80 protein-coding genes, 1 tRNA gene and 2 pseudogenes are annotated in these 89,301 nt (G+C 48.3%); 38 read left to right on the top strand and 45 right to left on the bottom strand.

Translation table 11 applies throughout. From position 1 onward, the window contains the following. The coding region (locus QGG23_06385; protein ID MDP6049052.1) for a peptidase M20 at nt 1-414 on the bottom strand (414 nt) is incomplete at its 3' end. A gap of 272 nt (nt 415-686) precedes the next feature. Between QGG23_06385 and QGG23_06380 the strand changes: the two genes are divergently transcribed. Next, complete coding sequence (locus QGG23_06380; GenBank protein ID MDP6049051.1) at nt 687-1,736, top strand: arginase family protein; 1,050 nt, start codon at nt 687-689, stop codon at nt 1,734-1,736. Between the two features lie 719 nt (nt 1,737-2,455). Beyond that, nucleotides 2,456-3,592 (top strand): saccharopine dehydrogenase C-terminal domain-containing protein, encoded by a 1,137-nt coding sequence (locus tag QGG23_06375; GenBank protein ID MDP6049050.1) that lies wholly within the window; start codon nt 2,456-2,458, stop codon nt 3,590-3,592. 93 nt (nt 3,593-3,685) lie between these two features. Here the strand turns inward: QGG23_06375 and QGG23_06370 are convergent, their stop codons facing one another. Beyond that, the gene (locus QGG23_06370; protein MDP6049049.1) at nt 3,686-4,672 is read right to left on the bottom strand and encodes a succinylglutamate desuccinylase/aspartoacylase family protein; all 987 of its coding nucleotides are present in this window, start codon (nt 4,670-4,672) and stop codon (nt 3,686-3,688) included. A gap of 165 nt (nt 4,673-4,837) precedes the next feature. Between QGG23_06370 and QGG23_06365 the strand changes: the two genes are divergently transcribed. Both QGG23_06365 and QGG23_06360 read left to right on the top strand, forming a co-directional pair. Then, complete coding sequence (locus QGG23_06365; protein MDP6049048.1) at nt 4,838-5,896, top strand: hypothetical protein; 1,059 nt, start codon at nt 4,838-4,840, stop codon at nt 5,894-5,896. Between the two features lie 106 nt (nt 5,897-6,002). After that, the gene (locus QGG23_06360; GenBank protein ID MDP6049047.1) at nt 6,003-7,220 is read left to right on the top strand and encodes an aminotransferase class I/II-fold pyridoxal phosphate-dependent enzyme; all 1,218 of its coding nucleotides are present in this window, start codon (nt 6,003-6,005) and stop codon (nt 7,218-7,220) included. A 56-nt stretch (nt 7,221-7,276) separates the two neighbouring features. On the opposite strand, the gene QGG23_06355 is transcribed toward QGG23_06360, so the two are convergent. The 8 genes from QGG23_06355 to QGG23_06320 form a co-directional block, all read right to left on the bottom strand. After that, complete coding sequence (locus tag QGG23_06355; GenBank protein MDP6049046.1) at nt 7,277-7,819, bottom strand: nitroreductase family protein; 543 nt, start codon at nt 7,817-7,819, stop codon at nt 7,277-7,279. 1 nt (nt 7,820) lies between these two features. Beyond that, nucleotides 7,821-8,336, bottom strand: coding sequence for a nitroreductase family protein (locus QGG23_06350; protein ID MDP6049045.1), 516 nt, complete (start codon nt 8,334-8,336; stop codon nt 7,821-7,823). Between the two features lie 60 nt (nt 8,337-8,396). Further along, nucleotides 8,397-9,335 carry an ABC transporter permease gene (locus QGG23_06345; GenBank protein ID MDP6049044.1) on the bottom strand — a complete coding sequence of 313 codons (939 nt, stop codon included), beginning with the start codon at nt 9,333-9,335 and terminating at the stop codon, nt 8,397-8,399. After that, a complete protein-coding gene (locus QGG23_06340; protein MDP6049043.1) occupies nt 9,332-10,336 on the bottom strand; it encodes an ABC transporter permease in 1,005 nt (334 codons plus the stop codon). The genes QGG23_06345 and QGG23_06340 overlap by 4 nt, the downstream gene beginning before the upstream one ends. Before the next feature lie 52 nt (nt 10,337-10,388). After that, nucleotides 10,389-11,612 (bottom strand): ABC transporter ATP-binding protein, encoded by a 1,224-nt coding sequence (locus tag QGG23_06335; protein MDP6049042.1) that lies wholly within the window; start codon nt 11,610-11,612, stop codon nt 10,389-10,391. 6 nt (nt 11,613-11,618) lie between these two features. Next, complete coding sequence (locus QGG23_06330; protein ID MDP6049041.1) at nt 11,619-12,779, bottom strand: ABC transporter ATP-binding protein; 1,161 nt, start codon at nt 12,777-12,779, stop codon at nt 11,619-11,621. A gap of 235 nt (nt 12,780-13,014) precedes the next feature. After that, complete coding sequence (locus tag QGG23_06325) at nt 13,015-15,558, bottom strand: ABC transporter substrate-binding protein (GenBank protein ID MDP6049040.1); 2,544 nt, start codon at nt 15,556-15,558, stop codon at nt 13,015-13,017. 406 nt (nt 15,559-15,964) lie between these two features. Further along, nucleotides 15,965-17,875, bottom strand: a complete 1,911-nt coding sequence (locus QGG23_06320) for a S9 family peptidase (protein MDP6049039.1) — start codon at nt 17,873-17,875, stop codon at nt 15,965-15,967. A gap of 447 nt (nt 17,876-18,322) precedes the next feature. On the opposite strand from QGG23_06320, the gene QGG23_06315 reads away from it, so the two are divergent. The 5 genes from QGG23_06315 to QGG23_06295 all read left to right on the top strand — a co-directional run bounded on the left by QGG23_06315 (nt 18,323) and on the right by QGG23_06295 (nt 23,699). Then, nucleotides 18,323-18,619 (top strand): TIGR04076 family protein, encoded by a 297-nt coding sequence (locus QGG23_06315; protein ID MDP6049038.1) that lies wholly within the window; start codon nt 18,323-18,325, stop codon nt 18,617-18,619. Nucleotides 18,620-18,644: 25 nt separating this feature from the next. Beyond that, complete coding sequence (locus QGG23_06310) at nt 18,645-20,354, top strand: M14 family metallopeptidase (GenBank protein ID MDP6049037.1); 1,710 nt, start codon at nt 18,645-18,647, stop codon at nt 20,352-20,354. Between the two features lie 306 nt (nt 20,355-20,660). Further along, nucleotides 20,661-21,959, top strand: a complete 1,299-nt coding sequence (gene tuf / locus QGG23_06305; GenBank protein MDP6049036.1) for a translation elongation factor EF-1 subunit alpha — start codon at nt 20,661-20,663, stop codon at nt 21,957-21,959. A gap of 72 nt (nt 21,960-22,031) precedes the next feature. Then, entirely contained in the window at nt 22,032-22,337 is a 306-nt protein-coding gene (rpsJ, locus tag QGG23_06300; protein MDP6049035.1) for a 30S ribosomal protein S10, read from the top strand. 186 nt (nt 22,338-22,523) lie between these two features. After that, nucleotides 22,524-23,699, top strand: coding sequence for an MFS transporter (locus QGG23_06295; GenBank protein ID MDP6049034.1), 1,176 nt, complete (start codon nt 22,524-22,526; stop codon nt 23,697-23,699). A gap of 363 nt (nt 23,700-24,062) precedes the next feature. Here the strand turns inward: QGG23_06295 and QGG23_06290 are convergent, their stop codons facing one another. After that, entirely contained in the window at nt 24,063-25,124 is a 1,062-nt protein-coding gene (locus QGG23_06290; GenBank protein ID MDP6049033.1) for an Ldh family oxidoreductase, read from the bottom strand. 330 nt (nt 25,125-25,454) lie between these two features. On the opposite strand from QGG23_06290, the gene QGG23_06285 reads away from it, so the two are divergent. The 3 genes from QGG23_06285 to QGG23_06275 all read left to right on the top strand — a co-directional run bounded on the left by QGG23_06285 (nt 25,455) and on the right by QGG23_06275 (nt 28,491). Continuing rightward, the gene (locus QGG23_06285) at nt 25,455-26,810 is read left to right on the top strand and encodes an aspartate aminotransferase family protein (GenBank protein MDP6049032.1); all 1,356 of its coding nucleotides are present in this window, start codon (nt 25,455-25,457) and stop codon (nt 26,808-26,810) included. A 139-nt stretch (nt 26,811-26,949) separates the two neighbouring features. Further along, entirely contained in the window at nt 26,950-27,735 is a 786-nt protein-coding gene (locus tag QGG23_06280; GenBank protein MDP6049031.1) for a cupin domain-containing protein, read from the top strand. A gap of 147 nt (nt 27,736-27,882) precedes the next feature. Then, nucleotides 27,883-28,491, top strand: coding sequence for a hypothetical protein (locus QGG23_06275; GenBank protein ID MDP6049030.1), 609 nt, complete (start codon nt 27,883-27,885; stop codon nt 28,489-28,491). Between the two features lie 163 nt (nt 28,492-28,654). Here the strand turns inward: QGG23_06275 and QGG23_06270 are convergent, their stop codons facing one another. Beyond that, a complete protein-coding gene (locus QGG23_06270) occupies nt 28,655-29,194 on the bottom strand; it encodes a hypothetical protein (protein MDP6049029.1) in 540 nt (179 codons plus the stop codon). A gap of 418 nt (nt 29,195-29,612) precedes the next feature. Here QGG23_06270 and QGG23_06265 point away from each other — a divergent pair, with 418 nt between their 5' ends. After that, complete coding sequence (locus tag QGG23_06265; GenBank protein MDP6049028.1) at nt 29,613-30,773, top strand: MFS transporter; 1,161 nt, start codon at nt 29,613-29,615, stop codon at nt 30,771-30,773. A gap of 300 nt (nt 30,774-31,073) precedes the next feature. On the opposite strand, the gene QGG23_06260 is transcribed toward QGG23_06265, so the two are convergent. Next, on the bottom strand, nt 31,074-32,057 hold the full coding sequence (locus tag QGG23_06260; GenBank protein MDP6049027.1) for a hypothetical protein: 984 nt from the start codon (nt 32,055-32,057) through the stop codon (nt 31,074-31,076). Nucleotides 32,058-32,312: 255 nt separating this feature from the next. On the opposite strand from QGG23_06260, the gene QGG23_06255 reads away from it, so the two are divergent. Then, entirely contained in the window at nt 32,313-32,807 is a 495-nt protein-coding gene (locus QGG23_06255) for an acyltransferase (protein ID MDP6049026.1), read from the top strand. Between the two features lie 240 nt (nt 32,808-33,047). On the opposite strand, the gene QGG23_06250 is transcribed toward QGG23_06255, so the two are convergent. Continuing rightward, nucleotides 33,048-34,199: a DegT/DnrJ/EryC1/StrS family aminotransferase gene (locus QGG23_06250; GenBank protein MDP6049025.1), complete on the bottom strand. Its 1,152-nt coding sequence runs from the start codon at nt 34,197-34,199 to the stop codon at nt 33,048-33,050. Between the two features lie 76 nt (nt 34,200-34,275). After that, a complete protein-coding gene (locus QGG23_06245; protein ID MDP6049024.1) occupies nt 34,276-35,631 on the bottom strand; it encodes a nucleotide sugar dehydrogenase in 1,356 nt (451 codons plus the stop codon). Nucleotides 35,632-36,096: 465 nt separating this feature from the next. On the opposite strand from QGG23_06245, the gene QGG23_06240 reads away from it, so the two are divergent. Then, a complete protein-coding gene (locus tag QGG23_06240; GenBank protein ID MDP6049023.1) occupies nt 36,097-39,429 on the top strand; it encodes a class I tRNA ligase family protein in 3,333 nt (1,110 codons plus the stop codon). 234 nt (nt 39,430-39,663) lie between these two features. Here QGG23_06240 and QGG23_06235 read toward each other — a convergent pair whose 3' ends face one another. Further along, nucleotides 39,664-40,839 (bottom strand): reductive dehalogenase, encoded by a 1,176-nt coding sequence (locus QGG23_06235; protein MDP6049022.1) that lies wholly within the window; start codon nt 40,837-40,839, stop codon nt 39,664-39,666. 101 nt (nt 40,840-40,940) lie between these two features. Between QGG23_06235 and QGG23_06230 the strand changes: the two are divergent. Beyond that, nucleotides 40,941-42,593: pseudogene (locus tag QGG23_06230) on the top strand (fucose isomerase). A gap of 370 nt (nt 42,594-42,963) precedes the next feature. On the opposite strand, the gene QGG23_06225 reads toward QGG23_06230, so the two are convergent. The 7 genes from QGG23_06225 to QGG23_06195 all read right to left on the bottom strand — a co-directional run bounded on the left by QGG23_06225 (nt 42,964) and on the right by QGG23_06195 (nt 49,211). After that, nucleotides 42,964-43,039 (bottom strand) — tRNA-Ala (locus tag QGG23_06225). Between the two features lie 422 nt (nt 43,040-43,461). Continuing rightward, nucleotides 43,462-44,067 (bottom strand): archaeal proteasome endopeptidase complex subunit beta, encoded by a 606-nt coding sequence (psmB, locus tag QGG23_06220; protein MDP6049021.1) that lies wholly within the window; start codon nt 44,065-44,067, stop codon nt 43,462-43,464. Nucleotides 44,068-44,346: 279 nt separating this feature from the next. Continuing rightward, on the bottom strand, nt 44,347-45,534 hold the full coding sequence (locus QGG23_06215) for a DUF790 family protein (GenBank protein ID MDP6049020.1): 1,188 nt from the start codon (nt 45,532-45,534) through the stop codon (nt 44,347-44,349). Further along, complete coding sequence (locus QGG23_06210; GenBank protein MDP6049019.1) at nt 45,531-46,859, bottom strand: DEAD/DEAH box helicase family protein; 1,329 nt, start codon at nt 46,857-46,859, stop codon at nt 45,531-45,533. The genes QGG23_06215 and QGG23_06210 overlap by 4 nt, the downstream gene beginning before the upstream one ends. 61 nt (nt 46,860-46,920) lie before the next feature. Further along, on the bottom strand, nt 46,921-48,030 hold the full coding sequence (gene rtcA, locus QGG23_06205) for an RNA 3'-terminal phosphate cyclase (protein ID MDP6049018.1): 1,110 nt from the start codon (nt 48,028-48,030) through the stop codon (nt 46,921-46,923). Next, nucleotides 47,994-48,653, bottom strand: a complete 660-nt coding sequence (locus tag QGG23_06200; GenBank protein MDP6049017.1) for a phenylalanine--tRNA ligase beta subunit-related protein — start codon at nt 48,651-48,653, stop codon at nt 47,994-47,996. The genes rtcA and QGG23_06200 overlap by 37 nt, the downstream gene beginning before the upstream one ends. Before the next feature lie 21 nt (nt 48,654-48,674). Continuing rightward, nucleotides 48,675-49,211 (bottom strand): nicotinamide-nucleotide adenylyltransferase, encoded by a 537-nt coding sequence (locus QGG23_06195; GenBank protein MDP6049016.1) that lies wholly within the window; start codon nt 49,209-49,211, stop codon nt 48,675-48,677. 137 nt (nt 49,212-49,348) lie between these two features. Here QGG23_06195 and QGG23_06190 point away from each other — a divergent pair, with 137 nt between their 5' ends. The 4 genes from QGG23_06190 to QGG23_06175 all read left to right on the top strand — a co-directional run bounded on the left by QGG23_06190 (nt 49,349) and on the right by QGG23_06175 (nt 55,283). Beyond that, entirely contained in the window at nt 49,349-49,927 is a 579-nt protein-coding gene (locus QGG23_06190) for a phosphoribosyltransferase (protein ID MDP6049015.1), read from the top strand. Nucleotides 49,928-50,319: 392 nt separating this feature from the next. Then, nucleotides 50,320-51,651: a Glu-tRNA(Gln) amidotransferase subunit GatD gene (gene gatD / locus QGG23_06185; GenBank protein MDP6049014.1), complete on the top strand. Its 1,332-nt coding sequence runs from the start codon at nt 50,320-50,322 to the stop codon at nt 51,649-51,651. Continuing rightward, a complete protein-coding gene (gene gatE, locus QGG23_06180; GenBank protein ID MDP6049013.1) occupies nt 51,651-53,546 on the top strand; it encodes a Glu-tRNA(Gln) amidotransferase subunit GatE in 1,896 nt (631 codons plus the stop codon). The genes gatD and gatE overlap by 1 nt, the downstream gene beginning before the upstream one ends. A 570-nt stretch (nt 53,547-54,116) precedes the next feature. Next, nucleotides 54,117-55,283 carry an aminotransferase class V-fold PLP-dependent enzyme gene (locus QGG23_06175; protein ID MDP6049012.1) on the top strand — a complete coding sequence of 389 codons (1,167 nt, stop codon included), beginning with the start codon at nt 54,117-54,119 and terminating at the stop codon, nt 55,281-55,283. Nucleotides 55,284-55,285: 2 nt separating this feature from the next. On the opposite strand, the gene QGG23_06170 is transcribed toward QGG23_06175, so the two are convergent. Further along, nucleotides 55,286-56,455, bottom strand: coding sequence for a saccharopine dehydrogenase NADP-binding domain-containing protein (locus QGG23_06170; GenBank protein ID MDP6049011.1), 1,170 nt, complete (start codon nt 56,453-56,455; stop codon nt 55,286-55,288). Nucleotides 56,456-57,048: 593 nt separating this feature from the next. On the opposite strand from QGG23_06170, the gene QGG23_06165 reads away from it, so the two are divergent. Further along, nucleotides 57,049-57,465, top strand: a complete 417-nt coding sequence (locus tag QGG23_06165) for a hypothetical protein (GenBank protein MDP6049010.1) — start codon at nt 57,049-57,051, stop codon at nt 57,463-57,465. Beyond that, nucleotides 57,465-57,932, top strand: a complete 468-nt coding sequence (locus QGG23_06160; GenBank protein MDP6049009.1) for a hypothetical protein — start codon at nt 57,465-57,467, stop codon at nt 57,930-57,932. The genes QGG23_06165 and QGG23_06160 overlap by 1 nt, the downstream gene beginning before the upstream one ends. A 1-nt stretch (nt 57,933) precedes the next feature. Here QGG23_06160 and QGG23_06155 read toward each other — a convergent pair whose 3' ends face one another. From QGG23_06155 to QGG23_06135, 5 genes are read right to left on the bottom strand one after another with little or no spacing between them, the layout of a single operon-like run. After that, nucleotides 57,934-58,251, bottom strand: a complete 318-nt coding sequence (locus tag QGG23_06155; protein ID MDP6049008.1) for a hypothetical protein — start codon at nt 58,249-58,251, stop codon at nt 57,934-57,936. Nucleotides 58,252-58,255: 4 nt separating this feature from the next. Beyond that, the gene (locus QGG23_06150) at nt 58,256-58,522 is read right to left on the bottom strand and encodes a MarR family transcriptional regulator (GenBank protein ID MDP6049007.1); all 267 of its coding nucleotides are present in this window, start codon (nt 58,520-58,522) and stop codon (nt 58,256-58,258) included. A gap of 4 nt (nt 58,523-58,526) precedes the next feature. Further along, nucleotides 58,527-58,781, bottom strand: a complete 255-nt coding sequence (locus QGG23_06145; GenBank protein ID MDP6049006.1) for a winged helix-turn-helix transcriptional regulator — start codon at nt 58,779-58,781, stop codon at nt 58,527-58,529. 18 nt (nt 58,782-58,799) lie between these two features. Beyond that, nucleotides 58,800-59,069 (bottom strand): MarR family transcriptional regulator, encoded by a 270-nt coding sequence (locus QGG23_06140; protein MDP6049005.1) that lies wholly within the window; start codon nt 59,067-59,069, stop codon nt 58,800-58,802. A 9-nt stretch (nt 59,070-59,078) separates the two neighbouring features. Further along, nucleotides 59,079-59,333: a hypothetical protein gene (locus QGG23_06135; GenBank protein ID MDP6049004.1), complete on the bottom strand. Its 255-nt coding sequence runs from the start codon at nt 59,331-59,333 to the stop codon at nt 59,079-59,081. A gap of 275 nt (nt 59,334-59,608) precedes the next feature. Between QGG23_06135 and QGG23_06130 the strand changes: the two genes are divergently transcribed. Next, nucleotides 59,609-60,598 carry a DNA double-strand break repair nuclease NurA gene (locus tag QGG23_06130; GenBank protein ID MDP6049003.1) on the top strand — a complete coding sequence of 330 codons (990 nt, stop codon included), beginning with the start codon at nt 59,609-59,611 and terminating at the stop codon, nt 60,596-60,598. Further along, entirely contained in the window at nt 60,595-62,121 is a 1,527-nt protein-coding gene (locus QGG23_06125; protein MDP6049002.1) for an ATP-binding protein, read from the top strand. The genes QGG23_06130 and QGG23_06125 overlap by 4 nt, the downstream gene beginning before the upstream one ends. 3 nt (nt 62,122-62,124) lie before the next feature. Here the strand turns inward: QGG23_06125 and QGG23_06120 are convergent, their stop codons facing one another. Then, nucleotides 62,125-62,808 (bottom strand): DUF166 family protein, encoded by a 684-nt coding sequence (locus QGG23_06120; protein MDP6049001.1) that lies wholly within the window; start codon nt 62,806-62,808, stop codon nt 62,125-62,127. A gap of 220 nt (nt 62,809-63,028) precedes the next feature. Between QGG23_06120 and QGG23_06115 the strand changes: the two genes are divergently transcribed. Continuing rightward, nucleotides 63,029-63,325 carry an NUDIX domain-containing protein gene (locus QGG23_06115; GenBank protein ID MDP6049000.1) on the top strand — a complete coding sequence of 99 codons (297 nt, stop codon included), beginning with the start codon at nt 63,029-63,031 and terminating at the stop codon, nt 63,323-63,325. A gap of 15 nt (nt 63,326-63,340) precedes the next feature. On the opposite strand, the gene QGG23_06110 is transcribed toward QGG23_06115, so the two are convergent. Further along, nucleotides 63,341-64,546, bottom strand: coding sequence for a M20/M25/M40 family metallo-hydrolase (locus QGG23_06110; protein ID MDP6048999.1), 1,206 nt, complete (start codon nt 64,544-64,546; stop codon nt 63,341-63,343). Between the two features lie 115 nt (nt 64,547-64,661). On the opposite strand from QGG23_06110, the gene arcC reads away from it, so the two are divergent. Beyond that, the gene (gene arcC / locus QGG23_06105; GenBank protein ID MDP6048998.1) at nt 64,662-65,693 is read left to right on the top strand and encodes a carbamate kinase; all 1,032 of its coding nucleotides are present in this window, start codon (nt 64,662-64,664) and stop codon (nt 65,691-65,693) included. Nucleotides 65,694-65,760: 67 nt separating this feature from the next. Then, the gene (gene pyrB, locus QGG23_06100) at nt 65,761-66,690 is read left to right on the top strand and encodes an aspartate carbamoyltransferase (GenBank protein ID MDP6048997.1); all 930 of its coding nucleotides are present in this window, start codon (nt 65,761-65,763) and stop codon (nt 66,688-66,690) included. Nucleotides 66,691-67,538: 848 nt separating this feature from the next. On the opposite strand, the gene QGG23_06095 is transcribed toward pyrB, so the two are convergent. Then, entirely contained in the window at nt 67,539-68,174 is a 636-nt protein-coding gene (locus QGG23_06095; protein ID MDP6048996.1) for an adenylate kinase, read from the bottom strand. A 124-nt stretch (nt 68,175-68,298) separates the two neighbouring features. Here QGG23_06095 and QGG23_06090 point away from each other — a divergent pair, with 124 nt between their 5' ends. Continuing rightward, nucleotides 68,299-68,526: a hypothetical protein gene (locus QGG23_06090; GenBank protein ID MDP6048995.1), complete on the top strand. Its 228-nt coding sequence runs from the start codon at nt 68,299-68,301 to the stop codon at nt 68,524-68,526. A gap of 5 nt (nt 68,527-68,531) precedes the next feature. Here the strand turns inward: QGG23_06090 and QGG23_06085 are convergent, their stop codons facing one another. From QGG23_06085 to proS, 3 genes are all read right to left on the bottom strand, one after another. Next, on the bottom strand, nt 68,532-69,458 hold the full coding sequence (locus QGG23_06085) for a hypothetical protein (GenBank protein MDP6048994.1): 927 nt from the start codon (nt 69,456-69,458) through the stop codon (nt 68,532-68,534). After that, on the bottom strand, nt 69,455-69,658 hold the full coding sequence (locus QGG23_06080) for a hypothetical protein (protein ID MDP6048993.1): 204 nt from the start codon (nt 69,656-69,658) through the stop codon (nt 69,455-69,457). Before QGG23_06080 ends, QGG23_06085 begins: the two co-directional genes overlap by 4 nt. Nucleotides 69,659-70,005: 347 nt before the next feature. Continuing rightward, nucleotides 70,006-71,442, bottom strand: coding sequence for a proline--tRNA ligase (gene proS, locus QGG23_06075; GenBank protein ID MDP6048992.1), 1,437 nt, complete (start codon nt 71,440-71,442; stop codon nt 70,006-70,008). Nucleotides 71,443-71,659: 217 nt separating this feature from the next. Here proS and gpmI point away from each other — a divergent pair, with 217 nt between their 5' ends. The 3 genes from gpmI (at nt 71,660) to QGG23_06060 (ending at nt 76,021) form a co-directional block, all read left to right on the top strand. Beyond that, nucleotides 71,660-73,204 carry a 2,3-bisphosphoglycerate-independent phosphoglycerate mutase gene (gpmI, locus tag QGG23_06070; GenBank protein ID MDP6048991.1) on the top strand — a complete coding sequence of 515 codons (1,545 nt, stop codon included), beginning with the start codon at nt 71,660-71,662 and terminating at the stop codon, nt 73,202-73,204. A 184-nt stretch (nt 73,205-73,388) separates the two neighbouring features. Beyond that, nucleotides 73,389-75,017 carry a CTP synthase gene (locus QGG23_06065; protein ID MDP6048990.1) on the top strand — a complete coding sequence of 543 codons (1,629 nt, stop codon included), beginning with the start codon at nt 73,389-73,391 and terminating at the stop codon, nt 75,015-75,017. A 644-nt stretch (nt 75,018-75,661) separates the two neighbouring features. Beyond that, nucleotides 75,662-76,021 (top strand): YbjQ family protein, encoded by a 360-nt coding sequence (locus QGG23_06060; GenBank protein MDP6048989.1) that lies wholly within the window; start codon nt 75,662-75,664, stop codon nt 76,019-76,021. 174 nt (nt 76,022-76,195) lie between these two features. Here the strand turns inward: QGG23_06060 and QGG23_06055 are convergent. From QGG23_06055 to QGG23_06025, 7 genes and pseudogenes are all read right to left on the bottom strand, one after another. Further along, nucleotides 76,196-76,375: pseudogene (locus QGG23_06055) on the bottom strand (heavy metal-binding domain-containing protein). 55 nt (nt 76,376-76,430) lie between these two features. After that, nucleotides 76,431-76,550 carry a zinc-ribbon domain-containing protein gene (locus QGG23_06050; protein MDP6048988.1) on the bottom strand — a complete coding sequence of 40 codons (120 nt, stop codon included), beginning with the start codon at nt 76,548-76,550 and terminating at the stop codon, nt 76,431-76,433. Between the two features lie 349 nt (nt 76,551-76,899). After that, nucleotides 76,900-78,393 (bottom strand): amidohydrolase family protein, encoded by a 1,494-nt coding sequence (locus QGG23_06045; protein ID MDP6048987.1) that lies wholly within the window; start codon nt 78,391-78,393, stop codon nt 76,900-76,902. A 1-nt stretch (nt 78,394) separates the two neighbouring features. Further along, the gene (locus tag QGG23_06040; protein ID MDP6048986.1) at nt 78,395-79,861 is read right to left on the bottom strand and encodes a chlorohydrolase family protein; all 1,467 of its coding nucleotides are present in this window, start codon (nt 79,859-79,861) and stop codon (nt 78,395-78,397) included. Between the two features lie 121 nt (nt 79,862-79,982). Then, nucleotides 79,983-80,162, bottom strand: coding sequence for a tautomerase family protein (locus tag QGG23_06035; GenBank protein MDP6048985.1), 180 nt, complete (start codon nt 80,160-80,162; stop codon nt 79,983-79,985). A 98-nt stretch (nt 80,163-80,260) separates the two neighbouring features. After that, nucleotides 80,261-80,425, bottom strand: a complete 165-nt coding sequence (locus QGG23_06030; protein MDP6048984.1) for a hypothetical protein — start codon at nt 80,423-80,425, stop codon at nt 80,261-80,263. A gap of 91 nt (nt 80,426-80,516) precedes the next feature. Continuing rightward, on the bottom strand, nt 80,517-81,209 hold the full coding sequence (locus QGG23_06025) for a TIGR00266 family protein (protein MDP6048983.1): 693 nt from the start codon (nt 81,207-81,209) through the stop codon (nt 80,517-80,519). A gap of 110 nt (nt 81,210-81,319) precedes the next feature. Between QGG23_06025 and QGG23_06020 the strand changes: the two genes are divergently transcribed. From QGG23_06020 to QGG23_06010, 3 genes are all read left to right on the top strand, one after another. Beyond that, nucleotides 81,320-81,499: a hypothetical protein gene (locus tag QGG23_06020; GenBank protein ID MDP6048982.1), complete on the top strand. Its 180-nt coding sequence runs from the start codon at nt 81,320-81,322 to the stop codon at nt 81,497-81,499. Continuing rightward, on the top strand, nt 81,499-82,806 hold the full coding sequence (locus tag QGG23_06015; protein MDP6048981.1) for an amidase: 1,308 nt from the start codon (nt 81,499-81,501) through the stop codon (nt 82,804-82,806). Before QGG23_06020 ends, QGG23_06015 begins: the two co-directional genes overlap by 1 nt. A 193-nt stretch (nt 82,807-82,999) precedes the next feature. Beyond that, nucleotides 83,000-83,830 (top strand): aldo/keto reductase, encoded by an 831-nt coding sequence (locus QGG23_06010; GenBank protein MDP6048980.1) that lies wholly within the window; start codon nt 83,000-83,002, stop codon nt 83,828-83,830. A 35-nt stretch (nt 83,831-83,865) separates the two neighbouring features. Here the strand turns inward: QGG23_06010 and QGG23_06005 are convergent, their stop codons facing one another. After that, nucleotides 83,866-84,018, bottom strand: a complete 153-nt coding sequence (locus QGG23_06005) for a hypothetical protein (protein MDP6048979.1) — start codon at nt 84,016-84,018, stop codon at nt 83,866-83,868. Between the two features lie 252 nt (nt 84,019-84,270). Between QGG23_06005 and QGG23_06000 the strand changes: the two genes are divergently transcribed. Both QGG23_06000 and QGG23_05995 read left to right on the top strand, forming a co-directional pair. Then, nucleotides 84,271-84,609 carry an S-adenosylmethionine decarboxylase gene (locus tag QGG23_06000; protein ID MDP6048978.1) on the top strand — a complete coding sequence of 113 codons (339 nt, stop codon included), beginning with the start codon at nt 84,271-84,273 and terminating at the stop codon, nt 84,607-84,609. A gap of 77 nt (nt 84,610-84,686) precedes the next feature. Then, entirely contained in the window at nt 84,687-85,418 is a 732-nt protein-coding gene (locus tag QGG23_05995) for a (5-formylfuran-3-yl)methyl phosphate synthase (protein ID MDP6048977.1), read from the top strand. Here QGG23_05995 and QGG23_05990 read toward each other — a convergent pair. Together QGG23_05990 and QGG23_05985 are read right to left on the bottom strand one after the other, a co-directional pair. After that, nucleotides 85,408-86,076: a delta 1-pyrroline-5-carboxylate synthetase gene (locus tag QGG23_05990; protein MDP6048976.1), complete on the bottom strand. Its 669-nt coding sequence runs from the start codon at nt 86,074-86,076 to the stop codon at nt 85,408-85,410. The genes QGG23_05995 and QGG23_05990 overlap by 11 nt on opposite strands. After that, complete coding sequence (locus QGG23_05985; GenBank protein ID MDP6048975.1) at nt 86,061-87,140, bottom strand: hydantoinase/oxoprolinase family protein; 1,080 nt, start codon at nt 87,138-87,140, stop codon at nt 86,061-86,063. The genes QGG23_05990 and QGG23_05985 overlap by 16 nt, the downstream gene beginning before the upstream one ends. 77 nt (nt 87,141-87,217) lie before the next feature. Here QGG23_05985 and QGG23_05980 point away from each other — a divergent pair, with 77 nt between their 5' ends. Further along, nucleotides 87,218-87,955 (top strand): HisA/HisF-related TIM barrel protein, encoded by a 738-nt coding sequence (locus QGG23_05980; protein ID MDP6048974.1) that lies wholly within the window; start codon nt 87,218-87,220, stop codon nt 87,953-87,955. A gap of 573 nt (nt 87,956-88,528) precedes the next feature. After that, the coding region (locus QGG23_05975; GenBank protein MDP6048973.1) for a DNA adenine methylase at nt 88,529-89,301 on the top strand (773 nt) is incomplete at its 3' end.

Genomic DNA, 89,301 nt, shown 5'->3' with positions numbered 1-89,301 from the left:
AGGCAACTTTCCCTCTGCCTTAAGACAACCCTCAATGGCATTTATGAACGCAACGCCACTCCCCTTCATACCCATGCTCCTACCCGTTACACACCTTCCAAAAGGCTCTATGTCCTTTACTTCTGACTCGAAGACCTGATCCTCGTCTTTCTTCGGTAACATGTCGAAGAAGTTATAGACCAAGACAGTTTTGGCTGCCCCACAATAGTGCTCACCATAAACCAGGGGGCTTCCATCTGTTTCAATGAGGGAAACCTCTTTCATCCCTGCCTTTTTTAGGTAGTCTACATAAATTTCAGCGCATTTTCGGATATTTGGGTAATCGTTGAATATAGTCGGCTGCCTCAATACTTTGACAATTCGTTCAACATGTTCACCCTTAAGCTGCTCCAAGGTTTTAGATATTTTATCCATTTTTTTCACCTTTCAATTTAAGAATATTTTTACATTAGGTGTGGATTACTACACCCCAATAGTTTATTATCCTTTTCCTGGTTCGCGCGCGATGTTTGTATCTCAAATCGGTCAGAGCTGGGTTGGAACATCAATTCAGATTACCTTGAGACAAACAAGGTATACTTATTGATACGATCACTTACGGCACTCAGCACTTGGAACAATTAACTTTAGTTTTTTTCCGATAAACATTATTTATCCTCTAGCATACTTCTTCTTGGTTGATTGCAATGAGCTATCCTTCGTGGATTGATATCAAGGACTCCCTCCTTAAGGGACGGAACGTCCCTATGATCGAGCCCGATATGCCGACCTTCATGGGGGTACCCCATGCTCGGGGGCCCGGAGACTTGACGGGGGCGGACGTCGCAATTATTGGGGCGCCATACGTGGCTAGCTGGGGCCCATACAGCGGTGTAAGCAAAGATGAGTGGATTGCGTCGCCAAAAAGGGTGAGACAGCAATCAGTAAAGTACTATTCGGGGTACATGCAGGAGTTCGATATGGATGTCTTGGAGCTTCTTAGGGTGGTGGACATGGGGGATGCGGATATTCCCCCCGAGGTGAAGGACAATCCTACAGCGGATAATGTGCTAGCAGCCCAAAAGGCCGTAGAAGACATTGTGAACTTGGCCCTAGACGCGGGGGCAACCCCCATAGTATTGGGGCAGAACTCACCGTGCGGATCCTACGCCATAGCTAAACCCATCGCGGAGAGGACTAAAGGGAACGTGGGGGTGATCAGCACCGATGTCCATTGGGACAACGAGCCTCTGGACGCCCTCACGGGTGACCCTAGGATCGCAGGCTCTGGGAGCTGGAAGGCGAAGATGTACGAGTTCCATGAGAACATTATCCCAAGGAATCTAGTGGAGATCGGGGAAAGAGCCATGAGTGGGGGAAGACAAAAAAACATCAAGACGTTCTTGGACGCTGGAGCGAATTTTTATCCCATGTGGGAAGTCAGGAAGAACGGTATAGAGTGGCTCTGCGAGGAGCTCTCCAAAGCATATGATGAGACTGAGGCCATTTACGTTCACTATGATATCGACGTTATCGGAGGGGCCGGGCCAGCTCCAGGAGATCTCCTAGGGACCCTGGCTGAACCCATGGGAATGACTGACTATGAGCTGCTCCGGCTAAGCTATGAGGTAGGGTTAAGAGGGTTCACTGCACTTTCCTTTATCTGCATCCCTCCTGGATCCGCGGTGATCTATAGGCTTATCGTGTACGTGATTATGTATATGTTAGCGGGGAAGATACACTCGAAGATTAAGTAATTGCGCGCACTAAGAGCAACTTTAAAGCTAATCACAAAAATCTTCGATGATTTTTTCCCCTTATTTATCTACGGGATTAGAAGTGTTTGGAAATTAATGCAGCTTTTCTTTTTTTTGAGAAAAAATGGATCGCAGGGGAAATCTGAGCAGTCTGCTCAGTTTTCCAATCAGCAGATCTCTCAGATCCATAATTTTCTCGAGAGCTTTAGATTCTACAGCCACAACAGACGAAGAGGCAAACGGGTGCGCGCGGAGATGGTTTTCGGATTTTATTTGGATTCATTCAAATCATTTGTATGCCATAGAAGAGAATATCTACGATTCTCTGATTTTCTTGTCTCTTCCTTCATCTTCTGGTATTATAACCGCCTATCATAGATATCTAGATAATACCCCGATTTCAGGTGCTAGAATAGACATATCTAGTCAGAATGCTAAAGAAACTCCGCTTTAATATTTTCAAAAATCAAAAGGTCAAGCCAAGGATGCCGGTTGTTAGATCTTTCGGTCCAAGTTGCTAGCAACTTCGTAGAATGCTTCAAAGCCAGTTAGTAATAGCCTTTGCTAAACACTTTCAGACTCACCTTCAAAAAGTATCCAGTATCATCGAGCTCGATCCGATCTAGGTCTCTCAGTAAGCTAAGATCATGTTTTATGCTCCTCTCAGATGGAAACCATGAAAAGGGTTCTAGCACCATTTCCACAAGAGACTACACGTTATGAACGTTATAGTTCTGGGCTCAGGAAAGATTGGGTCTATTATTGGAAAAGACTTCTTCGAGTCAAACCCCGGCACTGAAGTCACCTTCAGCGACATCAACAAGGAGAGGGCAAAACAGGCTACGCTTGCGATCCCGGGCTGCAACTGGATCACCATTGACACTACTGACCACGAGGCTATGGTTTCCAAAATGAAGAAATTCGACCTGATTCTAGGTGCCCTACCAGGAGACTTTGGCTATAAGGCCCTCGAAGCCGCGATCGATGCCGGAATCGATATTGTTGATGTCTCGTTTACCGCCGAGAATCCTGTAGACTTAGACGGAGCCGCTAAAGATGCTGGGGTGACAATAATCCCCGACTGTGGGATCGCCCCCGGACTCTCCAATATCCTTACAGGATATGCAGTCTTGAGGCTCGAGAAGGTGCGGGAGGTTCACATAATGGTCGGGGGCATCCCTGAGATCCCGATCCCACCCCTTGGCTATACCCTCACGTGGTCCGCAGAGGGGCTCATTGACGAATACGTGAGGGACGTAGGCATCATAGAAGGCGGCAAACATGTCAGGGTCCCCGCCTTGAGTGGCCTCGAGAAGATCGAGTTTCCTGGTGTCGGGATCCTTGAGGCGTTCTATACAGACGGCCTTAGAACCATCGTCGACTCCATCCCCGGGGTTGATGAGATGTGGGAAAAGACCCTGAGATACCCTGGCCACGTTGAGAAGGTAAAACTCCTAAGAGATCTTGGTTTTTTTGATGACAAGCCTGTACCGGTCTCAGGAATCGAGGTGCAGCCCCGCCTCGTCACTGCGAGAATACTAGAAAGGACTCTCTGGAACCCCGAGATAAGGGACTTAGTAGCGATGCTCATTGAGGTCAAGGGGGAATCATCGGGGGATGCGAGAGGGTACAGGTACACCCTCCTGGACCGCTTCAACCAAAAAACTCAGGTCACCGCGATGGCAAGGACTACGGCATACACGGCATCCATAGTTGCAGGCATGGTGTCGAAGGGCATGATTAAAGGCCCTGGGGTCATCCCTCCTGAGAGGCTTGGCATGGACCACGAGTTAATTCAGGGCCTTATGACCGCGTTGGGAAAAAGAGGCATTACGATAGAAGAGACAAAAATATAAAAAATACTAATGCGTGTGACGACCATAATTAACTTCATGTTAATGGCGTAAAAAGGTAGATTTACCAGATGAATTAAAAAAAGATGAAAGCAATTATTCATCGTGGGTTATATAGGCAATACTGCTCCCGGTGTTTACCGCTTGGTGGGCGGCTGCCCAGGCCCTAATGTAGCCATCATGAGGGAAGGTTATTTCCTCCACAACATCTCCATAAGGGTTATATATTTTTGCCACGGTCTCCCCGCCTTTAATAAACTCTCCAGGGTCCTTTTTGAAGTGGAGGATTCCTCCCCGGTTCACCTTAAGCCTGCCGGCGTTTTTGACCCATCCAGGTCCCCAGACGTATTCCTCAGGCTGCTTTTCGATCTCTCCCTCGATCATGTCCCATAGCTTCATCACGTTTATGATGGCCCTTGAGCCCAGATCTCCTGATATCTCAGTCACTTTGCTTGCAGCTATGAGCTCGAGGGAAACCGAATAAACCGCCTTATAGCCTACTGCTCTGGCTCCACCCATGCCCTCCAATGTGCCAGTAGGGGGTGAATAAACTACTGTCAAGCCAGTAGCCTTCCCCATCTTCTCATTCATCTCTCTAGTTTTGGGGTCATGGAGGCTGCAGAGGCAGAAAGCGGTGCAAGGTCGCATGTTGCCATGGATGTCTATCCTAAGATCCATCTTGGATGTAACTTGATCCCAAATGGCCGAACCTATCCTCTGTGTGATCGAGCCTCCCGAGTCTCCAGGGCTGCTTATATTGGGGAAAATTCCATCCTGAGGAGCGGATCGATTACCCGCCTGAAATCCTAGGGGATTACTAATGGGGATGCCTACCACGAGACCTTTAAGTTTTTTTGGGTCAACCTTCTCCCTTAATACGCGCCTGATTACCTCGGCTCCAATTAGCTCGGAGCCGTGTACAGCGCCCGAAACAACGAACTTGGGTCCGTCATAGGCGCCGTTCATCACGATTATCGGGAGTTTTACGACCGTGCCGTCTTTAAGCTCAACGTTGATAAGAGAACCAAAACCGATCTCCCCTGGTTGAACGGTTACTCCTCCGAATGTTACTTCAGTTTTCAAGTTAATACACCAATATTAGCAGTACATTCATTAAATCCAGTTTAAAGGATTACGTTAACATTCGATAAATGATTTTTGCAGTTTATTTGAAAAGATACAAGATGGAGTCAGACAAAGTATTTTTAATGAGTGATTCATGTTTGGTAGACTAAAGGTTGTATTAGTATGAGTTGCAAGAGAATTATCGAATATGGAACAGCCAAGGCCGGTCCTGGAGAGAAAGGTACAGGGTTTATCAAAGTCGGAGAACTAAGTGACGGAAGTCCAATCAACATGCCAGTGATAATCCTGAACGGAAAGAATCCTGGACCGAGACTATTGCTTGTAGCTCTTGAAGATGGGGACGAATACCCTGGCGCCCTCGGTGGACTGGATGCCTGCAACAACGTTCTCCCAGACATACTAGACGAGATGAACGGTTCTGTGCTGTTCCTACCTGCGGTAATGATCGACTCCTTTAGAGGTAATCCATATGGAGGTGGACATCGAAATAGCTCCTTGGACATAGACCAGGGTGCCCGTCCCCGCCGCCCAGGTAACCCTTATGGGAAATATGGTGCCCAGCTCGGATACAAAGTACATCAGGTGGAGACAGATTATGACCCAGATGCTATCATTAAATTCCATGGCTGCAAACAAATGTATGGAATTGACGTGATCTGGTGCTGGTCTGCACCTGCCGGCTCTGCTCACGACAACTTTTGGAGAGCAGGAATTATCGATCCTGAAAAGATGATTATTCTGGGCCATAGCGCTGAGGATCGCGCTAGGCGTGGACTGTCACCACTCCCTGATCGACCTTTATCCATGAACTTGGAATCAAACGGAGGAGAAGGGGGCATAGGGAACGGATTTAGCGGAGACTCTATGCGAGACAGCCTTCTCAATGTGATGAGACATCTTAAGATGATCCCTGGCAAGGAAATCATATCCGAGAATATTACCTACGTCAACTACATCGGAGGCGTGGGTCCTGGTGGAAAAATGCACTCCGCAGGCATCCAAACGACGAGAGGGGGATTCTTTACACCATTGGTAAAAATCATGGACCCAGTGAAGGAGGGACAGACTATTGGCCTTGTCAAGAACTTCTTCGGGGAAGTTATCGAGGAGATCAAAGCCCCAATAGATGGGTTCTGCAAAAGTTACTACTGCGAAGCCCCCCATATTGGCTCCGGTCAATGGAGAGTCTTCGCCTTAGCTAAGGTTGTGGAAGTCAGGTAGTAAAAACTACTTTTTATGTACATCGAATAAGGGAGGGATATTGCTTTTTCTATAATTTCCCAAAGTATTTTATATTTTAGACTGTTCTTTGTTTAGAGATATAAAAATGAAAGATCTACGTGCTAATAGGTGGGGTTATGACTTTAAAGAGAACCCCGCCCCACCTCCGACTCTAAGACAGACCCAGAGAGCTCTATCCCAGGAAGGAAAGAGTGTTCTGGCGCTTGCGCCCGGGGACCCCCCTGCGGCTGGTTATCCACCCCCTCAATGGTTGATGGACGCTGTCAATCAGGCTATGAAAGACGGCAGGCACGGCTACAGGGACACAAGAACTGCCGAGTTACCCATCGGCATTGCAAAATTCGAGAAAGAGTTTAGCGGTGTTCACTACGATCCCGGCGATATCTTCCCAGTACCAAGCTCAACTTCGGCTATGGTCCTATGCTACCTCGCCCTCTTGGATGAGGGGGACGAAATTATAAGTCCAGAGCCAATCTATCAGCAGTACTCGTTCTTCGCCAACTACTACAAAACTAAGATGGTGAAAACCAACAGCTTCGAGGACGATCGGTGGCAGCCCGATCTGGATGCCATTAGGAAAGCTGTGACCGATAAGACCAAGTTCATTATTATCAACAATCCCAACAATCCATCAGGAGCCGTCTACGACGATAAGACCCTAAAGGGGCTTATTGATATCGCCGGAGAGAACGAGATCATGATCTTCTCAGATGAGATCTATACGTTCCTGACCTTTGATATTCCGCAGGCCACTTCGGTCGCCAAGTTGGCTAAGGACGTTCCTGTGATGTTGAGCAACGGCATGTCCAAGCTCTTCAATATCACCGGCTGGGGTTTAGGTTATCTGGCATACCACGATCCTGAAGATAAAATGCCTGAACTAAGGAGTGCTATCAGGATGCTGAGGGGATATTGTGGACGAGTAGCGTCTCCAGTTGCTGTTGCTGCGGCCTATGGATACCAAAACTGGAAGAGAGCGATGGAGGAGGTCCAGCCCGAAGTTGAGGATATTCGAAGGCGTCGCGACTGGGTCGTGAAGCGTATCGCAGAGATCAATGGCATCAACTTAACCACTCCGGAGGGCTCCATGTTCGGGTTGCCCGACTGCGTACCCGCCCATGGAGATGTTTGGAAGGACGACGTTGACTTCCTTGTGCAGCTAATGAAGGAGGAGCTTATAGGTTTCGTACCTGGATCGAACTACTATAGCCTAGGCCACTTCCGAGTTGGATTCCTCTCTAGCGATGAGAACCTCAGGATAGGCTTCGATAAGCTAGAAAAATTCATGAAGAGACACACCTAATCTCTTTTTTTATTTATTTTTTTCACAAATCGTCCTAAACAAAAAAAGAACTTTGATCACTTGTCTTCTGTATATTTTTCGAAATAGAATATTTTCTCGCGAGACTTTCTGCTCTTCGCCTTGGGTGATTGGTTGGGATATCCCAAAGGCAACAGGCACGTCAAGTACATCCTCTCAGGCACAGCCAGGAGCCTCTTAATAGCCTCCACATCGTATCTGGGACTGGCTGGGCCTATCCAGCAGGTACCCAGTCCCATCTCGACAGCTACAAGACACATATGCTCCACTGCAATCATAGGGTCCTGCTTGTACGCAACCATAGGATCCTGGCGATAGCCTGATGGAGAATCATCAGGATCGCCGAAGACGGCTATTACTACCGGTGCTATCCCTACGAAGGTTTGATGGTCGGCAAGCTCAGCCAACCTGGCTCTCGTGTCTTCATTCTTTACGACGATAAAGCGCCAAGGCTGCCTGTTTCCCGCTGATGGGGCTAGTCTTGCAGCCTCAAGTATCATGTCCAAGTTGTCCTCTGGAACGGGATCTGTTTTGAATTTCCTGATACTTCGCCTATCTTGTATTGCTTCTATAACGTTCATTTCATACGCCTCCGAATCTCTCATGATGGACGATTTCATCCATAGACTTTCTCCTGGTTTGTCGTAGAGGCTTGTCATGGTGGCCGAGGGGTGTTATTGCGAGGACCCGCATGTGGTCGGGTATTCCTAGGACATCTTTTATTCTCTCATCAGTCTCCCCGAGGTTCTCGTAGAGCCTACCCATCCAGCATGTACCTAGACCCAGGCTTGTAGCCTCGAGGACCATGTGCGTAAAGGCGATGGAACCGTCAACAATGTACCATCTACCCTCCTTGGGATCAATGCAGCACACAATTATCACAGGGGCCTCTTCGGCCCATTTGTGAAGACCCATCTTCGACTTAATTCCCGGGTCCCGGACGACGATAAAGTGCCAAGGCTGCATATTGCTCCCCGAAGGTGCCAGACGCGCTGCCTCCATGACCCGGGTTATAAGCTCATCTGAAACGGGTTCTTTTTTAAATTTCCGGATGCTCCGCCTTTCTCTAATTGCTTCAATGACTTTTATTGGGACCATGACCTCCAAAATACATTGAATGATAATATTTATGGTGAGTAAATAACAGTGAAAAAAAGGCTAGATGCTCCTGCGCACCTTGGGGTCAAGAATGTCTCTAAAGGCATCGCCCATGAGTTGCCATCCCAGTACGAAAAAAAAGATAAAGATCCCAGGGAAGGCAGTGATCCACCAGCTACCTTGGAGTAGCCAATTTCGACCCTCGCTAATTATGATCCCCCACTCGGCAGTCCCCGGGTTAAACCCTAGACCCAGAAAACCGAGACTTGCGGTGGAAAGAACTATTGTTCCCATTCTCGCTGCCGCCATAATAACCACCGTGTAAATGGCGTTTGGGATCACATGTTTGGTCATGATCGTTAGATCCGACAACCCAATGGCTTTGGCGGCCTCGACAAATAGCTCGTTCTTGACCCTTAGGATCTCTCCCCTTATCATTCTCGCGTATCCAGGCCACGCCAAGATGGAATAGGATATTACCATGGTCCAGAATCCTCGCTGGCCAATTGCTATGAGTATTACCAGCATCATCAAGAGCCATGGCAGAGAGTAAACTAGGTCCACTATACGCATGAGGACCTCGTCCAGCTTGCCCCCATAATAACCTGCTATAGTGCCAATTGTGAGACCTACGGGGAGACATATACCCGTGATAGCGAACGCCAGCATAAGGGAGTAGCGGGTACCCCATATCACACCATAAAAAATATCTCCGTAGGTAACTGGTCCGGTAGTCCCAAAGGGGTGTTCCCGGCTAGGTGGAAGTGGAAGTCTGGAGAAGGTTTTCGGCATTTTATATGGATGAACTGGATTAACGGGTATTATCAAAGGCGCCGAGATACCTAGTATGATGAAGAACAGTATGAGTGTCAGCCCCGCAAGGCTGAGGGGGCTACGCCTGATCCGGTACCACATGAATTCCAGTTCTCTTCTTCGGTGTGCTTGAGCCCCCTGTTTTAGTTCATCGGCAAGTTCATTCTGAGTTTTACTTTCAGTCATTTTGATTCACCATATTTTATCCGAGGATCGATGAAACCATACGTGATATCTATGAGAAGGTTAGCGAACACCAAAGCAGCTGCATAGATCACTGTAAATGCCTGGAGCGTGTTGTGATCAGTTGCTCTTGCTGCAGCAGCTGCGACACTTCCTAGGCCTTGTCTGTTGAAAACGGATTCTAGGATCGCGGTTCCCGTTACCATGCTAGCGAACCAATAGCCTAGTAAAGTTACATATGGGATGAGTGCATTTCTCCTGGCATATTTTTTATCCACATAGTCCTTACTAAGTCCCTTAGACATTCCTGTTGTGATGTAATCTTTGCTCAGCTCCTCCAAAATACTTGATCTAAGTATTCTGGAGTTGGCAGCAAGAGAACTAAACAGTGATGTCAGGAGAGGTCCGATAAGGTATCTGAACGCTTCGATAAGCCCAGGCAGGTCACCTTGAATGAATGCATCTACTGTTGGCATACCCGTGATCCTATTAAATGTCCATCTGGGGTCAAGCGTGATCCAGCCTTTTGGGTATAAGTATGATAGAAGGAGTATCCCGACAAGGAAACTAGGGAGGGCCCCTCCCATAATATTTAGTAACCTAGCAAAATGATCAATCCAAGTATCTTTATTTGCTGCAGCCTTCATACCGATCCAGTATCCTACCGGTAAAGCGAGGAGCCCATAAATATTCAATTCAAGTGTGAGGGGAAATAACCGAGCAATTAGTTCTGTCACCGGTTCTTCACCATGACTAAATGCTCTCCCCCAGTCTCCCTGGCTAATTCCCTTCAGCCAAAAGAAAAATTGAACATATATCGGCTTGTCTAACCGATATTTGACCCGGATGATATCAAGAATTTCAGGAGGTGTCTCAGGGGTCACGTATGCTTCGATGGGGTCACCGGCCATTCGAGATATTGTAAAGACAGCAAAAACTATGATGAAAATCGTTACAAATGAATAGAGAATCCGCTTAGCTATGTATCGCTTTAATGAAGCCATACCATCACATCCTCAGTTGAAATGATCTAAATTAACTTTTGCCACCATTAAGTTACTCCTTTCGGTCTAGCGCTGGGTAGAGTAAACAAGCCACATATCGATCAGGCTCAACCCGTTCGATCAATTCTGGTTCTGTTTTTTCTACAAAATGGACGTTTATTCTATTGTTTATTTTCTCCACCGTTTCTATGGATTCGAAAAGGGGATCTCTTCTTTTTTGTCCCTTCTCAATTATATCTGTCAACTCGGTTAGAGAATCTCCTTCATCTTTGTTTACCGATTCTAGTTCCAAATGAAATCCATTTCGGACCACCATGATCGAGAATATTTCGTCACAATTCTCCTTAAGCCAAGCTTTGAGGTCTTTCGCGCCCCAACCACACTCCTTGAACGCTTGTTTGCATCTTGGATGAAATTTACATCCTGTCGGTGGGTTAGCTGGTGAAGGCACTTCGCCTATCAGGGCTTCTGCGGTTTCCAATTTCCTGTTTGTTGGATCTATTGAGGGGACCGCGGAAACTAGAGCTTGTGTGTAAGGATGAAGGGGCTCCTCGAATAATTTGTTTTTATCTGAGGTTTCCACGATTTTACCAACATACATCACCGAGACTCTGTCGCACATGTAGTCTATCACGCTCATATCATGTGTGATGAAGAGGTAAGACAGAGCCATATCTCTCTGTAGTTCCTTCAAGAGTTTCAGGACTTTTGCCTGTACGCTTACATCAAGGGCTGATGTGGGTTCGTCGAGTACTATGAAATCAGGATTCAAGGCAATTGCCCGAGCAATGGCTACCCTCTGGCGTTGACCTCCGCTCATTTCGTAGGAGTATCTCCAGAGGTGCTCTTCCTGGAGTCCAACAAATTTTAAAAGCTCCACAATCCGGTTCTGAAGTTCATCTCCTTTCAACCCCTGATGAAAAGCAATGGGCTCTCCTACAATGTCTCTAATAATCATCCTCGGATTCAAAGATGAGGCAGGATCCTGGTAGACTATTTGCATCCTCCGTCTTAAAGATCTCAGTTCGTCTGTGGTGGAGAGCTCGAACCTCTTTATTGGATCCTTCTCGCTAAGGGATGTGGTAATGAACAAATTCCCAGCAGTCGGTTCAAGAAGCCTCAAGATAGTTCTACCAAGAGTCGTTTTACCACATCCACTTTCTCCGACTAAACCGTGGGTCTCCTTTTTTCTTATAGTTAAACTTACATCATCTACCGCTTTTACCGGACCGAAGTATTTCTTCAGGTTCTGGATTTCAAATGCGATTCCAGACATACGTCTCTACTCCTCTACCCTCTGGTAAAGCCAACAATGGACGTGGTGGCCTGCCTCATGTTCTGTTAGATTTGGTTTTTGTATGCAGGTATCCATCACTTGGGGACAACGAGGATGAAAGCGGCATCCGGAGGGAGGGTGTAATAATATAGGGACATACCCCGCTATTGCCTCAAGTTCTGATTTGTCTCCAATGTCGTGGATTGAATTCATCAGTCCTTGGGTATAGGGGTGAAAAGGGTGCTTGAAAATATCGGATACTTTTCCAACCTCTGCTATTTGCCCAGCGTACATAACGCAAACGCGGTCACAAATCTCGGCTATGACTCCAAGATTATGAGTGATGACAAGTAATGAAGTGCCTTTGTTCTCTCTCAATTCGAGAAGAAGTTTGAGTATTTTAGCCTGTGTGGTAACATCTACTGCGGTAGTGGGCTCATCGGCTATGATAAGCTCCGGCTTAGCAGCCAGTGAAATTGCTATTAGAACCCGTTGACGCATTCCGCCGCTTAATTCATGGGGGTATCCATAGGAAATTCTTTCTGGAGCTGGCATTCCCACGCTTTCAAGAATTTCTATGCTTTCCTGGAAAGCAGCTTTTTTAGCATATTTATTGTACCTATTAATAATTGGAATTTTTGATGTAATTTTTAAGACTAAACTGTTTGGAGCGTCCAACTCTCTCTTCAACAAGTTAGTGTATAATCCGGCTAACATCGGCTTGGTCTCTTCAATTATTTCTAGACCCTTTTTGATCATATCCCCTTTGAAGTGTTTGAGTATTCCTTCCCCAACTTGGTCTCCTATTCGCATAGTTGGGTTGAGAGAGGTCATAGGCTCTTGAAAAATAACCGATATCCGCCTGCCTCGGATCTTTTCCAATTCTCCCTCTGTTGCATTTACTAGGTTATCTCCACCTTCAAATGTTATCTCACCTTCTTTGATAACTGCGTTTGATTCCAATAGTTTTACAACAGATCTTGAGGTAACAGTCTTACCGCACCCAGTTTCACCTACAATTCCTAATATCTCACCTTTTTTCATCTTAATATTTACGCCATCCAAGACTTGAACTGTGCCCTGGTATACACTGAAGTTTAGGTATAGATTTTTTATTTCAAGGAAAGCGGGCGCATCCTCATATTTTTGTTCATTTATGACCGTCAACTGGTTTATTACCCCACACGGAATATTGGATAGTTCTCAACACTATAAAAAATATTCTTGACCATGATCAGATTAATAATATAGTAATTGGGACACGTAACGATAATTTTTTTATTGCTTAATTATTAAATAGTGGAGGGTTAAGAAATTTTTTCCAAAATACAATACGTTTAGTGACAAAATTGACCTAATCCAGATTAATTATGAATAAAGAAAAAAAGAGTTTATGGATGTTTTAACCTTTAGAGATGTCGTAAAAGTATCCGCCAGCCGAGATATGGTTTATTTGATACCAGTATCCGTTGACGTAGTCTCGTAGTGCAACTAGGTGTGGGTTGTAGACGGTGAGTATTCCAGGTACCTCTTCAGTTACGATGTCCATGGCTTCCTTGATCAGTGGGAGTCGTTCTTCGATGAATGGTGTCTCGATAGATGCAACGATCAGTTCGTCAATTTGGTCGGATTTAGGATGAAGTCCCCACCCATAGTTCCTCGCGTAGCTGAACTGACTGTGGTAAATATTTCGATACCATACTGGGTCAAGGCCGATTGAGCCAACCAACATGCCTAAGGGCATCTTAAGCATATTGCTCCATGATGCGCCAACGGGCACAATTTTGAACTTTGGATCGATTTTTCCTAGTTCTTCACCCAGCATCTCATAGGCACGACCGTGTGTTGCCATAGCCCAGAGCTGAGTTCCAGCTGCAATCTGGAAGCCTTCTTCATAGTATTTTCCACCGTGGGCAAGCTTAAGATGCTCTTCTGCTTTCTCCAAGTCGTAGGTATAAGGATAGTTATCGTATGAACCTAGCCACCCTTTGGGTAGTACTCCTTTGGCGGCTTCGGCATATCCGAGCCATACTTCCTTTATATACTTTTCATAGGGGAATGCATAGGCGAAAGCTTTTCTCATATTGACGTCATCGAAAAAGTCATTTGCTACTTGGTGTTCTGAAGGTATAAGCTGTGGATCGAAGCTAAAGTACATAATCTCAACATATCCCCTATATTTCACAAGAATTGTGTTAATACCAGGTTCTCCGACAAGCTGCTCGAATTCTACTGAAGATGGGACAGTTATCCCGTCAACATCACCCATTTTGAGCATCAGCGATCTGGTGCTCCATTCGGGTACATCGATTACACGTACGTACTTTAGTTTTGCAGGGCCTTTCCAGTAATCATCGAATCTCTCGAAAACGATACGCTCACCCTTACTCCACTCAAGAATCTTGAATGGACCAGTGGCCATCAATGCGTCTCCGTTGTCCATTGGAATATCGTGGCCGTCCTGCGCTACATAGTCTACTGTACTATCCCAACTCCATGCGCCGTTCTCGATGGCATAATCTTTCTGAATTATACCGGTGTATGGGTACGCCATAGTGACTAGGAAGGGGGCATAGCGCTTAGCTAAGGTAAAGCGTACTGTATAGTCATCTATTACTTCTACAGCGTCCTTGATGGCTGCGTCAGGAACTTCATCCCCTGGATCAACTCCCATGAGCCTCGCAAACAGCATACCCCAGCTTCCCTCTGATACTTCTAGTGCCATGTACCTTTCCCAAGTATATTCGACGTCTTCCGCTTTGAGTTCATCACCATTCCAGAATTTCACTCCTTTTCTTAGGTGGAAAGTGTAGGACATACCGTCTTCCGACATTTCCCAACTTTCGGAGAGTGAACCCTCAGTTTGAGGTTCAATATCGCCTGGACCAGTCCAGACGAGGAAATCGCTCAAAGTGTGGATATATTGCCTGCCATATCCGCCACTGATTTGCCTGAAATCTATAGCGGTTGGGATCCTTTCAACCCAGATGTATGTATCTGGATTCTTTATGGTTCCCTCGTAGGAAGCACCATCTGGGATGACACGAATTGTCCTAGCGAAAGTATCGGTTTTACCATTAGCATCAGTGACAGTGAGTTTTACAAAGTAGTTGTCTGAGTCATCATAAGTGTGGGTTGTGGTCTCCTCGCTAGAGGTAGTTCCATCGCCGAAATCCCAGTCCCATTCAACAACTTTGCTAGTTTGTGACTGGATTGCACCCCGTCTCAGACGCCATCCATAAGAGGAGGCACCGTCGAAATTGATCTCATCTCCTTGGTTGGCTACCTGCTTTGAAACCGCCGCTACTGCGATGGGCGGGGAATCAATTGTAACTTCTGCCGCTTCTCTATCTACCCTAATGAATAAAGGAACAACATCGTTAGTTGATGTTGCACCGTCATCGTCAGTGGCAGTAAGGGTGACTACATAGTCGCCGGGGAGTGAGTACTTGTGTTTAACAATTTTTCCCAAAGATGTCGATCCATCGCCATAGTTCCAAACATACTTATCTACCTCTCCATCAGGATCTTTCGATCCTGCAGCGGTGAAAGTAACAGCTTCACCCACTGTGGTGAACTTATGGCTACTTGTGGTGACAACGATTGGTGGTTTGTTGGTGTCCTCATCTTTGGGTTTTGCACTGGGTTTTGCACTGGGTCTTGCACCAGGTTTAGGTTTTGCTTTAGGAGCAGGTTTTGGAGCAGATTTTGCTTTGGTTTTTTCACTGGCTTCCGGAACAGGTACTGGAACGAATTTTGGACTAGTTTTAGGAGCGGGTCTTGGACTTGCTTTAGGAGCGGATTTTGGACTTGCTTTAGGAGTGGTTGTAGTAGCGGGTTTTTGAGAACTACTACTGAAGTAGATCAGACCCGCGATAACCACCACAAGTACAACGGCCGCAATTATTAGTGTTTGATTCTGTGAACTGGCTTTTCTATTTTTCATATTAACCTAATTACCTATTTTTTTGATAGAATGATATATAACTTTCTAGTTTTAAGTTAATTATATATAAATTTAATAGAAGGTTTCGAAAACGAGGGAGAAATAGCTCATTAAATACTCAAAAAGCAGTAATAACTTAAAGGAAATTAGGCATCGAAGACAAGTTAATGAAACGTAAGACCGGGAAACTCAGTATCACTATAAAATCCCTAAAATAAAATAACGCCTAAAAGATTGTTGGTGATGATTCGAACATTCTTACTAAGGTTCGTTTTCCAGTTACTTTAGCAAATTCAAAGTCAAGCACGCGATCCGTAAAAAATTAAACCTGTATTCATCAATTGCATACCTGTAGTAGAGAAAGTGAACCTCACTCTAGCAAGACCATGACGCGCGCACTGCATGCTCATATTTTTTTATTAAACTTATCAAACCATCGAAGCATATGATAGTGATACTCCTTCATGTGCTTGGGGGATGAAGCTCTAGGGAGAGAGTGGCTCTCCCCCGGAAATAAAATCATTTCTGTCTCTTTTCGGAGTCGTCTAAGAGTTACGTAAAGTTGTTCCGCTTGAGTAACTGAGGCTCGATAATCTTCCATTGCGTGCATGATCAGTGTGGGGGTAGTTACATTCTTAACAAATCGGAGGGGCGACTTGGACATATATAACTCTTCATCGTCCCAAGGAGTACCCTCATAGTTCTTTTCGCACCAAACATGCATGTAATCTCCAGTGCTGAAAAAACTGTATACATCTGAGAACCCTCCAGCAGTGATTGCGGAGTTAAATCTGTCTGTATGTGTGATGATCCAGTTGGTGAGAAAACCTCCCCTGGAATACCCCATTACATTGAGACGTTCAGCGTCTATAGGGTACTTTTCTTCAACATAGTCAACTGCCTCCATTATGTCCTGATATTCTCTCTGTCCGTAGAATACAGCCCTGGCTGTTTTAGCGAATTTTTCACCGTAGCCCCCGGTTCCTCTCTCGTTTGTTAAAAGCACAGCGTACCCGTTTGCTGCGAGTAACTGGACTTGGAGACTGAGTGCGTTCCCCCAGCCAGACATGTGTGGTCCACCTTTAACTAGTAGGACCATGGGGCACTTTTTCTCCGTGTTCTCAACAGGATCGTAATACCAACAATCAACAGGAACCCCATCGCTCGCCTTTAAGATAAATTTCTTCCCTCTGGAGAGCCTCAGTTCATCGAAAAGTTGATCGTTGAAGGATGACTGCTTTCTAGTGCCCTTAAAGTCTTTTACCCAGACCTCAGAAGGGCTCAGAATATCAGTTGAAAGGAAAGCCATGATCGTTTGATCTGTTGAGAAACTGAAGGATTGCATTGATTTTGCGGTGTCAGAAACTAGAACTACTTCCGTTGAATCCAGATTTACCTTATAAAGATTCATATTTCCGTCCATAGCGTTCAGGAAGTATATTTCTCTGGAATCCTTTGACCAAACGAGACTAGAGCCACGAGATGCCCCTGTCCCTCCGCTAACTGAATCTCCGACCTTGGATATGAATGATGATGTAAGATTGCGCTCCTCCCCGGAAAATATGTTAATAATGTAGATGTCGTTTTTTGTAGCAAGCCCATACTTCCTCGTATTTCCGATCATAGCAAGCCATGAACCGCCATCAGGGGAGAAGGAAAGGGATTTAAGGGCTTTTTCCCCATCTGTGATCTTTTTATGGGATTTTTTCTTCAAGTCATAAATCCAGACATCGTTCTTGGCGGTAATATCTGCATTTTCGGATTTATTTGCGATGTATGCAATCCTATTACCGTCAGGAGCCCAGGTCGCAGATGAAACGTCGTATTCCCCTTCTGTGACTTGTACCAGCCCACCTCCGTTCACATCGACCACATAGAGATGATTCCACGTATCCCTGAGCCAGCCCGATCCGTCGAATTTATACGGTAAACGCCGGATTACTAGCACGTCACTACTGCTTGATTCACCTTGGGATGTCCTCGCGAGAAACAGGATCCGTTTAGAGTCCAGAGACCACTCCTGTGATGTGATGCTTCCTCCCGGAGAGCAGATCTCCTCGGACAGTCCTTCCTTTATTTGTAATCTTCGCAATGCTGGTTTTCCGCTGACATTGGAGATATATGATAACTCTAATCCGGATGGTGCCCATAACGGATTCCTGTTTTGGGATCCTTCGTTTGTGATTTGACAAGGCTCGTCATCAATATTCATTAAGTAAATTTGAGTGACGTATCTATCTTCATTTATCTTAGCTTTGGTAACTGAGAAGACGATTTTCGCCCCGTCGCCAGAAATACAAGGAGCTGAAATTTTCATTACTCGGCCTAGATCCTCCAGGATTACTTTACGATGTGAAACCAAATAATTGACACGCCTACACTATAGAATCCATTTAATCATTAAACACTTTTTCCAACATGTACGCTTGCGATGAAGCAAATCGTTAATCTTTAAGTTACATGTTTAAGAAGGAACTCGTATGCGTGTAAATGTACCGGATTAAAGCAGGCTAGTGAATAATTTTGATATCATTACAACCATACTTCTTTGCTTAATAATCAAAAATAATGAATTTAATCCGAGTGACGAGTATCATGTATATTCGTATGTTCCATGAAGCTAATGTCCCAATAATTTAGATGTGAATAATCTGTTGAATGCACTGTCTCCCTATACTCGCTGAGGAACCTGCTTCTAACAGGAAAAAGAGTTAAATCAAAGTTGATTTTATGGCAACTATGTTCAGAAATGTCGTTTAATACTATGCAAATAACGGTATTGAAAAAACTAGATCGGAACCAATTATTTGACGGAAATCCACCCATTGACTCTGAGGAAGAGCCCATATGTCCTGTTTTTGAGGAAGGGCAGGTCTTTGAAGTCTCAGCTGAAGGTAATATCCCCGAGGGCTTTTGCACATGGGCTTGGAACAATATCTATCTCCAAGCCATCCACCTAATGCTCAATGGAGATCTACCTTGGATAAAGGAGAAGGGAGAATGCGTTGCGTGCTGCACAGACGGATTGAGACCCGTTCTTTTCCACCTCAAGAGAATTTAACTTCAGGATTGCGTGCTGGATTACTTTGAGTGAACTGAAATTCGACCATTATTATTCTTTTGACAAGCTCACTGAGACGCTCCAAAAGCTAGCATCAGAGTACCCATCTCTCGCCAAGCTGCGGTCTATAGGCAAGTCAGTACAGGGAAGGGAACTATGGCTTATGGAGATAACAAACTTCGAGACGGGAGCTCCCAAGACTAAGCCCGCCGTCTGGATCGACGGCAACACTCATGCCGGAGAGGTGATGGGATCGATGGTCTGCCTCAAGAACATCTGGCACCTGCTCATAAAATACGGAGATGACCCAAATATCGCTGAATTGCTCGATTATACAACATTCTACATCTTGCCAAGGCTTGACGCTGATGGAGGAGAATTCGTCATCAATACCCCATACTACGTCCTAGGAGCAGATAACGAGACAGGGGGAGGGAGATGGTATCCTCTTAGCAGAGAAGAATGGAGCTCAACTGAGCGAGGTCTATTTATGGAGGATGTCGATGGAGACGGAGTTATAGTGCAGATGAGAATCCCGGACCCAATCGGGGAATGGAAAGTATCAGATAAAGACGCCCGTATAATGCTGAGGAGAACTCCAGAGGACCAACTAGGAGACTTTTACCGTGTCTACCCTGAGGGTTTCATTCTAAACTTCAAAGGCGAGAAGGAGATAAAGATGGCCCCCGCAAGGTGGGCCCTTAACTTTAACAGGAACTGGCCCGGAGAATGGGCTAAAGAGGAAGTCAGCAGAGGTAGTGGGTCATATCCATTGTCTGAACCAGAGACACGGTCCGTAGCTGACTTTATTGTGAGCCACCCCAATATTTGCTTAGCTTTAACCTATCATACCCATGGCGGGGTGCTCTTTAGTTACTCCGAGGATGACCAGATCCCTGTCCAGGACAGAAAGCTATTCAAGATCATCGAGTCAATTTTCGAGGATCAGACTGGCTACCCTTCTCGCTCCATGGGGAAAAGGGGTCCTAGCGGGAGCTTTTCCACATATATGACAGTACACAGGGCAATCCCTTGCAATACTATAGAGATTTGGGACCTCCTCAGCGAGATCGGTATGAAGGACTGGGTTAAGAGGGAAGGTTTCACGTTTTCAGCAAAAAGGCGGGAGGAGCAAGAGCTAAAACTCATTGCTTGGAACGAGAAAGAGCTCAATGGGGAAGCCTTCGTTGACTGGCATGAGATTGACCATCCCCAGCTAGGCAAGTTAGAGATTGGTGGCTGGAAGAAAAAGTTCGTTTTAAGGAATCCCCCAGTTAAGTTCATGGAAAGAGAAGTCAACAAAATCATGTTTTTTCCTTTTAGGCTAGCCAGACTTCTGCCAAGGTTGATTATTAAGGAGGCATCCAGTACAAAGATCGGGGAGCACGTCTACAAAGTTAATTTAATCCTAGAGAACGTCGGGGCTCTTCCCACCTATATTATGAAGCATGCGTTAGATATTGGCAGTACCAAGCCGGCTATTGCCTCAATCAAGCTAGCTCATGGGATGAAATTGATTAGTGGGGATAACTTCATAAAATTCCATCTTGAGGGATATCTTAACAAGGATCTCACAGAACAAAGGCGAGAGCGTCTCAACAACTGCGACAAGAACAAGGTAACATTCAGCTGGTTGGTTCGCACAGAGAAGTCCGGTAAGATCAAGCTTAAAGTCCAGTCACAAAAAGCGGGATGTATAAAAACGGTATTGAATCTGTCTCCCGATATCTCTTAACCTTTTTTAATAGGTTATCACCAAGCAAATTGAAAATTTCGAAGCATCCAGAATCTGTATGCGTAGGCTTAAGTTATGCTTGTAATTGGACTCTCGTTCTATGCCGTATATTAGATCAAAAACGACAGCTACCTTGGAATAATATATTTTTTGTTAGATGTTTAGCCTATATTGAATGTATTTTACATATTTTCAATAGCCTAAACGGTATTTCTTCTCCAGTATTCAGGGCTTCCCTACCTTTTCCGATAGAAACCTATAGCTTTTTATTTGGCATACTATGTTTCATGGTTGAGAGATTTCAAAATGAGTGGTAAGGAAAAACCACACCTTAACCTGATCATAATCGGGCATGTGGACCACGGAAAAAGCACAAGTATAGGTCACTTGTTCTACGACGCTGGAGCTATCAGCGAGAAAGTAATTAGAGACTTCGAAGAAGAGGCCAAAGCCCTCGGAAAGGAGTCCTTCAAATACGCATGGGTTTTAGATAAGCTCAAAGAGGAGCGGGAGAGAGGACTCACGATCGACTTGGCTTTCTACAAGCTAGAGTCTTCAAAACATTTCTTCACAGTTATTGACTCTCCAGGCCACAGAGACTTTATCAAGAATATGGTTACAGGCGCAAGCCAAGCCGACGGAGCTGTTATATTCATCTCCGCAAAGCGGGGGGAGTATGAAGCAGGCACCAACCCGGGCGGACAGACTAGGGAGCACGCCTTCTTAGCTAGCACCCTTGGAGTAACTCAACTCGTCGTCGCTATCAACAAGATGGACGATGCCACTGTAGACTGGGCGGAGGGGAGATATGAAGAGGTAAAGGATGGGATGACTCGACTATTGAAACAAGTCGGCTATAACCCGGATAAAATCCAATTTATTCCTACGAGCGGTTGGACAGGAGACAACCTCTTCAACAAGAGCGATAAGATGGACTGGTACAAAGGGCCTACAGTCTTGGAGGCTTTAGACGAATTCACTGTTCCCGAGAAGCCTGTTGACAGGCCTCTACGGATTCCTGTACAAGAGGTCTATACAATCAGGGGCGTAGGCACTGTACCCGTCGGAAAGATCGAAACAGGCACCCTAAAAATGGACAGTAACCTTATCTTTATGCCTAGCAAGGAGACGGGTCAGGTCAAGACAATAGAGACACACTATACAAGGATGAACGAGGCAGGCCCAGGCGATAACATAGGATTTAACGTAAAGGGAATCGCCAGAGACAAGATCAAAAGGGGAGACGTCGCAGGATACCTTAACGACGTCCCAAAAGTCGCAAAGGCGTTCAACGGCAGAATATTCATCATCCACCACCCCACAGCAGTAGCCGAGGGGTATACACCAGTTCTCCATATACACACTGCCCAGATTGCAGTACGCTTTGACAAGCTTATCTCTAAGCTTGACCCCCGCACCGGACAGGTTGTCGAAGAGAATCCAAGCTACCTTAGAACAGGTGACGCTGCCGTAGTCAGATTTGTCCCCTTACAACCCGCAGCCTTAGAAAAGTATACAGACTTTCCCCAACTAGGTCGATTCGCACTTCGGGATATGGGAACGACCATAGGCGCCGGCATAGTCCTGGAGATCGAAGAGGAGTAGCAAGTTCCAAGCTGCTCACTCTACAGAACATTTAAGTTTCAGGCATAAAAGAATCAGGATGCATCAATCATGGTGAAACGGGCAAGGATAAAACTGACTAGCACAGATACCGATAAACTTGGTGCAGTCTGCCAAGAGATTAAGGACATTGCTAAAAAGATCGGTGTAAAACTAGTTGGGCCTATACCATTACCAACTAAAAAACTCGTAGTTCCTACAAGGAGAACTCCCTGTGGAGATGGGAGCAATACCTGGGACCGCTACGAGATGAGGGTGCATAAACGCCTCATTGAGGTTGCCGCCCGGGAGAGGGTTATGCGGAGTATCATGCGGATTCGAGTGCCCAGCGAGGTTTATATCGAGATGGAGATCCGATGAGCGTGCAGACTAATCAACTCTTTAGAATAATTAATTAACAAGCTCCAATACACCTCCCAAGGCTAGGCAAAAATACTCTTGCCTAATTCTACACGTTTGCACTTTAATTTAGGCAAATTATAGATGGGGCTATCTCCATTGCAATGCTTATCTTTGATAGGATGGTCTTTCAAAGAGTTGAAGACCATGAAAAAGGGGAATGGCGTGCTTCTACTCATGGGATTGGCCCATTCGCTTAACCACTCCTTATTCTTGGTGCTCCCGCCCCTCCTAGACGACATTTCTAGGGACCTAGGAGTCTCCTTCCAAACCATTGGAGCCATATCTACAGTAGCGTTTTTCCTCTACGGTCTGGGAGCCCTTTTAGGGGGACCCCTCTCTAGTCGGGTAGGACTCGTTAGGGTAGCCAGAATTAGTTTAGGGCTCGCCGGCATGGCTACAGCCATCTTTTTTCTCCCTAGTAAGCTCTCTTTCTTCATAGTAGGGTTCTGGGGGATAGCCTTAGCGGCGAGCCTCTACCACCCCACGGCGAATACGCTCATAGCAAATTTTTTTCCCAAAAACACGGCATGGTTCATGGGTGTCCATGGAGCATCAGGGAGCTTAGGACAGATGGTTACACCCGCCATCGCTTATTTCATCGGGGCTATGTTCCACTGGCGCTACGCATTCATCTTTTTTGGTACAGTCTCAGTCGCGACAAGCATCCTGATGCGGGGGATCCCGTTGGTCAAAGAGCCTCAGTGGGCTGAGAAAACACCTCTAGTTGATGTGCTAAAAGTCCCTGGACTATGGATCCTCATAATCTACAATGTCATTATAGGACTCTTCCAGAGAGGTGTGGAGCTCTTCTTCCCCACCTTCTTAGTGCTAGAGAGGGGGTTCACAGGGCAACTCGCAGCCTTCTTTGCCTCCGCTCTCCTTTTCTTTGGAACGCCAGGCCAGCTTTTAGGGGGCTGGGCCGCTAACAAGTACACGCCCCGAAAGTTCCTCGTGTTGACATCAGCGGGAATTGTATTCAGTATGATAATTCTCCTTCTGGTTCCTTCAACCTTAGGAGTTTGGGGGTTCTTGTTAACCTACGGTGTTTTCTTCTTTGGGCACCAGCCAACCATGACCACTTTGCTGAACAGAATCACACCCGGCGCCCTCATGAGTATGGCCTACGGGGTGATGTTCTTCTTTGCATTTGGACTTGGTTCCGTCTCTACCACTATAGCAGGCTATCTCGCGGATAACTTTAACCTTAAGGCCGTCTTTTGGACCATGACTGTTTTCTCCTTCTGGTCCTTTGGAATATCTCTTGTGATTTTCAGAGTGATCGGGGACAAAAAAGGCGGGGGACAAACTGAGCAGCTTTAAGCACCCTAATAGTTAGCTGTTCGGAGATTAACCACTAATAGAGTCTCGAGACCAGCGAATCTTACAAGCTCCCGGTAATCAAGGTGATTCACAGCTATTACCCAGCCTTACATATGGCTGAGCGCGTGTAAATAGTATAGGAAAATACTGAATCATCATAAGTTGGTCAACTTTCCCTTTCGTTCTTTAGCTGCCTCATACGCTCCCCTCTAGTCAGGGTAAATCTCTGTTTTATAGACAATTCTGAAGGCCTTCTGATGAACACCTAGCAGGGTACTCCCTTTCTAGCCAAGAAAAATTTTATAAGAAAACTTAGTGTTCGGGAGCAAGGAGAACAAACTGAGCATAAACGGGGACAATCAATTACTCGATCCCGTCTATGTCAACACCAACACCGCTGGAGGCCTCAACCATCTTGGCCCATGTAATATCAGAGATGTAAATACCCTCTTTCCGATGTTTCTCCTCAGCAATACGCTCAGGATCCCCAGGAACAAGGACTTCAGTTTCCCCATTCAGGCCTACATACCCCTTTTGAGGTGGAATATTTTTGCATGTGCGAACAACCTTATCCACATCTGCCTTAAAATCGTCCACAGACCTAAACTTAGAAACATCTAATGCCATCATTAGCACTCCGTTTGTGAAGGCCTCTGAGGCACAGCCATTACCTGATAACGCTCCGCCCAAGAGATCAGCTATCATGCACAGCCCGTAGCCCTTGTAACCAACCATGCCGCCAAAGGGGAGAAGATATCCCTTAGGCTTTGTCCAGTAGACTGACGGATCTGTGGAAGGGTTGCCATTGTGGTCGATAAGTGCCCCCTCAGGAAGTTGGGTGCCTCTGGCCATCCCAACGCTGAGCTTCCCCCCCGCGAAGAAGCTGGTGGCAAAGTCCACAATTACTGTCTCCTCTTCCCCCCCGGGTATCGCGTAGCATAGGGGGTTAGTCCCAAAGACGCCTTTTGCCCCGCCATAGGGGGCCACCGAGCTGCCCCCGACATTTGCTGTAAGATAGCCTACCATGTCTTGCTCTACCGCCATTTCAGCATAGTCAGACATCCGGCCTATGTGGTTGCAATTAAAAATGGATACAACTCCCACACCAATATTCTTGGCCTTCTCGATAGCGATCTTCATACCTCTGGTGGCATTCGTCTGCCCTGGCCCATTATTGCCATTTAGGAGAGCCATAGCTGGCGTCTCATTCACGATCTCCGGGACAGCTCCCGGCACGATCATCCCGGAGTGAATTCTTTGAATATAAACGGGAATGTAAACCCCAGCTCCATGGGAGTCGTGGCCTCTTAGATTAGCCAGGACAAGTAGTTCACTGATCCGCTCCGCCTCTGTGTCGGTACATCCTGCAGCCTTAAAAGATGCAAACGAGATCCGATTCAATCTTTCTGCCGATAACCTGACCATATATTACAATCCCAAGGAGAAGATTGTCGACAAATCGTATAAGGTATTGTATACTTGGAGAGTCGAATCGCTCACCAATAAGAGGAATAAATTAAAAAGATATAATATAGACCTGTGACTTTTTTAGAATTTAACAAGAAGAGAAAAATAAGGCTTTTTAGTTCTTTTTTCGTCTACTGCCTAGTAAATAAATTTGGTCAGCAACGCTATAGGAATCATAATATGACCCATTTACTTTAATTGTGGGTTGTTAGTGGTCTTTTTCACACGCGGGAGCCTAAAAGAATAGGTTGCGAAATGCTTTAATATTTACTGACATCAAGGACAGACATGAATAAAGAAAAGTTTTCTGTTCCCAATATCTCCACGAATCTCCCTGGACCTAAATCTAAAGAGATTATGATTCGGAAATCTCGGACTTTTATGAAACCCCGCTCTCCTTCAAAACGGGGATTGGCCGTTAAAAGGTCATACAATGCCATGGTCGAGGACTTGGATGGTAACGCATTTTTAAGTTTTAGTTCGTCTATAAACGCTGTTGGCTCCAACCATCCGAGGGTAATAGAGGCGGTCCAAAAGCAATTAAAGACATCGTCAGGAGGTGCTGGTCAATCAGTCCCATTCATAGATTACGCAGAAAAATTACTAAAGTGGCTACCAGGAGATTTGAGTAACGGCAAGATTGGGTATACCGCCACTGGAAGCGAAGCCATAGACTTGATGACTCGTCTTGCTCGGGACTATACAAAAAAAAGGATCATCATAAGTTATCATGGACTAAACTTTGGGGAGGGTACAGTCGATTGTTCCCGTCTTGCTGGAGTCGGCAAACATATGTTCAAGGGAGGTCTGTCCCCACTCATCACAGAAATTTTGTACGCACCATGGCCCTATTGTTATCGCTGCCCCATGGGTCATAACTTTGAAAACTGTAACCTCGTATGTTTGTCTTATTTTGAAGAGATTTTTGAAAGCTATTACCCTGAAGAAATCGTTGGAATTATTATTGAAGGCTTGCCGGCTAATAGCGGAGTCTTGGCTCCACCACCAGGCTATTTAAAGGGTCTAAGAAAAATGTGTGATGAGAAGGGGATACTTTTACTCGTCGATGAGGTGTTCTCAGGATTTGGTAAAACAGGAAAATTCCTTTCAGTCGAGAACTGGGATATTGTCCCAGATATAGTTTGTCTGGGAAAATCAATGGGTGGTGGTTTACCCATCTCAGCAGTAGCTACTAGCAGTGATATTATAGACAAATGTGGCTCCATAGCTCGAGGCACGGTTGGTTCTTTCTCAGGAAATATAGTTAGCTGTGTCGCAGCCACAGCTGTCTTGGAGGTGATGCAAGAGGAACAGCTTCTTGCGAAGGCTTCGAGGCAGGGACTCATGATCAAAAAAAGGCTGAATGAATTATCCGAGAGATTCGAGAATATAGGAGATATACGGGGAATCGGATTTATGCTAGGTATAGAGCTTGTAGAAGATAGGAAGACAAAGAATCCGGCTAATGAGCTAGCAAATAGAATCGTGGACAATGCCTATAGAAAAGGACTTTTGATCAGATCCATGGGCCGATATGGTAATAATAATGTTATACGATTAACGCCTCATTTAGTGACTACTGAAGAACAGATTGATGCAGGGCTCAGCATTCTAGAAGAGTCATTTAAATTAGCGATAACATAAACCATTTAATCTTTATAATTTTTTTTATTTTATTAAACTCTAAATTCATCCTCTCAGTTCACCTCTTTATTATTATAGCCCTAATTAACTCTGAGAAAAATTTTAAATCAAGCTTAACCTACAGTGATCTAGAATTAATATGCACGTAAATGTTGAAGACATCAAAGGAGAAGAAATTGCCCCAGGAGTCATCAAAAAAGTGCTTATGACAGAGGAACAAGGCGACGACGAACAAATGTGCAGCGCTTTTCATTATACACTCACTGATGGTGGCCAGTTGGTTATCGAGAATGAGATGACTGAATACCAACACTATATCATTTCAGGCCGAGCAACAAGTGGAACGGCCGATACAGCAATTTTTGCACCTGCCGGGACACACGATCCGGAAAAACAAGCAAAGGGCTTACGGGCTCAGCGGTTTACACATGTTGGAGAAGGCGAGACAAGGATATTCGTTGTAGCGTTCAAAGTACCAAGGCCCGCCTTCAGGTGGGCAAAAAGCAGGTCACGGCATCTATTCCAAGTTCTTTCCCCTCATCAAACCAGTATTGGGTACAGCCAAATGTTCACCGAGGAGGAGCATGCAATAATGGGGGCCCTAAGGTTCCACGCTCTGGATATACAAACTCATCCACCCGGTCAGCACAAAGGCCGATTTGACGAGAAAGGTGAACTCCAAGGCCATAGAAATCCTGCTGAGATAATGTATTTCCTGAGAGGTACCGGGAAAGCCATGGCTGAGGACGTAGTTTACGATGTACGACCCGGCTCATATCTTTATACCCGAGAAGGTACACTGCACGGTATCTGGAATCCAACAGATGACGTTCTTGAATACATATGCATGGAGCTGATCGAACATGACAAGTCTTGGACTGAGAGAGGCTATCAAGGAGAAACAAACCGTCCAGCATGGAAATAGGAGAGAAATGAAATGCATGTAAATATAAATAATGTTTCCGGAAAGGAAATAGCACCAGGCGTTATTGAACGAGTCCTTTTGAAACCTGAACAGAGTAAACCCGGTGGACTTGGCGTTAGGCACTATGTTCTCTCCAAAGGAGGAGAGGTGGTTTTTAATGAACCTTTGACCGAGTTCCAACACTACATTGTTCAGGGTTGTGCTAAACAGAATGGCCACAACGGAAGCCTGATACATCAGGATTCTGCATGGTTCATGCCATGTAACAAACGATGGGAGGATTCAGAAGCCGTCAAGAAACACAGCCTCTGCCACGATGGAGAGGGCGAAGTAAGAATACTCACTGTCTCATACAAGCTCCCCAGACCAGCAATGCGGTGGGCTAAATCCAGGGTCAATAATATGTACAAGGTTCCTCAGCATCACTCTAGTCGGGTAATGGTAGGCTATACTCAGCTGTTCAAGGAGGAAGAACACGCGGTAATGGGCGCACTTAGAATGCATGGCGTGGATATCCAGACAAACACCACGGGCTTAACACTACACGATCATCGGAATCCCGAGGAGATCATGTATTTCCTTAGAGGTAGAGGAACTGGTGTCGCTGAGGGCGTTGAGCACGATGTATGCGCAGGCTCGTTACTTTATACTCCTGAAGGTGATATACACGGCATCCGCAAAGTTGATGATACATTACAATACGTTGTAATCGAATTCATTGAACACGATAAAATGTGGGCCGAGAGAGCAGCCTAAGGGTATGAATCTTTAGACAAAAACTACTTTTTTTTTTCTGATTTTTACACTTATAAAATTCCACCGAACCGTTGAGCTATTTTCGTTTCTTGAAAAGTTTAACGTCGTCGAAATCGCGCGCCCCGCTTTGCAATCCTCAGTAGTTTCTCATAGAATTACTCGATCAGCTGGGGGGTAGTTCGATCTGTGTATTCGCCAGGACCAGAGCCCAGTATCCCCGTCCAGGCTCGAATGCAGTTGCCAAGGCATAGCTCGTACCGGTCCAAGTCACCAGCTGGTAGAAGCCAGGGAACACGTCATTAGCTTGCACCTCATCAATAGTCCCCCCAACCATGTTCCAGCCCGTGGAGAGTCCCAGACTCAACGAATCCACAGGCGGTCCGGAAACAGTGACGTCTACATCCTGCAGCACCAGCAACCAGTATCCGCGACCTGCTTCAAACTCTGTGGATAAGGCATAACTTGTGCCAGTCCAAGTTACCAACTGGTAGAAAACCCCAGGTGGCATAACAGCACTGGCCGCGGGGTCATCGGGAACCACTGGAAGGGAAACCATGTTCCACCCCGCTTTTAACTCCAGGGTAAACTCGGTTTCACTCGTCAAGGTGATTGTGAATGTGTATGTGGTGGACGCTTGCGCGGTCCACGTGTACTGGGTTTCTTCACGCATATCCACAGAGTTCGTTGGAGTGTCCAGATTCACAGTGTAATCGTTGGGGATGTCTGCAATGTCAGATGGGGACCAGGACAGTGTTGTTTCTCCGATGACTCCGGTGAATGTGTGTACTTTGAATGACCAGTTCGTATCTATGAAATATTCTTGTTACTCATGCGTGTTCAAATAACCTACTTATAATTGGGGGTAATTACTGCGTTAGATTTTCAGTCTCTTTGTATTTTTCCCGATTTTCTCTGCCTATATTGTTTGAAGACTAATTATCGATATGGATTGACTGATTCCAGGATAGACTCACTAATCCCTCCGACTAATATTTGAAACGCTGTTGTTATATCAGTCAACATTATTACGCGCGCAAAGGTAAAATGAAACCCAATTCCTATGGAAGTCGAAAACGTTGATTGAGATAGGGGGGAGCGAAAAGTCAAATAGGAAGGGGATATTGAGCTCAAATCTTCTTATCCTGGTTCTGACCCACATGCTTGTCCATGCAGCTGGGAATATTCGGTCCACCCTCTTCCCAGTTCTCAAGGCGGAGTTTAGCCTCACCTATCAACAGGTTGGCCTCATAATTGCAATCCCCAGCATCTTCCAGTTTCTTTTAAGCATTCCCAGTGGGATTATTTCCGATAAGTTCGGCACAAAAAAGATTATTGCGCTTAGTATTGTGATCGCCGCAATGGGGACACTTTTAGGGAGCGTTTCTTCAACTCCCTGGATGTTCATTGTTGCCTCCACTCTCCTCACGTTGACTACCACCATCTATCACCCTGCTTCTCAGAGCTATGTCTTCAACACTACTAGGCCTCAGGATCGCACCAGAGTTATGGGGATCTTTAACAGTGGGGGTACAGCAGGGACATCCCTAGGACCCCTAAGCATCTCGATTCTGGTAGGAGTCTTGGCTTTTAGCTGGAGACAGATCTACGGTTTTTGGATCATTCCTATACTGCTTGGGCTCGTTGCCCTTTATTTTGTGAAACCCGCCACTGAGTTGTTGACGAAAGAGGTCCAAGAAGCCTGGGATGAAGGAGAAACTATTGAAACTCTCCTCAACTCTAATATGTTCTTTCTTCTCTTCTCTGCCGCCGTGAGACGCTTTGGGGGAGGCCTCACCACAGGTTTCATGAGCATTTGGCTCGTAGAGGTCCAAGGATGGACAATTGGCCAAATAGGTATGATGCTTGGAGTCAGCTCTCTGATTGGCATCATTGCCAATCCCCTAGGAGGAGAACTTGCCTCCCGATATGGAGAGAAACGATGGTTTGTAATGACTCTCTTTGGATCCTATGCATTCTTTGCTCTCGCTTTTTTAGTTAGGGGATACTGGTTCTTCATGATCGCTTATATAATCCACAGTTTCTTTGGCACTCTCGGCATGCCCGCCCATATGACTCTTATTGCGCGCCTTTCACCACCTCATCAGAAAGGAGTAGGTTTTGCACTTTCTTCAATTCCTTATAACATTGTAATGCCTGTCTCCGCTATGGTCGCCGCCTATATCGCAGACACGTACGGACTCTATCCGATATTTGTTATCACTACAGTGATCTATTTCATCGGACTCGTGATCCTCCATCTGGGGGTAAAGGTTGAGGACTAACCGGATCCCTTTGCGCCCACCCAATACAACTTATAGAGGAGAGAACCGTGGAAACTAGATACTGTAGAGTCTATAATAAGGCGCGTTTTTCGTTATTTGAGGTAACGGCATACCGGATACATTTACCCTAGGATCAGGATTAGTCTTATCGGTACCCCCCCGTTTCAGAAGGAAAAAGCTTCTCCATGTGGAGACAAATATACATAGTTAAGATAATCCACAAAAAATCTTACAGGACAAAAAGAAATAAAAGTTAATAAAAAAAACTGCAGAGATAAAAATAATTTAACCCTATTGAACTTATCCTTTTGGTGGTTTGATTGTATAGTCTGTTTCCGTATCCGATGCATAGACCACTCCGATAATGTCACCTGTATTTAAAACTTTATTCTCATCCCAATATGCTATAATTCTTCCAGTCACAGGGGAGGTTAAGGTCTCAACGGTATCACCGAACAAATTGCCAATTGTGCCTATCACCTGCCCTTTTTCAAGATGATCTCCAGCAGACACTTTGCTATAATAGATCCCTCCACGACCTGCCCGAAGTTCAAACCTCTGACCGATGCCGTAAACAAAATCTGGTGGAATGGATGATTTCGGCTCACCATCAATCATTTTAAGCCCCTTCATGACATTTATTAGGCCCTGGATATGAAAATCGATCTGACCTTCTTCGAGTTTGCCGCCTCCACCTGACTCGATTAAAATACTTGGAATAGTTTTTGTCATTAGGGCGGGTTTTCTCTGCCAGGCCTTAGGCCTAAACCATTTGACTAAGTTGATAACCTTTTCATCGTAACCAATGTCGCCGGTCCATCCGGATATTACGATTCCTTCAATTAAGTTTTCATCAAGGTCCCCGCCGTGAAGATCAATAGCGTAATCTGCCATTGAGATTAATTTTCTTCTAGCTTTACCAATAATGTTAGATATAGAACCAGTTTCTCTTGGTTCTCTAGGAATTGGCTTGAGATCAATAGCACAGACATCTGAGGTAATTGTGTTGAAACTTGGAATGTCAATTACAGGACATATTATGAGCTTACCGTTTAATTCTTCAGGATTAATTAATTTAGAGATCCTAATACCCGCCTCTATTCCAGCATAAACACAGGGTTTACTGCCTGCGGTAATGCAAAGAGTTGGACCATCACCTTTCCCGTTTATCAAAATAATTGGTAATGCAATATCTGTACTAGGTGTTTCCGCTATTTTCCAAAAACCATATGCTTTCTCATTTTTTTCTGCCTTAAGATTTCCTACTTGTAAAAGTTTAACCATTTTAATTCTATTTTATAATATCAAATACATAAATTTTGCATATTATTTCACGCGTAAGTACCCAAGCCTATTCAGCCCAAACGGTATATCTTTGGTCTAGAATTAAATCGTGGAGATAAACATATTTCATTTTTTACATATTAGACGCGGAGAAACAAGTGATTAAAATATTATGCAAGTCCATATTTGTTTTTCTCTAGAAGTTTTTTATCTTTGATCGCTACTTCTGGGTATGGTGTTACAGTGTCAGGGGTCATGAATCATGTCGGGAAGAATGTTAAGCTGGGCGACAACGTCAGAATGTGGCATTTCACATATATAGGGGACGGCGCCGAGATCAGAGACAACACCAAGATTGGGAGCCTCGTCCACATAGATTACGGTGTCAAGATCGGTAGGGACTGCAAGATAGAGGGGAACGCCTACATTCCGCCTCTCACGGTGATCGGGAACGGGGTCTTCGTGGGTCCTGGAGTGGTATTTACCAATGACCCGTTCCCCATGTCTCCCAAGATGGTGGGGGTCACAGTCGAGGATGGCGCTGTCATATGTGCTGGTGCTGTCCTTAAAGCCGGGATCAGGATTGGAGCACGCTCCGTGGTGGGGATGGGCTCTGTAGTCACGAGGGATGTCCCACCAGATGTGGTGGTCTACGGAAATCCCGCCAGGATCAGGTACTCTATAGATGAGTTCAACGAAAAAAAGGGTGAATGGGAGAAAGACTACTCCACCGAACCCCATTTTATGTAAGCTTCAAGCTCCTGCTCATTCACTGAATGAGTAAATTATTATCCTATAACCTCATTTTTCAAACGAGATGGCTTCGGATCGCACTGCTGAAGTTCTCGTAAGCCCGGTCGAAAATGATCAAATCTGGGGGCTCTGAGCTCTGAGGGGTATCTATGGAAGCTGGGTCGAGACCAGGAGGAAAAAGAAACTCCAATCCCAGTCTTACCCGGATATGAGATAGAAATGAAACTAGGGTAAATCCTATTTTTGATAATGGGAGACCACCTTTTCAACTCCTCTAAGGATGGTCTCAAGGTCTGCATTCGTCAATTCAGCGTGCATCGGAAGCGAGAATATTCTAGCGGAGACATTCTCAGAGACTGGGCAGGGTGCAGGCTCCATGATGTCAAGTATCGCAGGCTGAACGTTCAACGGCATCGGGTAGTGGACTGCGCAGTCGATGTTCTCCGCGTTCACGGCCTCTACGAACTCGTCTCTGGTGCACTTGAGTTCATCCAGCTCGAGGACCGAGGAAAAGTAACTGTAGGCGTGGTTGACTTTTGACCCGACTTTTTGTGGGGTGATCCCGCTTATCTTTGAGACTCCTTCGAGATATTTGTTACCCAGATGCCTCCGTGTCTCGAGGAATTCGTCGAGTCTGGAGAGTTGGTTGACGCCGATGGCCCCCATGATGTCGCTCATCCTGTAATTGAGCCCCATCATGACGTGGTGGTATCGACTGTTATCCCCGTGGCTCCTTAGGAGGCGACCGATCTTGTCGAACTCTTTATCGTTGGTGGTGACCATCCCCCCTTCTCCGGTGGTGAGGGTCTTTGACGGGTAGAAGCTGTAGCAGTTGAGATCGTCATAGGAGCCTAGGTCTCTCCCGGCGTACTCGGTTCCATGGGCTTGGGCGGAGTCGCTGATTATTTTGATGTCATGGTCATCTGAGATGTCTGATAGGGCGTCCATGTCAGCAGCGTTCCCAAATAGGTGGACCGGGACTATCGCTTTCGTCTTGGTCGTGATCTTTTCTTTCACGTCTTCGGTATCAATGAGGAACGTCCCAGGGTCGATATCTGCGAAGACTGGTACAGCATTTGAATGGATTGCCATGCTGGCGGTTGCGAAGAAAGTGAACGAGGGCACTATAATCTCATCCCCCGGCTTGACGACGGATAGATATGAAACATGTAAAGCAGCCGTTCCAGTATAGACCGCATATGCATATTTCGCCCCAACCCTCTCTGCAAAATTGTCCTCGAAGAGCTTTGTCTTTGGGCCTTGCCTCAAATACCCTGATCTGATGACCTCTTCAACATCTTGGATGGTCTTCTCATCGAATACAGGCTTTGCGATCGCGATCCGTCTCTCCGAAATCGGTGGGCCCCCATTGATGGCCAGTTTATCCATAGACATCTAAACTAAGTCTCTACTTTTAAACGTCATTAGACATAGCGGCTCTATCAACAGTTGAAGAAGGCGTAGTTTATTCTCGTGGGATCCCTACCCCTAGAAAAGCAAAGCCTGCCTCGAGATACGTTTTCCGATTGAAATTGTTGCGTCCGTCGACTATAACGGGGGTCCTCATCTTTGCCCTCAATAATGTCGGGGACAATTCTTTGTACTCCTCATGTCGTGTAACAAGGACAATGGCGTCACTGCCGTTAATAGTCGCCTCTAAATCATTGCTAATCTCTAGATTTTCATACTCCTTGACGTAGGGATCATGGGCTATTACTTCCGCACAGAGCACTTTGAGTAGATTATAAAGGGAATATGTCGGAGTATTCCGGGTGTCATCTGAGTTGGGAAGAAATGCCACCCCTAAGAGGGTAACCTTGGCGTCCTCTATATTGATGCCCTTTTTGCTCAATGCCTCCTTAATGAGCTCTACCATATGGCTCGGCATGGAATTGTTAATGCGCCGGCTCTCTATTATCAGCCTAGGATCAAAACTAAAATTGCCATACGTATCGAGACCGTACTTGAGGAGCCATGGGTCCTTTGGGAGACAGTGCCCCCCAACACCGGCTCCGGGTATGTGCATAGTTCTGAGGGGGTTTTTCCCGGGATCTCCAGGGATATGTGGGAGGGAGTTTACATGGCGTCTAACCTCATGGACGTCAACGCCTAGACTCTCGCAGATAATAGCTATCTCGTTGGCAAAGGCTATGTTGACATCCCTGTACGTATTCTCTGTCACCTTGGATACCTCTGCCGTGAGGCTATCAGTTGCATGGAGTTTGGCATCCACGATATGAGAATAGAGCTCTATGCCTCTCCTTGTACACTCGGGGGTGATTCCCCCGATGATCCTGTCTAATTTAGTGAGGTTATGGATGAGGCGGCCTAACATAACCCGCTCATAGGAGAAGATGAGGTTGAAATCCACTCCTGCCTTCATCCCGGACTGCTCCTCAAGGATTGGTTTAACGACATTCTCGGAGGTCCCAGGAGCAACAGTAGACTCCAAGATCACGAGGGTCCCTTTTTTCAACTGACTTCCAATTTCATGGGAGACCTGTCTTAAAGACTCGTACCGTGGAAGTTGGTTCTCGTCAACTGGTGTCTGTACGGCAATGAGAATGGCGTCTGCTTCACCGTAGACCGATGTATCATCGGTGGCTCTGAACGCCCCCTTCTCCACGACCCTCTTGATGAGGTCTGCGAGTCCTGGTTCCTCACCTTCTATGGGGTTTTTACCGTTGTTGAGGTGATCGATCTTCCACCCCGACCGTTTGGACCTCCGCTGTACCCCAGTGACGTTGAACCCATCGACGTCTGCGAAGAGGGCGGCTACTGGTATGCCCACGTACCCCATGCCGACTATAACGATTTCCACAGCTGTTCCCCTCAGACTCGCTAATTTAAATTCAAATCGCCCTTGAAAAGTATTTCATCGATGCGGAAGCCCCTTATCAAGGTAGAGGAGTTTGACCTCAGTTGAGTTCATGACGTATATTTGAACCCTGCTAATCCAAGTAATATCTCTCAACTGGTACAGAACAGATCTAGGTAAACATTCTTTGGTTTCAGCGTATGCAAGGCGAAGGAAGAATTTTTAATAGAGTTCCTCACGCGCTCCCTCTTCAACGTTGTTGATCTGTGCATTCTGCATGTTCCTATTAAACGAGTTCAAATCAACAAGATAAGGTAACGGCTTACCTCAACTTTTTTATTCGGATACAAGACCCATTCTTCTGGTGCCTCGGATGTCCGGTGACCGCTAAATTTAATGAGATTATAACAATGGACACCCGGTTGTGTTTCAACAAAGGTTTCTGGCAGTGCGAACGGGTGACGATTGATGATATTTAAGCAGTTAGATAGCAAGGTGGATTTAGCATCCATGGACAGGGAAGTCATGGATTTCTGGAACTCGAACAGAATCTACGAGAAGAGGGTTGCCACTCAGGCTGGGAGACAGCCCTGGACCTTCATCGATGGTCCCATAACTGCGAACAACCCCATGGGAGTTCACCACGCCTGGGGGCGCACTTACAAGGATCTCTGGGCCCGATACTGGTTCATGCAGGGTCGAGAGGTGAGGAACCAAAATGGCTTTGATTGTCAAGGGCTTTGGATCGAGGTTGAGGTAGAAAAGGAGCTCGGTTTCAAGTCCAAAAGGGACATTGAGAGATACGGCGTCGCGGAGTTTGTGAAGAAGTGTAAGCAAAGAGTGTTAGAATTCTCAGCGGTTCAGACGGAGCAGTCAATCAGGCTCGGGATGTGGACCGACTGGAATAGTCCAACTGAACTCCGGAAACTAAAGGAAGCTATGGAAACCCCAATGAGAGAGACTACATACGTGGGAACCCACGGCCCTGTATCGGGGACCGCAGAGGAGCTCGTCGGTAAGCTGGGTTCTCGAGAGTTAGGAGGGAGTTACTATACCCTCAGCGACGAGAATAACTATATGATCTGGAGCGTCCTTAAGAAGCTTCACGAGAGAGGACTCATCTACAAAGGACACGACGCGATGCCGTGGTGCCCACGATGCAGCACTGGAATTAGCCAGCACGAGATCGTGACCGAGGGATACCGAGAAATCACTCACCCTAGCGTCTACCTCAGATTCCCATTAAGAGGGCGTGAGGGGAGGCTCTTGCTCTGGACAACTACCCCCTGGACTCTTACATCCAACGTGGCGGTTGCCGTCCACCCAGAGCTTGACTACGTAAAAGTAAGCCACAAGGATGAGCTTCTCTATCTTTCCAAAGGGACATTATCCACAGTTTTCCCTGACGGGGGATACGAGGTCCTAGAAGAGCTCAAGGGAGCGGAGATGCTGGACTGGAGCTACGATGGACCATACGACGAGTTGGAACTGCCAAAGAGTCTCGGGGTCCCTAAGGCCCATAGGATCATCTCCTGGGAAGAAGTGGGAGAAACTGAGGGAACTGGGATGGTTCACATCGCCCCAGGGGCCGGCAAGGAAGACTATGAGTTAGGGATTAAAAACAATCTCCCTGTGGTGGGGCCACTAGATGAGTACGGCATTTTCAAAGAAGGGCTCGGAGAGCTCTCCAAAACCCATGTATACGACTCACCCCTGACAATCTTCGACAACTTAAAGGATAAGGGATTTCTGTTCAGAGTCCAGGACTATACTCACAGATATCCCGTCTGCTGGAGGTGCGGTAGCGAGCTAGTCTTTCTCCATGCCGAGGAGTGGTTCATCAACATGGGTCGAGGCATCGATAAGCCCTTTGATGAGATCACCGAAAAGGAGAAGGAGACAAATCTCAGGTATCAGATGATGGATTCCGCAAAACAGGCTCGGTGGATACCCGAATTCGGCCTCTCTAGGGAGTTAGATTGGCTCAAGAACATGCAAGACTGGATGATCTCTAAAAAGCGCTACTATGGTCTTGCCCTTCCCATCTGGACCTGCCCCGACTGTAACTGGTTTGACGTAGTGGGGAGCAAGGAAGATCTAGAGCAGAGAGCCATAAGTGGCTGGGAAGAATTCAACGGTCACAGCCCCCACAAACCCTACCTAGATGCCGTCAAAATACGTTGTGATAAATGCGGTGGCACAGCGAGCCGTATCCCTGACGTTGGGAACCCCTGGCTTGACGCCGGTATAGTCGCATACTCTACACTAGACTATAGGACCGATCAATCATACTGGAAAAAGTGGTTCCCCGCCAATTTCATTACAGAGTGCTATATAGGCCAGTTTAGGAACTGGTTCTACTCTATGCTCGCAATGAGCACCATTCTAGAGCGTAAGACCCCCTTCGAGGTAGTTATGGGCCACGGTACGGTTCTAGCAGAGGACGGACGCCAGATGCACAAGAGCTGGGGTAACGCGATTTGGTTCGACGATGCAGCGGAGACAATGGGGGCCGACACTATGAGGTGGCTCTTCTGCAGTTGGAAGCCTGAGAACGATATTCTCTTTGGGTATACAGGAGCAGGGGATGTGAAGCGCCTCTTTTTCATGCCTCTGCTGAATATCTTCAACTTCTTCAGCATCTACGCATCCCTTGACGGATGGACTCCAGAGCAGCAGCCCGAAGCCCTTACTGAGATGGACAAGTGGATACTATCAAGGCTAAACTCCTTGGTGAGGCACACTACAAAAGAGCTAGCTAGTTATGAAGTCTTTTCCAGCTGCAAGAAGACCGAAAGGTTCGTTGACGTCCTCAGCCGATGGTATATCAGGAGGAGTAGACGGAGGTTCTGGAGGAGCGAGGCTGATGATGACAAGCGGGCAGCATATTCCACTCTATACACTTGCCTCAAGACGCTGACCCTGATCATGGCCCCCATCACTCCGTTCCTCACAGAGGCGATCTATCAAAGGCTGGTACGAGGAGTCGAGTCTGATGCCCCTGAGAGCGTCCACCTCTGCTCATGGCCTGAGGTCAATGAAGCCCTTATCGATGAGGAGCTCATGAAGAGGATGGACCTTACTATTAGAGTTAGCAGCATGGGCCGTGCCGCCCGAAACACCAGCGGCATTAAACTCCGCCAGCCACTAGCAGAAGCGGTTGTCGTGGCCGATATTGAATCCATTAGGACCCTTACTAGCCTAAGAATCATCGTTAAGGAAGAACTTAACGTCAAATCAGTGAGGTTCACAGGTAAGAGCGAGGCGCTAATGGGCCTTGAGGTGAAACCCATCTACTCTCTGCTTGGGAAAAAGTATGGTAGAAACGTTCAAAATGTCGCAAAGGCGATAAAGGCATTGGGCAAGTCCGAGGCCGTTAAACTCCGGGACGGCGAAGTATTGGAAATCACCGTCTCCAGAGAAATAGTGGAGATCCTTCCGGAGGAAGTAAAAGTGACCCCCGTTCAAGTTCAGGGATACTCAGTGGTTGAGGAGTCAGGGCTTCTAGTAGGCGTGAGGACTGAAATTACCCCGGATCTAGAGAGGGAAGGAATCGCCCGGGATATTGTCCGGAGGATCCAATCCTTGAGGAAACAGGCCGACTTTGAGATCGATGATAACATCACAACCTTCTACACCGGAGATCCCTTCATTGAGAAGGTATTCAAAGTTGAAGAGGATTACATTAAGGCAGAAACTCTTTCTATAGAGCTTACTAAGGGCAAGTTCCCAAGAGGCGTTTACAGAGAAGAATTTGACATAGATGGAAAAAAACTTATCCTTGGTCTTCGACAGGTCTGAACTAGGGCATGTACTTGGTTCTTCCAAGACCCTCTCCCTAGCTCGTAATAAAACCCTGTTCGTAAGGTATATGTCCGCGGATATCTTTTATTCAGATGCCGCATCGCCTAAATTATTCGCGTTGGTGCTCGCTCAGGTCTCTCTAGGGGGGTACCTGAGTGCAACAAAAGATCCTGACGTAGAAATAGACAATACTCCTCCAATCCGAGAATACGATGTTGGAGTTGATGTAACTCATAGGGTTTGCTCCCAGTATTTTATCGGATCCTTCATTTTACCGTAGCCCATGGCGTTATCAGCCCAGACCCATAAACGATTCAGGAGCGGGACGTTTCTGATAAACCACTTTATCACGGAATGCTTGAGCCCCGAGGGCTTTGTAAAGCTGCAGACCATAAAGCAGTTATTACATCCATGTCCTATCTCATGCCAATAGTCAAGGCACTTTTCAGCGTTGCTGTACCACTTGAGTGCTCCGGAATTATTGAACCCCTTGTGTCCCATCCACTCCCGAGGACCATGGGCGATCGCTTGACTAGGGCAGTGTTTTGCACACTTTTTACAGACCTCACAGTATTCGATGATGCCCCCGGGGGCCTGGGGACTCTGGGGAAGGGGTATATCTGTAAAAATCTTGCAGATCCGAACCAAGGGGCCTCGCTCCCAGGTGATAAGGCGGCCGTGACGTCCCAAATGGCCCAGACCAGCTTGGATTGCGATGGGGACGCTAAGAGCAGTGTCGTTGCCACAGGGGATTGCGTGGTAACCGAGGCCTCTAATGAACTCGGCGACATGACCTGCAAGTAGATGCATTCTGCTGTACCCCATCGCGGTGGCGACCTCTAGCCGGGTGGGGCTGTACCTCGTTTCCTCATACTCCATGGGAACGGTGAGGGCAATGACCCATTTGTGGCTCTCTGGGATCACTGCTTTTTTATCAGTGAGATAGCCCTCCTCGACGTCTTCAAAGACAATCTCCCTCCCAAACCTAGCGTAGGTGTAGACCCATCGCTTATCGATATTCGTGAACCCGATACCAGCGGCACCAAAATATTTTGCGGCCTTGACAATTATCTTCGCTGCCTTCTCAGGTGTTCCTTCCCAACGGAGGACTCCCTCAGGCTTTCTGGCTACTCCCAAGGGTTCCCAAGAGTAGAAACCTGTTCCCTGGGAGTCGTGCTTCCCTGGAAGGGTTTCATACATTCCAGCAGCGGAGTTGAAGGCATAATCTACCAGAGAAAAACCGGAAATGCCCTGGTTGATCCGCTCAGTTTTGTCCTCGTCTCCCCCAAAGTTCACGATACTCCCGGTTCTTTTTAGACGCTGCCCGAAAGCGGTGTCCCTCTGGTCGAACCTCATGTAAAAGTCCTTGACGGGGTAGTTCTCATTGAAGTTTCGGGTCTTTGCCATACTGGAAACCTTTTCCTTTCTGGGTATCGGCGATTGAAAAAGACTTTTCTCCATGACTCCTGATGATCGAATTATATATTGATCTGGGCCAGAAAGAGTTCATGGCAGGTTATAGGATTCCTAGAATAGAGATTCCAGAACCTATTGGAGCAAATACGGCGATCCTCGTGGCAAGCGGTGACCTCCGTCTTTCCGCGAATAGAACCTGCTGGGCTGCCCAAAAGGCGATGGAGGTGAAAGTGATAAAAGCTTTTGCAAATGAAGGTATCACACTCATCAGAGGCCATGAATACGACCCCCAATTAGGCCACGGATTTATCTGGAACCAACGCATAGGAATGGACGTCTTCAAGGGAATCCACCCAGAGGCAAAGATCATTGTCGCAGAGGCTGTGTGGCAGTACAGTCACCATGTCCTCGCGGGACTCAGGGATCACCGAGGACCTATCCTCACACTGGCTAACTGGAGCGGGGAGTGGCCGGGGCTCGTTGGTATGCTCAACCTCAACGCCTCCCTTACTAAGATGGGCGTCAAGTTTAGTACCATCTGGAGCATAGACTTCACTGACAACTTCTTCCTTAACGGGATCCACCAGTGGATAGACGAAGGTAGGATCACCCACGATACAAGCCACGTACTGGACTATGATCAAAGAAGACTACCCTCCGTTGAGTCTGAGCTGGGTATATCACTCGCCAAGGAGCTGATGCAATCAAAGGCAATAATGGGAATATTCGACGAAGGGTGCATGGGAATGTACAACGCGATCATCGATGATGAGCAGCTCAATAAGTTAGGGGTTTACAAGGAGCGCCTTAGCCAGTCGGACCTCTTTGTTGCCATGCGCGAGGTCACCGATAAGGAGGCCCAGAGCGTAAGGGGCTGGCTCGAGGAGAGGGGTATGACCTTCGTCACGGGGACAGATGAGGAGACGGAACTAACCGACCAATAGTTACTTGAGCAGTGTAAGATGTACATAGCTGCGGTGAGGATCGCGGCCAAATTCGGTTGTGACACCATCGGGATCCAATATCAACAAGGGCTCAAGGATTTGGTTCCCGCTTCAGACCTAACTGAGGGGCTACTTAACAACCCAGACAGGCCCCCTGTCTTCGATCCTATGACGGGAAATGAGCTTTATCGGGGGAAAGCTCTGCCCCACTTCAACGAGGTGGATGAGTGCACCGGGCTCGACTCTCTTATTACTAACCGGGTCTGGACAGCGATGGGGCTTGACCCCTCCACTACCCTCCACGATATCCGTTGGGGAGAATACTACAAGAGCAACAACATCAACGACTTTGTCTGGGTCTTCCTTATCTCAGGGTCCGCCCCCGCATCACACTTTGTTGGAGGGTACACGGGAGCCTCTAGCGAAAGGCAGCCCCCGATGTACTTCCGCCTCGGAGGTGGGACCCTAAAAGGGGTGAGCAAGCCCGGCGACATAGTTTGGAGCAGAGTCTATGTGATGAACGGGGGGCTCCATGTCGACATGGGTCGGGCAACAGTAGTGGATCTGCCAGAAGAAGAGACCGAAAGGAGGCTTCTAGCCACAACCCCCCAGTGGCCCATCATGCACGCGGTGCTCCACGGCGTCTCCAGGGACCAAATGATGGCGAGGCACAAGTCCAACCATATCAATGTGGTGTACGCGCCGGACCCTGAGACTTCTGATAAAGCTCTAGCCGTAAAGGCATCAATGTTCCACACCCTAGGGGTAAGGGTCCATCTCTGCGGCGTTCAAATAGGATAGGAGGTTAAAAAAAGGGAAAAAGTGGCGATTTTAAGCTGCTCACTAAAATTCTTGAAAAAAAGTACCATAACAGGCAGACACTGCTAGCTCAAATATATGAGCAATAAGGAAGACACTCCAAAAGTAGCAAATGGATTACAGCAAATCCCGATAAAGATCATGCTTCTCTAGAGGATATAGAATACCAAAAGAGTGAATACTGCACGTGCGGAACGATTATACGATATTTTTGAGCAAGCTAATTTACAATAATTGAGAATGATTTTAAAGACGTCGTTAACTTCATCCTGAACTAAATAAATTCACATGAAGTTAAAATAGAAGGCGCACGATTGGGCGGATATAATGAAGAGTTATCGTCTAATATTTTTGGTGGACTGGGGGGGATTTGAACCCCCGACCTCTCGGATGCGAGCCGAGCATTCATACCGCTGAACTACCAGCCCATAGCAACAATTGTTAATAAACGACCCCCATTTAATCCTTTACCCGGGATATTTATTCACGCGAATTAAGCTTTGCAGAAGTAAAAGAGGAAAAAATAGTGGACCTTCTCTCTCAGATAAAGAATATCGATATTTCCTTAAATTTATTATTAATTTTTCTTCTCACACCAGCTCGTTGCTAAACTAGAGGTGCGTTTTAGTTTTTCTGCGGATGAATAAACCAAAAATATTTATCATCCTAATTTTTATTGCGCTCACATGCGAGGAAAACCCGAATCTACCTAAAAATAAAACTGAAAATGCTCAGAAAAGATCTCATTCAACATAAAAAAATGTGACCCATAAGATAATAAAAGTGCAAAAACTCCATGGGTATCCTCACGCCGAGGTGAAAAATTCCTATAATCCAGGCATGATGCCGGTCAGGACTTTGTAGTGTGGGTTCTTTCCTCGGTCTCATCCCTTCGGATTAACAATATATCCACGCCGTCACCGGAGACCACGTCCCTGGCCACAGCGGACCTGATCGCATCCAGCGCAAGCTTGGCTCCAGCCTCTAGATCCATTGACTCAGAGTATTTGGCCTCTACCAATCCCATCGCGATAGGCGCACCACTCCCCGCGGTGATGAAGGGGTCAGGTATCAGGCTCCCCACAGGGTCCATGGAAAAGAGCGTTGGACCGTCAATGTCGACTCCCCCCACTACAGACTCCATGAGTAGAGGCATCATTCGCCTCTGGAAAAGCATATTTGAGATCAATTTAGCCATTGACCTCACAGTTATCTCCCGGTTGTGCTCTAAGTCATATAAATTAGCGTAAGCGGTGACTTCCCGGGTCATTGCTTGCATATCAGAGACCAGCCCCGCGAAGGCTAGTCCCATATTCGGGGTGATCTGGAACACTTTCTTCCCGTGCCTGCTCGCCACCATCCGACCCCAGCTCACCCGCTTCTCCGCGGCCAGCACCACACCGTCGCTGCACCTGAGGCCCACCACGGTGGCTCCTTGTATGTTCTGATAACCCATATCTGCCAACCACCAGTTAGAAAGAGAGGGCAGATATAAAGGATATTCTGAGGAACCGTGTCCAGACTGCGCCTAAAGTACCACAGTTACACCCTAAAATCGTGGAGAAAATCTGATTTTGCAGGTCAGAACATGATTGGTAAAATAGTGGCATTCCCATCCGTCAAAATTTTTTCATACCTGCCCCGTTAATGCATTAAATAGAGAACCGAACCAATCAGCATATTATGAAATATTAGATATCAATTAACTTTGTATTATCGAGCCATCAACAAGGGCTCAACCACCCCGTTTCAGACGGTATACCAAGCTCTCCTTACGGTCTCGGTTCCACTCGATCTCGAATCCCAACGCCTCGAGGACTGGCACGGGCTGCTTGACCCCGAGTCTTTTCAACATAACCCTCACGGCATCGAACTTCATATCAGATGCTCCTCCAAGTGCCTTAAGAGTCTCCTCCTTCTTCTCCCGGGAGATTAGCACTCCCCCTAGATCGAGAAGATTCTCCTCACGATACATCATTCTGACCTCTGACTCTGTGAGTCTCATCTTCCGGGCAACATCATCCACAATGATAACCCCCCCACTAGACTTCACTTTTGAGGGGGGGGCGGATCGGAGGAAGGGGGGAGAAGTGCGTTGTACCTCCGGGATGAGGAGGTTCTCCCCCGTGGAGTTTGCACTCAGCATCCCCCCCTCGACGTCCCCTCTAAGCTCTAGCCTATAAGCCCGTCCCACTTTTAACGGGAATATTACTGCCACTGAAAGTGCCCACCCCTTCAACTGTAACAACCTTGAAATGACCAATTCGATGAGTGCCCCCCGGTAACCACTCCGGTTACTAGGTCTCCATTCCACGACAAGCCTCGATACCCCGCCGGACCTCGAGACTCTGCTCTTCCCAAGTTTATCCATTGCGTCCTCTAGTCTACCATCACTGCCATTGTAACTAACCTCGAGCCGTTTTCCATGGGCAATCACGGCTATCGTGAGGGCAAAATTGTACTCCTTCAACAGGTCATGGGACTCAGGCTCATTAAATTCTGCCAGTATCTTCTCATCATCGAGATCAGCATAGAGACTCTGCTCTAGCTCGAGGGTAGAGATCCCAAGCCGGAAGGCAGTGTTGGCCATGACCCGGTTCCTTCCCTTCTCGGTGGCGACAACTGTTCGACCCGCATCGCCGAAGAGCGCGTTCCTTGCCTCGAGGGGAGATATAACCTCCCTGCTCTCGAAGGCACACCTCTCCTCCAGAAGTGAGGAAAGCCCCCTAACTAACTTATAGTTGTATCCCAGCTCCTCACATCCCGAGACAGCCCCTCTCAGCTCTCTCCGAGCCTTTTCCACGGAATCTCGGTACACTGAGATTAGGGTCTTCGCGAGGCCCAGCTCCTCCTCAGAGGCATAAATAGGCTTCATGGTTCCCTTCCTCCGCCTTACCCGGATATGTTCAGAGTCGAGCATCATTGCTTCCGCCTCCTGCTGGCCCGAGTCTCAGCGGTCCCCATCGAGACGAGCTCCACAAGCTTCGCCTTTTTTCCTCCCTTCTTCCTGAGCACCCTCCCGAGGCGTTGGATAAACTGTCTTCCACTTCCCGTCCCGCTCAGGATGACTGCAAGAGAGGCGTCTGGGACATCCACCCCCTCGTCTAGGACTTGGCTCGTCACCACTCGTAGGTAACGCCCCTCCTTGAACCCCGCCAGGATCTCTTGCCGCTCCTCTCTTGGTGTCTGATGGGTGATTGCTGGGATCAGCATAGACCGGCTGACGCGGTAAACCAACTTGTTGTGCCGGGTGAATATGATGGCTTTCTCGTCCTGGTTCTCCTCTAGGAGCCCCTTCAGATAAACCACCTTGCTAGATGAGTTCTGGGCAAGGTCCATCGCCCTATTTCTCGCGAGGAGTGCCCGTCTCGCTTCAGGATCCCTTCCGGTCCTCTGCACGAATCGCTGGTAGTCCTTTGCACTCCGGATCTTTATGCCCCGCCTCTGGAGATAGCCTCTGTATTGCGAGAACCTCCGGTCATACTCCAGTTGCTCCACCTCAGAAAGGGGCACTCGAACAGTGCAGACCGAGTAGTCAGAGAGGTGCACCCCAGCCAGGTCATCCACGAAGGTCTCATATACCAGCTCCCCAACCATCTCCATTATGGCATCCGCCGCACCCTCTTTCTTGCTCAAGGTCGCGGTGAGGCCCAAACGGTGGGGTGCAGTATACATGAACCCTATTCGTCTATAGCTCGGGGCAGGGAGGTGATGAACCTCGTCCAGAACAATAAGACAGAATCTGTTCCCTATGGTAGGGGCCTGGATAGCAGCTGAATCATATGTGGATACGGTGATGGCTCGTACATCCCTATGCCCTCCCCCCAAGACGCCCACATCGATCCCGAAAGCCTCCTTTAGCCTCTCCCTCCACTGATCTACGAGGACTAGGGTTGGAACTACAACGAGAGTGGCCTTACCCAGCTCCTCGATTGCCTTCAACGCCAGCACTGTCTTCCCAGCGCCGGTGGGAAGAACCACCACCCCTCTGCGTCCGGCCTGCCTCCAAGCTCTTAGAGCCTCATCCTGGTAGTCTCTGAGCTTGAAGTTAGAGGAAAGAGGGCTAAGGGGTAAGTTTGCCACGGCCTCATCCCGAAACTCCACACCTTTCGAGGCCAGGCGTTTGACGATCACGTCGTGCAGGTGAGCAGAGGCACGATAGTTGCCGCTACTGGCATCGCGCACACCAAAGGGAATGGCTCCGCCCTCCGCAACTACTGTTCCCCGCTCAAATCTAAGGACTATCAATCTGACTCTCCTGAAGCATCAAAGGACCATCAAGCCCCGGGGGAATATAGATTTCACGCCATCAGTCGATGTATGGGTTCCTGAGCCCGGTCCCTTTTATCCGGATGCGAGCGCCGTTTTCCATGGAATCTACCCGGATAGTTGCACCTGTAAAGATCTGGGCCAGCTCAACAGCGGTCTCAGTGTGCTTCGTTAGCTGACTCACGGTGAAATCCGACTCTCCTTCTGCAAGTGAGCACCAGAGGATCAGGTTGTCACCTGTAAAGCGGTCCACGGCGGCACCGGATCTAACCTCATATAGAAATGCATCTACTGCTTCCTCCCCAACCTGTTCTGCTGGCTTCCCCCTCTCCCCCATTGAGCTTGATCCAATGAAGATGCCTGGGCTCTCACTAACCCACAGGCAAATGACGCTCCCTGGAGACAACGGCGATTCCCTGCCTAATTTAACCCTGACATCAATGTGGGCATCCATTCCAGCCGCCCTCAACCGGGCTTTGGCCGCGCCCATTTGTCTTTCAGCAACGTGACCCGGGAGTTTACCGCAGATCGAGACGCCTTGTTCGGCTGAGACTCTTTGACCTTTAGCAATCAGCGGGGCAAGACTCTCCACAGATTTAAAATCTGCAGAAACAAGCCCACCACCCTTAGGATAAAAACCCTCTCTCTTCACGGAGAGCGATCCCTGGAATCCCATTGACTCTAAAGCGGCCCAGGTCACGTTCTCCATGATAGGCATCGGAGGAGACCATCTGACATTAGTGCCCCCATGGACCACAAGGCTTGTGGGAGCTCCTGCAAAAGCGGTAAGGGGGGTTAGACACTGGAGCAATAGGGTAATGCTACCTGCTGTACCAATATCAACCTCGAAGTTTCCACCCGAAATGGGGCCGGGCAGGAGCGTTATCTCTGAGGATCCGATTCTCAGACCTGTAGCCTCACCCTTGCACATTAGGGCAACAGCCTCTGCTGTCTTGAGGTGTTGAGGTCTAAGGCCGGGACGACTCCTCCCTTGTCTGATGTTGTGGACCCTCGTCGGAACTCCCAACAGAGCGCTGTAACTCAGCGCCATCCGGAGGATCTGACCGCCCCCCTCCATCATTGAACCATCCACCTCGATTATGAGTAATCCTCCTAGGTCTGAGAACCGCCGCAGAACCGAGTAATCCACTCAATGACGACCCTGCTGGCGTTAGAGAGGAGGGCCTCGGTGATATTAGGGACGCCACAGATCAACAGCTGTACATCCCTCGTGGCCTTGGTGATTTTACACACCTCAGCGTCTCGATATGGATAGATGGCCACCAGCTTCTTACCATCCTCAATAACGGGCTCCCCCCCACCCAGAACAACGGGCGTCGCCATCCCAATCCCAAGGAACTCCTCCCCTACAGCAGCTTCCCTCAGGTAGAGAGTGCCTGAGAGCCTCTCCTCGTCGAAAGCCGCAAGAGGAATCGCGGACTCGACCGAAGCAAGATTGTAGACGTCAACAAAGGTGTTTATCATAGGGAGCCGGCGACCCCTCAGCACTCTTCTGAGGAGCGCTTCGGAGGCAGGCCTGATTTTTGTGGGGTCCACCCCTACCCTCCAGAAAAAGTCCCTATAGGCCCTGAACCGGGGATGCTCTCGGAGCTGGTCCAGTGTCCATCTCGCCTGCGCATTCGCTATGACCTCGATCTTGAATGCCTCAAGCTCAACAGACTGGCGGTGGACTTCGACGTCTTCCATCCTGATTGTTTTGGCGCGAAGCCCAGGGAACCTTGCAGCGAGTTTGGGGGAAACTTGAAGCCACATGTTCAATCATCCTGCAATTCTTTAATCATGAACGCGGCCGGAGTCTAACTTTGCAAGGTCCCTGATCCTACCCTCACCGTCGATCTCCTGGAGGTACCTATAGACCTCAGCTGGGACAAGGGATTCCCAGTCCTCCCCTGAGAGTATTCTCCGCCGAATCTCCGTAGCCTCGTATTTATTCCTCATGTAGAAATCGATCCCTTTTACTTCGTAATTGGCCTCAATCAAGAGCCTCCGAGTGAGAGGCTGGTTAGTATAGACCACATTGAAACGGGGCGTCTGTGACTCGACCTGGGAAACCCAAACCCTGTGGGTAGGGGCATCTGGAATGGGGATGAGCATATACTTTTCCATAGGCACGTCCGAGGCGGCCAGTGTTTTCCCAATCATCTCGAGACGCTCCCCTGCAGTGAAAGGATTATCTGGCTCGTGGCTCATCTGAGCGCTCCCCACCACGATGAGGAGCTCCTCCGATTCCTCAAGTATCTTTTTTATTGCATGGAGGTGGCCAAAATGGAATGGTTGAAACCTTCCGACAAAAAGGGCTGTTCTAAACAATAGTTCTCGCTCCGGATTCATTGAAAAAATGACATATGGTTTATTTAACGTATCTCCCAAATCCGAGGGGCTCGGGGTATAGGGTCAGTTATATAACCGAGATATGTAAACCGTCATTACACAGTTGGGATTCACAGATGGACGACTTTGGAGACCTCACACTTCTCCACCAAAGCTGGGAGGATATTGAACGCCTCTCCGAGGAGCTCGCCCAGAAGATCATGGAGAGCGGATTCTGTCCTGACATCATAGTCGCAATTAGCAGGGGAGGCTTTAACCCTGCACGTATACTCTGTGACCAGCTAGGCATAAGACGGTTGGCAAGTGTCCAGGTTGAATTCTATTCAGACATCCACAATTCGGCCAAAAAACCTAAGATAGTCTACCTCCTGAACGCCGATGTTTTAGGGAAGAGCGTTCTGGTGGTTGACGACGTGTCTGACACTGGGGGCTCTCTTCAGGTGGCGAAAGACCACGTGTTCGGTAAGAGTCCGAGAGAACTTAAGGTAGCGACCCTCCACCTCAAACCCTGGACTAGTTTCATACCGGACTACCATGCAGCAGAAACAAAAGCTTGGATCGTGTATCCATGGGAACCTGTCGAGAGCGTTAGGTCCATGGCAGCAAAACTCAGGGAAAAGGGATGTTCAGACCAAGAGATCAGGGAAAAACTTCTTAAATTGGGCTTCAACCAAAAGACCCTGAAACGGATTTAACTACTCGAACAACGGGATAATACTCAAATGTGCTCCCCATAAAATTATCCTATTTGTCACAATCTAACTGTTTAACGTTCACTGTACGTGAGCATCACATCATGGAAACTAGAGTTGTTAGTGCCGCGAGTTAGATGGGACCCGCTCTAGGTGAAGATGTTCCATCCCTAATTAAAATCTCAATCATCTAAAAAACATATTTTGAAATGTGATCGCATGTATAAACAGATGAAATTTACTGAAATTTCCAAGTTAACAAAATATTTGGAACAAACAGTTCACAAATAGCGCGATAGATTATCTAACGATCTCTCTACTCCGATGTCCAATAATATAGGTTTTTATGCAGTACCAAATATAAGCCCCTGCGGCATAAGAAGTTCTGATTCTAAATGGATGAGGACTCTCTACAAGGCTACCGGGGGAGACTCAAGGTGGCCCTCAAAGCCATCGGAGCTGGAATTGGGGACTTTGTCAAGGTAGAGTCCCAGAATACTATATACGAAGGCTCCCTGATGCCCCGCCTTGAGAGCGATGATGAACATCACATCGTCCTTAAACTTAGAAACGGATATAATTTAGGGGTCACCTTCAATGCTTTAACGCGGGTCAAGCGGATAGGTGAAGCAGATAAGCCCGAGTTCAGCCCTCCACCCCTCCCAAGCATAAAGAAGGGGCTCCCTCGGGTGAGTATTGTTAGCACCGGAGGCACCATAGCAAGCAGAGTTGACTATACCACGGGGGGAGTCCATGCTGCTATCTCATCTAGGGACCTCCTCAGCATAGTCCCAGAGCTCTCCGATTTCGCTGCCGTCGAAGCAGACATCCTCTATAGCGTCTTTAGTGAGGACATCAATTCTCGCCACTGGACTGGTATGGCAACGATGGTATCGGAGAAGGTCAACGCTGGCGTGGCAGGCATCGTCATAACCCACGGAACCGACACTCTCGGATACTCTGCTGCGGCCCTCAGCTTTTCCCTGAGGAACCTGCCAATCCCCGTCATCCTTGTGGGCTCCCAGAGGAGTTCAGATCGACCCAGCAGCGACGCTGCCACAAATCTCGTGGGGGTCGTCACCGCTGCTGTAAATGCACCCTTTGCCGAGGTTGTCCTAGGAATGCACGAGACTACATCAGACACCGGCGTTGTGTTCCATAGGGGTACCAAGGTAAGAAAGCTACACACCAGTGCAAGGTATGCGTTCCAGTCTGTAAACGTCAGACCCCTCGCTAAAGTGGCTGAGGGAAAGGTGGAGATGTTTGAGAACGATTATCGGAGAAGAAACGACGGCACGCTTAAGATCATGAACGGTTTCGAAGAAAAGACGGGTCTTGTGAAATTCTACCCAGGCCTACAGCCAAATCTTGTGGAGTGGTATGTTGATGAAGGTTACAAGGGGCTGATCCTAGAGGGGACTGGCCTTGGCCATGTTAGTACAAGGCTATTCGAGGTCATAGATAGGGCTATCAAGGCGGGGCTCTACGTTGGGATGACCTCCCAATGCATCTGGGGGAGACTTAATATGAACGTCTACACCACGGGTCGGATGCTCCAACGGCTAGGGGTCGAACCTCTCGGGGACATGCTTCCGGAAACGGCCTACGTGAAGCTGATGTGGGCCCTTGCTAACTCAGAAGACCTAGAATCGGCTAAAGTGCTGATGCAGAAGAATATCGCAGGAGAGTATTCGGATAGGACACTTTACACGGGGAGGTTCGGCTGATGGATTATGGTAAGCTGGGGCTTAAAGTAGGCCTCGAGATCCACCAGGAACTGGCTACAGAGCATAAGCTCTTTTGCAAGTGTCCCCCCACGCTCTTTAAGGAAAAGCCTGAGTACACATTTCTCCGCAGGCTTAGGCCGAGCCAGAGCGAGTTGGGGAAGGTTGACCCCGCCGCCCTCTTTGAGTTCATTAAGGGGAAGACAATGCTCTACGAGGCAGACCGTGCCACCAGCTGCTTTGTTGAAATGGACGAGGAACCCCCAGGACCTTTGAACCTTGAGGCCTTGGACATTTGCCTCACATTCGCCCTCATGTCTGGTTCCAAGCCCGTAGACGAGGTGCACGTTATGCGGAAGATCGTGGTGGATGGCTCCAACACTACTGGTTTCCAGAGGACCTGTATTATCAGCGCGGGCGGCTCCGTAGAGTCCGATGGTAAGACGTATAGCATCCAACATGTGGGCCTCGAGGAGGATGCCGCTAGGAAGGTTGCCGACGATGGAAAGGTAAGCCACTACAGGATCGACAGACTCGGGATACCTCTTATAGAGGTTGCTACGGATCCAGATATCTACTCCCCAGAGGAGGCGGAGAGGGTAGCCCTCGCGATCGGACAGATACTAAGGGCCACAGGGAAGGTGAGGAGAGGATTAGGCTCCATCCGACAGGATGTTAACATCTCCATAGCAGATGGTGCCATTATAGAGATCAAAGGAGTCCAGGAACTGAGCCTCATTTCCAAGGTTGTAGAGTTTGAGGTCCAAAGACAGGTGGCCCTTCTTAGGCTGACCGACGCATTGGCTGTTCGAGGCGTCAAGAAGGGGGACCTAAAGAACAACATTGTTGATGTCACAAGTCTCTTCAAAGGGTCTAAAAGTCATATCCTAAAGACTGTCTTAAAAAAAGGGGGAAAGGTCCTAGCCGTCAAGCTCCACGGTTTCGCCGAGATAGTGGGCCACGAGCTCTGCCCTGGCAGGAGACTAGGAACGGAGATGGCGGACCACGCTCGTTTCCATGCTGGGGTAAGAGGGATATTCCACACTGATGAGCTTCCCGGCTATAACATATCAGAGGGGGAGGTCCAATCTCTGAGGGACCGAATGATGGCTAAGTCATCGGACGCAGTCGTTATAGTCGCTGATGAGGAGAAAAAGGCACATAAGGCACTCGAGGCTGTTCTCGATAGAGCTAAACAGACACTCTATGGGATTCCCCGAGAGACTCGCTCAGCGAACCCCGACGGAACTAGCTATTTTACAAGACCCCGCCCCGGAGCAGCGAGGATGTATCCCGAGACCGATATTGTCTGCATCCCAATTACATCAGAAAAGCTGGAAACCCTAGAGGCTAGGCTTCCAGAGATGCCAGAGGATAAGTTGGCGAGGCTAAAGGCCGATTACGGTATAAATGAGAAGCTAGCGAAACAAGTGATGAACTCGATCTACTCAGAATTCTTTGAGGCACTAGCGGGGAAAGGTCTTGGCGATCCTACGCTCATCGCCGTTACCCTCACAGAAACTCTGAGGAGCCTGCAGCGAGACGGGATTCCAATTAAGAGCCTCAGAGAGCATACGATTATGGGCATCTTCACTCTTGTCAATAAGAGGGGGACAGCCAAGGAGTCAATCCCCGAGCTCATAGCTTGGCTGGCCTTAAATCCAGATAGGACGGTTAAGGAGGCCCTTAAAGCCCTCAGTCTTGGTATGATAGGTATGGAAGCTCTACGGGAGCGGGTTATGGCGAAGGTTTCAGAGAATGAGGGACTGGTGGAACAGAGAGGGATGAAGGCGATCGGGCCCCTGATGGGGATGATGATGGTAGAGATCAGGGGGAGGGCCCGAGCAGAAGACGTTCAGACCATCCTACGGGAAGCCATCCAAGCAAGGATTAAATGATAAACAGTGAGGCAGCGATAGGCTTTTGTCTCAGGCACCTACTTCGCACGGCACAAAGAGGAGGGTTCCAAAGGTACCTACTTAGATCACTAGAGTTTCTTACTCGAACTTTAGTTCTCTATAATTCAAGCTAGACTTACACGGTGTATACTCTCTGGCGAGGAGAATTAGCAGATTTATGCTTTTGGAACAGCTTGTAAGGAGATTCTTACTGTACTTTTTTCTGCGCTCAAGCCTGCTGAACACTGACTTAGTGAAGGCTAGGAGTGCCTCGGAGCCATTATCTCTACTAATTATCCTACAAAACAGCCACAATTACGTCTGATTTCGTGAGCCCTTCTTGCAAAGGGATTAGACAAAATCTAGGAATCTGTTACAATCAATTCCGCTTTAATATATCCATAACCATTCTCCACTATAATTGTAGGCCCTCTTCTCAACCAAGGAATTCCTTTATCTCATAATCAGCCGCCTTGATCTAGGACCAAGATGCACGCGACTTTTTTCCGAGCTACGACGGAGTCAGGTGAAACTCGTTTTATTAACTTACTAACAGGTTATTGAGTGACTATGATCGATCTCAGGAAGATCCGGGAACAGTTCCCCATTACAGAAAAGAAGGTTTACCTTGCCCATGCCTCACGGGGACCAATACCGAAATGTGGAGCTGAGGCGATCCAGAAATATCTATACTCTGCGATGCATTCTGGGCTAACTCTAGTGGATGCCGGAGTTCCCGAGGATGGGGGTAGAGCTCTCTTCGCTGAACTGGTTATGGCCGAAAAAGAAGAGGTCGCCTTCGTTGAGAATACCTCTGTAGGGCTAAACATAGCGGCCGGAGTCGTCGATCCTTACAAAGGATCTAATATCGTCACAACCGACTATGAGTACTCATCGGTTATCTATCCATTCCTCCGCAGAGAACCTGGCGTCAAAGTTAGGTTCGTGGAGAATGCCGAAGGGAGGGTACTCCTCAGCGACATCGATGAGGCAGTCGATGACGAGACTGTAGCAGTGGTGGTAAGCCACGTCCACTGGCTCAACGGGTTCAGGCACGATCTCAGGGCCCTCGCAGAGATAGCCCACGAACATGGAGCGTATCTCATAGTAGATGGAATACAGTCTGCAGGTGTTATGGAGATAGACGTGCGAAGAGCGGGGATTGACTTTTTGGCTGCTGGCTGTTACAAGTGGCTCCTCAGCCCACCAGGATCAGGGTATCTTTACGTTCGAAAAGAACTGATCGATGACTGTGATCCCCCGCTAACAGGTTGGAGATCGACTTCTGGAGTGAAGGATCGGAATCAACTGACCCTGAGGTTTCCGGATGATGCAAGAAGATTCGAGGTAGGTGCGCCAGCGTATATCAGCCTCGTCGCAGCTACAGAAGCAATGAAGCTCCTGCTGGACGCGGGGAAAAACTTTATCGAGAAGAGGGTTCTGATGCTCACGGGGCGCCTCGGAGACTCTCTTAGGGAAATGGGGCTCAAAGTTACAACGCCGGAAGAAGCCTCGTTCCGATCAGGCATACTGAATTTCCAAGTTCATCATCCGCAGAGAGTTGTTGATGCGTTAAAGTCAAAGGGGATTTTTCCCTGTGGGTCTAGGCCTGACTGGGCTAAGTGCTCGCCGATTTTCCACTCCACGATTAGGGTTGCTCCCCATTTTTACAACTCGGTAGAGGAGATCGATGCTTTTACCGAGGGAGTAAGAAAGGCCATTGCCTCTAAGGAATAGGTCTAGAACTCAAGGGACTTGGGCTTGTCCTTATATCTCCGCACCAGAGCTCTGTAAGCATGCCAAAAGTATTCAACCACCTTTTCGCATTCAGTCACGTTGAATGATTTGAGGTTTAACTCCATCTCCTCATCCATAATCCTTACGGCCTCATCAGTGAAGACCACTGTCCCATCCCCGGTCACTCTCTCTATTCCCTCCAGCTTCTGGGCCTCTGCATTCATTCCAATGGCCTCATCCAGAGTAATCTCTTCGGGGAGTACGACCTCAGCACCGTTCGCGTTCAGCCTAACAGGGAATCCCCCCTGTAGCCCTGCTGGCCCCGGGCAGTGACGGATCTCCCCGGTATCTCCAAGGATGGCCATCATATCCCCAACGGCGATAGAGGCTGTGTAATGCTGGTCTGCGATTGGGCTTTTCCTCCCTTTTGATCTTGACTCTTCCACAGCTGCTGATAGTATCTCTATAGGATCCCAACGGTCCGTCACGATGCTACCCCCTGCAATCACCTTCAGGAAGTACATGGATTTTGGGGGAGCAATTTTCCGCCTAAGGAGATGATAAGTAGCGAAATCAGCTACCAAATAGACCTCAACATCTTTGATATGAACCCCGGTCTTGGCGCTAACGACCCTCCGCATAGGCTCAATTATGTGGGCGAAATCACCTATACCAGTGGTTGGCGCCAACCCAGCTCCAGCTAACATAGGGCTGATAATCTCACAGGGATCATTGGTAAATAAAACGTGGGCGTCGGTACCCGAGGCCTTGACCGCCTTCATGAGTCTGTAAAGCAATAGCAATCTGAAGGGAAGCGCCAAGCTATAACCCACAGGTCCACCTTCCCCAAGCCTCTTAGCAACGTCCCGGGGCAGATCCGTATGGAACCTCCAGAAAGGATAAAGGTCGGCTGAGTTGAAGACCATATCTGGTTCCACCTCGCTTAAAATTCGAGTTGTCTCTTCAACGTTGTTCAGATCGATCTTTCTGTACGAGATATTCGGATAGAGGCCCTGAGCAGCTGCCCCCATCGCGACCTGGGCAGCTTTCTGTTTACCTTTCGCCTCGTCGCGGCAAGCTACAATGATCTCGTCCACGCCGGCCCTAGCCAGAGTATGGAGGATCTCCCCCCCAAGGATTCCGATGCCTATCTTGAGAACCTTTCCAGCCATTTAGGTAAGAATATTTTCCACGGTATTTAACGGATATTTGCCATTTACAGCGCGCACGGATACGACGAAATTAAGGCTGTCCCCGGGTTATCAATCATGGCTTGATACATCATAGAACCCCGAGAAAGTATCCTTATTTCTACTCCCGCTTTCCAAACTCTGCAAAGCTTTAAACAAATCCACCTTAGAGGGTAAAGTAAGGTTTCTAAAGGTTCAAAGTGTAATATCAACGCAGATACATTACCTATCAGGAGTAACATCCCTAAGAGAAGCCCCCCCTCAAAACTATAGAGAACTCTGGAGAAATCCCCCAGATATGATGTCAGAATCTTCATGAATGCAATCATGAAAGCCAACACAAATAGAGAGAGATCGCGGCATATCCTATGAAGTCCCTGAAATTAGTCATTATCATCCATGTAGCCTTATCCCTCTGAAGAGAAATTTAGAAAACCACGTAAGTTGAGCTTTTTCACCGGGATACACTTGAAAAACGGGATATAGAACTTTGAACAGGTAATAGCGCCCGCGCCGTTATAGTATTATAATCTAAACCGAAAATATTATCGTTTATACCATTCAGATGTGTTCCTATGGAGCGTCCACCATTTCATCTCAAGGTTAGGATAGGGGACATGGAAATAGAGCTAGGCGGGAACAAGGAGGAAGTCATGTCCACACTCGATGACCTCTCTAGTATCGTCCAGAAGGTAACCACCGCCTTTGAGGTTGATCGCCCCGACCTCCCGCGGAAGCTACTGGATTATCCTAAAATCAGCTGGACTGATAAGTGCGGTGCCGCCGTAGTAGCTCTTCTCACTACAGATTGGGGTAAAAATCCCCGAACCATCTCTGAGCTCAAGAAAGCGATGGAGGCTAACGCGATCTTCTTCCCTAAAGGCACCCTCTCCCCAGTCCTAATTTGGCTAGTTAAGAAAGGCAGAATCAGGCGATGGAAGGATGATAAGAAGGGCTATCTATATGTCATAAAAGAAACCGAGAGGATGTAATGACCGGCATCTCAATCTCCATCAAGACCCCATTTGGGGAGATAAACGTCAGCGGAGACACAACTGAGGAGGTATTGGATGCCCTCTCGAAGCTAAATCAAGACTTTATAATGGAGGTAAATAACAGGATCTCAGAGATTTTAGTGACTCAGGCGAAGGACGACCTCAAGGGGATAATTGATATCAGGCTTAAAGGCCCGATCATTGTCACTAAGGCGAAACTATCTCACTATGCGTCAATTGGCCTCATCCTCTACGCCCTACAAGAACACCAATCTAGTTCCAGGGAGATCACCAAGAGGCTGGCGGCGAGTGGAAAGCAGGTCACAGTCCCCGCTAGGCTCCATGAGATGAGGAAACGAGGCCACATCTTCAAGCCGGTGGATCGGGCTCCCTACTACAAACTATCTACAGAAGGTGTAAAGTGGATCGAGGAAAAGGTCCTGCCTCCCCTGAAGAAGAAATAGTTCAGAGCCCTCTTTTATCGAGCCTCTCTTTTAGGTTCTGAACCATCATCAGGATTCCCTTGAGTACCTCCTTGCTATCACAGAAGTAGGACCGAACCCTAAACGGCGCCCGCTGTATTAGATCTTTATCCAAGAGTTTCGCGACTGCCCTCTCGGTCGCCTTGACTGTTAGGTTCACCTCTCCTGAGATTTCTCTGACTGTCATGGTCTTCCCTGTTCCCAAGAGATGGAAGAAAATAATGTTCTGGCTGGGGGCCTTGCCGAGCCCGATAACGGCCTCCATCTTCAGGTTAAGCTTTTCCAGTTTCTCTTCGGACATGAGATCAAACACCCGATTCGTTCTTTATAACTCTGTACAACTTCATGAGTATGTCGTAGGGGTTTACCGCTGAAAGGTAGCCTGCAGAGCCCTGGGTTACCAACCCTTTATCTTTCATCTCCGAGAGTCTTGCCCTAACTGTCGACGGTTTCAGCTTGGCGCCCTTAGCAATCTGGGAGGGTTTGAGAGGCGTACCTTGGAAAGTAAGGTAGCTAAGCACTTGAAACGCCGCAGTGTCTAGCTTCAGCCCGTCCAACTCTTCCCGGCTCACAGTTTCACCTGTCCAGATATCTCTCCAGTAGCTTCACTATGATGGGCCCCAGCTTGTACCTGTAGACTCCCCGGGAGACCCTTTCCACGAGCCCCTTGTTGTTCAGGTTGAAGAGCGCAATGTTCACGGCGTTCACCGTAATCCCCAGAGCGTCGGCGACCTCCTGAGACGATAAAGGTTCCCCCTTCTCGATCAGGTAGATGAGGACCTGACGCTGGCTCTCAGCCCTCCTCAGCCCATCGAGCTCTTTGGAACCCATTTCAAATCCCGCAGTGGTTTAATCTCGGCGTATCGCGTTCGTGAATAGATCGGAGACTATCTCAGTGAATGGAACCTTAGACTTGTAGGATCTATCCCTCTCCTGGGTGACATACTTTTTCGATAGCAGGGCTCTCAGCGCGGGTCTCACAGTCCCGGGGGAGATCCCCGTCTCCTGGGCTATCTGGGTCGGGCTCGCAGCCCCCTCGAACGCGAGGTAGACCAGAACCTTGAACTGGCTGCTTTTCGGGCTGAGCTCCTTCAACGCTTTTTCCCATATCTTCGACAATGCAATCCCCTATCTCTCTCGTTTCTCAAGGGCCTCGACACGGTCCATAAGGCCGAGAATGATCCCCGCTAAATCCGGAGTGTAGCTTCCCCGCCCCTCCCTCTTCAGCTTCCCTTCGTCGCAGAGCTTCGCGTATGCCGCTTTCACGGAGTTGTATTTCGCCCCCAGTTTCTCGGTCATCTCGCTGGGGCCCAGGCTCGGATCTGCGAGGAATGTCCTGAAGACCTGTTCTTTGAGAGAATAATCTTGTTTCATGGTGTACATCCTATTTTTCCTATTCTTCTTATTAACTTTACTTTTGGGGTGACGACCGAGTCCGGTAAGACGAGGGTGTTTTCTGAGCGTGTTAATTTCTTACTTTATATATAAAACGCCATTTATCGGAAATTACGCTCGTAATGATCATAGGGTTTAAATATGAAGGAAAAAAGTGTTGTACATATTCATTCTGAGGTTGATGAGAGGTGCTAACAGATAGGGAAAATGCGGGTGTTGAAATGGACATCCTCAACCACAATGCGCGTCCGAATCTGTATTTATTGATAAGAAACCTTCTCCTCGATGAGGTGACAAATCAGATCGAGGAAGATTTGTACGTAGTTAAAGAGTTAGCTAAGATGATCAGAAAGAAAATCTCTATTCACTCCGCAACGAAGAGGGATCCCTTCAACGAGGTAGCGGGGGTGGACGCCGGTAGTCATATACTTCCCCTCGCCTCTAGGCGCTTTGCAGTAATTAGCGCCCTTGTCTACACTCTCCCTTCTGGAGAGCGTTTCTTCCGTGAACCTGAGTCCTTCTGTTTTCCATACCGTATTGAGGGGGGACAACTGGGAGGAATCATAAACATTCGGCGGGAAGCAAAACTGTATGAGACCGCGACACAGTATGTTGAGGGTGATCCGGATGTCCGTCTCATCTTAGTTGATGGTCCCCTAGCGTTCAGCAATTGGTGGAACATGGTTGGGGGCGAGGCGGATAGAAGCCGTCTCGTAAATGCGGTCAGTGGGTTCCTCAACATTTGTCGAGAGAAAGGAGTATCCGTAGCTGGCGTCATCAAACGCCCCTCGGCTCGGTATCTCATCTATAATTTGGGACTCCAGAGGCTAACGGAGTTCCCAGACGCGTTCCTCCTTCTCCACTGCTTGAGGTCTGGGGAGAGAACCGACATCTTCTCCCCAAGATCCGCGGCAATGAAGTCGGTACAGAGGACACCTTTTATGGACGCTATTGGCCACCCGGTTTACTCATTTTACATACGTCTCTCCAAAGAGTGGGCAATCCCCCCGGTAAGGATTGATCTCCCTGCATTCTGTCTAGGAGATCTGAATGATATTGCTGACTATTGCTATTTCTCCAGCGTCTGGAAGGGCATCCCATTGCCCATAATACGGGCAGATGAGGAAGTAAAGGTCTCGAGGCGGTTTATCAGGGAGGTGTATAAAGACATCGTGGGCAGGGTCGGGAGAACCACAGCAGAGTTGAGCCATCTGGCCCCATATTGGGGTGAAGGACAGTGGATGGGCACATGATCGTCGGATACACGTACAGTAAAACAGGGGAGTACCGGGTTGACGAGATCACTGTGGTTCTCGTCAGGGGTAAGGAACTCGCAAAGGGGGACCTTGTCTACTTCAAGCATCCTAAGAATGGCTCTCCAGTGGTTTATCAAATAACAGGAGTCTACCCCCATAGGAGAGTACGGGAGTATGAGGAAGTCCTCCTTCAAGAGGGGAGGATTTTGAGTGACCCAGAGAGCACAACGATCCACGCCCGGGCCTACCAGTGGGGATGGCTTGACGAGGCTGGGAGCCTTAGACCACTCAGGCACCACATAAGTCCGAACACACTAGTGCGCATCGCGGAGAGAGAAGTCGTGGCTAGATTCACTAAGCCCAATGGCGATTGGAAACTACTTCTAGGCACTGATCCAAGCACTGATCTTGATGTTGAGTTAGGAGTCTATCCGCTTATCCGACAGAGCGCACTCATTTGCGGTGCTGTTGGGACAGGGAAAACAACGACCGCGATTTCCATGGTCGCCAGGGCCGCTAACCTAAATCCCCCTGTTCGGTTTTTCGTGGTGGACAAGGATGGAGAATACTCGAGCCTTATAAAACGTATTGGCATCGACAAAGTGCTCAAGGTCCCATGGATGCGCTTCTTCCAGCCCTCAAATATTCCCTGGGAGGACTACCTCTCTGAGTTCGGGTGGCAGAAGACATGGTGGAACGCTAAGATTCTTGTAAAAGGGTTGAAGATTCTCTATGCCCAGGCATCTCCTATTACTAAGCATAATATAGGCAGGGCGGTGGAGTTCGTGGGAGCGGAATCTCTTGGGTTCAACAAGAAGGCGGACGAATTCAAGCAGTACCAACAGCAAGTACTAAACGCCATTGCGGGCTCCAAGCTTATACCAGACGGGGACTTGATGCCTCTTGACCCAGTGGAGCTCCTCAAGGATCGCCGCATTGTAATTATGGACATCTCTAGCGGCAAGGACTCATGGTCCCAGAAGCATCTTGTTGTCGCCCAAGTTCTCCGGAGGATCTTCAGTGAAGCCTTAGAAAACCGCAAGTTCGGGTGCGTCGTAATTCTTGAGGAAGCAATGTACTATGCCCCTCAAAGAGGAGTCTTCGATCTAGGAGATAAAGACGTCAGAGGCAAACTCCTCGGAATTGTAAAGGAAATCGCCACCAACGGTGGCAGGAACGGTGTGGGCCTCTGGATAGTCACACAGCGCCTTGCGACGGTAGATAAGACCGTTGTCACCCAATGCGCGAACAATATCATCTGCCATAGCCTTGAAGACTTGGACCGGCAGCGACTCGCCGAGATCGTAGGAGATGAGTTCAGTCGCCTCATAGGGGACCTCCCCCAGGGAGAGGCTATCGTGAAGGGAACCGCTCTTAAATGCCGTTTTCCAATATGGGTTAAGGTCCTCCCAGAGGTTTATCCGGCATCGTCAACGACGACCCCTATGAGTAGGTTCGTCCACATGGAGCTTGCATCCCAAGGAGAGATACCCCATCCCCAGATAACGATAGATGACTAAGCCCTATTTCCTGAGGGCTTTCTCTAGGGCCTTCACAGCAATATTCCCTGCCACGTGGATCGGTGAATCCCCGAAGAAGCGGTCCACCTTTCTAGAAGCGAGGCAGGGATAGATCTGGACAAGGGTGCCAGCCCGGGGCATTGCATCACTGACCTTCGTGCCCGGGAGCTTCTCAGCCATGTAATGAGTGGAACCGCATGGTGCACCCCTCAGGACGTCAACGCAACTCACCTCCCCGTCAACCACAGCTATCTCTAGCTTAGGAAAGCCGAACAACTCCGCGAATGCGTCGATTTTGGGCACTCCCACAGGTGCGAGAGAGCAAAAAGTTCGGGGAAAAACAATTTCCACGCCTAAACCCTCGATCTCGCTCCCGATCTGGCGTTCCAAGCCTTGAGGGAGCCATTCGTAGTCGGCCACTGGTGCGATTACAGTCCCAGTCTCGAGCTTTTCTAGAATGCTGGGGAGAAGGGTGAAGGCTGACGGGCTCTCCCCCATGAACAGGACGAGGTCCCATTTCCCGTTTAGATCTAGGTCATCAACGATCTCTTCGGGTTCCTCGATCAATATCGACAGCCCCCCGGGCATAACCGATTCCTCGATCGTCCACTCCTTCGGCGCCCGGAGCCTCAGATTCTCAAGAATACACTCCCCATAGGAGCCCTGAGTGAAGACGATGACTCTCATATCAAACCCTCAGGGTCCTAGAGATCAAAGAGTTATAAACTCTCTGCGTCGGGGCATATTAAATCGGTGGAGTGGCAGGATCCTAGACATGAGTGGGAGGCGGCTCTATCCAGAGAAACCCTTGGTGGGCGGAGTCCTGATCCAGGATGACGATCGGTATCTGCTGATCAAGAGGGCGGCTGAGCCTGATACGGGCCTCTAGTCCATTCTGGGGGGAGTTGTGGAGCTAGGGGAAAGGGCTAAGGAGGCAGCTATGAGGGAAGCTTTTGAGGAGACGGGGCTAGAGGTGGAAATAGTGGGAGTTCTAGGGGTCGTCGACAAGATCGTCGAAGGAGACGGGAACAGGATCAAGTTTCACTTTGTAATCGTCGACTATCTGGCTTATCCCGTGGGGGGCTCGTTGGAGGCATCCCAGGACGCCTTGGATGTGAGGTGGGTAAGACCATCAGACTTTCAGGACTATGAGATGTCCCCCACTCTAGTTGAGCTTCTGAAGATGAACCGCCTCTACCCCTAACCGAAAAAGCGCGCGCTATCCTTTCACCCCACAGATCTTACACGCCAGCCATGCGTATACTTTGATCGATTCGAGATATTCTTTGACCCTAACATGGTCTAGATTGGTATGGCTGAACCTCTCCTCTGCCGGTCCGAAACCTACCACAGGGGTCCCCTTCCAAGCGTAATAATTTCCGTCTGTACGAAAGGTCCAGAGCTTGGTCTCTGTCTCTTGCCCTAGGGCTTCAGATACAGCTTCCTTCACCTCTTGGACTATGCTATATTCCTCTGGGTCTGTGTAGAAGCCGTTGAAGCCCCTCATTGTTCCTCGTCGTTTTGGTGTCACCACATCAGCATCGAGTTCTGGATCTGCCTCCTTCATCGAGGCGATCAACTCTTCCAGATCCTCTACTAGAGCGATGATGGAGTAGTCTGGGCTGTTTCTACAGTCGATGTGGAAGCTGCACTCCTCGGGCACTACGTTGGAGGTGTCGGGTTTCACAGAAATCTGGGTGATCGAGATGGAGGTCCTTCCGTAGATTGGATGGTCGGGGAGCCTCGGGATGAGCCCTGATCTGATCCTAGAGATGATTTCCGCCGCCTTGTATAGAGCGTTGATGCCGCGTTCTGGGGCGCTCGCATGGCAGCTCATCCCTTTCACGACGATGTCTACTCCTACTCCGCCCCGGTGCCCCAAGGCGACTCTATTCTCTGTCGCCTCCCCTATCACCACGAGGTCCGCGGTGAATCCGCTCTCCTCAATGGTGGCCTGAGTTCCGGCTCCTCCGACCTCTTCGAGTGAGACGGCGGCGACCTTGAAATCTCCTTTTAGTTGGATGCTGAGGTCCTTGATAATCTTCCCCGCCATTACCATGGCAGCAAGGGCTCCCTTATTGTCCGATGCGGCCCTGCCATAAACCACCTCCCCCTCGACTCCGAAGGCTGAGCCGTTCATCAGCTTAGCGGAATACGGCTCATCCATCTTCCCTGGGGGGACATGGTCTAGGTGGCCGTTGAACAGGATGCTCCTACCCCCTCCGACACCTTTGATGGTGCCCATAACGTCGTTAAGACGGTCCACGGCTACCTCGTCGAAGCCCGAGGCCTTCATCTCCTTGGCTGTGATCCTTGCAGCCTTTCTCTCCTCCCCACTTGGACTGGGAGTCTGGATCAGCATCTGTAGGAATAAGATGGCGTTCTCCTGATTTTTCTGGGCAGCCCTTAAGATATCATTTAACATGTCCCTCACATCTCTTTGTTTAGACTTAAAGAAATATCATCTCGAAAGCTTAAAGCAATAAATAGAGGATTTGATATTATACCTATTCTTCCGAGAAAAAGGAAAGTGACCAAGGATGGATAGAAGATTGCTAATAGCCCTAGGTGGCAACGCGATCAAGCGCAGGACCGAGGAAGGGACCACAGCCCAGCAGCTGAATAACGTCACTATCACCTGCGAACAGATTGTCAGGCTCATCGAAAGGCAGGGAGAAGGAGACCGGATCGCAATCACCCACGGAAACGGGCCCCAGGTGGGAAACCTCCTGGTCCAGCAGGAGGCTGGATCGGGCATCGTCCCCGCCCAAGCCTTTGACGTGGTGGGCTCCATGAGCCAAGGCCAGATCGGCTACATGTTCCAGCAGACCCTTCAGAACCACCTAAAAAAAGCCGGTGGTGACTCCATAAACATCCCTGTTGTAGCGGTAATCAATCAAGTGCTCGTAAGTCCTGATGATCCTGAGTTCCTTGACCCCTCAAAGCCCATCGGGAACTTTTTCTCCAAGGAGGAGGCAGTAGAGCTTGCTTGTACCAAAGGATACATAATAGACCCTCCAGCAGGGGAGGAGTATCATGAAAAGAAGAAGGCCGGATTCGTCATTAAGCAGGTTCTTCCCGAAAGTTCGAGTTCCAAGCCCTACAGAAGAGTAGTGCCGTCCCCCGATCCCATCGCAAATGTGGAGGGGAAAACCATCCGGAGCCTCATAGACCAAGGAGTCGTTATCATCGCGTCAGGCGGTGGCGGCATTCCCGTCATGAAGGAGAATGACAATGGCGAGCTCAAGGGTGTGTTCGCAGTCATCGACAAGGACAAGGCCGGGGAGAGACTTGCTGAGGCCATTGATGCCACCGACTTCCTTGTCCTCACAGATGTTGAGCACGCCATGCTCAATTATGGGAAACCCGATCAAAAACCTGTAGGAGAGGTCAGTCTTAAGGAGGCTGAAAGACTCCTCGACGAGGGCCATTTCATGCGGGGGAGCATGGGCCCTAAGATGGAGGCATGCATCCGCTTCATCAAGTGGGGGGGCAGAAGGGCCACCATAACGTCCCTAGATAAGGCCGTAGACGCAATAGATGGGAAGACGGGCACACATATCATTCCTTGATCTCCTGTTTTTGTTTCTCTGAAATTTTTTTATATATTTAATACATTATCTTTCTTGTGAAGTGTTTATGGTTAGCGCCAAGATATTCAAAGATAGAGATATTATCTCTATGAGAGAGTTCAATCGTGCTGAGATCGATTTCATCCTCGACACAGCTGACGATATGGTAAAATTAGAACAATCAGGATCCAACCTCCTCAAGGGGAAGGTCATGGCGGCGCTATTCTTTGAGCCTAGCACCAGAACCCGGCTCAGCTTCGAGTCCGCCATGAACCGGCTGGGGGGGAGCGTGATAGGCTTTGCGACCCCCGCTGGATCCTCCGTGGAAAAGGGGGAATCCCTCGCCGACACCATTAGAACCGTAAGTAGATACTCAGATACCATCGTGATGCGCCACCCTGACGAGATGTCCTCAAGGATGGCCGCCAGAGTTGCCACGGTCCCCGTGATAAACGGTGGCTCGGGTTCTTGGGAGCATCCCACCCAGGCCCTACTTGATCTCCACACAATTAGGAGTGATAAAGGAACAATTGACGGGCTAAATATCGCTCTCGCGGGAGACCTCAAATTCGGCCGAACAACCCACAGTCTGGCCGTGGCCCTCAGGAATTATGATGTCAAGTGCACCTTCGTATCTCCGAAAGCCCTCAGAATGAGGCAGGATGTCATCGACGACGTCGATGGGAAACTTACTTACACTGTGACCGAGGATCTGAAATCCGTACTTCCCGAGATGGATATCGTATACGCCACGAGGATACAGAAGGAACGGTTCTCTAACCCTGCAGACTATGCAAGACTAAAGGACGCTTATCTCATCAACAAAGAGTTCCTCAAGGGTGCCAAGAAGGATATGAAGTTGATGCACCCCTTACCCAGAATCAATGAAATCTCAACAGATGTTGACAATACCCCCCATGCCCTCTACTTCAAGCAGATGAGGCACGGCGTCTACCTCAGAATGGCTATCTTGGCATTAGTTCTAGGAACGGTCTAGAGAGCCTCTATAAAAAATTGGTCCCTAGTTTTTCTTTTGAAGGCCTCTAGCATGAATTATAATTAGATCTTGTGAGACTCTACAGTATAAATTGGTGGTGACTCCGAAACCCTGACAGTCATTAAATTATGGACCGGTCAGTTACGAAGCACAACTGTTGACCCATTTCAAAGCTCCGCCTCTAGTTTATGTCACCGCTTAGAAGTGTTTAAGGTAGAAAGATGCATCATGAGAAATGACGTCTAGACGAGATCCACCTTAAAGAAGATGAGGTTCGCGACCTCGATCCTATCATCTATTTCCTTGTTCTCAATATTCACGTTGGGGTACTCGCAATTGATGGGTTTATTTTGAAGCCCACGGCACGTCTAATCTCAAAATCCACAACTGCCAACAATAGTATTCGGCCTTCCTCATCTCTCAGGTATAGACCACATCGTCTTGATACACCCCCTCTGAAAGGTTCAACCGTATTATAACCACGTTGACGAGGCTTGGGACGAAGAGTGAGACACTATAGGGAATATCCACCCCAGCTGATGAATGGATTGTCATGCCTTAGGCTCAGGAGCCAGTCGTCACGAACACCTACAAATATTAGATTTTTCTCCTCAGGGGAGGGTACACGTTATTTTCTAGGAAGAAAACTCTCAAATATGTTGCTAAATTGATCCAGCGGTTTTCTAGATTGTTATTAAAGCCAATGAAACTGAGACCTCAAAAGAGGGTATCATCATCTTCGGATAGACCCACTTTATCAAGAGTGTGGAAGACCTCTTGGAGGTCAGGACCACCTTGACCCACGCGCCCAGGTTTACGGAGTTCCTCTTGAGGGCCGTGTAATAAACCTAGCTCTTGGGATTTAGTAGCTTATTGAGGGCGGCTGGAATTTCTTTGATCTCAAGTTCTCCGCTAATCTCTCTGAGTTTCCCTGCAGTGGCATATTTCTCGATAATTGGGAAGGTTTGCTTCTCGTAGACTTCAAATCGGCGCCTTATGATCTCCTCTTTATCGTCTTCGCGCTGAATAAGATTGGCTCCACACTCATCACAGACTCCATCCACTCTGGGGATGATGTCCTTAAGATGGTAAACCGCCCCGCAATTCGGGCAGATTCTCCGGAGGGAGATCCTATCTACGATGGTCTCCGACCTCGCGACGATGGTGATCACATGATCGATTTTAGCATTCAACCTCTTGAGGATACCATCGAGGGTGATAGCCTGCTTTATGCTTCGCGGAAAGCCGTCTAAAATGAAACCTCTTTCTACGTCGGTCCTAGTGAGACGCTTCTCCATAATAGATATTACTATTTTGTCGGGAACAAGCTCTCCCCGGTTCATATAGTCCTTTGCGATGAGACCTTGCTCGGTCCCGATAGAAGCAGCCTCTCTTAACATGTCGCCGACTGTTATCACGGCGATATTAAACATCTTTCCGAGAGTTCTCGCCCTAGTCCCTTTACCAGATCCCGGAGCGCCAATAATTATAATCCGCGTCTTTAATCCTCCTGAAATACGGGATCGGGGAGTGCCGTAAACATTATAACTATTTCGACCATTCCCCATTGTTTTATTAGAATACCCCTATGAATTTGGGGATAAACGGTTGGAGCCCAACTATCCGTCGTTCATGATCTTTGGCATTATACTTTTAATTTCTGGTTTGCTGCTGGTTTTGCTCCCATTGTTAACCCACTATCTACCTTATCAAAACCAAGTGCCCTGGTTCCTGATCTGGGGTTATAGGAGAAACGGATTCTACTTCGTGACTTCTCCCCTCCTCATCGTTCTCTCCTTAATATCCCTGATCGCACAGGTGTACGGGAGGAGATGAAAGGGCTATTTGATGAGGTTCTCCAAGCTCTGAAGAATCAGTTGTCTAAGACTCTTGAAACATGAAACGATATTTTCCGGGAAGCTCAGGATTTCCATCTCTTTAAGTGCCAATTGAATAGGACTACTATGGATGGATTGTCCCAATCTCTTGAACGTTTTCACAAAGGCTTTGACCGTTTCAACATCAACCTGGCCTTCGACGCTCTCGGTGAGATAAAGGTCCCAGAGCAAGATGAAAGATTTTACAAAGACTTCATGGAGTTCCATGTCAAAGTTCAGGATACCCTCGTAATGGGGCAGCCGCTCTGCGTCTCTGTGCACAACTGAGAGAATGGCATAAGCCTCCTCTTTGATTTGGTCAACCCTCCTCTCACTAACGGCGGATGAAAGGCCCCGGATATCAACGGCTATGGGGGCAACTACCCTCAGGGCCTCCATCTCATTCACGATCCGTACCGCTTCTGCGACGTTATTTCTAATAAGCCCCCACCTCGCCTCCCCGTGAAGCTCAAAAAGGACCTGAAAGGTCTGGTCTATTATCTCGAGGACTAGGCTTAAATGGTGGATATGGGACTCCCGTTCCACAATCCTTGAGTCCTCCTCTAGTTTAGCTCTCTCACATCTTTTCTTGATATCAGCATCGATTTCTTCCTTGACCGCCTCAAGGCCTTTCCTGTCCTCAGAAAAGAAAACTAACCCCAAGCTTTCCTTTCCCTCGATATAATCGATCTTAATTTTGATCAAGCTCTTGTAGGGTGGCTGCTTCTCCTCAAGGGAGGTGGATATTGCTCCAGTAACGTTAATCACGTTGACATTCTCAAGCCTCTTTCTAAAGAATCCCTTCTCCTCCTTGACGAAGACCTTGTCTCCCTCTATACTAAGAGTCCCCTTCTTCCCTTTAGCAAGTTTTCCCCTTACACTTAGCATCATGAGAACCTCCGAAAAGTGTTTACCACTACTTCAAGAGAGGTCTCTCTGGATTGACTCCTTAGATCCAGCTTGAGATTTTCTCGCCCAAACTTCTCGAAGAGCATGAGTTCCTCTAGGGATACCTCGCCACTATTCGCGGGGGTCTTGCCAATTTTCTCGAGGACCATGTAATTGAGGATGCTCTCCCGTTCCGCGTGCATGTGAGGTTGTTGAGGTCTATTATCAAGATTGTTAACGTAAGCGTGGAACGCATTAGAAAAAAGCGAACAACCAAAATGACCATGCCATGCACCCTCATCCAAGGGCATTGGAAGCGCCTGAAGAAATCTATTTGAGAGTGGAGAGAAAGGACTCACAGGAGGATGATTACGCTGCACGCGTGATAATTTGAATCTGGTCTTCTGCAAATTGGTGTCCACTCCCAACTACCCTCATTTAATTGGAAATTTAACTTGTCCGCCAATTTTTTTCGGCGATTTCAACTAAATATAATCTGCGAGCAGTATTGTTACTATCTAATAAACAAAAGGATAGATGATCTGGTCATTTAATACGTGCGGGAAACGTAGGCGATGTATTTACCATCGTCTCCGCAGACCAGACAGTCCCCCGTAGGCTCTTCATGCCTTTCCCAAAGGGTCCCTCTCACCTCCCCGGCAACCTTATCTTTGATCTCGAAGGCACAGGAGGGTTCTCCGCACCAGTTAACCCGAACGATCCTCCTCTTGTCCATATGGCTTCTAAGCTCCTCAAGGCTGGAGGCTTCAGCAAGCTCACTCTTGAGGCGTTCTTGGCTCATAGCTGAGATATTTGTTTGTATATCAGCTGCCATGGCTGTCACATCCTTAACTAGGTCATCGATCTCCCCTTTCTTCTTCTCCTTAGTGTCCCTCCTGACCAAGGTCACCACCCTTGCAGTTGCCTCTCGAGGCCCCAGTTCGGCCCTTATTGGGACTCCGAACATCTCCCACTTATAGTATTTCTCTCCGGGCCTCAGCCTGTCATCATCATCTAGGGCCACCCTGAAACCCGCCTTAGCGAGGATTAATTTGACCTCGTTACAGTATTCGGACACCAAGTCCTCCTTTCCCTTGAAGGGGATGGGGATGATGATAACCTGATGGGGGGCCATAATAGGCGGGAGCACGAGGCCATTATCATCGCCGTGTTGGGCGATAGTAGCTGCTAGGGTTCGCCCCATCCCCATACCATAACAGGTAGTAGAGGCATAAGCTCTTTTCCCGTTATCATCCTCATAGGTAAGCTCGAAGGCCTTAGCAAAGTTCTCCCCAAGCTGGTGGACCGTACCGATCTGGTTAACCTTTCCATCTGGGTTCCAGGTGTCAAAGGCTAGGCTGTACACTGCACCCGCGAACTTGTCAAAATCAGGGCGCTTAAGTATCAAGTAGCTAATCCCCAGCGCATCATAGACTGAACGGTAGACCTTCACCGCAACTTTTACCTGTCTCTCTGCATCTTCAAAATCGATGTGGGCCGTGTGAGCCTCGTTCCAGAGGAACTCTCTCCCCCTAAAGAGGGGCCGGGTGGCCTTAGTCTCGTACCTGTAGACGTTGCATGTCTGGTGCATCCTGAGGGGCAAATCTGCGTGGCTTCGGATCCAGATTTTGAACATTGGATAAATCGCTGTCTCAGAGGTGGGTCTCAGAAGGAGCCTCCGGTCTAACTTATTGTCTCCAGCGTGAGTGATCCAGAATACCTCTGCAGAGAATCCCTCAATATGATCTTCCTCCTTTTGGAAGGCATCCTCTGGGATCACCACGGGGAACTGCATGGGCTGATGATCGGTAGTTTCAAGTCGCTCCTCAAGCATCTGATAGATACGTTTTACAACGCTGTAACCCCATCCCCGGTAGACAGAGAATCCTTTCACAGGATACCTATCATCGACTACTTCGGCCTCGAGGAGTACTTTATCGAACCACTTGCTGAAGTTGTCGAACTTTTCATTCCGGTTTTCAGTCAAATTATGTACCTTCTACTGGATGGGTGTCAAGAAAAAGTCCGTTAGGCTGGAATATATTCACCCATCTTCCTGCGTGATAATCCGGATGTCAGATATAATCTTTCCGCGCGCTTTGATGATAGATCATTACATCCGAGAATTATTGCCTCCTACGCTTAAGAGTATCTGACCTCGCGCGCGAAAAGTTATATTCATCGAGGAAGGGGTTTACCCTCTTATGGGAAAAGTCCTCCTAGTCGTCCGGGATGGATGGGGCTACTCTGAGGAGATAGTAGGAAACGCCGTGCGACTCGCTGATACTCCCGTTAACGACAGGCTCATGAAGACCCGCCCATGGGTTCTTCTTAACTGCGTAGGAAACGCCGTCGGACTCCCGGAAGGCACCCAAGGAGGCAGTGAGCCGGGGCATCTTATCATGGGGGCTGGGAGGGTGGTGTTACAGCCCCTTAAAGAAATCAACCAGAGCATTAAGGACGGGTCTTTTTTTTCTAACAAAGCCCTAATGGGCGCGATTAACCATTGCCTAAAGGATAAGGGGAGACTTCACCTGATGGGACTCCTTAGCGATCAAGGAATCCACGGGACCATCACCCATCTTTCTTCTTTGCTCGAGCTCGCCAGGATGGAGGGTCTGAATGAAGTATTTATTCATGGTTTCCTCGATGGCCGGGATGCACCTGTTCGGAGTGCAAAAAAGTATCTCCGGGAGACCCTGAGACTGTTTGAGGAGGTAGGGGTTGGGCGCATTGCCTCCCTTGTAGGCAGATACTATGCCATGGATCGGGACACTAACTGGGGGCGAACAGAAAAAGCCTATCATCTCCTTACTCTTGGAATCGGCCATTTAACAAGTGACCCCTTGGAAGCTGTGTCTGAGGCCTATCGCAGGGGAGATGACACAGACTACTATATCCAGCCCACAGTAGTGACTGATAAAAACGGAAAACCTATAGCAACCATCGAAGACGGAGACTCGGTAATCTTTTGGAACTTTAGGTCTGAGAGGGCCCGCCAAATAACCTATGCCCTTACTCAGGTTGAATTTGACGCGTTCCTAAGGAAAAAGATTCCCCAGGTCCACTTCACATGCATGAGTGTATATGACCGTAATCTAGATCTTCCTGTGGCGTTCCCCCAAAAAAAAATTAAAAACAACTTGGGGTGGATCATTGCCTCCAATGGATTTAGGCAACTCCGGATAGCTGAGAGCGAAAAATACGCGCAGGTCACCTATTTCTTCAATAGCCAGGAGGAAAATGCCAATATTAGGGAGGACCGGATCATGATTCCCAGTCTCAAGGTGCCCAGCTATGAAAATGATCCAGTGATGAAGGCCCATGAGGTCACCGAGACGCTCCTCCAGGAGGTCCAGAAAGGGCTTTATGAGTTCATATTAGTCAATTACGCTAATGGAGACCTTGTAGGTCACTCTGCCAACTATATCGCAGGGCTTAGGGCTGTAGAGACCGTGGACTTGTGTCTTGGACGCCTCCTTGATAACGCCCTCCATAAAGATTACACGGTCCTAGTCACAGGAGATCATGGAAACATAGAAACGATGCTATACCCTAATGGGGAGCCTAACCCGTCTCACGGTCTTAACCCCGTCCCATTTATCTTGGTAAGCGACGACCCGGATCTCAAGGGTGTTCAACTTAAATCTGGTCTAGGACTGGCGAACGTCGCCCCGACGGTCCTGGACCTTATGGGGATTGAGAAACCCCGAGAGATGACGGCTGAGAGTCTGATCATCAGGGCATAAGTGCATATCCACGAAAATCTTATCACCTATGGATGCCACCCATGGGTATGCGCCTCAAATTCTCAAATCACCGCTCAAACTGGACGGAAGGCACCTTCTCCATGCCTATCGCGCAGGAAACCTGTAAAAGTTTTGATACATTTCCAAGATACAAAAAACATATGTATATCGGTAGGTCTTAAAATTGGTCAAGTATATTTTTGTTACAGGGGGCGTTTTGAGTGGCCTTGGGAAGGGGCTGGTCACCTGCTCCATCGGAAAGATGCTCCAAGCCCGGGCATTAAAAGTCAGCGCCGTCAAGTGTGATCCCTACCTCAATGTAGATGCAGGAACCATGAACCCTTACATCCACGGTGAGGTCTTTGTCCTGGATGATGGCTATGAGGCCGACATGGACCTTGGGACGTACGAACGTTTCCTTGGGGTTAAGCTTACAGGGCTTAATAACATCACTTCAGGTAAGATCTATCAGAGCGTAGTCAAAAAGGAGCGTAATGGGGGATACCTAGGGCACTGTGTTCAAATTATACCCCATGTCACTGATGAGATTAAGCATCGCCTCAGATTAGTAGCTGATGAGACTACCGCCGATGTGCTCCTGGTGGAGTGCGGGGGCACTGTGGGAGACATCGAGGGGCTCCCATTCCTTGAGGCCTTTAGGCAGATGAAGATCGAGGAACCCCGGGGGAATACCCTTCTGGTTCACGTCACCCTCGTCCCTGTCCTCAGTGCGGTGGGAGAACCAAAGACGAAACCAACCCAGCACAGTGTCAAGGAATTAAGGGCCATCGGGCTCCAGCCCGACCTCATTGTGGCCAGAACTGAAGGGGGGCCTCTTCTCGAGGACCCTAAAAGGAAGATTGCCCTTTACTGCAGCGTCGAGGAAAAAGCGGTATTCTCCTCAGTAGATGTGAAAACCCTCTACGAGTTGCCCCTAGTTCTTGAGAGTCAGGGTATGGGACAAGTCGTCTGCGATTACCTGGGGCTCAAAAAGTCCGAGACCGACTGGTCCAAGTGGGAGGCCATGGTTAAGGAATTTAAAGAGCCTACTGAGACGGTAAAAATTGCAATGTGCGGAAAGTATGCCGAGCTTGCTGATTGCTATGTGAGCGTCAACGAAGCGCTCCGTCACGCCGCCGCAAAAGCAGGATGCAAAGTTCAAATAGATTGGATTGAAACCGAATTTTTTGAGGAGGACATCAAGCAGGTGAAGATTCTCGAAGGATATGACGGGGTCTTAGTCCCCGGAGGATTTGGGCAGCGGGGCGCTGAAGGAAAGATTATCGCCATCAACCACTGCCGTACCAAAGACAAGCCTTTCCTCGGCATCTGTTACGGCTTCCAACTAGCAACCGTTGAGTTCGCACGGTACGTGGTAGGCCTCGAGGGCGCCGCTAGCACAGAGTGTATACCTGAAACACCTCACCCCGTCATTGATCTGCTGCCCGAACAAAAGCAGATCAGTGAACTCGGGGGCACCATGAGACTTGGGGCCAACACGGTAATTGTGGCTGAAGGGAGTCTTCCTCACAAACTGTACAATACAACGGAGATCAAAGAGCGCCACAGGCACCGATGGGAGGTAAACCCAGAGTACTGGGATAAACTGGAAAAGGGTGGAGCGGTCTTCCCCGGTTGGAGCAAGGAGAAGGGACTCAAGGAGATCCTATTACTACCCGAGCTCTATTTCTTCCTTGGGACCCAGTTCCATCCTGAGTTCAAAAGCCGTCCCTGGAGTCCTTCGCCACCCTACTACGGTCTTGTGAAGGCAAGCCTCGATAAGAAGCGAGGAAAGCCCAGACCAGAATTCTAAACCTTTCTCTCTATGAAGGCACCCAATTTTCCGTTTTATTCCAGTTGATTTGTTCTGCATGTTGGAAGTTGTGCAGGTAAAAATCAAAGAAATCTAGGACAAAGTTCAGATAGGTGGAGGCTGACACCAACTAATATGTGAGTCCCCGCAATGTCATATTTCACCAACTCCACAATAAACACTTCTATACTCTACATCTCGATAACCCAAGGCGGTCTTAGATATGCAAAGGTCGTATCCGGCACGCAGTAGTCTACCTTTGCTTAGTGTTCTTCGGGGTCCACAAAGACGGCGGTCCCCGTGACGGATATTATGACGATACTCATCTTGCCGCCCACTTCAGATGCGAGATGCACATGGTCCAATATCCATGTATAAGGATCGCTCTGGAAAGAAATGGGCTTTGATGGATGTCAAAGGTGAACGATCTGCATATGATAACGAACGGTCTCTATATGAACTCTGGGAAATTAGTTCAGAATGGGAAGAATGGATTGAATATAAGTAGAACTGAAGCACTAAGAGAAGGGGCAAGATTACTATTACGAACACAAATTGGTACGTTACCTGGGTCTCCAAAGAGATATCACGCTTAAATGCCTTTATTACTGTCAGGACATGATTTATTATGGTGAATAAAAAAAATGATTAGTAGTGATAAGATAGTTACCACCCCGTCAATACAGGGATATAAAATAACAAAGGTACTTGGATTAGTAACCGGGTTATCTCCGAGAACAAGGGGAGTCGGAGGACAGATCTGGGGATCGATCGAAGCTCTTCGAGGCGGTGAGGTTTCTGCTTTCACGGTAGAGATAGAAAAAGCTAGACTCGAAGCTATAAAACGTGTCATTGAAAATGCAGAGAAACTAGGTGCTAACGCTATCGTTGGGATAGACTTAGAGACCTCTGAAATGGGTTCAGCGAAGATGAGTATCATGGTCATCTCAGCCACGGGAACTGCCGTAGTGGTTGAACCAGAACCAACACGTTACTCCCATTAACGCTGAAAAGACATGTCCACCTATTAGGTAAAGACGAACTTTTAGCGGATCTGATAAGCGAAGTGCAATCTAAATAAGGTCTTAAGACTTTATCTTTTCTTAACTCATACTGGAAACTGAATGTCCTCTACGGAATGATCTTGCTCATATCGTTCAACATATCACTCTTTAGTTTTACACACTATATGTCTCAAGGTCAATCCCCACTATAGCGTTGTCCCCCAGAGCTAAGGCCTTGTTCTTCACCCTCTCTATAGCCTCCATCCTCGCCTTCTCGAGCTCTGTAGTGAAGGCCGTTACCTCCCCATCTAATATAGATTCGATTCCGGCTATGACTTTCCCAATAACGCCCCAGGTCCGTGGAGTGAGACCAAGTCACAACCCCCATAACCTTTTTGATCTTGTATCCCTAGATTGTGGGCGTCGTGGTTATAATGAAGTCTAGAGCCTCAGGGGAGATAGTCGTGCCGCAGTCAGAGCAGAATTTATGGTTGTCCTTGATCTCGTCTCCGCAAAACTGGCAATTCAAACATCAATCACTTGGGTAGTTTTTGCGCAAATTCATTACAAAGCAGATCATGCCTCAGGGGAAGTATGGCTTGTTCAGTAATTCAGGTATTTCACCCAAGTAGTCTCCCTGGTCCATAAAGAGTAGGTCTTTCATCCTCAGGAATGGTGTATTTAGGGGAGACGGGGTGTTATCTACACCGTTCACCTTCTGGTATAGACGTCGCCCCTAGATGTCATCTGCGATGAATGTTAGTATCATGGGCTTATTCTTAGAAGCTTTGAGGTGTGTATTTGCGTCATCCATAATCCCACATGGGTGTCAAGCGCAGCATTGTAGACCGTCACGGGGATATCGGAAGGTATGATCATTACTCCTCGTAGTGGATCCCATGCCAGAAATTGTGGTCCGCCTCCTTGTATTTCTCTAGGTCTACTCGATCAAAAGCATTTTCGGCCTCCTCCCGAGCAAGCTTCATTACTTTTTCCCTGTCAATACTCAAGATTTCCCTTTTCTCCATCAGAATCACTCCATCTACCATAACAGTGTCCACGTCGTTGCCGTTGGCATAGTAAGCGAGAAGATTTGGGACAAAAGTCTCCGGGGAGAGGTGGGGCTTATCAAGGTTCACCAGAGTAACGTCAGCCTTTTTCCCGGGCTCTAGGGAGCCGACCTCATCACTCATGCCGAGGACTCTTGCAGCATCAATGGTGACCATCCTGAGGGCTTTTCCCACAGGGAGTACAGTCTGAGTGCCGTGGATCATCCATTGGTGCCACATTGCTCGGTGGATGTCTTTGAAGATGTCAAAACTGAAGCGGGGAGCAGAACCGTCGGTGGATATTGAGACATTTGCTCCCGCCTCCAGTAACCCCATGATCGGGGGGTAGCCGTACCAGACGTTCTCGGCGGTGGAGGGAGCGGTTGCGACGCCGCACTGGTTCCTGCCTAGGGCCTCCACCTCCCGGGAGCTAAGACCGTTCCCATGGGCCACCACCACGTCGGGTCCTAGGAGCCCATCTACTGTCTCCTCTCCAAAGTTTTCCAAGGCGAATTCAACTGATCCCGCGAAGATGTGAGTATGAATCTGGACCCCGTAAAGGTCTGCAAGTTCCCTCATCTCCTCACCTCTCTCCACCATAACGGGGATGTCTTCCGGCTTGTATTCATAAGCGAATCTGCCTCGATTCGTGTGGCGTCCGAAGAGGTAAGCCGGAGCGAGGGCTATCTTGATTCGTCCGTTTGCACCCTTGTGCCACTTCTTGATGACCTCCACGGAGTTGGCGACCGCATCCTCGTGGGTGAAGGTCCTCTCGAACCACTGGCCGCCCTCAAAGTGGGTGCCGCTCCACGGTGTAGGGATGTGGGGAATGAATTGATCCGGGGGGCCTACTCCTAGCACAGCCCTTATGCCGACTTTGGAGTAGGCTTCTGCGTTTCTAATTGCGAATATAGGACTATCGGTGCGAGCAGGAGTGGACCCGATGATAGATGCCCCGGTAGTGACTCCAAAGCTGAGACGCTCGGTGGCGGCGAGTTGGGCCTCGGCGTACCACCACCGGTCGGTAGTGGCGTGCCAATATAGATGGCCCGCTGGCCAGCCATGGATAGGGTGATATAGCCCCCGGATGAGACCGTGGCCTGCATGACCATAGGTATCTACAAGCCCAGGGATGATCGCGGTTCTCCGGGCATCGATAGTTCTTTCCGCGGTGTACTTTTTCCTAAGTCTGTGACAATAATCAACGTCTGTAATCCTATCGCCGGTGATGGCGAGGCCTCCGTCCTTAAGAATTGTGCCAGCTCGGTTCATAGGGAGGAGAGTGCCTCCGAGGACGAGAGTGTCCACGGAAACCTTTGCCAACTTAATATCCCGCCCACTCTTGGTAGGACTCAGCGTAGACTGTGCCGCTCCGTTCCTTCCAGGCTTGGTTCACCTTGTTCGCCTCAGCCGAGAGCTTTTCCTCGTCGAGACCGGAGATTCTCCGGTCCTCTACCAGAGTTTTGCCGTTTACAATGACCGTCTCAATGTCCCTTTGACTCGCGAAGTAGACAAGGGTCCTGATGGGATCGTCGTTCATAGCCGTATGCATCCCCCTGAGGTCTACCACCACAATGTCCGCCTTCGCCCCTGGGGAGAGGCGTCCTAGGTCATCCCTCTCCAATGCCTTTGCGCCCCCTAGGGTGGCGGCATCAAAAACATCTCTGGCTGTAACAGCGGTCCGGTGCCTATCCGCGATCTTTCCTAAAAGGGCTGCACATCTCATCTCCATTATCATGTCCATGGGGAAAGCGTCAGTGCCTATCCCTATATTGATGCCTGCGTTCCGGTACTTGGCATATGTGTGAAGCATCAGCCCGATCCTGGCCCAGATCATGGGGGTGTGTCCTAAGGTGGCCCCGCTCTCCGCCATCATGGTAATGTCGCGGGGATCCCCTATGACGGTGTCGGGGGCAGGGGAAACCGGGTTCATGCTGGTATATAGGGCATGTGTGATGATGGTTTTTGGACCCAAGAACCCGATATCATAGAGGAAGCGGATGGGGGTCCTCCCGTAGCGGCGAAGGCTCTCATAGTACTCTGGGAGATATTGGGAGGTGTGCATATGAATGGGGATGTCCTTCTTCAGGGCTGCGCGCTTCGTCTCACGGAGGAGGTCCTCGGAGCAGGCATCGAACTTGTATGGGAACAGCATTGTCCTCACTCTGTCGTCGTGAGCCCCCTCGTAATCATCACAGAACGTAAGGGCGTCTGCGAGAGCCCTCAACCCCGCCTCCTCATCTAAATAGTATAAGGTCGAGCCATCATCGTTGGTATAGAGCTGCATATCTGTGTGGGGGTGAGAGATATAGGCCCTCGCCCCCATCTCTCCCGCGATGTCAACGAAGAGCTCCGCTTGCCCACGAGGGGGTTGAAACCCAGATGTCCCAAAGCTGGTGATCTCACAGATTGTGGTTGCACCTCCCTTAAGGAGCTCAGCGAAGCTGAAACGGACACTTACGTCAAGATCGTTCCCCTCAAAATATACCTTGGGCTTCTTGAGACCCCTAAGCATGGTCTCCTTAGAGCTCGTTTGTCTTTTCGTTCCCAATCCGTCTGTGCGGAAATGGGTGATACACAGGCTCGTCAAAGCGTGGATGTTCACAAAGCCGGGGCAGACGAGGCGTCCACGGGCCTCAATGGTCTCATCCACTGGATCTCTGAATGATTTCCCAACATATAGGACCAGGTCATCCTCGTAGACAACGACGCCGTCCCGGATTATCCTGTGGCCTACACCATCGAATCCAACCACGTAGCTTGCCTTAATCTTGGTCAGCATGAAGTTCATTCGCCATGTGTCTCTTTCTGCTATATGTTTATGGTAATTTATGATGCTCGTAGGAAACTTGACAAGGCTAACCTAATAGCATGAACTGGAATGGATTGAAAAAATAAAAATGGGCTCTGGTTTAGCCCGAAGGTTTTCCGCTTTTACCCCAACCGGCCTTGTCGAAGTCCTGGATGATAACGGTAACGGCATCTGGGCTACAATTGCATGCTTCGCATATCGCATTGGTCACTAGTTCGATAGTCTTGGCCTTGGTTGCGTTGTCCCTGCCAGCCCACCACTTGATCTCTACTAAAGGCATGTTTTATCCATCTGTATTTCTCTGCGCTGGTTAAGAGGGTTTCCCGTGTGGCTCAAACAATTCCTAGTGGTCGGTCAAAAATATATAGGTGAACTGTTTTAAGTGATCTCGATGAGTAACTCTTCTTTAGGTTCGGATATATCTTTGATAGGTTCTTCTTGATTCCGATGGACATATTCCCTATAATGCCAAGAGGCCACGGTGACCACGCGTGCCGGCTCTAAAATCTGGGATGTATTGTGGCCTTGGGTCTTCCTCTCCAAACTATTAGCGAATTTAAATATGATTTATAATGATTATACTCAGATCTGAATTCTCCTCAGTTGGGTATGCGACGAGCTCAGTGGGAACCAACTATTTATGCGCAGAGATTCTAGGCCTGATTAAGACCCATAACCAGTCAACAAATTCTCTGAGATTTTTAGTCTGAATATAGACTGCCCCTGGGCCCTCAATGTGAGTAACTAGACCTTCTCCACTAAAGATTGTCTCTTTCCAGTCCCCAAACTTCTTGACTTGATAATTACAGGTATCGCTGAAGGCAACTAGGTGAAAGTTGTCAACAACCAGCTTTTCTCCAGGCCCGAGTTTGTGTTCATCGATTGCTCCAAATGTATTAATGAACAGGTCTCCTGATCCGCTTGTTTTGACCATAAAGAGGCCTTGTCCAAAGAGACCCCTACTGAACCCCTCCCATCTGATATCTAATTCAACCTGATTCGAGGATGCCAAATAAGAAGATCTCTCGATGATCCAACCTTGATTTGGGTTTACTTCAAACTTTTTTATATCTCCAATGGGAGCAGCACCGAGGGCGATCTGGCCTTTACCTCCTCTTGACGTAAAATCAGTTACGAAGAGACTTTGACCGCCTAAGAGGCTAGTTTTGAGTGTCCCAAATAGACTCTTCTCTCTAGTACGAGTTTCTACTTCAATATTGGGAGTCATATAGGTTAGCGAACCCGCTTCCCCTGTGATTCTTTCTCCATCATCTAGATCCAAAACCAGCATCGAATAGCTGGGATTATATTTGATCTCATACTCCAAGATATATCAACGAACATAGATGTAGTCTCTTCTACGTTAAAATTAACGCACACGTGGCTGCGTCAACGATAAGTATCACAGAGGCTGAACTAGAGAAGGGACGCTAAGACATGGAGAAACAATTGATTCTAGAGGGGTTGCTAAGCAGAGCGGAGAAGAGTTACGGCCAGCAGGAGGCAAAAAAGCTCAGACCTCTCCTCGAGAGTCTGTCAGAATCCATTTGGAAGGTCCAGGGCTTAGAGTTGGAGCCTGGAGACGATCCCTCCTCGGATCTAGTGGAGGGCAAGTAATGGAGCCCTACGAGTTCACTATCTCAGAGTCCTCCCGCCTTATCAGAGAAGGTACTCTCACTCCAACGGATCTCCTCGAGTCCATCATCCAACGCATTGAGGATCTCGAGTCCACTCTTGAAGCTTGGGTCACCATGGATCAAGATCGCGCCGTCTCCGATGCGGAGGAGCGGACCAAGGAGGCTGTGAATGGATCCCTCAGGGGCCAAGTCCATGGGATACCAATCGGGGTTAAGGATATCTACTTTACCCAGGGGCTGAGGACATCCATGGGCTCCCAGATCTACGCGGACTATGTCCCGGAGTATGACGCCGAGACAGTCGCAATTCTCCGGGAGGCTGGAGCGGTGATTCCTGGGAAAACTGAGACTACAGAGTTCGCTGCACATGATCCCGCACCCACCAGAAACCCTTGGAACATCGGGCATACCCCGGGGGGCTCCAGCAGCGGCTCTGCGGCTGCGGTCTCCGCAGGGATGTGCCCTGCCACTCTAGGCTCCCAAACCGGGGGATCTGTGATACGCCCCGCTGCCTTCTGTGGGGTCGTTGGACTTAAGCCTACATATGACCTTATCAGTCGCCGGGGTATCTTTCCCCTTAGCTGGAGCCTCGATCATGTCGGATTTTTCACCAGAACCGTCGAGGATGCAACAATTATACTTAATGTGCTATCGGGGATAGAGCATCAACCTGAACCTTACCCCGAACCTCCTAAACTGGGGCTATTAAGGGGGTACTACGAAAAAAAAGCTGATGAATTGGTTTGGGAAGGGCTTAAGGACGCGGCAGGCAAGCTTCAAGACTCGGGAGCTGAGGTCATTGATCTAGAGCTACCCCGGAGCTTCGGATATGTCCACCCTTCTCATAGCATCATATTCGCCGCAGAGGCTGCATCGATCCATGAAGAGATCTTTAGGAATAGTAACGGCTTGTACAAGCCTTGGATGAGGAGCCAGATAGAGGCGGGACTCCTAATCCCTACTTCGGCATATCTCAGAGCTAAGCGGTTTAGGGGGATCTTTACCATGGAAGTCAGGGATCTTCTAGGAGAGGTAGACTTTCTCCTTACCCCCTCATCAGTCACTCCTGCCCCCCTAGGGCTTGAATCCACGGGAGACCCGGCGTTCAATGCTCCCTGGAGCTTCTGTGGCTTCCCCGCGATCACGATTCCCTGCGGTCTGACAGGAGAAGGTTTACCTTTAGGCATACAGCTCATAGGGCTCCCCTATGGAGAGGAGGAACTACAATCTACAGCCGGTTGGTGCGAGGAGATACTGGACTTTCCAAAGAAACCACGGACTCCTTGATCAGTTTAGAAAATTGAGAATTGGATTTGAGGGTTTTAGCGAAGTTTAGGCTTCTATCAGATTGAGTCTGCTAATCCCTGTAATCTCTCCGGTCCTCTCATCGATGGTTGCTAGGATCATTTTATTATGTTTTGTACGTGCGTCCTCGAAACACATATCACACACTATTTTCAAACATGTCAGGGGGACATCTATGAATTTTAAGAAGATAACAAAAGATGTCAAAATATCGGCATTGGGCCTAGGCACCTTTGGCATGGGTGAGGGACGAGTAGCTGGTATTTCGGATGATGAGAAGGATGTCGAGGCGATTAGGCTCGGCATCGAACTGGGTATTACTCACATCGACACAGCGGAGCGCTACGCTTCAGGCCACTCTGAGGAGGTAGTCGCCGATGCGATCGAGCCATTCAAAAGGCGAGAACTATTCATTACCACCAAGGTCTGGCACAACCATCTCAGGCATGATGACCTGATAGCTTCATTGGAGGAAAGTCTCAAGCGTCTCCGACAGGACTATGTGGATCTCTACCTCGTTCACTGGCCCAATCCTGAGGTGTCCTTAGAGGAGACTATGGGCGCCCTAGAGTATTGCGCCGAGGAAGGATGGACCCGACAGATAGGCGTAAGCAATTTCTCTGCTGAACTAATAGTTGAGGCCCAGTCCCACCTTAAAGAGCACACGTTGGTCGCTGACCAAGTCCATTATAGCCTACTGAATCAAGATCCCCGCGACGAGATCCTTCCATATTGCCAGAAGAACAACATTATTCTGATTTCGTATACGCCGTTGGCTAGGGGCAAGCTTGCGATGCCGGGAAACTCGGTTCTCGACGAATTGGTTGAGAAATATGATAGAACCCACGCTCAGATCTCATTGAACTGGCTCATCTCCCAGGAGAATGTCGTTGCTATCCCAAAGGCCTCTAATCCTGTTCACCTTAGGGAAAATCTTGGGGCTGTGGATTGGATGCTGGACAAAGAGGATTGGCAGAGGTTATCAGAGTCTTTTACTATAGCCTAGAACTCTTTCGGTGTACGGCTGACCTTATTTTATTTTTACCTGACTTGTCCTTCTATGCCACAGCAACTACATACTATGAATCCGTCTTGGAGCTTTTTCTCGATGAACGCCTTACACTCCTCAACATTGAGGAAAAGGGGTTGCCCGCACTCATAGCATAGTGATTCATCGAAGCCTGTCTCGCTCATCAGATGACAGAATGAATGGCCCATAGATATACCTTTCGACTATTCTTAGGCTATAATCTTCTGATATATCCTTGAAACAGGTAGCGCGTGCAGAGGGAAGTCCAACACCATTTTACCCAATATGATGTGTATAGAGGACTCAAAGGGGACTCCGTTTATGAGACCCAGAGAGTGAGAGGTCCATACATTGAAGCCCAGCTGGATCCTCGCACATCCCTTTTTAGTCTCCTGGCACTTCTTTAGAATCCTGAGATGATCGGCGTACACTTAATCATAGACGGCGTCCTCCATCACAGGGTCGATAAGGAGGTAGGCATACGCATCCTTACGGAACTCCCCGCTCTGATTGGGATGAAGATCCTGGCCGGACCCCTAGTTGTCGAAGGATTACCGGAGAACCCAGGGTGGACTGGCTTTGTAATCATCGATAAGTCCCACATTGCGATCCACACCTTCCACGACGGTAACGGTGTCTGCATCGACGTCTTCTCATGCAAAACCTTTAACGAGGAAGTTGTTTCTTGCTATCTCAAAAAGCATCTTCCCTTGAAGAAGGTGAAATCCCAAGTGCTGGAAAGGTCAGAGAAATGATGCAATCGCCTCATAGATACAAGATGCAAACCTCTTAAACGTGCAACTAGATCGTTCCCCACGTGATCGGTTAACCCATGAAGCTACTAGTGAGCGTGAAGAACATTATTGAGGCCCAGGAGGCGGTCCAAGGTGGCGGCCATATCATTGATGTTAAAAACCCAGACGAGGGGGCCTTGGGAGCAAATTTCCCTTGGGTCATCAAACAGATCAGGAAAGTGGTCCCAAACGAGATAAAGGTGAGCGCTACCATCGGGGATCTCCCCAACCTCCCCGGGGCATCCTCATTAGCAGCCCTCGGAGCAACTGTATCAGGGGCCGACTATATCAAGGCAAGTTTCTTCGGAGTGAAGACCCCATCTGAGGCCGCATTTTTAATAGGAGAGGTCTGCAGGGCCGCCAAAGAGTATTGCGAATCTACAAAGGTGATCGCTGCAGGCTACGCTGACTACGAAAAGATCGGGTGTCTAAGTCCCTTAGAGGTTCCAGCGTTGGCCCACGGAGCTGGAGCTGATGGAGTGATGATCGACGTTAACGTTAAGACCCACGGAGGTCTCTTTGATCTCCTATCAGTTGACGAGTTGAGGGGGTTCGTTGAAGAGTCGCATGGACTCGGTTTGACGGTTTCCCTAGCTGGATCCCTGGACCGGAAAGACTTGGGAGAAGTATTTGACCTCGGAGCTGATATAGTGGGGGTTAGGAAGGCGGTCTGTGGTGACAAGGATCGTCTGAGAGGCGCCGTTTACAGGGAGGCAGTGAGAGAGCTTGTGGAGGAGATCCGCTGCCTTCAAGGTTCAATTAAGCTCTGATCTGCGTGCACCTAGGTAGCTCATTTTCAAGTATTTTCCGGACTCTCTCAGGATACCTCCCGTTAACGACATAACAGTCCAGCCGCTGCTCTGAGACGATCCTGGGCAGATATGTATCCACACTGGTTCTGATGTTTTGTGTTAAGAGCTCGGCTGCAGAAATTTCCTCGATGAGCTCTGCCCTGGAGTCATCTTTTGGATCCCTAGTGTAGACACCATCCACATTGGTTACCAGTATAAGCTTCCTTGAGAGCAGCTCTCCAGCTATGTAAGCGGTTATTGAGTCTGAGGTTACCACCCACGAGTGTGGCAAAGGGTTCGCCCGGAACATCAGCCTTGATGGTAGGAGTATGGGTAGTAGCCCTGCCTTTGAATGCATCTTAGCCCCTTCCAGCGTACAGGTAGTCTGGGAGTTCGGGGTTAGGCTAGACAGTAGAATTCCATACTGGTCCATGGCGAGAATTGCCAAGTTGTGAGCGATGGTGCCTTTGAGATGATATCGTTCATCCAGTTCCCTCACAACATCGGCGAACCTTCCTCCCCCAGGCACAGCGGAAATTCTGTGTGTGCCCGCCACCTTGCCAAGTTCCAAGCATAGGGCTCTTAATTTTGCCGGTTCCTCGGCCAAGCTTCCCCCGATCTTTACTGTGGCATCCATTGTACAGTCATTCCCTCGAGTCTGCTGGCTGCCATAAGGGCGACGCCGACCGAAGGGGAGACTAGAGCCGCATCGGCACCCATTACGTCACCAAGGTCGACGATCTCTTGGAACCCGACTTTCTGAGCCGCGGCCTTCGCTAGAAACTCTCTGCCCATCCCTGTCACTACAACTGGGGGCTCATGTTCATAATTAGTTTTCAATCTAGCTCTAACCTGCTCCAACCCCTCCCCCACCTGTTCAATCTGTCTATTGTAAACTTGGTTAGCTACGTCAACTATCTCTCGCTCGCTGAGCATCTCGATATCGGCGCAGATAACCCTGGCGAGCCGTGCCATAGCCTCACACCTTGTCACATCTCTTCCGTCCGCAGTTTCCACGGTGTAGTCTCCCTTTCTAATGTTCCTTAGGATGAGGTGAACATCTCCCGACTGGGCGAAGAGCTCAGAGGAAACTCTTGCCTTACCGCCTCGAATCTTTATGGAGTCCACTATGGACGCAACGTTGGTCCGCAGAGAGCCTGTGTACACGAGCTCCCCGGTCATAAGCTTCTCTAGGTCGTTCCTCCCTTTTGCGGCAATCTCCCCGTCGACTATGGGGATGATACTAGTAGAGGTGCTCCCAATATCAACCACGATGCAATCTCTAATTCTCTGGGAAACCATCCAACCTGTTGCAACCCAGTTGGCCGCAGCGACCGCTAGAGGATCACTCCTTGCCGCCTCCAAGCTCCTTAATTTAGCGTTAACGTCCAGTACAAAACAGGGGATACCGTTGAGGATCTGCTCAATAGATCCCAAGATATGGTTGACGCCCTCCCTTTTCGTCCTGTAGGCATCAGACAGCTCGGCGGTCATTGTCAGACTGACACCGTCAAGTCTAGAGGGTCCCCTAAGTTGTTTTAAAAGCCCATCCAACATAACCGGGAGTTGATCCAAGGACCTTTTCCAGATGGGGAAATACTGAGAAGCGGTTTTGCCCTTAACTACTAAGTCTCCATCAGTTTCCACATAGGCGGCCTTGGTGTTTACGCCCCCTACGTCGAAACCGAGGATATTCACCATTTCAGGAGTCCTCTGAACCTAGAGCGGAAAGGTTCAAGCTTTTTATCAAGTAGCACAGAGATTCTGCATCTGGAAAGATGCCAATGAAGATCATACCAGTACTGGATCTCTTGAACGGCATTGCTGTTCATGCTATGCACGGAGACAGAAATAAATATCGGCCTCTTAATAGCATCCTCTGGTCCTCACCCGATCCCCTAGAGCTCTCCAAGGTCTTCGCCTCACAGGGATTTCACGAGCTCTACGTGGCGGACCTTGATTCCATATTAGGGAACAAAGAGGACTTTTCCGTGCTTTCCCGGATCTGCTCGGAAACTGAACTTTCCCTTATGGTAGATGCTGGAATTAACGATCTCGGGAAGGCTGAGAGGGTACTTGAAGCAGGGGCGTCTACAATAATCATCGGGACTGAGACTCTCACCGGCCTCGGCTTTGTGGGGGAAGCGATTAAGGCTCTGGGTGAGGATCGAGTGATAGTGAGCATCGATCTGAAAGGGGGAGAATTATTGAGCAAATCCGAAAAGATACGCTCCATGACCCCACCACGTCTGGTGAAGGCTCTCGAGGAGCTTGGAGTCACCAATATTATTGTTCTCGATCTGGCGAGGGTGGGCTCGGAGCAAGGGATCAATATGGGGGTCATCGTGGATATCTTAGAGGAGACTAGGATTGGTGTGATGACTGGAGGAGGTATACGGGGCATCGAGGATCTAGAGAAGGTGAGTAGCCTCGGAGTGTCCGGTGTGCTCATCGCGACAATCCTACATACTGGAAAACTCACAGTAGCTGATTTGGTGTCGAAAGGGTTTCTATGATCTTATGCTGTAAGTATGTTCCTTGGCTAAATGTATGGTAACTTTTGATCGGGTTAAATGAAATTTTAGAGATGAAAAGACCTGGAACACTCGTTAAGGGGCCTTCCGAGCACGAGGGAATCTAACTCCTGCAAAGAAATTTGGAGATAAAGCTATGAAGGAGAATTCATTTAGATGCCCGTTTTTCCTTGCGCTTTTTTCTTTTCTCCGCTCTCTCTTTTTTAGTCAGAGGCTTTTTTTTTGCACTACGCATACCCACTTTAATCGCCAATAGATAGAATACCTTCAATAGTACATAAATTTATCAATTGACGAATACCTGAATCTCGCAAATCAAGATATTTTTTAATTATGTTGAAATAAATCACTTGCGTGGAAAGAAGTTCTACGGAGGATTACCTGGGTAGAAGGATAAAAGAACAACGAAAAAAAGTATTAAAAGAACGAGACCTAGAAGCTCAGATGGTTCAATCCCTGCTTTCACTATTTGGCCCGGATTAATGAAAAAAGCTTACGTCTTTCATTATGGTGAAAAACTATTTTATTGTATCTTCGTAGTATCAACAGCATCCAATGGTAAACGCTATATTGAAATGGGCAGGTGGAAAACGAAAGCGCATCCCTGACATTATTGATTTATTTCCTTCGGATCATAAAGAAAGAACATATCATGAACCATTTATCGGAAGCGGAGCTGTTTTCTTCCATATAACGCCCAAGACAGGCTCAATTAACGACATAATATCTAGATTAATTAATTTCTACATTGTTGTTAGAGATAAACCAGAGGAGCTAATATCTCAAGCTCAACAATATCCCCACGAAAAAGATGTTTTCTACAAACTCCGTGACCATCTAAATCAGGGGAAGCTCACAGATGTAGAGGCGGCTGCACTTTTTCTATATTTTAACAAAACCGCTTTTAATGGATTATACCGTGTGAATTCAAAAGGAGAATTTAACGTACCTTTTGGGACACATAACAATCCAACAATAGTGCCTAAAGACCGAATCCGAGCAGCAAGTCATGTATTAAAGAACGTTGAAATCTTAAACAGAGATTTCTCATATATTGTAGAATATTCGGAACCAGGAGATTTATGCTATTTCGATCCACCTTATGCACCAGTGGGTAATACCTCATATTTCACAGCATATTCTTCAAAGGGATTCAATTTCCTAGAGCAAATAAGACTCAGAGATGTATGTATTGAATTAGATTCGAAAGGCGTCTTGTTTATCCTGAGTAATTCTTATGTTGACCCCATAATCAAGATTTATCAAGAGATTAATAATTTCAAGATGTTTACAGTTCAAGCAAAGCGAGTCATTAGCTCAAAAGCGTC

The sequence above is a fragment of the Candidatus Bathyarchaeota archaeon genome (genome assembly GCA_030739585.1).
Lineage (GTDB): Archaea > Thermoproteota > Bathyarchaeia > TCS64 > TCS64.
This window is presented reverse-complemented; position numbering and strand designations above follow the sequence as displayed.

What these genes read in the sequence shown, in the direction of transcription:
- QGG23_06355 (MDP6049046.1), bottom strand. Translation starts at nt 7,819, where the DNA reads ATGAACGTTATAGAAGCAATACAAGATAGGCGAAGTATCAGGAAATTC.
- QGG23_06365 (MDP6049048.1), top strand. Translation starts at nt 4,838, where the DNA reads ATGAGTTGCAAGAGAATTATCGAATATGGAACAGCCAAGGCCGGTCCT.
- QGG23_06010 (MDP6048980.1), top strand. Translation starts at nt 83,000, where the DNA reads ATGAATTTTAAGAAGATAACAAAAGATGTCAAAATATCGGCATTGGGC.
- psmB (MDP6049021.1), bottom strand. Translation starts at nt 44,067, where the DNA reads ATGGGTTATCAGAACATACAAGGAGCCACCGTGGTGGGCCTCAGGTGC.
- gatE (MDP6049013.1), top strand. Translation starts at nt 51,651, where the DNA reads ATGGATTATGGTAAGCTGGGGCTTAAAGTAGGCCTCGAGATCCACCAG.
- QGG23_06280 (MDP6049031.1), top strand. Translation starts at nt 26,950, where the DNA reads ATGCACGTAAATGTTGAAGACATCAAAGGAGAAGAAATTGCCCCAGGA.
- QGG23_05990 (MDP6048976.1), bottom strand. Translation starts at nt 86,076, where the DNA reads ATGGATGCCACAGTAAAGATCGGGGGAAGCTTGGCCGAGGAACCGGCA.
- QGG23_06315 (MDP6049038.1), top strand. Translation starts at nt 18,323, where the DNA reads ATGCAAATAACGGTATTGAAAAAACTAGATCGGAACCAATTATTTGAC.
- QGG23_06335 (MDP6049042.1), bottom strand. Translation starts at nt 11,612, where the DNA reads ATGTCTGGAATCGCATTTGAAATCCAGAACCTGAAGAAATACTTCGGT.
- QGG23_06085 (MDP6048994.1), bottom strand. Translation starts at nt 69,458, where the DNA reads ATGATGCTAAGTGTAAGGGGAAAACTTGCTAAAGGGAAGAAGGGGACT.
- QGG23_05985 (MDP6048975.1), bottom strand. Translation starts at nt 87,140, where the DNA reads ATGGTGAATATCCTCGGTTTCGACGTAGGGGGCGTAAACACCAAGGCC.
- QGG23_06000 (MDP6048978.1), top strand. Translation starts at nt 84,271, where the DNA reads ATGATCGGCGTACACTTAATCATAGACGGCGTCCTCCATCACAGGGTC.
- QGG23_06295 (MDP6049034.1), top strand. Translation starts at nt 22,524, where the DNA reads ATGAAAAAGGGGAATGGCGTGCTTCTACTCATGGGATTGGCCCATTCG.
- QGG23_06005 (MDP6048979.1), bottom strand. Translation starts at nt 84,018, where the DNA reads ATGAGCGAGACAGGCTTCGATGAATCACTATGCTATGAGTGCGGGCAA.
- QGG23_06380 (MDP6049051.1), top strand. Translation starts at nt 687, where the DNA reads ATGAGCTATCCTTCGTGGATTGATATCAAGGACTCCCTCCTTAAGGGA.
- QGG23_06120 (MDP6049001.1), bottom strand. Translation starts at nt 62,808, where the DNA reads ATGAGAGTCATCGTCTTCACTCAGGGCTCCTATGGGGAGTGTATTCTT.
- QGG23_06285 (MDP6049032.1), top strand. Translation starts at nt 25,455, where the DNA reads ATGAATAAAGAAAAGTTTTCTGTTCCCAATATCTCCACGAATCTCCCT.
- QGG23_06165 (MDP6049010.1), top strand. Translation starts at nt 57,049, where the DNA reads ATGGAGCGTCCACCATTTCATCTCAAGGTTAGGATAGGGGACATGGAA.
- QGG23_06260 (MDP6049027.1), bottom strand. Translation starts at nt 32,057, where the DNA reads ATGGTTAAACTTTTACAAGTAGGAAATCTTAAGGCAGAAAAAAATGAG.
- QGG23_06160 (MDP6049009.1), top strand. Translation starts at nt 57,465, where the DNA reads ATGACCGGCATCTCAATCTCCATCAAGACCCCATTTGGGGAGATAAAC.
- QGG23_06320 (MDP6049039.1), bottom strand. Translation starts at nt 17,875, where the DNA reads ATGAAAATTTCAGCTCCTTGTATTTCTGGCGACGGGGCGAAAATCGTC.
- arcC (MDP6048998.1), top strand. Translation starts at nt 64,662, where the DNA reads ATGGATAGAAGATTGCTAATAGCCCTAGGTGGCAACGCGATCAAGCGC.
- QGG23_05980 (MDP6048974.1), top strand. Translation starts at nt 87,218, where the DNA reads ATGCCAATGAAGATCATACCAGTACTGGATCTCTTGAACGGCATTGCT.
- QGG23_06170 (MDP6049011.1), bottom strand. Translation starts at nt 56,455, where the DNA reads ATGGCTGGAAAGGTTCTCAAGATAGGCATCGGAATCCTTGGGGGGGAG.
- QGG23_06360 (MDP6049047.1), top strand. Translation starts at nt 6,003, where the DNA reads ATGAAAGATCTACGTGCTAATAGGTGGGGTTATGACTTTAAAGAGAAC.
- QGG23_06125 (MDP6049002.1), top strand. Translation starts at nt 60,595, where the DNA reads ATGATCGTCGGATACACGTACAGTAAAACAGGGGAGTACCGGGTTGAC.
- tuf (MDP6049036.1), top strand. Translation starts at nt 20,661, where the DNA reads ATGAGTGGTAAGGAAAAACCACACCTTAACCTGATCATAATCGGGCAT.
- QGG23_06175 (MDP6049012.1), top strand. Translation starts at nt 54,117, where the DNA reads ATGATCGATCTCAGGAAGATCCGGGAACAGTTCCCCATTACAGAAAAG.
- QGG23_06290 (MDP6049033.1), bottom strand. Translation starts at nt 25,124, where the DNA reads ATGGTCAGGTTATCGGCAGAAAGATTGAATCGGATCTCGTTTGCATCT.
- QGG23_06015 (MDP6048981.1), top strand. Translation starts at nt 81,499, where the DNA reads ATGGAGCCCTACGAGTTCACTATCTCAGAGTCCTCCCGCCTTATCAGA.
- QGG23_06255 (MDP6049026.1), top strand. Translation starts at nt 32,313, where the DNA reads ATGAATCATGTCGGGAAGAATGTTAAGCTGGGCGACAACGTCAGAATG.
- QGG23_06080 (MDP6048993.1), bottom strand. Translation starts at nt 69,658, where the DNA reads ATGCACGCGGAACGGGAGAGCATCCTCAATTACATGGTCCTCGAGAAA.
- QGG23_06135 (MDP6049004.1), bottom strand. Translation starts at nt 59,333, where the DNA reads ATGTACACCATGAAACAAGATTATTCTCTCAAAGAACAGGTCTTCAGG.
- QGG23_06020 (MDP6048982.1), top strand. Translation starts at nt 81,320, where the DNA reads ATGGAGAAACAATTGATTCTAGAGGGGTTGCTAAGCAGAGCGGAGAAG.
- QGG23_06145 (MDP6049006.1), bottom strand. Translation starts at nt 58,781, where the DNA reads ATGGGTTCCAAAGAGCTCGATGGGCTGAGGAGGGCTGAGAGCCAGCGT.
- QGG23_06345 (MDP6049044.1), bottom strand. Translation starts at nt 9,335, where the DNA reads ATGACTGAAAGTAAAACTCAGAATGAACTTGCCGATGAACTAAAACAG.
- QGG23_06250 (MDP6049025.1), bottom strand. Translation starts at nt 34,199, where the DNA reads ATGGATAAACTGGCCATCAATGGGGGCCCACCGATTTCGGAGAGACGG.
- QGG23_06155 (MDP6049008.1), bottom strand. Translation starts at nt 58,251, where the DNA reads ATGTCCGAAGAGAAACTGGAAAAGCTTAACCTGAAGATGGAGGCCGTT.
- QGG23_06190 (MDP6049015.1), top strand. Translation starts at nt 49,349, where the DNA reads ATGGACGACTTTGGAGACCTCACACTTCTCCACCAAAGCTGGGAGGAT.
- QGG23_05995 (MDP6048977.1), top strand. Translation starts at nt 84,687, where the DNA reads ATGAAGCTACTAGTGAGCGTGAAGAACATTATTGAGGCCCAGGAGGCG.
- QGG23_06200 (MDP6049017.1), bottom strand. Translation starts at nt 48,653, where the DNA reads ATGTGGCTTCAAGTTTCCCCCAAACTCGCTGCAAGGTTCCCTGGGCTT.
- QGG23_06350 (MDP6049045.1), bottom strand. Translation starts at nt 8,336, where the DNA reads ATGGTCCCAATAAAAGTCATTGAAGCAATTAGAGAAAGGCGGAGCATC.
- gatD (MDP6049014.1), top strand. Translation starts at nt 50,320, where the DNA reads ATGGATGAGGACTCTCTACAAGGCTACCGGGGGAGACTCAAGGTGGCC.
- QGG23_06040 (MDP6048986.1), bottom strand. Translation starts at nt 79,861, where the DNA reads ATGAACTTCATGCTGACCAAGATTAAGGCAAGCTACGTGGTTGGATTC.
- QGG23_06240 (MDP6049023.1), top strand. Translation starts at nt 36,097, where the DNA reads ATGATATTTAAGCAGTTAGATAGCAAGGTGGATTTAGCATCCATGGAC.
- QGG23_06340 (MDP6049043.1), bottom strand. Translation starts at nt 10,336, where the DNA reads ATGGCTTCATTAAAGCGATACATAGCTAAGCGGATTCTCTATTCATTT.
- QGG23_06375 (MDP6049050.1), top strand. Translation starts at nt 2,456, where the DNA reads ATGAACGTTATAGTTCTGGGCTCAGGAAAGATTGGGTCTATTATTGGA.
- QGG23_06035 (MDP6048985.1), bottom strand. Translation starts at nt 80,162, where the DNA reads ATGCCTTTAGTAGAGATCAAGTGGTGGGCTGGCAGGGACAACGCAACC.
- QGG23_06060 (MDP6048989.1), top strand. Translation starts at nt 75,662, where the DNA reads ATGATTAGTAGTGATAAGATAGTTACCACCCCGTCAATACAGGGATAT.
- QGG23_06235 (MDP6049022.1), bottom strand. Translation starts at nt 40,839, where the DNA reads ATGGCAAAGACCCGAAACTTCAATGAGAACTACCCCGTCAAGGACTTT.
- pyrB (MDP6048997.1), top strand. Translation starts at nt 65,761, where the DNA reads ATGGTTAGCGCCAAGATATTCAAAGATAGAGATATTATCTCTATGAGA.
- QGG23_06215 (MDP6049020.1), bottom strand. Translation starts at nt 45,534, where the DNA reads ATGATGCTCGACTCTGAACATATCCGGGTAAGGCGGAGGAAGGGAACC.
- gpmI (MDP6048991.1), top strand. Translation starts at nt 71,660, where the DNA reads ATGGGAAAAGTCCTCCTAGTCGTCCGGGATGGATGGGGCTACTCTGAG.
- QGG23_06325 (MDP6049040.1), bottom strand. Translation starts at nt 15,558, where the DNA reads ATGAAAAATAGAAAAGCCAGTTCACAGAATCAAACACTAATAATTGCG.
- QGG23_06110 (MDP6048999.1), bottom strand. Translation starts at nt 64,546, where the DNA reads ATGTTAAATGATATCTTAAGGGCTGCCCAGAAAAATCAGGAGAACGCC.